Here is a 97,082-nt window from a genome sequence, read left to right on the forward strand (position 1 = left end):
GGTTGCTGAGGGCATAACGCCGAAAATCGGCAACACACACGACGGCCGTTCGCGCCGAAGGGCCGGACAACAGGCTCACCAATCCAGCCGAAGGAAAACCGTTCCAGTTCCCAGACTATTTCAGCGGCCTGTTAATGCTGCCATCCGCCACAGCGCGGAACATATCAACCGCCTTTAGCCCCGGCTTTTGTGCCATTGCAGGGCTGTGCCAGAAGGTTTGCACAGCGTCGCGGTGGCTTTGGTGCTCAATATCCAGATGGCAGGCGAGCATATTGGCGAGGCCCCCGACCTCGCGCCCGCCCATCGCATTGGGCTGACCTGTGACCGAAAACGGCCCCATGCCGGGGCGACCGATGCGCCCGGTGGCAAGATGGCAATTGATGATCGCGTTGACCTTATCGCTGCCCGACGAGGACTGGTTTATGCCTTGGCTATAGACGGTGACGACCTTTTCTGTGCTGGTCCACAGCCGCAAGAATGCGGCCAAATCGGCTGCGGGCAGGTTCGTCTCTGTGGGATCACTGGCACAGGCGGCGGCCAGGGCCTCGGGGTAGCCTGGACGTTGGCGAGATAGTTAAGGTCAACCGCCCCCGTGTCTGCAATCGCTACCAGCAGCGCGTTGAACAAGGCCGCATCCGATCCCGGCGCTATCGCCAAATGCTGGTCAGCAATGTCGCAGGTGGCGGTGCGCCTAGGGTCGATCACTACGATTTTCATCGCAGGGCGGGCAGCTTTGGCGGCCGCAATGCGCTGATAGAGCACCGGATGACACCACGCGAGGTTCGATCCGGTCAGCACCACCAGATCGGCCAACTCCAAGTCTTCATAAAGCCCCGGCACGGTATCAGAGCCAAACGCGCGCTTGTGTCCCGCGACCGAGGACGCCATGCAAAGTCTTGAATTGGTGTCAATATTGGCGGATCCGACGAAACCCTTCATCAGTTTGTTGGCGACATAGTAATCTTCGGTCAAAAGCTGCCCCGAGACATAAAACGCCACTGCATCCGGGCCATGATCGGCGATCACCTTGGAAAACCGCTTGGCAACCACGCCCAAAGCATCGTCCCAAGCCACATCTTGCCCGAACACGCGGGGGGCCAGCAAGCGCCCCTCCAGCCCCACGGTTTCGCCCAAAGCGCTGCCCTTGGAACACAGTCGCCCCTTGTTCGCCGGATGATCGGGGTCGCCCTTCACACTTAACCCGCCCTTGCCATCTGCCGCAGCCAAGATGCCACAGCCGACGCCGCAATAGGGGCAGGTGGTGCGAATCTGGCCGGGTTCCAGCGAGAGAGGCTGCAGAGTCATACGGCTGTCCTGCGGCCCAAACGGCTGGCATCCAGCAAAATCCGCCCCGCTTCGATCCGCGCCGGATAGCTGCTTACAAACCCTTCATCCCCCCCTGCGCCATGCCGGTTTCCAAGCTGAAAACCCAAGCGTGCAACGGGCAGGTGACGGAAGTGCCATGCACGATGCCTTCCGACAGCGGCCCGCCCTTGTGCGGACAACTATCGTCAATCGCGAACTCCCTATCTTTGGCGGTGCGGAACACCGCCACGCAGCCCTGAGCCGTCTTCACCACCCGCGCGCCTTGCTGCGGGATGTCGGCCAATGCGCCAATGTCGATCCAGTTCATTCGGCGGCCTCCAGCGAAAGATCGGCCATCGGGGCCCATTGCGCCAGCCGATCGGGTTTGGTCAGCTCCGCCCATGGGTCAACCTGATAGACCGATTGCGACAGCATAAAGCGGTCATACAAAGCGTGGCGCACCGTCAGATCGGCTATCTGCTCTTGGCACCAGCCAAGCCCCACCTTGGCCACCCATTTGTAAATCCGGTGCAGATAGCGGCTGTTTTCACGGTAAAGCTGCACGAAGGCGGCGATGATTTCCATGGTTTCCGCCTCGGTAATGGCGTTGCAAAGAAATTCGGTTTCGCGCACATCCATGCCTGCGGCACCTGCCACCGAAATCTCATAACCACTATCGACGCAGACCACGCCCACATCCTTGCAGGTCGCTTCCGCACAGTTGCGCGGGCAGCCGGACACGCCGAGTTTCACCTTCGCAGGCGTCCAGGACCCCCACAAAAGCTTCTCCAGCTTGATGCCCAGACCGGTAGAATCCTGCGTGCCAAAGCGGCAGAAATCAGTGCCGACACAGGTTTTCACCGTCCGCAGGCCCTTGGCATAGGCGTGGCCCGACACCATCCCCGCCGCGTTCAAATCCTGCCACATCGCGGGCAGATCTTGCTTTTTCACCCCTAACAAATCAATCCGCTGCCCGCCCGTCACCTTCACCAGCGGCACATTGTATTTATCCGCCGCATCCGCAATCGCGCGCAATTCATCTGGCGTCGTCACCCCACCCCACATCCGTGGCACCACCGAATAGGTGCCATCCTTCTGAATATTGCCGTGGTTGCGCTCGTTCACAAAACGGCTTTGGCGGTCATCGACATATTCGGTCGGCCAATCGGCGATCAGGTAGTAATTCAGTGCCGGACGACACGAAGCACAGCCGCCGACCGAGCGCCAACCAAGCTCCTGCATCACCGCCGGGATCGACTTCAACCCTATCGACTTGATCAAACGCCGCACATCCTCATGTGTGTGATCGGTGCATTTGCACATCGTCGGGTTGGCGTTGGCGGTAAAGCTGTCGCCCAGCGTCACCGCCATCACTTGTTCCACCAGCCCGGTGCAAGTGCCGCAACTGGAGCTGGCTTTCGTCGTCGCCCGCACCAGGTCCAAAGTAGTGGCCCCACCGAGGATCGCATCAACGATTTTACCCTTACAAACGCCGTTACAGCCACAAATCTCCGCGCTAAGAGGCAAGGCTGCAACGGCTGCCATAGGGTCCGCTTGGGCACCCCCTTGATAGGCCGGGCCGAAGATTAAAGTTTCCCGCATCGGGGTTACATCAGTGCCATCTTTGATCAGCCCGAAGAACCAGTTGCCGTCGGCGGTATCGCCATACATCACCGCACCCAGCAGCTTGTCGCCCTCAATCACCAGCCGCTTGTAAACGCCGCGCGCCGGGTCGCGGAACACGATATCCTCGCGCCCCGGACCGTCGGCGAAATCGCCAGCCGAGAACAGATCGCAGCCCGTCACCTTCAGCTTGGTCGCGGTCTGCACTGGACGGAACGCGCTGTCCTGCCCCAGCAAAGCCTGCGCCAGAACCTTCGCTTGGTCATACAAAGGCGCCACAAGCCCGAACAACTGCTTGTTATGCTCCACACATTCGCCCACCGCCCAGATCGACGGATCGCTGGTCTGCATCGCATCATTGACGGTGATGCCGCGCCCTACATCCAGATGCGCGTCATTCGCCAGCCGCACTTCTGGCCGGATGCCAACCGCCATGCACACGATATCGGCGTCATAAACTGTGCCATCCTCAAGCAGAACGGCCTCTACCCGCTCATGCCCAAGGATAGCCTTGGTCGCCCCCTTGCAGTGGATTTTCATCCCCCGCGCCTCCAGCGACTTTTGCAGCAAATAGCCCGCAGCGGGGTCGAGTTGCCGCTCCATCAGATGGCCCATGATGTGAATGACCACCACCTCCATGCCGCGCAATTGCATCCCGGCAGCGGCCTCAAGCCCCAGCAAACCGCCGCCGATCACCACTGCCTTTGCCCCCGGTTTGGCCGCCGCGATCATCGCATTGGTATCTTCCAGGTCGCGGTAGGTGACCACGCCGGGCAGTTTGTGCCCCTGCACTGGAATGATGAACGGCGCGGATCCGGTGGCGATGATCAACTGATCATAGTGGGTCTCCACCCCGGCGCTGGTCACGGTTTTGGCGTCGCGGTCGATCTTGGTGACGGCATGACCCAGCACGGTTTTCACCCCGCGCGTGGCATACCATGCCTCATCATGGGTGACGATTTCCGCGTAGGTTTTCTCACCTGAAAGCACCGGCGACAGCATGATGCGGTTGTAATTTCCGCGCGGCTCGGCGTTGAACAAAGTGATATCAAATGCATCCGGTGCCAGTTCCGTCAGGCTTTCCAGCACCCGGCCCGAGGCCATGCCCGCACCGATGACGACAAGTTTCTGTTTCATCAGGCTACGTCCTTCTTCTTGTGGCCGTGTTCGTATTCTTCAAGGAATGAAAGCACTTCACTGCGGTAGTGATAGTAATCTGGATGTTCCAGTAAGCTGCGGCGACTGCGCGGGCGCGGCAGTTTAACTTCCGTGATCTTGCCGATTGTGGCGTTCGGTCCGTTGGTCATCATCACCACGCGATCGGCCAACATAATCGCCTCATCGACATCATGCGTCACACACACCGCAGTGACTTTGGTGCGGCTCCACACCTCCATCAGCACTTCTTGAAGCTCCCACCGGGTCAGGCTGTCGAGCATTCCAAAAGGTTCATCCAGCAGCAGCAGTTTGGGTGACAGCGCAAAAGCCCGCGCAATACCAACCCGTTGCCGCATCCCGTTCGACATGTCGGTGGCTTGGCGATTCATCGAGTCGGCTAAACCGACACGCTCCAGATAGTATTCGACTACCTCTTGCCGCTCGACTTGCGTCGATTTCGGGTAAACCTTATCCACCCCAATCGCGACGTTTTCCTTCGCGGTCAGCCAGGGAAACAGGTTCGGCGATTGGAACACAACGGCGCGTTCGGGGTCGGTGCCTTCAACGTGGGTGCCGTCCAGCGTGATCGCCCCCTTCGAGATTGCGTTCAGCCCCGCAGTCATCGTCAACACGGTGGATTTGCCGCAACCGGAATGGCCGATCAGGCTGACGAACTCGGCCTTCTTCAGCACCAGATTGAAATCCTCAACCACCGTCAAAGGCCCCTTTGGCGTCGCATAGACCTTGTGCAACTGCGAATAGCGCAGATAGCGCGCGTCCATCGCCGAATTGGCGGCCTTTGCATAGGCGCTGGGCAAAGCGTGGCGCGGGGTCAAAGCTGGCAGCAGGCGGGTTTCCGGCAGCTTTGATTTGATGCCGACATCCATGAGGTAAGCGGTGACATCAGCGCGCAGGGCTTTGAAATCATTGCTCTCGTTCATCGCATTGCGGTCGCGGGGTCGCGGCAGATTGACCGGGAAAGCCGCACCCAAAGTGCCATCAGGGTTCAGGCACAGGATGCGGTCGGCCAGCACCAAAGCCTCATCCACATCATTGGTGATCAGCACGACCGTGCGCTTATCCGCCGCCCAGATCGCCTCAATTTCCGTGGCTACATTGCCCCGTGTCAACGCGTCTAGCGCCGACAAAGGTTCGTCCATCAGCAGCACTTCGGGCTGCATCGCTAAGGCGCGGGCCACTGCAACGCGCTACCGCATCCCACCGGAAAGTTCCGCTGGGCGCCGATCTGCGGCGTGCCCCAAACCGACCATCTGGATCTATTTCTGCACCAGCGCGGCGCGTTCAACCTTGCTGCCTTTCGACACCGCATCCACCGCCAGCCCGATATTGCCCGCGACTGTCAGCCACGGCATCAGCGCATAGGATTGAAACACCAAACCGCGCTCTGGCCCCGGCCCCGTCACCGGCGCACCCTTGAAATTGACCTCACCGCGATCCGGTAAAGTCAGGCCCGCCATCAGGTTGATCAGCGTGGTTTTACCCGAGCCAGAGAACCCAAGGATCGCCAGAAACTCTCGATCTTGCACCTGAAAGCTTAGGTTGCGCAGCACGGGCTTATCGCCGTAGCCCTTGGAAACGTTGTTGAATTCTAGGATGCCCATCTCGCTCACCGATTGTTCGAGAAGGTGAGCAGCGATTGCAGCGCAAACATCACCCGGTCCAGCAGGAAGCCGATCACGCCAATCGTCAGCACCGCGACCATGATCTTGGCCAGTGATTGTTCTGACCCGTTCTGAAACTCATCCCAGACGAACTTGCCCAACCCCGGATTCTGCGCCAGCATTTCCGCCGCAATCAGCACCATCCAGCCCACCCCCAAAGACAGCCGCAGCCCGGTGAAAATCAGCGGGAAGGCCGAGGGCAACACCAACCGCGTGATCTTTTTCCACAGTGACAGTTTCAGCACCCGGCTGACGTTCACCAAATCCTTGTCAATCGAGGCGACGCCCAAAGAGGTGTTGATCAGCGTCGGCCACAGCGAACACAACGTCACCGTAAACGCCGAAACGATGAAGCTTTTTGGCAGATCGCCATCAGTATACACCGCCGAAACCACCATCGTCACAATCGGCAACCAAGCCAACGGCGATACCGGTTTGAACAGTTGTACCAGCGGGTTGATCGCGGCGTTTGCGGTCGCTGACAGCCCCGCCAAAATCCCCAATGGCACGGCGATGATCGTTCCAATCAAGAACCCCGCGAACACGGTTTTGATCGAGGTAAAAATCTGCGCGTAATAAGTTGGCTTGCCGGTATAGGCCGGGGTTTTCACTTGATCCGGCTTGCCTGCCGCCACCAAAGCCGCGTTTTTCGCGGCCTGTTTGGCGTAGAATTCCTGCCCTTTCACGCCCTCAGCCGCAGCACTCGCGTCCAAAGCAACGGCTTGCTCCCAGACCTGCATAGGCCCCGGAATAGCGCCAAGCGACGTCTGCACCATCGGCGCTAGGCTGGCCCACAGCGCTAAAAATGCGGCAATCGCCAGCACCGGCACCACCGCCAACCGCCAGATTTCCGGCACTTGGCCCCGCGGGTTATCCCCGGCCAAAACCCGCCAGATCGGTGTCATCCAGGCCAGCCCCAGCAGCTTGAACCACTTGTCGCATGTGCTGATCAAACGATACAGCTTGTCCAGCCGCAGCGCACGGTCGGCATTTGGTTCTTCTGGCAAAGCGGCGGGGTCAAGCAGGGTCATTTCAGTCTCCATCAGCGGCGGCGTTGTCAGGCGCATCCGCCAGACAATTCAGAGGGGGTATTGGTTCAGTTGATGATTTCGCCGCCTGCGACGGTCTGGCCGTCTTTCAGCCCAATCGTCAGGCTCTCAATATATGCATTGGGCTTGGTGCCATCATAGGACACACCGTCAATGAAATCGGCAGAAGGCGCGCGGTAGCCATCTGCGTCAAAATCGAACTGATCGGCGGTGGCATGTCCGTCAGCGATCAAAGCCTCGGCCGCGGCTTTGTAGATCTCCGGCTTGTAGACCGATTTGGCGGTTTCAGCGAACCATGCATCGGGTTTCGCTTCACCAATCTGACCCCAGCGGCGCATCTGCGTCAGATACCAGACCGCATCGGAATAGTAGGGGAAGGTCGCGTTGTAGCGGAAGAACACGTTGAAATCGGGGGCAGGGCGCTTGTCACCCTTTTCATATTCAAACGTCCCAGTCATCGAGTTTCCGATCACCGCCGCATCCGCCCCAACATAATCCGGGCTGGACAAGATCGTCACCGCTTCGGCCCGGTTGGCGATGTCATTCTCGTCCAGCCAGATCGCCGCGCGGATCATCGCCTTGGTCAGCGCCAACGTGGTCTGCGGGTTTTTCTCAACGAAGTCAGCGGTCAGGCCGAACACCTTTTCCGGGTTGTTCTTCCAGATGTCATTGTCGGTGATCACCGGCACGCCGATGCCCTTAGCAACCGCCGCTTGGTTCCACGGCTCGCCCACTGCATAGCCGTCGATGGTTCCAGCCTCCAAAGTCGCGGGCATCTGCGGCGGGGGGGTGACGGAAATCAGCACATCGCCACCGATCTGGCCCGACACATCATCCGCCGAATACAGGCCGGGATTGATGCCGCCTGCCGCCAACCAATAGCGGAGTTCATAATTATGGGTGGAAACCGGGAATACCATGCCAAGGTTGAACGGCTTACCCTCGGCGGCATAAGTCTCGATCACCGGCTTTAACGCGGCGGCCGAGATCGGATGCGCAGGCTTGTCGCCCTCCAGCTTCAGCCCCGGCTTCATCGCCTCCCAAGCCGCATTGGAGACCGTGATCGCGTTGCCGTTCAGGTCCATCGAAAACGGCGTCACCAGTTTCGCCTTGGTGCCGTAGCCAATCGAGGCCGCAATCGGCTGACCCGCCAACATATGCGCGCCGTCCAATTCGCCGGAAACCACGCCATCCAGCAGCACCTTCCAGTTCGACTGCGCCACCAAAGTCACCGACAGGCCTTCGTCCTCGAAAAACCCCTTTTCCTTGGCAATCGCCAACGGCGCCATATCGGTCAGCTTGATAAAGCCCAAAGTCAGCTCGGGTTTCTCAATGCCAGACGTCTCGGCAAAAGCCGGGAAGGCAAGCAAGGCGGTGGTGGCAAGCAGGCTGGCGATGCGAGTCATATCTGGTTCCCGAAAAGCCCCGCAACGGGGGCGTTGAAATGCAAAAAGCCGCCAGATCCCATGCCAACAGAGGCAGTGGATCGAGCGGCGGTGCTCGGCTTTTCCCAACTTTGGGGGCAGGCGGTGAAGGCGTCATTGCCTTCGTGCTTGGATTAAATTTGCCGATGCCGCGCTGCGGCGTCAACAAAACGATGTCGGATTTTGTGCGAATTGTGACGATTTCGCAGTTGCAGCATTGCGCTGCCACTTTTTTCAGCGCGCAGGCACGGTCAGGTCGAAGATCCGGGCATCAAAAAAGCGGTCAGCGGGCAGAATCAGTTGGCCACGCTCGGCGGGAACGGCTGTGGGCTGCGCCAAAGCCCCCTCTAGTTTCTCGAACGCTCCGGGCAGAATGGCCCCTGCTGGGCGCAGATGCAAGCGATACAAATCGCTCCGGAACACGTCAGCGGCGGCATCTGCGGCCTCTGCCACATCCAGCCCATGCCGCCCCGCCAAAGACGCCCCAATCCACGCCGCCTGACTGTGCCACGGAAAGCCCGCAGCACCCTCAAAGAAGGTGATCAGCTTCGGCGTCAGGTGCTCGGTGCCATCCGGTGCGGTCACAATCCGACCGGACAACGCCCGCTCCACCAGCTCCGCCGACACCGCAATGCGCCCCTGCGCCGTCAGCATCTCGGCCGCGATGATGTGGTTTTCCGCCCGCCCCAGCCAACGCCCCGCCCGCTACAGCGCCCGCAGTAACGGCCCCGCCAGCGCGGGTTCAGCTTTCGCCCAGCCGGCCCGAGTCGCGAGAACCTTCTCCGGTGCCCGCGCCCACATGGCCGAGGTCGGCAACAGCAGCGTGCCGGAACCGTTTTCCACAGCGACAGAACCCCAAGGCTCGCCGACGCAGAACAGGTCAATTTCACCAGCCTGCAGCGCCTCGGCCATGCGCGGCGGCGGCACGGTGCGGATGTCCAGTTGCGCCGCACTCGCGCCCGAGGCGGCCAGCCAATACTGCAGCAACTCGCGGTGCATTGAAAACGTGTAGGGGACGCCGATGCGCAGGTTTGGCGCAGCCGCCAGCAAAGCCCGCCCCGCCGCAGCCGCATCCACGAAATCAAAGCCATACCCTGCGCTTGCCATCATGACGGCCAGCGCATTGGAGATCCCAATTACATGGCCATTCAGGTTCAGCACACAAAGTGCCTCAAACCGCACCGGGCCACGCCCCAAGCCCAACGCCATCGCCACGGGCACCGGAGCCAACATCTGCGCCGCATCGACCTGACCCACCGCCAGCATATCGCGCAACGCCGCCCAACTGGGGGCGGTGTGCAGATCCAACGTCAGGACCTCCTCCTCGGCAAAACCCAAGGCCTCAGCGATGATCACGGGCGCAGCATCCAACAGCGGCACATATCCAAGGCGCAGGGTCACGCTCATTTGAGCAAATCCGCCGCCAGCACCAGCGCACTTGCCACATCGGCCAGCTTGCGGCCTTGATCCATCGCGGTTTTGCGCAGCAGGGCGTAGGCTTCTTCCTCGGACAACCCGCGCGCGCGCATCAAAATCCCCTTTGCACGGTCGATCGCCTTGCGGTCTTCCAGTGCTTTGCGGGTTTCCGACAGTTCAATCCGCATCTTTTGCAGCATATGAAACCGCGCGATGGCGGCATCGAGGATCGGCTTGATCCGATCCGCCCGCAATCCATCGACGACATAGGCCGACATTCCCGCCTCAATCGCCGCCTTGGTCAGGCTGCCGTCGCTTTGATCAACAAGCATCGCGACCGGGCGCTCGGTCGGCCCGGTCGCCAAAGCCAGTTCTTCAAGCACATCGCGTGACGGATTGCCGGCATCAATCAGCACCAGATCCGGGTTGCGCTGGGCGATCCGACGCGCAAGCCCGGTCTCCTCTGCAATCACCATCACATCAAAATCGCGCGCATCGCGCAGGCCATCGACGATCAGCATTGCGCGGGCGCGATCTTTTTCGACCACAATAATGGAAAGCCGTTGTGCCATGTTATTGGAAGACGGCGGTGTGGCGCGCGAGGAAAGCGCAACTGCAGTCAACAGGGCCAGCATCAGCTCATAGCGCAGGTATGTGATTAAATAATTAGCAAATTCCGGAAGTACGCGATGAAAATATGCAAAACGACAAGGCAGGTCGAAGCCCCTCGCCCTTCGCTGCAATCAGCGAAATAACGGGCGGCAGATAAGCGCGTGGCTGTTTGTTTCATAACAAAAGTTGAAAATCCGCCAGTAATGTTATAAACATAACACGGCATGACTGCCAGGGGGCTACAAAATGACTGCAAAAGATCGCCGCATCATGGCGCTATCGCTGGCTTTGGCAGAGCGAAGGGTGATCCATCTCAAGGAAGCTGCAGCTTTGATGCTGGTGTCAGAAATGACGGTGCGGCGCGATGTAGCCGAAAACCCTGACTTGTTCGGCACGCTCGGCGCACATATCATCCCGGCAGGCAGGCCCGATCTGGAAGCCCCCTATGCCATCGACCGCGCTGCAGAAAGCCATTCCGTCGCCAAGCGGCAAGCCTCGATTTACGCTTTGCGCTATTTGCAACCGGATGAAACCGTGTTCATAGATTGCGGCAGCACGCTGACCCATCTTGTTGATTTGATCCCGGCCGACACCCGTCTTACAGTGGTCTGCTATGCTTTCAACACCGCAGATCGTCTGATTGCAAAGCCAAATATCACACTCATTCTGCTGGGCGGCGTCTATCACCCCACCTCTGCTTCCTTCGCCGGGGCCTCTGGGGCGGACACGCTGAGCGCCTTGGGTATCAATGCTGCCTTCCTCTCCGCCTCTGGTGTAGACCAGCAGCGCGGCGTGTCGTGTGAGCAGTTCCATGAGGTGCCGATTAAGCGCAAAGCGATGCAGATGGCCCAGCGCCGCTATCTGGTCTGCGACCAAAGCAAGATCGGTCGTGTGCGGCCGGCGCATTTTGCGGATATCGACGATTTTGATGCCATTATCACCGAAACCGGGGAGATGCCGCTGAACACCAAAGCTTGACTCAATCCCTCACTCTAAAACCATTGTTGTAAAAATAACAAAAATAATGATACAAAAATAACGAAAGAGCGCAAAGCCGCGAATCGTGTCGAAAGACCCGGGCCGGATTGCCTCGGGAATTTCGCGCAGCGGAGGGCGTTCGGTGACGATAGTGCAACCGGAAACACAGGCCAAGATCGCCTTGGTGCAGCAGGCGGTGGGCCATTCTGCGCGCAACGCGGGCATGCCGCTTGATCTGGAATGGATCGCCCAAACACGGGTCAACCAATCTGCCACAGACAGGCGCGTCATCAGTCTGCCCGGTCGCCGTAGCGTGAAAAAGGATGCGCAGGCGGCATGGCTGCTGAAGGCCCTCACCTGCATCGACCTCACCACGCTCAGCGGTGATGACACAGCAGGCCGCGTCCGCAGGCTTTGCGCCAAAGCCGCACAACCACTGACCCCCGCCCTACAAGAAGCCCTCGGCATGACAGACCGTCGCATCACCACGGGCGCGGTTTGCGTCTATCACCGCTTCGTCGCCACGGCGGTGCAAGCCCTTGCGGGCACCGGGATTCCCGTCGCCGCCGTCTCCACCGGCTTTCCCGCAGGCCTTGCCCCGCATGATGTGAAGCTGCGTGAGATCGCGGCCTCGGTTGCCGACGGTGCCGCTGAAATCGACATCGTGATCACCCGCGAACATGTGCTGACCGGCAACTGGCAGGCATTATACGACGAGATGCGCGATTTCCGCGCCGCTTGTGGTGACGCCCATGTCAAAGCCATCCTCGCCACCGGAGAGTTGAAAACCCTACGCAACGTCGCGCAAGCCAGCCTTGTTTGTATGATGGCGGGCGCGGATTTTATCAAAACCTCGACCGGGAAAGAGGCCGTCAACGCCACGCCCGCCGTGACCCTGACGATGATCCGCACCATTCGCGATTACCATGACCGCACCGGATATCGTGTTGGCTACAAACCCGCAGGCGGCATTGCCACCACCAAAGACGTGCTGATGCAGCAGTTCTTGATGAAGGAAGAATTGGGCCGCCCGTGGCTGGAACCCGACCTTTTCCGCATTGGTGCCTCCAGCCTTCTGGCCGACATCGAACGCCAACTCGAAACCCATGTCACCGGCGGCTATTCTGCCTTCAACCGTCACCCGATCGGATAACCGATGAACATCGCAAAGTATTTCGACGATATGTCCTATGGTCTTTCGCCAGAATCCGACACCGAGGCCCGCGCTTGGCTGGCCCGCCACGATCACAGCTTTGGCCATTTCATCGCGGGCAATTTCACCGCGCCCGAGCACAGCTTTGAAACCTTTGAACCGGCCACGGGCAAGCCATTGGCAAAACTGGCACGCGGCACTGCCACCGATGTCGATGCCGCCGTCACAGCCGCCCGCAAAGCCCAAAGCCCTTGGGCGAAACTCACAGGCCATGCTCGCGCGCGCCACCTTTATGCGCTCGCCCGGATGATCCAGCGCCATGCTCGTATGATCGCGGTGGTCGAGGCCATCGACAACGGCAAACCCATCCGCGAAACCCGCGACATCGACGTCCCCCTCGCCGCCCGTCATTTCACCCACCACGCCGGCTGGGCGCAACTGCAAGCCACCGCCTTCCCCAATCATGCGCCCGTGGGCGTGGTCGGCCAGATCATCCCGTGGAACTTTCCGTTCCTGATGCTGGCATGGAAACTCGCCCCCGCGCTGGCTTTGGGCAACACCGTGGTGCTGAAACCCGCCGAATACACCTCGCTGACCGCCCTGCTGTTTGCCGAATTGGCCCAAGCGGCTGGCCTGCCCGCAGGCGTGCTGAACATCGTCACAGGCGAAGGCGACACCGGGGCGCTGATCGTCGATCACCCCAGCATCGACAAAGTCGCCTTCACCGGATCAACCGAGGTCGGTCGCCTGATCCGCCAACGCACCGCAGGTACGGGCAAGTCGCTGACACTGGAACTCGGCGGCAAATCTCCGTTCATCGTGTTCAACGATGCCGATCTTGATGGCGCTGTCGAAGGCGTCGTCGATGCGATCTGGTTCAACCAAGGCCAAGTTTGCTGCGCCGGATCGCGCCTGTTGCTGCAAGAGGGCATCGCAGACGATTTCATCCGCCGCCTGAAACGCCGGATGGATACCTTGCGGCTGGGCTCCCCGCTGGACAAATCCATCGACATGGGCGCCATCGTCGCCCCGGTGCAAGCCGACCGCATCCGCGCAATGGTCGCGCAAGGTGTTGCCGAAGGGGCAACGCTTTATCAGGCTGCGATTGAGCTGCCCGAAAACGGCTGCTTCTATCCGCCCACCCTGCTGACCAACGTGCAGCCCGCCCACACCGTCGCGCAGGAGGAAATTTTCGGCCCCGTTGCCGTCACCATGACCTTTCGCACTCCAGATGAGGCCATTCAACTCGCCAATCACTCGCGCTACGGCCTGTCGGCAAGCATTTGGAGCGAATCCATCAGCCTTGCGCTGCAAGTCGCGGCCAAGGTCGAGGCTGGCGTGGTCTGGGTCAATGCCACCAACCTGTTCGATGCAGCCGTCGGCTTCGGTGGCCGCAAGGAATCCGGCTTTGGCCGTGAGGGCGGTCGCGAAGGCGCTTATGAGTACCTCAAACCCAAAGCTATGGCAGGCCGCAAACTGCGCCCAGAGCCGCCGCTGATCGCTGCCCGCGCGGTATCCAAAACCGAATTCACTGCCCCAACCATCGACCGCACCGCCAAGCTGTTCATCGCAGGCAAACAGGCCCGCCCCGATGGCAACTATTCCCGCCCGGTGCTGACCCGGAAAGGCGCCGTGATCGCCGAAGTCGGTGAAGGCAACCGCAAAGACATCCGCAACGCCGTCGCCGCCGCGCGCAAGGCCGATGGATGGGCCAGCTCCACCGCCCACAACCGCGCGCAAGTGCTGTATTACATCGCCGAAAACCTCTCGGCCCGCGCCACCGAATTCGCCGCCCGCATCAGCGCCATGACAGGCCAAAGCACAGCCAAAGCTGATGCCGAAGTCGCAGCCTCGATTGACCGCCTCTTCAGCTATGCCGCTTGGGCCGATAAATACGAAGGCACCGTCCATGCCCCACCCCTGCGCGGCGTTGCACTGGCGATGGTTGAGCCGATCGGCGTTGTCGGCGTGATCTGCCCGCCCGAAGCCCCCTTGCTGGGCCTGATCAGCCTGACCGCCCCGCTGATCGCCATGGGCAACCGTGTCATTGCCGTGCCATCCGCGCCGCATCCACTGTCGGCGACCGATTTCTACGCGGTGCTGGAAACCTCCGATCTGCCGGACGGCGTCTTGAACATCGTTACCGGCGATCCGCAGCCCTTGGCGGAAGTCCTCGCCACCCATGCCGATGTTGACGCGCTCTGGGCTTTTGGCTCCGAATCCCTATCCGAAACCGTCGAACGCCTCTCCGCCAGCAACCTCAAACGCAGCTTTGTCGATCACGGACGACTCACTGACTGGCGCCACCCCAGCGCCGAAGGTGCCGATTGGTTGCGCCACGCCACCGAGGTGAAGAACATCTGGATTCCCTACGGCGTGTAGTGAATCCAGCCGCTCAGGCCAAACAACGCGCCACAACCCCGCCCTGTTGGCTCCATGCTGCATACCAAGTCGTGAACAGCTTGAACTGCGCCTCGGCATAGCCGCGCTGGCTGGCGCTCAAGACGTCGGTTTCGTTAAAATGCAGCGCATATTCGACCTCGCCCTGCAACTCCAACATGTACTTAAAATACAAAGCCAAATCCGGGCCCTCATCGAACGATGACAGCACAGCAAACGCCGCTTCCAAATCCAAAGCCTTCTGCCGTGCCTCTACATCCCCTGCAGCAGCCGCCCGCGACAGGTTGCACAGGGTCAGCACCGGGCGCGGCAACACGCAACCAATCCCGGTAATCGCCCCCGATGCCCCACAGTTGACAAACCCGTTCACCACCCCGGTATCCACCCCAACCATCAGCGTCGCCCCATCCCCCGCCGAGGTGATGAACTCCCCCGCATGGCGCATCTCAGCAGGGCCACCGAATTCCTTGAAACCCACCAGATTGGTATGCTCGGCCCGCAGCACATTGAACAGATCGGCGCGGGTGACAAAGCCGTAATACGGGCTGTTATAGATCACCGCAGGCAGATCTGGCGCCGCAGACAAAATCGCCTTGAAATGTGCTTTCTGCGCGCTGGGCGAAGGCCCACGTGACAGCACGCGGGGAATAACCATCAGCCCATGCGCCCCCACGTCCGCCGCATGATGCGCAATCGCCACGGCAGAGGCGGTGTTGATCGCCCCGGTGCCGACCACAACCTTGATGCCTGCCGCCACCAGCCGCGCCACGCCTTCCATCCGCTGCGCATCGGTCAGCAGCGGCCAATCCCCCATCGAGCCGCAATAGACCACAGCCGACATTCCCGCCGCGACCAACTCCCGCGCCTTGCGCACCAAAGCGTCAAAATCCGGCGCGCGGTCGGGCGTGCAAGGCGTCATCAAGGCGGGGATCACCCCTGAAAAGATCTCGGCCTGCATCTGGTTATTCCCTGTCAAAGCTGTCGCTGGACGCAATGCAGCACCTGCCGCAGGAATCACTCTGCGCATAAATATACGTATTGTATTTTATTTGTCCACAGTGAGCCGCAAAGGGCCACAATGGGCGTAGTAAGTCTACAAGGCAATATCCTGCCGCTGATCCCGCGCCATCAGCCGCTGAATTTGTCCCACAATCTGATCCGCATGCGCCTTCGCCAGCACATCCGCGCGCGCCACATCCCGCGCCGCAATCGCCGCGATGATGTCCTCGTGCTCGGTGATCACCGAAGCCGGAGGGCAGTTGTCAAACGATTGATAATACAGCCGAAAAATCCGCCGTCCCTCATCCAGCAACCGCAAAAACAGCGCCAAATAATAGGGGTTCCGCCCTGCCTCAGCGATCGCCGCATGAAAGTCGCGGTTGGTGCCGATCATCGCCAAAGCATCATGCGCCTCAAACGCCGCACGATAATCCACCTGATACCCCCGGATCACCTCCAGATCGCCCGCCCGCCAATTCTGCGCCGCCAGCCGCGTCGTCACCCGGTACATCAGCGTGATCGCATCGAAAAACGTGTGCAGGTTCACAAAGTCGATCTGCGACACCATGGTAGAGCGGTTCGGCAAGGTGTCGATCAGCCCTTCCGCCGCCAACCGCGCCAAAGCCTCGCGGATGGGCGTGCGCGAGATCGCAAACCGTTCAGCCAGTTGCACCTCATCAATCGAACTGCCCGGCGGCATCACCAGATCAAGGATATCATCGCGCAGCAGATCATAGACCATCTTAACGCCCGACCCGCGCTTACGTTCAGCCGGTGGAGCAGGGGGCGTGTTGTGCATGGCGCGTTCCTTCTGTGACCCACACAGTTACGCTGACACGCCCCCGCCGATCAACCGCATCACGCACCGAAATCAGCCCGAATATTTTCCAGACGGCGCTTCTGGTTGCCGCTTTCATCGAAGTTATCCGGCGCAAGCCACGCCTCATAGGCAGGCTTCAGCGCCACCCAATCCTTGTCGATCATCGCAAACCAAGCGGTATCCCGGTTCAGCCCTTTGATCACGAAATGCTGGCGAAACAGCCCCTCATACTGAAAGCCAAACCGCAGTGCCGCCTGCTTTGACGGCAGATTGTCGTTGTTGCACTTCCACTCAAACCGCCGATACGCCAGCGTATCGAATGCATAGCGCGCGAACAGGAACAACGCCTCGGTCGCCGCCGCCTTGCGCGCGATCAGTGGCCCCCAATAGATGTTGCCGATCTCGACCACCCCATTGGCCGGATCAATCCGCATCAAGGTCTGCCGCCCCGCGACTTTCCCCGTCGCCTTGTCGATGATGGCAAAAAACAGCGGGTCTGAGCTGCCTGATACCTTCTCGACCCAAGCCGCGAAGCCATCCCGGTCTTGCGGTGGCATTTCGGGCAGCCAGGTGAATCTGGCATCGGCATCCGTCACGGTCGAAGCGTCGTAAAGCTGATCCGCGTGCCGCGGTTCCAGCTTTTCCAGCCGCACATAGCGCCCCTCCAGCGGCACCGCTTCCGGGCGCGGGCGCGGCGTCCAATGCTGCATATTTTCGGCCATCGTCACACTTCCTCTACAAGGCAAGCACAAACGCTAAAGCGTTCCCCGCCAGATAGACAGGGCCAGTGGCAACATCCCGGTCAGGCCAGAATGGCAAGGTTCAGCATTCCTTACGGCTACGGGATTGCCGTTTTCCGTCCACCGCTCTAGGGTCCACCCCTCGCGATGGAGCCCCTGATGAAACCGCTGGTTTTTGCAACAATGCTGCTGTGCTGGACGCAAACCGCCCAAGCCCATCCGCATGTCTTCATCGACACCGGGCTAGAACTGATCTTCGACACCCAGCACCGCGCCACGGGCCTGCGCATCACCTGGAGCTATGATGATCTGACCTCGTTGCAGATCATCACCGACAAGGGCCTTGATCCCGATTTCGACGGTAACCTGACGCCCGAGGAAACCACGCAACTGAACGGCTTTGATATGCACTGGGACGCAGGCTATCCCGGCGACACTTATGCGTCGATGGCAGGCCAACCCTTGCCGCTCTCGGCCCCCTCGGATTGGACCATCGCCTATAAAGATGCCAGAATCCTCTCCACCCACTACCGCAGTTTTGCCACCCCCATTGAGATCAGCCAACCGCTGCGTATCCAAGTCTATGATCCAACCCTGTACGTCGCCTACGACCTGAAACTTGGCACCGTCCTGACCAACGCCGCAGATTGCACCGCCCGCATCCTGCTGCCCGATCTTGACGCCGCCCGCGCCAAACTCGACGCCGCCATCGCCGCCCTGCCACAAGATGCCGAAGCCGCCTATCCAGAACTCGGGGCGATTTCGCCGAGGCTATGGAGGTTACATGCCACCCACCGTCCTGAGCCGCCCAATCATCAGCCCCAAACTGAAACGCAGCCTTCTCAGCCTCGGCGCGCTCCTCGCGCTGATCCTGCTGGCGCTCTGGCTCTCCGGTGGCCTGTTGACTCTGGACCGCTGGGTGATCGAGGCCCAACGCGCCATCCAAAATGAACTTGCCGCCGGGGTGCGCGCCATCAAGCAGGGTAGGCCGGGCGCACTTTCCGCTCTGCTGGCGGTTTGTTTCAGTTACGGCGTGCTGCACGCCGCAGGGCCCAACCATGGCAAGGTGCTGATCGGCGGCTACGGCATGGGCCGCCGCGTCGCATTCTGGTCGCTGGCCAGCATTTCGCTCGCCGCCAGTCTTCCGCAAAGCTTGGTCGCGGTGGCCTTGGTCTACGCCGGGGTTGCGGTTCTGGGCTGGACCCGAGACGCCGCCCAAAATGTCGCGCAAGACGTGATGGCCCCGATCGGCACATTGGCAATCGTGGCGGTGGGTCTGTGGCTGGCAGCACGCGGGTTGCGCAAAATCTGGCGGCAAGCGGTCAGGCATCCGCCACGGGCGCACGACCATGATCACGCCCATCAAGACCATCCCCATCATGACGCCGACTGCGGCCATTCCCACGGCCCCAGCCTCGCCGAAGTCGAACGCGCCACCAGTTGGAAAGACCGCGCCGCCTTGATCATCGGCGTGGCCCTGCGCCCCTGCTCGGGTGCCTTATTCCTGCTGATCCTGACATGGCAACTCGGCATCGCGCTGGCGGGCATCGCAGGCGCTTTTGCGATGGGGCTTGGCACTTCGGTGATCACTGTCGCAGTCGCAGGCATGGCCGTCTGGGCGCGCGAGGGTGCCTTGGCCAACCTTTCATTCCACCGCGTGGCGCAGATATTGCCATGGGTCGAGGTATTGGCAGGCTGCCTGATCACCCTCATCGCCCTCACCCTGCTGACGCAGGTACTGTAACGCCGCCCACCCCTGTCTTTCACCATTTTCTCACCCGAATCCGGGCCAGCCCAGCCGCCAGATCTCCCCATAAAGTCGTCCTCTGTGCAGTTGCAGCACGACTTGCTCCTATATGCGGCAGTTTCTCGCGCATCTCACCACCCTGTGATGGCCGCGAACACATCAGGAATTGACCTTTTGCGCATCCTCCCCCATCTGAGATCATCAATGGGTCTAGGCATCGCGTCAGGCATCCTTTGCGTTTGCAGCATGGCAGGATTGCTCTGGCTGCATAGCATGCGATCTGGCGCGACCTCCGATAACCTGCGAATTACGTTATGTTTTCCCCGAATCGGGGATCAGGAGTGAATATGCCGGGTCAGCCGGGTTTGTCCGCGATCGTCCACCGCCGTTCTGTCCTGGCTTTGCTGGGGACGGCGGCACTGCTGCAATGCAGCACAAGCCTGTCCAACGCCGCTTGGGCCGACACCGCAGCCCCCGCTGCGGCGACCCCGGAAGTCGTCAACTCAGAGCCGTTCAGCTTTGACATTCTCACTGCTGCAATGCAGCAACGGGCGACCACGCCGCATCAATCCCCCGACAAAGTTGAAGGCTTCTTCACCAGCTTCACTTACGACGATTACCAAGCCGTGCAGTTCAACCCGGAGCGTGGACGCTGGGCTGGCCCGAAGGCGGGCTTCAACGTGCAGGCTTTTCATTTGGGTTGGCTGTTCGCCGAACCCGTGCTGATGTTTGAGACCAAAGACGGCATGGCCCGCCCGATGACCTTCTCGACCGACGATTTCCGCTATTACGACCGCGTCGCCGCCCGTGTGCCGAAACACGAACCGCTGCCGGGTGTCGCTGGCTTCCGTCTGAATGCGCCGCTGAACCGCGCCGATCTGTTCGACGAAGTCGTGGCCTTCCTTGGTGCCAGCTATTTCCGCGCTTTGGGCCGCGATAACGCTTACGGTCTGTCGGCGCGTGGTCTTGCGATCAACACCGGCCTTGGCAAGCCCGAGGAATTCCCGCGCTTCTCGAAATTCTGGCTGGAAACCCCGGCACCTTTTGCCCGCGAAGTGGCGGTCTATGCAGCTCTCGAAAGCGAAAGCTGCACCGGGGCTTACCGTTTTGTGATCCGTCCGGGGGCCGAGACCGAAATCGACGTCACCGCCCGGCTGTTCTTCCGCAACGCGGTCGATCAGATCGGCATCGCGCCCTTGACCTCGATGTTCCTGTTCTCGGAAAAAAACCGCGCAGCCTTCGACGATTACCGCCCGAACGTGCACGACAGTGACGGCCTTGCGATTTATCGCGGCGATGGCGACCACATTTGGCGTCCGCTGAACAATCCGCCTCGGCTGTCGGAATCGTATTTCGCCGAAACCAGCCCGCGCGCCTTCGGTCTGATGCAGCGCGACCGCAACTTTGAAAGCTACCAAGACGCCGGCGCGCATTACGAACGCCGCCCGTCGCTGTTGGTCGAGCCTTTGGGCGATTGGGGTAAAGGCGCTGTGCGTCTGGTCGAAATCCCCAGCGCCCTAGAGGTCAATGACAACATCGTCACCTTCTGGGTGCCCGAGGCCAAACCCGTCCCCGGCACGATGATGGAATTCAGCTACCGCCTGCGTTGGGGCGCTTTGGCGCCTGATGTCACTTCGGACATCGCCTTCGTCAAAGAAACCCGCGCGGGGGTTGGCGGCGTCTCTGGCGTCGATAACGCCGATGGCACCCGCAAATTCGTGGTGGATTTTGAAGGCGGCCTGCTCGCCTCGCTGCCGCCCGAAGCCGAAGTCAAAGCCATCGTCACCATCTCCGGCGGCGAAATCGCGCATCAGGCGCTGTCTGAGATCCCCGGCACGGATTTTTGGCGTCTGGTGCTGGACGTCTCCACCACCGAGGGTGCCACGGTGGAACTGGGCGCCCATATCACCGGATATGGCCGCAAACTGTCCGAAAACTGGCTTTATCAATGGGTAAGTGCATGAACGTAACCATTCAAACCGGGGCAAAGCCCGCAGCCAAGCAAATCACGCTGGCCGATCTGATGGCTCCACCGTGCGCCGCCCTTGCCATGCCAAAGCAAGTGCTGACAGCGTCGCCGGGCAGCCTCATGCGGTCCCTGCGCCGCTTGCTTTGGGCCGTAGCCCCGGGCCTGCGCCGCCTCGGCTGATCCGATGGCCCAAAATGCCCCCACCCGCGACCGCACCGTCAGCGCCCGCGCTTTGGCTATTGCCGCAAGCGTTCTGGCCGCCGCAGCCGCGGGCATGGTGTTTCAGATATACGGCGCAGCGGATGGCGTGGGCTTTCTGGACGTGCTGCGCAGCACCTTGATCTTTTTCTCCACTTGGTGGCTGGCTTGGGGTGCAGCCACCGCACTGCTGGGTCTGACCTCACGCCAACGCAACCCGGTTGCCCGCACCAGCGGCGCAATCTTGGGCCGCACCGTGGTGATAGTCCCCGTCTATAACGAAGACCCCCGCATCACCTTCGCCCGCATCGCCGCGATGGATGCCTCGATCCAAGCCACCCACACCAGCGCACAAGTCGATTTCGCCGTACTGTCCGACACCCGCGACGACAAAATCGCGTTGCAAGAACAGCATTGGTTCGCCCGCCTGCTGGCCCGCCAACATGGCGAAGGCCGGATGTTCTACCGCAGGCGTGAGAAAAACACCGGCCGCAAGGCCGGCAACATCGAAGAATTCATCACCTCCTCTGGGGCGGCATGGGATTACGCCGTGATCCTCGATGCCGACAGCCTGATGGAAGGCGACACCATCATCGAGATGATCCGCCGGATTGAGGCAGCCCCCAAGCTTGCCCTGTTGCAAACCCTGCCGCGCGTCGTCGGCGCCACCACCCGCTTTGGCCGCGCCATGCAATTCGCCGCAGGCTTCCACTCGCCAATCTTCGCGCGCGGCCTTGCTGCCACCCAAGGCCGCACGGGCCCATTCTGGGGCCACAATGCCATCGTCCGCATCCGGGCTTGGGCCGAAAGCTGCGGTCTGCCCGAACTGCCCGGCCCCGCGCCCTTCGGCGGCCATATCATGAGCCACGATTATGTCGAGGCCGCCTTGCTCGCCCGTGCGGGCTGGCTGGTGCGGCTGGATGATGACCTTGAAGGCTCGTATGAGGAAGGCCCCGAAAATATCATCGACCACGCCAAGCGTGATCGCCGCTGGTGCCAAGGCAATCTGCAACATGCCAAACTGGTACTCGCCCCCAGCCTGAAACCATGGAGCCGCTTTGTCTTCGTCCAAGGCATCTTCGCCTATGTAGCCCCGCTGATTTGGCTGGCTTTCATCGCGGCCTCGATTGCCGCCGTCTATTGGGTCGAAACCCCCGATTACTTCCCCGAGGCCAACTGGCCGTTCCCAACCTTCCCCAACGACCAAACCCCCAAAGCCATCGGCCTTGCCGTCGGCGTGTTCGGCCTGCTGGTGATGCCTAAACTGTTGGTGGCGCTGGACGCCATCTTCACCCGACGCGCACGCGGTTTTGGCGGCATCGGCGGATCCTTGCGCGCGGTTTTAACCGAACTGGCGCTTTCGTCGCTCATCGCGCCGATTCTGATGGCATTTCAAAGCCGTTCGGTTTTACAGGTGCTTCTGGGACGAGACGGTGGCTGGCCACCAAACAACCGGGGGGACGGCGGGTTGGATATTTCAGAGGCTTGGGCAGCCGGAAGCTGGATCTCTTGGCTTGGTCTTTCGGGTTTGATTGCCACGCATTTGATGGCCCCGGTCCTGACGCTGTGGTTATTGCCGGTCGGGCTGCCGATGGTGGCGGCACCGCTGCTGATCTGGTGGACCTCGCGCATCGCAGGCCCGCAGGCGTTTCCGGTGCCCGAAGATACCACGATCCCGCCAATCCTAACCCGCCACAATGCCGTGCTGACCGCATGGTCGATCGCGGCCTCCGCCCCCAATGCCACGCCGCTGGCGGAGGCCAAGCTTGGCTGAACCCGCGCGCGTCCGGGATTACCGGATAGATCTGCTGCGCGGTATCGCGCTGGTGATGATCTATATCAACCATATCCCCGGCACGATCTACGAGAGTTTCACCTCGCGCAACTTCGGTTTTTCCGATGGCGCCGAAGGCTTCGTGCTGATGTCGGGCATGGCCACCGGGCTGGCCTATGGCGCGGTGTTCCTGCGCGGCGCAAGCTGGCCCGAGGCACTACGGCCATGGCGGCGGGCTTTCACCCTATGGTGGGTGCATGTGCTGGTGGTGGCCTGCATCTTGGCGCTGTTCGCCTTCACCCAGCACGATTCCGAAGTTGCCAAAATGGCGATCAAGCGCAACATCGCCCCGGCACTAGAAAACATGGACGGCTTCGCGCTGCCACTCTCTACCCTTGGCCATCAATTCGCCTATGCCGACATCCTGCCGCTCTATGTCGTGCTGATGCTCTGGGCCCCGGGCCTGTTGGCCTTGGCCGTGCGCTGGCCGAAAGCCTTGATGGCAGGTTCTTTGCTGGTGTGGTTTCTGGCAGGTCTGGCCCGCTTCACCATGCCAACATGGCCTTTGTCGAACGGCTGGTTCTTCAATCCATTCTCGTGGCAGGTGCTGTTTGTGGCCGGGATGCTCACCGGCATCGCCATCCGCCAAAACCGCCGCTGGTTGGCCGTACGCAAATGGCCGCTGTGCTTGGCTTGGGCGTTTCTGATCCTCGCCGCCCTCTGGGTGCAAATCGGCTGGGTGGCAAATTGGGGCGGCCACACCCTTTGGCTGCTGCACGAATACGCCTATTTCCCGGCCGTGTTCACCTCGTTCGAGAAAAGCTTCATCTTCCTGCCGCGCCTGTTGCATATTCTGGCCCTCGCTTATGCCCTCAGCGCCTTGCCCGTGCTGAAAACTGTAGCCAACAGTCCGAAGGCGTCTGGCCTGATCTTGCTCGGTCAACACTCGCTGCCAGTGTTCGCCACCAGCACGGTACTGGCCTATGTAGCCCAAGTCACCAAGGCGATGAACCCACCCTCGTTCCTGCTCGACACCGCCCTGATCGGTGGCGGCTTGGTGATCCTGTACGGCGTGGCATGGCTGCGCGACGGTCAAAAGCGCCAGCAGCAAATCCGGGCCGCAGACACGCTCTAAAAGCATTTGCTCTTTTTAAAATACTCCCGCCGGAGGCACCTGCGGCCACCCAAAAAGCCTCCGGCGGGGATATTTGAGCACAGAGGATGATCCAAACCGTGCGTGCCCGCTATCTTGTGCCTGCGCCATAGCCGGGCCAAACCCACGACGCCTCTGGGAGCATTTCTTGACTAGGCAGGAATGGGCGCGTGTAACCCATTGATTTATAAATGCCGAAAAAGCGCCACGCGTGGACACGCCCACACCGCGCCGCCACACTTGAATTATTCCTCCCAAGCGACATACTCCTACCAGTCCAACCTCCTCGACCGGAGTGTCCCCCCGATGATCCCACGCGGCACCGAAAATCACCTCACCACCATCGAGACCGCCCTCGCCCGCGGTGAGGCTGCCCGGTCCCCCGTGGTCGCCTCATGGAGCCGGTCTGCCCGCCTGCACGGCCTTGACCCCACCAAGCCCAGCCAACCTGATCGGATGACCGCGCAAGAACTTAGCCGGGCCCGCGACCGCACCGCCCCCCTGATCCGCGCCGCCTCCCCGAACCTTGATCGGCTGTTCCAAGCCGTCGGGGCCGTCGGCTGCTGCGTCCTGCTTGCAGATCTTGACGGTGTGCCCTTGGAACGTCGCGGCGCTGCCGTCGATGATACCGTGTTTTCCGACTGGGGTCTCTGGCCCGGCACCCGCTGGTCCGAAGCCCAGCAAGGCACCAACGGCATCGGCACCTGTCTGGTCGAAGAACGTGTCGTCACCATCCACCGCGACCAACATTTCTTCACCCGCAACACCATCCTGTCCTGCATGAGCGCGCCGATCTACGGCCCGCAAGGCAAACTCGCCGGGGTGCTGGATGTCTCGTCGGCCCGCAACGACCTGACCGAAGGTTTCATGGTGTTGATCAGCCAATCCGTCACCGAAACCGCCCAAAAGATCGAAGCCCAAGCCTTCCGCGACGCCTTCCCCACCGCTCGTATGGTGCTGGTCCCCGGCGATCGCGCTTCGGGTGGCCTGCTTGCCGTCGACCCCGATGATCTGGTGATCGGCGCCACCCGCGCCGCCCGCCACCACCTTGGCCTGACTGGCGACCTTGCCCGCCAACCCCGCCCGGCCGCCGATGTGCTGGGCCATTTCCAGCATGAAACGCTGGAAGACGGTGAGCGTGCCGTTCTGATGCGCGCCCTTGCCCGTGCAGGCGGCAATGTCTCGGCTGCCGCGCGCGACCTTGGCATCAGCCGCGCCACCTTCCACCGCAAGCTGGGGCCGCGTCTGATCTAGGCCCGCCCAATCTGGGCCACTTCGATGTAAGTTCCCCCCCTGACCTGTCGCATCCTTGCGACAACTTCCCCCAGCATCGCTTTCCCCCCGGCTGACACAAGCCGCCCTAAAGCGCAGCCTAAGTCCAGTGCCGCGAGGAGGCGGCCGCACAGTCTGGGAGGACTTAGCAATGAATATGGTGGAACATTTCCGCACCTCTAAATCGCCATTCAAGGCGACCTACGGCAACTTTATCGGCGGCAAATGGGTGCCTGCCCAATCCGGCCGCACCTTCGACAACACCTCGCCGATCACCGGCGAAATAATCTGCAAAATCCCGCGCTCTGAGGCGGCGGATGTTGAGGCAGCCCTCGACGCCGCACACGCTGCCAAGACCGCTTGGGGCAATTCCTCGGTCGCCACCCGCGCGGTGATCCTGAACAAGATCGCCGACGTGATGGAGCAAAACCTTGGCCTGCTGGCTTTGGCCGAGACATGGGACAACGGCAAGCCGATCCGCGAAACCACCTATGCCGATCTGCCCTTGGCCATCGACCACTTCCGCTATTTCGCAGGCGCCATCCGCGCGCAGGAAGGCAGCCTGTCGGAAATCGACCACGACACCGTCGCCTACCACTTCCACGAACCCCTTGGCGTCGTTGGCCAGATCATCCCGTGGAATTTCCCGCTGCTGATGGCGGTCTGGAAACTGGCCCCGGCGCTGGCCGCAGGCAACTGCGTGGTGCTGAAACCTGCCGAGCAAACCCCGGCCTCGATCCTGATCTTCGCCGAACTGATCGCCGATCTGCTGCCGCCCGGCGTGTTGAACATCGTCAATGGCTTCGGGCTTGAAGCAGGCAAACCGCTGGCCTCCTCCAACCGCATAGCCAAGATCGCCTTCACCGGCGAGACCACCACTGGCCGCCTGATCATGCAATACGCCAGCCAAAACCTGATCCCGGTCACGCTGGAACTGGGCGGCAAATCCCCCAATATCTTCTTCAAAGACGTCTGCGCCGAGGATGACGATTACTTCGACAAAGCCATCGAAGGCTTCGTCATGTTCGCGCTGAACCAGGGCGAGGTCTGCACCTGCCCCAGCCGCGCCCTGATCCACGAGTCGATCTACGATCAATTCATGGAAAAAGCCCTGAAACGTGTGGCCGCGATCACAGCAGGCGACCCGCTTGATCCCACCACGATGATCGGCGCGCAGGCTTCCAGCGAACAGCTTGAGAAAATCCTGTCCTACATGGACATCGGCAAACAGGAAGGCGCACAAATTCTGGCAGGCGGTGCCCGGCGTGAGATGGAGGGTGGCCTTGCGGGCGGTTTCTACATGCAGCCCACCGTCTTCAAGGGCAACAACAAGATGCGGGTGTTTCAGGAAGAAATCTTTGGCCCGGTGGTTTCGGTCACCACCTTCAAGGATGACGACGAGGCGCTTTCGATTGCCAATGACACGCTCTACGGTCTGGGCGCTGGGGTGTGGAGCCGTTCGGCCAACACCTGCTACCGCTTTGGCCGTGCGGTTCAAGCAGGCCGGGTTTGGACCAACTGCTACCACGCCTATCCCGCCCATGCGGCCTTCGGCGGCTATAAGCAGTCGGGCATCGGGCGCGAAAACCACAAGATGATGCTGGACCACTACCAGCAGACGAAGAATATGTTGGTCAGCTACTCTCCCAAGAAGCTAGGCTTCTTCTGATCAACAGGGCGCGAGGTTCGCCTTGCGCCCACATTTTACCGGGAGGCTTCTATGACCGAAATTCTCGACAAAGTCACTGCCACGCCCGCGGCCTTGCAGCTGCTGGCCGAGATCGTCGCCGACCACGGCCCGGTGATGTTTCACCAATCGGGCGGCTGCTGTGATGGCTCGTCGCCGATGTGCTACCCGGTGGGGGATTTCCTGTTGGGCGACCGCGATGTCAAACTGGGCGAAATTGGTGGGATGCCGTTCTATATCTCGGGCAGCCAGTATGAACTGTGGAAGCACACTGATCTGATCATTGATGTCGTCAAGGGCCGCGGCGGGATGTTCAGTTTAGACAATGGCCGTGAGCAAAGGTTTTTGACACGGTCCGAGGTCTGCGCGATTTGATTGCACCAAGGTCCCAACTCGGGACCTTTTTTATAGTTGATAAATCAGATGGTTAGGGTGGACGTTTTAAGTCTTTGTTAAGACTTTCTTGCAGTCTACCATCGTTTTGATCCGGCGGCTTCGCATCGCCACGTCGGCATATAGACAAGTAAAACTTGCCCATCGCTTACACTTCTTGATTTCCCTTTGCCCCGCGCCAGCGCAGGATGCCCGCAAGTGATGAAGGGGCGGGCGATGCAAAACGGCGGGCAGATACTGGTTTCCTCTTTGGTGGCCTTGGGCGCATCCAAGGCCTTTGGCGTGCCCGGCGAAAGCTATCTCGCGGTTCTGGACGCCCTGCACGACACCCCAGGCCAGCTTGATTTCATCCTGTGCCGCAACGAAGGCGGTGCGGCGTTCATGGCCTCGGCCTACGGCAAGCTGACTGGAATCCCCGGCATTTGCATGGTCACACGTGGGCCGGGGGCGACCAATGCGTCGATCGGCGTGCACACCGCGATGCAGGATTCATCGCCGATGATCCTGTTTGTCGGCCAAGTCGGCACCGATATGAAGGGGCGCGAGGCGTTTCAGGAACTCGACTACCGCGCGGTATTCGGCACGATGGCGAAATGGGCGGTCGAGATTGATCGGGTTGAGCGTATCCCGGAAATTCTGGCGCGGGCTTGGGTGACGGCCACCACAGGCCGCCCCGGCCCGGTGGTGATCGCGCTGCCAGAGGATATGTTGACAAGCCTGACCGATACCCCGGCGCTGACCGCTCCCGCGCGTGTTGCAGAACCCGCACCCGCGCCCGAAACCGTTGCCGAAACGCTGGCCCTTCTGGCCGCAGCCTCGCGCCCGTTGATCCTGATGGGCGGCACCAACTGGACGGATACAGGCCGCACCGCCTTGCAGCATTTCGCCGAATCCTCCGACATTCCCGTGCTGGCGGCGTTTCGCTTCCAAGACCAGTTCGACAACTTCTCGCCCGTCTTTACAGGCGAGGCTGGCGTCGGGATGCTGCCCCATGCCAAAGCCCTGATCCGCAACGCCGATGTGATCCTTGCGATCAACGTCCGGTTTGGTGAAATGACAACCGACGGCTATACGCTGCTTTCCGTCCCGAACCCCGTGCAGCATTTGATCCATGTGCATGGCTCGGATCGCGAGATTGGCAAGATTTATCAACCGATCTTGGGCATCCACTCCGGCCCCAACGCCTTCGCCCGCGCCCTGACTTCGGTGCAAGGCGCATGGGCGGATTGGCGCAGCAAAGCCCGCACCGCCTATGACGCCAGCTTCACCACCCCCGCCCAGCCTTCCCCGGTGGATATGGCCGCAGTCACCGCCCATCTGCGCGACATTTTGCCGGAAGATGTGATCCTGACCAACGGGGCGGGCAATTTTACCGTCTGGCCGAATAAATTTTTCAAATTCGGAAAAAATGCCCGTCTGCTCGCGCCACAATCGGGTGCGATGGGTTACGGTGTGCCCGCCGCGATTGCCGCCAGGGTGGCATACCCTGCCCGCCGCGTGGTCTGCTTTGCCGGAGATGGCGATTTCCAGATGAACTGTCAGGAACTCGCCACCGCGATGCAAGCAGGCGCTCAGCCGATCATTCTGATCATAAACAACGGCATTTACGGCACCATTCGCGCGCATCAGGAACGCCATTATCCGGCGCGGGTGTCGGGGACGACGATGCTGAACCCCGACTTTTCCGCCCTCGCGCGCGCCTATGGTTTTCACGCCGAACGGGTGGAGCGCACCGAAGATTTTGCCGCCGCCTTCGCCCGGGCTTTGGCCTCGGGCACCGGTGCCGTGCTGGATCTGAACGTTTCGCCCGAAGCCATCACGCCGCACCAAACCCTGTCGCAACTGCGCGCCGCAGCGCAGGCGGCGCAGGCATGAACGCGCCCATTCGCTTGGGCGCCGATATCGGCGGCACTTTCACCGATATCGCGCTGGACTGTGGCGGGCGGATGTTCTCGACCAAGCTGCTGACCACCTACGCCGCCCCCGAGCAGGCGATTTTAGACGGCATCGACGTGGTGCTGGCCGAGGCTGAAATCACCCTTGCCGATCTGGATATCGTCATCCACGGCACCACTTTGGCGACCAATGCGTTGATCGAACGCCGGGGCGCAAAGACGGCGTTTGTGACCACCGAAGGCTTTCGGGATGTCATTGAAATGCGCACGGAAAACCGCTTTGCGCAGTATGATCTGAACATGGTCCTGCCCAAGCCCTTGATCCCGCGCGAGGATCGGTTTGCCATCAAGGGCCGCATCGGCGCGCAGGGTCAGGAACTTGCCGCGTTGGATGAGGCGGCGCTTGAGACGCTCGCCGATCAGATCACAGCGCAGGGCTTTGGCGCTGTGGCGATTGGCTTCATCCATTCCTACATGAACCCTGTGCACGAACAGCGCGCGCGCGAAATCATCGCTGCGAAAACCAGTGTTCCGATCAGCATTTCCAGCGAAGTTTCGCCACAGATGCGCGAGTTTGAACGGTTCAACACCGTCTGCGCCAATGCTTATGTCCGCCCGCAAATGGCGGATTATCTGACCCGCCTGCAAGCCCGCCTAAAAACCTTGGGTGCGACCTGCCCGGTGTTCATGATCCACTCGGGCGGTGGTTTGATTTCTGTGGAAACCGCTGCAGAATTCCCGGTGCGTTTGGTGGAAAGCGGGCCTGCGGGCGGTGCGATTTTCGCCGCCGACGTGGCGCAAAAGTTTGGCCTGCAAAAGGTCGTCAGCTATGACATGGGCGGCACCACGGCAAAGATTTGTCTGATCGAAGACTACGCCCCCAAAACCGCCCGCAGCTTTGAAGTCGCGCGCACCACCCGTTTCGCCAAAGGCTCGGGTATGCCGATTTCCATTCCGGTGATCGAGATGATTGAAATCGGCGCGGGCGGCGGATCTCTGGCTTGGGTCGATGCGACGGGGCGCATTCAGACCGGCCCGGAATCGGCGGGGTCAGAGCCGGGGCCTGCCTGCTACCAGCGCGGCGGCAGCCGTCCGGCGATCACCGATGCCGATCTGGTGCTGGGCAAGCTGGATGCCGAAAACTTCGCAGGCGGCGCGATCAGGCTTTCCACCGAAGCCGCACAGACAGCGATTTTGCGCAATGTGGGCGACAAGCTGGGTCTTGCGGCGGAAGCCGCCGCCTTCGGGATCTGCGAAGTGGTCGATGAGAATATGGCCAATGCTGCCCGTGTTCACGCCGTGGAAAACGGCAAGAACATCTCCGACAACGTGATGATCGCTTTTGGCGGGGCAGCCCCCCTGCACGCGGCCCGTCTGTGCGAAAAATTGGGCATTGAACGCTGTCTGATCCCGGTTGGCGCGGGTGTCGGCTCGGCCATCGGTTTCCTGAAAGCGCCGTTTGGCTACGAGGCTTTGGCCTCGAACATCCTCGCCCTGTCGGCGTTCAACGCGGCGGCAGTGAACGCCCTGATCGCAGGCTTGAAAGCCACCGCGACAGGCTTTGTGCGCGCAGGCACCAGCGCCCCGATCCACAGCGAAGTCACCGCCTTCATGCGCTATGTCGGGCAGGGCTGGGAAATTCCCGTCACCCTGCCGGACCGTAATTTCACCGATGCCGACGCCGAAATGCTGCGCAGCAATTTCTGCGAAAACTACGCCCGGTTTTTTGGCCGCGCGATCGCAGGCCTCGACGGGCTGGAAATTGAAATCGTCACATGGTCGGTCAAGTCGCAAGATCAGCGCGCCAAACCCGTCCAAATCGCGCTTTCCTTGGGCGGGGCGCAGGCCCAGCACAAGCTCTCACGCCCGGTGTTCGACCCGTCTCGGGGTGTGTTCGTAGCTACCGCGATCATAACCCGCAGCGACCTAACCCCCGGCGCGCGCGTCCAGGGCCCCGCGATAATCGTCGAACGCGAAACCTCCACCGTCGTCACCACCCCGTTCGATGTGGTGATGCAATCCGACGGCAGCCTGCTGCTGATCCGCAAGGGGGCCACAGCATGACTGATCCAACCCGCGATATTCGCATGCAAGTGATGTGGAACCGCCTGATTTCGGTGGTGGAAGAACAGGCGCTGACCCTGCTGCGCACCGCGTTTTCCACCTCTGTCCGCGAGGCCGGCGATCTGTCCGCCGGAGTCTTCGACCCACAGGGCCGGATGCTGGCGCAGGCGGTGACGGGAACCCCCGGCCATGTCAACACCATGGCCGAGGCGGTGCTGCATTTCATCGCCGAAATTGGTCGCGAAAACATGTTCGCGGGCGATACCTATGTGACCAATGACCCGTGGAAGGGCACCGGGCATCTGCATGATATCACGATGGTTTCGCCCTCGTTCCTGGGCGATGATCTGGTCGGCTTCTTCGCCTGTACCGCCCATGTCGTCGATGTTGGTGGCCGTGGATTTGGTGCCGATGCCAAATCGGTCTATGAGGAAGGCATCCAGATCCCGATCATGAAATTCGCCGATCGCGGCGTGGTCAATGCCGACCTGATCCGCCTGATCCGCGCCAATGTGCGCGAGGCCAATCAGGTGGTCGGTGATTTCTACTCGCTCGCCGGCTGCAACGATGTCGGCCACCGCCGCCTGATCGCGATGATGCAGGAAATCGGCCTGACCGCGCTCGATGCTTTAGCCGAGTTTATCTTCACCCGCACTTATGCCGCGACGTTGCAGCGCATCCGCGCGCTGCCGCAGGGCGCTTGGACGAACACGCTGCTGACCGATGGCTACGACACCCCCGTCAAATTGGCAGCCCAAGTGGCAATCAACGGCGATCAGGTCAACGTCGATTTCGCAGGCTCTGACCCCGCCAGCCGCTATGGCATCAACGTGCCGATCATCTACACCAAAGCCTATGCCTGCTACGCGCTGAAATGTGTGATTGCGCCGGATATCCCGAACAACTGGGCCTCGCTGGCCCTGTTCACCATCTCGTCGCCGGAAAACATCCTGAACGCCCCGCGCCCTGCGCCTGTCGCGGTGCGGCATGTCATCGGCCATCTGGTGCCCGATCTGGTGCTGGGCGCTTTGGCCAAAGCCCTGCCGGGGCAGGTGCTGGCCGAAGGCGCTGCGGCCCTGTGGAACATTCACATGTCGGTGCGCCCTGTCACTGGCACCACAGGCAAGCGCGCCGAAATCCTGATGTTCAACTCGGGCGGCATGGGCGCACGTCCCACGCGCGACGGGTTGTCGGCCACCGCTTTCCCCTCCGGCGTGATGACGATGCCGATTGAGGCGACCGAGCATACCGGCCCCATCGTGGTCTGGCGCAAGGAACTGCGGCCCGACTCGGGCGGCGATGGCCAGTATCGCGGCGGCCTCGGCCAGATCATCGAAATCGAACCCGCGCCGGGGTACGAATTCGACTTCTCGGCGATGTTTGATCGCGTCCACCACCCGGCAGCGGGCCGCGATGGCGGTGGGGCAGGGGCGGCGGGGATTGTGGCGCTGGACGATGGCACGCGGTTGAAGCCGAAAGGCTGGCAGCATGTGCCGCAGGGGCGACGGTTGATCCTTCATCTTCCCGGCGGCGGCGGTTACGGTGCGCCAGAAATGCGTTCAGCGGATGCGCAGGCAGAGGATATTCTGCGCGGCTATGTGACAGGGAATAAACCATGACTTACGTTGCAGATCGCTTGGCAGCGGTTAAACCCTCGGCCTCTATGGCGGTATCCATGGCCGCCAAGGCGTTGCGGGCGCAGGGCGTCGATGTGATCGACCTTGGCTTGGGCGAGCCGGATTTCCCAACCCCCCCCCACATCGTTGAGGCCGCCTTCAAGGCCGCCGCAGCGGGTGAAACCCTATATACCGCCTCCGCAGGCACCCCCACCCTGCGCGCTGCGATTGCCGAGAAATTCAAACGTGAGAACGGCCTAGACTACTTACAGGATGAAATCACCGTCGCCAACGGTGCCAAGCAGATCATCTTCAACGCTCTGCTCGCCACCCTCAACCCCGGCGACGAAGCCATCTTGCCGACCCCCTATTTCGTGTCCTACCCCGAGATGGTCAAACTCCTTGGCGGCGTGCCAGTCACCCCCGCTTGCCCCGCTGACACAGGTTTCCGCCTGACGCCCGAAGTGCTGCAAGCCGCGATCACCCCCCGCACCAAATGGCTGTTTCTGAACATGCCCGGCAACCCTTCTGGTGCGGTATACGCGGCCACAGAATTGCAAGCCTTGGGCGCAGTCCTCGCCCAACACCCACACATCCTGATCCTGTCCGATGAAATCTACGAACACATCCTGTTCGATGGCCGCACCTTCGTAAGCTTCGGCGCAGCCTGCCCCGATCTTCGCGACCGCAGCCTGATCGTCAACGGCGTGGCGAAAGCCTACGCGATGACCGGCTGGCGTATAGGCTATGCCGCAGGCCCCGCACCGCTCATCAAAGCCATGAACACCGTGCAAAGCCAATCCGTCACCTCGGTCGCGGCCCCGATGCAAGCCGCCGCCCTCGCCGCCCTGAACGGCCCGCAAGACTGCATCGCCCAGTTCCGCGCAGCATTTGAGCGTCGCCGCGATCTCGTCGTCGCAGGCATCGCCACCATTCCCGGCCTCACCCTTGCCCCGCCCGAAGGCGCATTCTACGCCTATATCGGTTGCGCCGCGCTGATCGGAAAACGCACGGCCAAAGGCGAAACCCTCACCGACGATACCGCCGTCACCCAATACCTGCTGACCAGTGGCGTCGCCGCCGTCCCCGGCACCGCCTATGGCCTCTCACCCTTCTTCCGCATCTCCACCGCCACCTCTGACGCGGTGTTGACCGAGGCCATCGCCCGCATCAAAGCAGCCGTCGCGGCGCTGGAGCCGAAATGACCCCGCGCTTTGACTCCATCCTGATCACGGGTGCTGCGGGCCGCTTGGGCACCGAATTGCGCCGGGGTCTGGCCCCTTTGGCGCGCCGCCTGCGCCTCTCCGACATCACCGAAATCCAAAACCTGCAACCCAACGAAGACGCCATAATCTGCGATCTGGCGGACGAATCCGCAATCCTATCCCTCACCCAAGGTGTTGATGCGATTGTGCATTTCGGCGGCATCCCGATGGAGCGCACCTGGGATAGCATCCTGAACGCCAACATTCGCGGCAGCTACCACATCTACGAAGGCGCGCGCAAAGCCGGCGTCAAGCGCGTGATCTACGCCTCCTCTGTCCACGCCATCGGCTATCATGATCTCGAATCCCAGATCGACGCCAACGCACCGCACCGCCCGGATGGCCTTTACGGCCTGTCGAAGTGCTTTGTCGAAGATCTGGGCCGCCTTTACTGGGACAAATTCGGCATTGAAACCGCCGCCCTGCGCATCTTTTCCTCCTTCCCCGAACCACAAGACCGCCGCATGCTGTGGTCCTACCTGTCCTTCGACGATTGCATCCGCCTTGTCACCGCTGCCCTGACCGCCCCGCGCATAGGTTTCACCGTCAGTTTTGGGATGTCGGATAACACCGTCAAACCCGTCGACAACCGCCTTGCAGCCCACCTTGGCTATCAGGCAAAAGACACTTCCGAGCCCTTCCGCGCAGGCGTAGAAGCGCGCAGCGATCCGCCCGACCCAAAAGCGCCTGCGGTGCGGCATTTGGGCGGCTGGTTTGTAGATCTGGGACACCCCGACGAGGATACGAAATGAAGACGCAGTATGATGTGGTGATTGTGGGCGGCGCAGTAATCGGCTCTGCCGTCGCGTATTTCCTGATGGCGAACCCCGATTTCGATGGATCGGTGTTGGTGGTGGAGCGTGACCCGACCTATGCCAAAGCCTCGACCTCGCTGTCGGCAGCCTCGATCCGCACCCAGTTTTCCAACGCGATCAACGTCAAGATCAGCCAGTTCGGCTATCAATTCATCAAAGATTTCCCCGAAACCATGCAGGTCGGCGATGACAAGCCCGACCTGAATTTCCACTCGGGCGGCTACCTGTATCTTGCAGGCACCTCTGAGCAGGAACAAATCCTGCGCGAAAGCCACGAGGTGCAGCGCGCCTGCGGGGCTGATACCGTGCTGTGGGATCAAAACCAACTGGCGACAGCCTTTCCGCATCTGAATGTCGAAGACATCCGCCTCGCGTCCTACGGCCAATCCGGTGAAGGCTGGTTCAACAACACTGGCATTATGTCCGGGTTTCGCAACAAAGCCCGCGCCTTGGGGGCCGAAGTCATCTCCGATGAGGTCACAGCCATTGGCCGCACGGGCGATACGATAACCTCTGTCACCCTCAAATCCGGTGCCACTCTTCAGGCGGGCACGGTGGTAAACGCCTCTGGCCCCCGCGCCGCCCTCACAGCCCGCATGGCTGGCCTCGACGTGCCCGTAGAACCCCGCAAACGCACCCTGTTCGTGTTCGATTGCGCCAAAACCCCCGAAGGCAGCGCCACCGTCAACCAAGGCCGCCTGCCGCTGATGATCGACCCCTCCGGCGTATTCTGCCGCCCCGAAGGCCGCTTCTTTTTGACCGGAGCCGTCCCCATCGAAGATCCCGCCGTCGATTGGGACGATTTCGAACCGCGTTATGAGGAATTCGAAGACATCATCTGGCCCGCGCTGGCCAACCGCGCGCAGGGGTTTGAGGCGATTAAAGTCGTCAATCAATGGGCGGGTCACTACGATTTCAACACCCTCGATCATAACCTGATCGTCGGTCGCCACCCAGACGTGCGCAACTTTGTCTTCGCCAACGGCTTCTCGGGCCACGGGTTGCAACAAGGCCCTGCCGCAGGCCGTGCTGTGTCCGAACTGATCATCTACGGCGGCTACCGCACGCTGGATATGTCCGAAGTCGGCTTTGAGCGCATTGTTGAGAACCGCCCCTTCCTCGAAAAAGCGATCATTTAAACAAATGAACCGCCCGCCGCGCCTTCCCCCCCTGAACGCGCTGCGGGTGTTTCAAACCGTGATGCGCCACCGCAGCTTTCGCGGTGCGGCGGATGAGCTGACCGTCACCCCGCAAGCCGTCAGCCAGCAAATCAAACTGTTGGAGGACACGCTCGCGCTGGAATTGTTCACCCGCCAAGGCCGCGCCATCGAGCCAACCGAGCAAGCCATCCTGCTCGCCCATTACATCCAAGCAGGTTTCGATGAATTTGCCGAAGGCATCCGTCGCGTCACCAAATTGGGCCAGCGCAACCGCATCAATCTGAACGCCAGCCCGTATTTTGCCACCCGCTTTCTGCTGGATCGCCTGTCAAACTTTCGCGCCATCATGCCGGGGGCCGACCTGCGCTTGACCACCATGGTCGAACTGCCCGATTTCATCGCCGATGATGTCGACGTGGCGATCCAATGGGGCTTCGGCGCTTGGAGCAATCACGAGCAGACACTTCTACTACGAGACATCAAGGTGATCTGCTGCACCCCCGCCCTTGCCGCCAAACTCCATACCCCCAATGATCTGCGCAACCTTCCCCTGCTGCACTCTGTCCTCGCCGACCTCTGGACCCCGGTTCTCGCCCATCTGAACGTCTCAGGTGCCCCGCAAGACAGCGCCTTGCGCTTCCAAGACGCCGCCACCATGCGCCGCGCGACTTTGGCGGGGCTGGGCGTCGGCCTGCTGTCCACCATCGACGCCGAAGAAGACCTCGCCTCGGGTAAACTGGTCGCCCCCTTTGGCCTCAACATCATGGCCGAGATGCCCCAAGCCCAGATCCCCGGCTTCTATCTGGTGCTGCCGAAAGCCCACCGCCGCGTCAAATCCATTGCCGCGTTTTGTGATTGGGTGGCGCACGAAAATTGGGCCATGCCCGTTGTTTAAGGAGCCGACATGGCACAAGCCCTCGTCACAGGCGCGACCAGCGGCATAGGCCGCGCAATCGCCATAGCCTTGCACACCGCAGGCCATGAAGTCGTGGCTTTGGGCCGCAACGCGCAGGCCTTGGCCGAACTGTCCGCACTGGGCCTGCAAACCCGGCAGCTTGATCTGACCGACCCGGCGGGCCTTGCCACCCTGGCCGACCTTACCCCCGATATTCTGGTCAATAACGCAGGCCTAATGCCGCCCTTGGGCAATTTCTGCGACGCCGACCCCGCCGACATGGATCAAGCGATCAACACCAACTTGCGCGCGCCTCTCGCCCTGACCCGCGCCATAGCCCCCGGAATGCGCGCGCGCGGCCACGGCCATATCTTCTTCACCGGATCGACCGCAGGCCACGCCCCCTTCGCCAATCTGGCGGTCTATTGCGCCACCAAAGCGGCCATCGGCGGCTTCGCCCAAGCCCTGCGGCTCGACATGGCCCCGCACAACGTCCGCGTCACCGAAATCGTCGCGGGGCGGGTGGAAACCAGCCTTTACAACGCCCTGCTTCCGGCCGAGGCCCGTGCGGCGATGTACGCAGGCAACGCCGCCGTACAGCCCGAAGACGTGGCCGCGATGCTGCTGGCGGTGCTCGCCCTGCCGCAATCCGTCGATGTCGCGCGGTTTGATATTCTTCCCACCTATCAAGGGGTCGCCACAGGCACCCCAAAGAAAGAGGCTTAAGATGAAGGGTTTATCGGTTGTAATCATCGGCGGCGGCGCAGGCTTGGGCGCGCTGCTGGCCGAAATGGCGGTGGCCGAGGGGGCTTCCGCCTTGGGCATCATCGACCTGAACGCCAGCGCCGCCGAAGCCGCCTTGGCCCCCGCCCGCGCCGCTGGCATCCCCCACGCCTTCGCTGCCTGCGACATCCGCACCTCCGATGCCGCCCACGCTGCCTTCGCCCAAGTCGCCGCCAGTTTGGGCCGTGTCGATACCCTGATCAACTCTGCCGCGATCTATCCGCGCAAACCGATCCTGGAAATCAGCGATGCCGATTGGGATGCCTCAAACGCCATCAACGTCAAAGGCACCTATCACATGATGGTCGCCGCCATCCGCCAGATGAAGCGCCAAGACCAGATCGGCCATATCCGCGGCCGCATCGTCAACATCACCTCGGTCGATGCCTTCAAAGCCCACCCGCAAAACGCCCATTATGCGGCGACCAAAGCGGCGGTGGTGTCCTTGACCAAAAGCATGGCGCAAGAGGTTGCCCCCGATGGCATCCTCGTCAACTCCGTCGCTCCCGCAGGTATGGCCACCGAAAAAGCCCGCGAGTCGGGTTTCTTAGCCGAGCTTGCCAAAGCCAGTCCGCTGGGGCGTGGCGGAGAGCCACGCGAAATGGCTGAATGGGTGCTGATGGCAGGCGGTCCGCGCAACACCTATATGACCGGCGAGAACATCATCGTCTCGGGCGGCTATATCTACGCTTGAAGGATTTACGCCCAACCCTGCACGCGGTTGAAGGCTGCCGTCAAAGCGGCCTCCATCGCCGCCCCGCCGCCACCTTGCACGAAGCGTTGAAAAATCATTTCGTTTAACCCGCCCTTGGTTGAATGATCTTCCCGCAACTGCGCCAACGCGGCGGGCTTTTCGCGCAACACATCGCCCAAACTGCCAAACAATCCGCGCAAATACCGCGCCGCATCCGCCTCGGAAAGCCCCTGCGCCACCATCCAGGCGCAGGCCTTCTCCAGCAAACCAAAATAGCTGCCCATCAAGGCACTTCCCGCCGCATAGGCATCATAGGCCGCTAGGTCATGTACCGGCAAAGCCGTGCCCAAAGCCGCGAAAATCTGCATCGCGGCGGGCTGTGGCGGGAACACCGGGGTCACCCCCTGATGCCGTTCCACAAACGGCAAAGGGATCGCGCGGCAGATATCCTGCGCCCCGGTCCAATCGGCCAAGGTCGCGATATGCAGCCCCGCGATCAGGCTGACCACCGGGCGCGTGGGCGGGATAGCCAAAGGCCGGATCACCGCCTCGGCCACCTGCGGACGCACGGCAAGGATCAGCAAATCGCACGCATCGACCACCGCCTGATTGCTTGCGGCCACCGTCACCCGCGGCAACAAAGCCAGTTCCGCCGCCACCGCCTCATTGCGCGAAGACAGCACAATCGGCCACTCCGCCAGCGCCGAGGCCTTCAGCCCCCGCACCATATGCGCAGTGATCGTGCCGGTGCCAATAAACCCTAACCGCATCATTCCCCCGTAAGCCCTAAGCGACCGCCTGCGCCCCGGTGATTTCCACCAAAGACCCGCACATGAACGCCGCCTCATCCGAGGCCAGAAACGCCACCAAGGCCGCGACTTCCTCTGGCCGTCCAATCCGGCCATAAGGCACCATCCGGTCCAGATCGGCAATCGTGCGACCCGCGCGTTTCACCCCCGCCTCCAGCATCGGCGTGTGAATTTCACCGGGGCAGACCGCATTGACGCGTACTTTCTGCGCTGCATAGTCCCGCGCAAGGTTCTGGGTGAAACTTGCCACCGCCGCTTTGGTGACGTTATAGGCGATGTGGTTTGGCGCGGGGTGCAAACCCCATTGTGAAGCGGTGTTCACAATCGCCCCACCCCCTGCCGCGATCATATGCGGCAAGGCGGCTTGGCACAGATGAAACATCGCGTCGATGTTGATGGCAAAGGAAATATTCCAATCCTCCGCCGTCAGCGACAGCAGGTTGCCGCGTCGATTTACCCCGGCATTGTTGCACAACACATCAATCCGCGCCTCAACCGCCATCACATCGGCAATCACTGCGCGACACCCCTCAACCGTGCCAATATCCGCCGCAAAGCTGCGCGCGCGACCGCCAGCGCCCCGGATGTCAGCAGCGGTTTTCTCGGCCCCTTCGGCATTCACATCCGTCACCACCACCAACGCCCGTTCAGACGCAAACCGCTGGCAAATCGCCGAGCCAATGCCGCCGGCCGCCCCCGTCACCACCACCACTTTGTCTTGAAACCGCATCCCGTCCCCCTAGCGCAAATAACTGCCGCCGTTCACATCCAGCACCGCCCCGTTCAATGACGCCTGCGACGGCCGCAGCACAAAAGCCACCAACGCGCCAATCTCCGCCGCCTCTGCCATCGCGCCAATCGGGATGCCGCTTAAAGCCGCCGCCTCGCCATGCTGGGCGATAAACGCTTCCGCCATATCCGTTCGCACCCAGCCCGGCGCAATCGCCACCGCCGTGATCGCCTCGGCCCCATAACTTTGCGCCACCGATTTCGTCAGGTTGATCAGCGCGGCTTTGCTCGCCCCATAAGCCATCGCGTTAGCGGCATAGCCGCGCTGCCCGGCCCGGCTGGCCATATTCACAATGCGCCCGCTGCCCTGCGCCCGAAAGTGCGGGATCGCCGCTTTTGTCAGATCAACGGCAGCAAAGAAATTCACCCGAAACTCGCGCTCCCACACCGCCTGCCAGTGATCCAACGGCGCATCGACCGCCACTTCAGACCGGATGCCAGCATTGTTCACCAAGCCATGCAACCGCCCCGCCAAAGCCTGCGCCTGATCCCAAAGCGCGGTTGCCGCTTCCGGCTCCGCCAAATCTGCCCCCACGCACCAACCCGCGCCGCCGATCTGCGCCAGCAGTGCCTTGGCGGCGGCATGATTGCGCCCGTAGTGGATCACCACCCGCGCCCCCTCCGCGACCAAGGCCGCGCAAATCGCCTGCCCAATCGCCCCGGTCGCGCCCGTCACCAGCACATTGCGCCCCGCCAGACTCTGCCCCGCCAACGTCATAGCGCCCCCACTTGCGAGCCCCAAGTATCCGACAGCGCGAAACCGCGCGCAAAAGGATCATCCGCACTCATCCGCAACTGCTCGCGTCCATAAACCCAGCCCTGCCCGGTGATGCGCGGCAGCACGGCGCGACGGTTGCCCACCACCGCCTCACCAATCGCTTCCGCCGTAAACGTCCCGCCGATGATCGAGCGGGAGACCCGCACATCGCCCACTACCACCTCACTGCGCGCGAACATCACCGCCAAATTCGCCGAAGACCCGGTGCCACAAGGCGAGCGATCCACCCGCCCCGGTTTCAAAGTGGTGCAGGTGCGGATCGTCCCATCAGCTTCCTTCGAACGAAACATCACATAGGCCACATCATCCAAGCCCGGAATATCCGGGTGGCTGACCGCAATCTGGCCCTGCAAATCCGCCTTGATCGCAATCCCCGCCTCGGCCAGCGCGCGGGCATTGTCCGGCACAATCGCAAGCCCAACCTGATCGGCGTCAACCAACGCATAAAACACCCCGCCAAAGGCGATATCGGCGCGGATCACGCCGAAATCGGTGGTCTTCACCTCGGCATCCAAGGCCAGCACAAAGGCCGGAACATTGTCCAAACTCACCGACACACAGCGCCCATTCTCACACCGCGCTCGCGCCACGATCAGCCCCGCCGCCGTATCCAGCCGCACCACCGTCTCGGGCTCCACCATCGCCACCCGCCCGCTTTCCAGCAAAGCCGTCACCACGCAAATGCAGTTGCTGCCTGACATCGGATGCGCCCGGTCCGGTTGCAGCACGATGAACGCCGCATCGGCATCCGGGCGCGTTGGCGGCAGCAGCAGATTGGTGCTCATCGCGACGCCCGCGCGCGGCTCGAACGTCACAAAGCGACGCAAACTATCATCTACCGTGTTGATATAGTTCATCTTATCTAAGATCGTCGCCCCCGGAATCTCAGGCGCGCCGCCGACGATCACCTTGCCGATTTCACCCTGCGCATGGACCAGCAGCAGATCAAGCGTGTGTTCAAACTGCATGTTCAGCCTTTCAAAAGCGGTTAATGCGATAGGGGTGCAGGTCAATCTCTGGCCGCCCCCCAGTGATCAGATCGCCCATCAGCCGCGCCGTGGTCGCGGCATAAGTCAGCCCCAGATGGCCATGCCCCACCGCGTAAAACACACCGCGCACCTTGGCCGAGACGGATATAATCGGCACCGTATCGGGCAGGGCAGGGCGATGCCCCATCCACTCGGTAAACTCCGCGCAGGCCAGTCCCGGCAGCGCCGTTTGCGCCCGTCGCACCGTCACTTTCGCGCGTCTGTAATCCGGCGGCGCATCCAAGCCCGCCATTTCCACCGTGCCGCCCACCCGAATACCGCCCGCCGTCGGCGTCACCATGAACGCCCGCGCAGGCCAGATGATCGAGTGCTGCATCGTGATGCCCGGCGCCATGATCTGCGTGTGATAGCCGCGCTCGGTTTCCAGCGGGATAGGCTCGTCCAGCAACTTCGATAGCCTGCTCGAGAACGCCCCCGCACAGATCACCACCTCATCCGCCGCAATCTCGCGCCCATCCGCCAGCTTGACCGCTGTAATCTGGTCACTGCGCGCAAACCCCACCACGTCGCCCCGCTCATTGTGCCCGCCCAAAGCGACAAATCGCTCCGCCAAGGCCAGCACCAGCTTATACGGATCTTTCATCGAGCGGTTGTCGGGAAACCGCACCGCCATGCCGATCTTGTCCGACAAAGCAGGCTCCAACGCCCGCGCGGCAGCACCGTCGATCACCTCGTGCGCAAAGCCAAATCGTTCAAGAATTTCGATATGTTCGCGGTCGGCTTTGAACTCTGCCGCATCGGTGTACAGCGACAAACACCCCTGTTCGCTGATCTGATCCTCAAGCTCGGTCTCGCGCAGCAAATCCAGCGTATCCGCCAGCGCCCGCCCACACAAAGCTGCCCCCTGCGCCTCTAACGCCCGCAACTTGGCAGGCCGAGACGCCGCAATGAACCGCAAGAACCACGGCACCAAGCGGGGCATATAGCTGGGCCGCACCCGCACCGGGCCTTCCGGGTCCAGCATCCACCCCGGTATTTGCCGCCAGACCGAGGGGCGCGAGGCGGGCATAAACTCGGTCACCGCAATCGAGGCCATATTGCCAAAAGACGCGCCCTTGCCCGGCGCGTCGCGGTCCAGCAAAACCACCGACCGACCGCGCTTTTGCAGATCATACGCAATCGCGGTGCCGATGATGCCTGCGCCAATGACAACCGTGACCATGGCCTATTTCCAGTTGATAATCGGCTGCATCGCGGCCGCGAAATCCGCCTTTTCTTCGGGCGTCAGCGGGCCAAGCGGCATCCGACATTCCCCAACCGGAACCCCCTGCAATGCGCAGCCGTATTTCAGCTTCTGCACAAACTTACCCGACTCAAGAATGTTCATCGCGGTATACAGCGTCGCCATCTGGGCCTTGGCCTTGATCAAATCGCCCGAGCGATAAGTGCGGTCCAGATCACACACCGCCTGCGCCATGCAATTCGCAGGCCCGCAAATCCATGAATCCGCGCCCCAGAACATGAAATCCAACGCAATATCGTCCGACCCTGACACCAGCTGAATCCGCCCCTCATACCGCGTCGCAATGCCAATCGCGCGCTGCAACGAGCCCGAGCTTTCCTTGATCCCGATCACCCGCGGATGGTCGGCCAAAGCGTCCAAAACCTCCCAGCCCAACTCCACCCCATCCTTGTCGGGATAAGAATACAGCACGATATTCACATCCACCGCATCCAAAACGGCATTGAAATGCTTGATCAACTCGGCCTGCGTCGGCTTGGTGTAAAACGGCGTCGCCAGCAAAACTGTGTCATAGCCCAATGCTTTGGCGCGCTTGGTGTTGGCGATCACCCCCGCAGTATGCGGTGCATTGGTGCCTGCAATCAACGTCTCTTCTGGCCGCGCAAACGCCTTCACAAACGCCAGCACCTCCTCACGTTCCGCATCCGACATCAGGTTATATTCGCCCGACGACCCGCACGGCACCCAACCCGTCACCCCCGCCGCGCGCAACCCCTCAAGATGGGTTTTGAACGCGACAAAGTCGATCTGCCCCACCGCATCAAACGGCGTGACCAAGGCGGGCATGACGCCAGAAAGTTTCAGCATAAGACATCCTTTGCAAACGAATCGAGACCGCAATCGATGCGCGGCGCTGGCCCAATTCATGGCGACAGCGTGCCGACACGTCAAATCAAAAATAATCTGTGTCGACACCAAGCCCCTGAAACGCTATCGCTCAACAAACCACCGAAGGCTGCCCCAATGGATGAAATCGAGATCAAACGCGCCAAGGGCACCGGCGCGAAATTCGCCTATGAGACGATCCGCGATGAAATCCTGTCGCTGGCGCTGCGGCCCGGTGCGCTGCTGGATGAAACCTCGCTGGCCGAACGCTTTGCCATGTCACGCTCGCCGGTGCGCGAAGCCCTGATCCGGCTGGCGGGCGAAGATCTGGTGGTGATGCTGGCCAACCGCTCCACCATCGTCGCGCCGATTGATGTGACCAGCTTTCCGAAATACATCGAAGCGCTGGACATTGCGCAACGGATGAACACGCGTTTGGCGGCTGAATTGCGCACCGACGCCGATCTGCAAGCCATCGCCCAGCGGCAAAAGGAATTTGTCGCAGCGGTGAAGACGGGCGATCATCTGGCCATGTCCGAGGGCAATAAACTGTTCCACATGGCCGTGGCCGAGGCAGGCAAAAACCCCTATCTGACCGCCTTTTACGAACGCCTGCTCGACCAAGGTCGCCGCATGTTACATCTGCATTTTCAATACATTGAGCGCACTCATGACGGCTATCTGTTGACCGACGAGCATGTCGAAATGCTGGAAGCCATCCGCGCCCGTGACATCAACCGCGCCGATGCCTTGGCCGCAGCCCACACCCGGCAATACCGCGACAACTTCCTGACCTTCATGCGGGAAAACTACTCGGCCGCAATGCCGCTGGGCGCGCCCAACGCGGCTTGACGCCAGCGCCGTCCTGGTGTCGCATCCCCGCAAGGCCGGATTGGCCATAGCAAAGGACCGCAGATGACGTTCAAAGCACTGGTTATCGAAAAAGACGCCGCAGGCGCGACCCATGCCGCCGTGAAAGACCTGACTTTGGCCGACCTGCCGCGCAGCGAGGTTCTGGTGGCTGTCGAGTATTCCACGGTGAACTACAAAGACGGCCTGTGCATGGATGCAGGCGGTGGCATGGTGCGCAGTTACCCACATGTACCGGGGATTGATTTTGCAGGCACGGTCGAGGTGTCGGAAGATCCCCGCTACAAACCCGGCGATAAAGTGGTGCTGACCGGCTGGCGGGTGGGCGAATCCCATTGGGGCGGCTACGCCCAAAAAGCCCGCGTCAAAGCCGATTGGCTGGTGCCCTTGCCGCAGGGCCTGACCACGCGGGCGGCAATGGCTGTCGGCACGGCGGGCCTGACCGCGATGCTGGCGGTGATGGCTTTGGAAACCCACGGGCTTAAACCGGGGCAGGGGCCCGTGCTGGTGACGGGCGCGGCGGGCGGTGTCGGCTCGGTCGCCGTCACCATCCTTGCGCATCTGGGATATGAGGTGGCCGCCGTGACCGGGCGGCCCGAAACGGAAGCCTATCTGCGGGCCTTGGGTGCTGCCCAAATCATCCCACGCGATCAAATCAATGAGGTCGTCAAGCGCCCGTTGGAAACTGAAATCTGGTCCGGTTGCATTGATGCCGTCGGCGGTGCGATGCTTGCCCGTGTGCTGGGCCAGTTGAAATACGGCGCGTCGATTGCGGCGGTGGGTTTGGCGGGCGGATCGCAACTGCCTGCCAGCGTGATCCCGTTCCTTTTGCGCGGCGTCAATCTACTGGGCATTGATTCCGTGCTGCAACCCTACGCCAACCGCCAAACTGCTTGGGCACGCATCGCCACCGATCTGCCGCTGGATAAGCTTGATGCGATGGTGACGATGGCGACCCTCGCCGATCTGCCGCGCCTTGGCGTCGAAATTCTGGCAGGCCAGATCAAGGGCCGCTGCGTGATTGATGTGAATGCCTAAAGCCGATTTCGCCGGATTTTCTACCATATATAGTAGAAAATCGGCGAAAACCTTGCGCTACATACAAGTCTTTCCCAGCTGGGAATACATTGCACCAATGCCGCCTTAATACCGCGTCGTCATCCGGTAGCCGCGCCGATGCGCCAGCGTCACCAGCGTCACGGCGGCGTTTTGCCACCATGTTGCACGCTCGACACAAAACACCGGATCGCCCAAGGCGTGATCCAGATGCGCCACCATCCCCGCATCCGCCGCCTGCGCCAGAAAGCTGATCTCTACTTCCGAAAACGGCACGGTGGCGACCAGCCATTCGTTTGGCCCCGACTCCGTGAAATCCTGCTGCAAAGCCTGCGGCAAAGCCCCGGCGTTGATCCAGCGATCCTCCAGCTGAAACGCCACCCCATCGGCAAAGTGCAAACACAGCAGATGGACCACGTGGGCGCGCGCCTTCAGCCCCATCCGAAGCCGCAGCCACTCCGGGGCCACAACCACCGCGCTGCTGACCAGTTGATAGCCATAAACCGCTCCGGTTTTCTCAATCTCAGCCCGTACCACCGGCATCTCAAACCGCGCCTGCCTAATCGGTGCCATCCGCACCCGCGTTCCCGCCTTACGCTTGCGATCCAGAAACCCCAGCTCTGACACTTCGCGCAACGCCCGGTTCATCGTGGTGCGTGAACAGCCGAATGCTTCGGCCAGTTCGACCTCACCGGGCAGCAAAGTGCCCGGCCCCCAAGGCCCTTCGGTGATGCGCTGCACGATCTCGGCCATCACCTCGCGGAAGGTTGTGGTCTCGGTCTTGGCAGTCCCGGTCCTTGTAATATCTGGCATGCTGGCCTCCTCAGCGCCCTATAGCGCGTCCACCAGCCCCTGCACAGCTTTGCGCCAGCCCGCAACAATCTGATCGCGCTGCACATGCCGCCCGCCGCGCACCTGATGCCGCCCCGCCGACCACAGGTCAGTCACCACCGCATCCGAGGCTGCAAACGCCAACCCATCCAAAATCTGATCATTGCGCAACGCACACAGCGCCGGATGGCTCAGATCAATCGCCACCACATCGGCCAGCATCCCCACCGCAATCGCCCCGGATTTGCGCCCCAAAGCCTGCGCCCCGCCCTTGGCAGCGCCCAGATAAACCGCCGCCCCAACGGATCCTTCGCCCAAAACCATCACATTGCGCGCAATGTCCCGCAGCCGCTGGCTATACTCCAAAGTCCGCAGTTCTTCCGTCAAGGAAATCCGCACATTGCTGTCCGAGCCAATCCCAAACGCCCCCCCAGCCGCCAGCCACCCCGGCCCATTAAACGGCCCATCGCCCAAATTCGCCTCTGTGATCGGGCAAAGCCCCGCCACAGCGCCGGATCGCGCCAAACCAATCGTCTCCTCCGCCGTCATATGCGTCGCATGGATAGCACACCAATCCGCGCCAATCGGCGTATGCGCCAGCAACCACTCCACCGGACGCGCCCCCAACCAAGCCGAAATATCCGTGACCTCTTTCGGTTGCTCCGCCACATGAATATGCACCGGCCCCCCCGCCGCAATCGGCAAAGCCCGCAGCAAATCCCCCGGATTGGTCGCCCGCAACGAATGCGGTGCAATCCCCACCCGCGTGTCACTGGGCAAAGCCCGCGCCGAAACCCGCGCCGCCTCAACCAACCGCGCAAACCGATCCACATCATTGCCAAACCGCAACTGCCCCGCCGTCAGCGCCTGCTCGCCCGCCCCGCCATAGGTATACAGCACCGGCAGATGCGTCAGCCCGATCCCGGTCAAATCCGCCGCCGCAAAAATCCGCCCCGACAGCTCGGCAATATCCGCATAAACCGCCCCACCGGGCTGATGATGCACATAGTGGAACTCTCCGACCGAGGCATAGCCCGCCTCCTGCATCTCCATAAACACCAGCGCCGCAATCGCCTGCATCTGTTCGGGCGTCAAACGGTCCAAAAACCGATACATCAGATCACGCCAGGTCCAGAAACTGTCGCGCCCGGCGATGCGATGCTCGGTCATCCCCGCCATCGCGCGCTGAAACGCGTGGCTGTGCAGGTTCGCCAGCGCAGGCAGCAGCGCCGACACCAGCACATCGCCCGCCTGCGCCTTGGCGCCAACGGTGATGGCGCTGATATGGCCATCCGCCACAGTGATCCTGACATTCTCAGCCCAACCTTGGGGCAGCAAAGCGCGGGTTGCAAAAATCACGAGGGCGACTCCTTATGTGTAGACATAATAAACATACTCGCATAAACATCCTTCAGGCAATAGCTATTGACGAGGCATCCCGTGCATCCTTCCCCGATCACCTTAGTTGGTCTGCAAGCCGCCACGATGCTGGGAAAATCAGACCCCTACGGCCTGATCCCAGACGCGGCTTTGGTGCTGTCCAAAGGCCGAATCGCATGGATCGGCCTCCGCACCGACCTGCCCGCCGCACACGCCGCCCTGCCGCAAGCAGACATGGGCGGACGCCTGATCACCCCGGCCCTGATCGACTGTCACACCCATGTCGTCCACGGCGGCAACCGCGCCACCGAGTTCGAGATGCGCCTGCAAGGCGCGACTTACCAAGAAGTCGCGCGCGCCGGCGGCGGCATCATTTCCACCGTCAAAGCCACCCGCACCGCCAGCCAAGCCGATCTGGTGGCCCAAGCCCTCCCATTCGTCGACGCAATGATCGCCGAGGGCGTCGCGGTGATCGAGATCAAATCTGGCTACGGCCTGAACCAAGACACCGAACTGCGCATGCTCCGCGCCGCCCGCGAAATCGCCACCCTGCGCCAGATCACGGTGAAAACCAGCTACCTCGCCGCCCACGCCATCCCGCCCGAATACAAAGACCGCGCCGATGCCTATATCGACGAGGTCGCCATCCCTGCCCTGCACGCCGCCCATGCCGAAGGCTTGGTCGATGCCGTAGACGGCTTCTGTGAAGGCATCGCGTTTTCCCCCGCCCAGATCGAACGCCTGTTCACAATCGCTGCCCAACTGAACATCCCGGTCAAACTCCACGCCGAGCAACTCTCCAACCTCGGCGGCGCAGCCCTCGCTGCCCGCTTCAACGCCCTCTCCGCCGACCATCTGGAATACCTCGACGAAGCCGGAGTCATCGCCATGGCCCAATCCGGCACCGTCGCCGTGATCCTGCCCGGCGCATTCTATACCCTGCGCGAAACCCAAATGCCCCCCATTGCGCTGCTCAGAAAACACAACGTCCCGATGGCCGTCGCCACCGACATGAACCCCGGTTCCTCCCCCATGTCATCCCTGCTCTTGGCGATGAACATGGCCTGCACCCTATTCCGCATGACCCCCGCCGAAGCCCTCGCGGGGGCCACCATAAACGCCGCCCTCGCCCTGAACTTGCCCACCCACGGCACCCTAGCCCCCGGCCAAACCGCCGACCTCGCCATCTGGAACGCCCAACACCCCGCCGAACTCGCCTATCGCATCGGCTTCAACCCCCTTCATCAACGCATCATCGGAGGCGCGCTTTGACCGCACTGACCCTCATCCCCGGCCAAACCACCCTCGAACAACTGGTCCGCATCTATCGCGAGGAACTGCCCGTCACCTTGAGCCGCGCCGCGAAACCCGGCATCGAATGCGCCGCCGCAGCGATCAAAGCCGCCGCTGCCGGTGACGTTCCGGTTTACGGCGTCAACACCGGTTTCGGCAAACTCGCCAGCATGCGCATCGCCCCCGAAGATACCGCCACCCTGCAACGCAACCTGATCCTGTCGCATTGCTGCGGCGTGGGCGAGGCCATCCCCCGCCGCCACGCCCGCCTGCTGATGGTCTTGAAACTGCTCAGCTTTGGTCGCGGAGCCTCCGGCATCCGTTGGGAATTCATTGAACTCCTCGAATCCATGCTGGCCCGTGGCGTCACCCCGCAAATTCCCGCCCAAGGCTCTGTCGGTGCCTCCGGCGATCTTGCCCCGCTCGCCCATATGACCGCCGTGATCATCGGCGAGGGCGAAGCCGAATACCAAGGCCAGATTCTCCCCGGAGCCAAAGCTCTCGCCGCCGCTGGCCTGAAACCCCTGCAACTCGGCCCGAAAGAAGGCCTCGCCTTCATCAACGGCACGCAATTCTCCACCGCCTTTGCGCTGGCAGGCCTGTTCGACGGCTGGAACGCCGCGCAATCTGCGCTGGTCACGTCGGCGCTGTCCACCGACGCCATCATGGGCTCCACCGCGCCGCTGCAACCCGAAATCCACTCGCTTCGCGGCCACGCAGGCCAGATCGAAGCCGCCGCCTTCATGCGCGCTTTGCTCTCCGGTTCCGAAATCCGCGAAAGCCACATCGAGGGCGACGCCCGCGTGCAAGACCCCTACTGCATCCGCTGCCAGCCCCAAGTCACCGGGGCCGCGATGGATGTGCTGCGCCAAGCCGCCACCACGCTGGAGATCGAAGCCAACGCCGCCACCGACAACCCCCTCGTGTTGACCGAAGCTGGCCTGATCGTCTCCGGCGGCAATTTCCACGCCGAACCGGTGGGCTTCGCCGCCGATATGATCGCCCTCGCGCTGGCTGAAATCGGTGCCATCGCCCAACGCCGCGTCGCGCTGATGGTAGACCCGGTGCTGTCGTTCAACCTGCCGCCGTTCCTGACCCCACGCCCCGGCCTGAACTCTGGCCTGATGATCGCCGAAGTCACCACCGCAGCCCTCATGTCCGAAAACAAACACATCGCCATGCCTTGCGTGACCGACAGCACCCCCACCTCGGCCAACCAGGAAGACCATGTCAGCATGGCCGCCCACGGCGCCGTCCGCCTTGGTAAAATGGTGCAAAACCTCAACGTCATCCTCGGCGTGGAAGCCATCTGCGCCGCCCAAGGCGTCGATTTCCGCGCCCCCCTGCAAACCTCGCCCCCCCTGCAAGCTGTCGTCGCGCGCCTGCGCCAAGACGTCGCCACCTTGGGCGATGACCGCTACCTCGCCCCCGATCTGATCGCCGCCGCCAACCTGATCGCCAGCGGAGCCCTCACCGCCGCCTCCGCCCTCCCCCTTCCCACCTTGTAACCCGAGGCTGATATGACCAAACCGCTCGACAACTCCCGCCACAATATGCGCGACATTTACCCCGCCACCGGCACCGAGATCACCGCGAAATCCTGGCAGACCGAAGCCGCCATGCGGATGCTGATGAACAACCTGCATCCCGATGTGGCTGAGAACCCGCACGAACTGGTGGTCTACGGCGGCATCGGTCGCGCCACCCGCACTTGGGGCGATTTTGACCGCATCGTCGCCACCCTGAAAGACCTTGAAGACGATGAGACTTTGGTGGTGCAATCCGGTCGCCCCGTCGCCGTCGTGCGCACCCACAAAGACGCCCCCCGCGTGCTGATCGCCAACTCCAACCTCGTGCCGCATTGGGCGACTTGGGACCATTTCAACGCGCTCGATAAAAAGGGCCTGATGATGTACGGGCAGATGACCGCTGGCTCGTGGATCTACATCGGCACCCAAGGCATCGTGCAGGGCACCTATGAAACCTTCGCCGAGGCAGGCCGTCAGCACTACAACGGCAGCCTCAAGGGTAAATGGATCCTCACCGGCGGTTTGGGCGGCATGGGCGGCGCCCAACCCCTTGCCGCCGTGATGGCAGGCGCCTGCTGTCTGGCGGTCGAATGTGACGAAACCCGCATCGATTTCCGCCTGCGCACCCGCTACGTCGATGCCAAGGCGCATACCCTTGATGAAGCCTTGGCGATGATCGCCGAGTGGACCGCTGCCGGAGAAGCCAAATCGGTCGGCCTGCTGGGCAACGCCGCCGACATCTTCCCCGAACTGGTCCGCCGCATGAAGGCAGGCACCGCGCGCCCCGATATCGTCACCGACCAAACCTCGGCCCACGACCCGCTGCACGGCTACCTGCCGCAAGGCTGGAACGTCGCCGAATGGCGCGCAAAACAGGAAACCGACCCGGCGGCGGTGCAAAAAGCCGCCCGCGCCTCGATGCGCACCCATGTCGCGGCGATGGTCGATTTCTGGAACGCAGGCGTGCCAACCTTGGATTACGGCAACAACATCCGCCAAGTCGCCCTCGAAGAAGGCCTGGAAAACGCCTTCGCCTTCCCCGGTTTCGTCCCCGCCTACATCCGCCCCTTGTTCTGCAAAGGCATCGGCCCGTTCCGCTGGGTGGCCCTTAGCGGAGACCCGGAAGACATCTACAAAACCGACGCCGCTATGAAGAAACTGTTCCCGGATAACGACCACCTGCACCGCTGGCTGGACATGGCCGCCGACCGTATCGCCTTCCAAGGCCTGCCCGCCCGCATCTGCTGGATTGGCCTAGGGGATCGTCACCGCGCGGGCCTGATGTTCAACGAGATGGTCAAATCTGGCGAGCTGAAAGCCCCCATCGTCATTGGCCGCGATCACCTTGATTCCGGCTCCGTCGCCTCGCCGAACCGCGAAACCGAAAGCATGATGGACGGCTCGGATGCCGTGTCGGATTGGCCGTTGCTGAACGCCCTCGTCAACACCGCCTCGGGCGCGACTTGGGTTTCGATCCACCACGGCGGTGGCGTTGGCATGGGCTTTTCGCAACACTCCGGTGTGGTGATCGTCGCCGATGGCACCGACGACGCCGCAAAACGGTTGGAGCGTGTGCTGTGGAACGACCCCGCTTCTGGTGTCTGGCGTCATGCCGATGCAGGCTATGAGACCGCCATCGACTGCGCCAAAGAGCAGGGGCTTCGCCTGCCGACGATTTTGGGTAACTGAAGCACAAGCACACAGGACCAGAGGAGCAATCCTCTGGTCCCCAATACTATCTAAAACTTACCTAAAATTGTTTCATCTTGGCCTAAATACTCCACCGGGGTCCGGGGGTGTGAAACCCCCGGCGCTCACCCAGAAAACTGACGCGTCAAGCCCCGCGCAACTGATCCCGCAGCGCATTCACCTGATCGCGCAACGCCGTCAGGCCTGCCAAACTCATCCCCGACCGCTCCAGAATACACCCCGGAATCCCCGCCGCGCGCGCTTGCATCTCGCGTCCCGCTGTACTCAACGACACCCGCACCTGCCGCTCATCCTTGGCATCGCGCGCCCGCGCTACCAATCCCTGCGCCTCCATACGCTTCAACAGCGGCGTCAACGTATTGCTCTCCAACTGCAACGCTTGCCCCAACTGCCCCACCGTCTGGCCATCCGAGCCCCATAAAGCCACCAGCACCAGATATTGCGGATAGGTCAGCCCCAACGCTTCCAGAAGCGGCTTATAGGCGTGCTGCATCGCATGAGTCGCAGAATACAGTGCGAAACAGATCATGTCCGAAGTCGGTAGGCTGGGCTTAGGATCCATCGGTGGCACTCCTTTCCCGCAAACTATATCGCGCGCGATTAGATCGCAAGCTGCGCGGGAACCAATTCGACACAAAAGCATTGTCCAAAGCAGGCAAACTGCCGGGGTTGACGCCTGCAGCGACTCGCGTTAAATGCATCGCACACGATTTAATCGCAAAGGATACATCATGCCGACGAAAGTAGTATACTCCACCGAAGCCACCGCAACCGGCGGCGGCCGTGATGGCAAATCGGCCACCAAAGACGGCGCTTTGGCCGTCACCCTGGCGGTGCCGAAAGAAATGGGCGGCACCGGGGCGGGCAACAACCCTGAACAGCTGTTCGCCGTCGGCTATGCCGCCTGCTACCTCGGCGCGATGCGCTTTGCCGCCAGCAGCGAAAAACTGGGCACGGTCCCGGATACCGCCACCGTCACCTCAACCGTCGGCATTGGCCCGCGCGCGGAAGGCGGCTTCGGCATCCAAGTGGCGCTGGCCGTCTCGATGCCCGGTGTCGATCACGAAACCGCGCAGAAAATCGTCGACCGTGGACATTTCATCTGCCCCTACTCGAACGCCATCAAAGGCAATGTCGACGTGACCACCACGCTTCTCTAATCGCTTGAACCTACCCCTTGCCCTGCTAGGCTGCGGCCAACAGGGCAGGGGGCTTCTATGAATCGGCTAAAAGGCAAAACCGCAATCATCTCAGGCGGGGCAACGGGCATCGGAGCCGCCGCCGCCCGCCTGTTCGCCGCTGAAGGTGCTGCGGTGGGCATCATCGACCGTAACGTAGATGCAGGCCAAGCCCTCGCCTTTGACCTCGTGCAACAAGGCCACCGCGCCTGTTTTGCCACCGCCGATGTCAGCCAAAAATCCCAAGTTGACGCCGCAGTCGCCACCGTGAAGGCGCAACTCGGCCCGGTCAACGTGCTGTTCAATCACGCGGGCACCATCGTCATCAAGCCCTTCCTTGAGACCGAGGAATCCGATTGGGACATGCTGTTCGATGTGAACGTCAAAAGCATGTATCTGATGACCCGCGCCGTCCTTCCTATGATGCTTGAACAAGGCAAGGGCAGCATCGTCTGCACCTCCAGCATTTCCGCCGTCTACGCCACCCCAATGGAGGTGCTGTATGACGCCACCAAAGGTGCGTGCCACATGTTCGCCCGCGCCATCGCGGTGGAATTCCGCGACAAAGGCATCCGCTGCAACGCCGTCTGCCCCGGCTTCATCGAAACCCCGCACGGCCTGCGCGAAGTGGCCGAACTTACCGCGCTGGGCGTCGATGCCTCTGATACCGCAATCAAAGCCGCGCAAGGCCGCTTCGGCCAACCCGAAGACATCGCCCGCGCCGCGCTCTACCTCGCCTCCGACGACGCCGAATTCGTCACCGGCACGCAACTGTTCGTCGATGGCGGCTTTTCGGCGGTCTGACCCCTCGCAAAGGCCCAAACCTGTCAAACCCGCATTGGATCTACACCCAAACCGTCAAACATTGCGCCGCCGGGGCCGAACGGCATTTTCGGGACCCCGCCGCATTGATGGCGTCTTGGGGCGCGGTCCGGGGCCTTGATAACGACGTCGGCCGCATCCGCTCGATCCTGATGCACCGCCCCGGCCCGGAAATGAACGTGGTCGATCCCGCCCACCGCCTGCCCGAGATCGGCTCTTACGGCGATCCCGTGACGGGGTGGTCTTTCCAACCCGACAGCCTCCCCGACCTGCCCCAGATGCAACAACAGAACGACGCCTTCGTGACCAAACTGCAAGCCGAGGGCGTGGACATCCACCACCTCGACGGCGACATGGGCATCCGCCTGAAGCAAGTCTACACCCGCGATCCGCTTGAACGCCACTGGCCAGATTTCGGCCCCAGATCGCCGAATTCCTGCCACGATCCGGCGCTACTCCAGCGCCATGATCACAAACCTCCTCACCCCCGGCACCACAGCTTTCGCAGCGCTTTGCCTCGCAGGCTATATCCTGCTGGCCAACGCCCTCGCCTACACAGCCTTTGCGGTGGACAAATCCCGCGCCATAAACGCGCAAAGCCGCATCCCCGAGCGCAGCTTGCTGATCCTCGCCACCTTGGGCGGCTGGATCGGGGCGAAAATAGCCCAACACCGCCTGCGCCACAAAACCCGCAAACAGCCGTTCGGTATTCTGCTGAACCTGTCGGGGCTGATCATCCCCGGAGCCATCGCCACAATGCTCGTGCTGCAATCAGACATCAACTGGGCAAGCCTGCCCACCCACGTCAGCACAAAAGCCCAATCGCTGCTTGGCTCCAGCACAACCGCCGACGCCCCAGCCCTGCCGCACCGCTTCGGCCCCGGCAGCGACACCGCCGAAGCCCCGTAAGCGACCTAACGCACGATCACCGCATAGGGGTCATAGCCCGTGCCCTGCAAATCCATCAGCGGATAAGCGGTCAGCTCGATACTCCCCACCCCCTGCGGCAGCGAATTGTTCACCCGCAGCATCTGCCGATAGGGCTCGCCCGCCGAAAACAAACCGCTACCGACCACCGCATGCTTGCCGCCGTTCACCCAATCACCGACCAAAATGATTGGCCCGCGATACAGATGCGGCATCAAAGCATCCAGATTGCGCGGCACATTGCCCAACAGCCGCATCCCCAAAGACTGCGCGTAAAGCTCCAGATTGGCCCGGCTTGGCCCCAGACCGCCGCCATTCGGAATGTCGCCCGGATCAAACTGCGCCTGCCCCGGAATAGCGCTGGTCATCCGCCCCGAGGCCAGCCCCCCCGCCACCACCCAACAGGTCATCCCGGTATTCTGCCCGATCCGCGGCAAAGGATGCGAGATTTCGGTGCTTAGCCCCAGCGCGCGCCAGCTCATCGGCCCCGGCACGCCATCCTGCACCAACCGCCCGACAGGTCCGGTATAGCGCGCCTGAAACCGCCGCAACGCCGCATCGGTTTTCTGCCCGAACACCGAATCCTCGTCCAATGCAGCCAAACCGCGATCGGTGTTCAGGAAATGGTTCAGCAGGCGCTGCAGGAAACGAACATGCGGATCATGACTGCCCATGCGCAAAGTAATCATCGGAATACTCCAAAATCGAAGGTCCAAAATAGGTCGTAAAAATCTGCCGTAAAACTGCGCAAAGGCTAACACAGCTTTCACCGCCGCCAAGCAGATTTTTCCCAAGCCAAGTGGCAGCCAAACCGCCGCCGTCACCCCGGTTCAAACCCCACAGAGATCATCCGGGCTGCCCCCGGCTTTCATCTTGGCAAAAATACTCCCGCCGGAGGCATCCTCCGCGCGCCATAAGACAGGGCGGATCAAGCATCGGCAAGCGTAGGGTGGGGTTCCACCCCACCACGCCATAGGCCAATCCCCGCCCCCATCCGCGCCAGCGCTAGGGCCTGCCGCCCATCCGTGCTAATCTCAGCAAACCCAAGTCATAGCGCAACAAGAGGCCCTGATGACCAAACATCTTGTCGATCACCGCACCGCATCCGAAGGCGGCCGTTTGCAAAACTTCCTGCGTCTGGAGCGCAGCCAATCCGCGACAGCCCCCCGCACCCTGCACCAACGCCCGCAAACCCGCAGCAACGCCAACTCCCGCCTGCAACACTACCTGCGCATCGAGCGCGGCGAGCAGGTCTGATCAGCAGCGGTAGGGGGCGTGGTTCCTGCTGAAAGCAAGGTTCACGCACCGCCCGCACTCGCATTAAATCGCGCGATCCGAATGCCTGTGCCGATGGTGCAAATCCGGATAGTGCGGATGTTTGTGCCGCATCGGTTCATGTCGGTGCCAATGCGAATGTGGCTCGGTTACCGCGCCGTCATGCGCGTGTTGATGATGCGCGTCGTGACTGTGCAAATGATCATGTTCCAGCGCTTCGTGATCATGCGTGTGGTCATGCCGCTCTGACAGATGCAGCCACAACCCCAAAGCCATCAGCAAACCCGCGGCCAGCAGCGACACCGTCAGCGCCTCGTTGAACAGCAGCAGTGCAAGCACCGCCCCGATGAACGGCGCCAGCGAAAAATAGGCCCCTGTCCGCGCGGTTCCCAAATGCCGCAATCCCAGCATGAACATCACAAGGCTGATCCCAACGCCCAGAAAGCCCACAACCGCGCCCGCCACCAAAAACTTTGCATCCGGCAGCACGGCCCCCAGCCACAGCGCCAGCGCAAAATTCACGCAGCCCGCCACCAGCCCTTTGATCATCGCAATCTGCACCGGGTCCGCCGCCGACAGCTTGCGTGTCAGATTATTATCAATGCCCCAGCACAGACAGGCCCCGGCGATCAACATCCCGCCGCGATCCATCTGAAAGCCCTGCCCGTTCCAAGACAGCAAAACCGCCCCGCACAGGATAGCCGCAGCACCCAGCAGCAAGCGCCGATCCACATTCTCGCGAAACACCAGCCAAGCGATCGCCATCGTCGCCAGCCCCTCAAGGTTCAACAGCAGCGCCCCCGAAGCCGCCGAGCTGCGCGACAACCCCAGCATCAACAACAACGGCCCCAACATGCCACCAAACAGCACCACGGCCGCCAACCACGGCAGATCAGCCCGCTGCAACTTAGCCTCGGCGCTGGGCAAGCCAATCCGCGCCCGCCCCCATGTCACCAAAGCCAACCCCACACCCGCGCCCAGATACAAAATCCCCGCCAAAAGCCACGGGTCCACCGATCCCATCAGCAGTTTCGACAAGGGCGCAGAGGCCCCGAACAAAATAGCCGCCCCAAGCGCCAAAGGCACGCCGGGCCACAGATGGGAGTGAGGTTTGGTCATGTGCAAAGCTTAGCACGCACCTGCAAGCTTGCAAGCTCAGCCCGTAGGGCGGGTGGGTCCTGCGCAAGCAGGGTGGACCCACCTTTGCTTTGCACGATGTAGGGTATGCTTCAGCGCACCTCACCTACCTTAATCCTTAACAAACCCTTAAAGCCACACCCCTAACTCCTTGACTCCAAACACATAAAAAAGGTCCCGAGTTGGGACCTTCCTCATTTCGCCAAAATCAAAAGCCTAAGCCCTCAGGCCCGCACCAGCTTTTCATACTGATCCGAGACCCCCAAAGTCAGCGCCCCGACCTCAAAGGTATAGTCCCCGATTTGCCCCACCGGAGTCACCTCCGCCGCCGTCCCGGTCAGCCAGCATTGCTGGAAGCCCTCCAACTCGGCGGGCAGGATGTGCCGCTCATGCACGGTCACGCCCTGCTCCCGCAGCATCCCGATCACCGTCTGCCGGGTGATGCCATTCAGGAACGCATCCGCCAGCGGCGTGTGAACCTCGCCATCCTTCACAAAGAAGATATTCGCCCCGGTCGCCTCGGCCACATAGCCGCGATAGTCGAACATCATCGCATCCGAACAGCCCTTCGCTTCGGCGGCATGTTTTGACATCGTGCAGATCATGTAAAGCCCCGCCGCCTTCGCTTCATGCGGGATCGTCTCAGGCGAGGGCCGTTTCCACTTGGCGATGTCCAGCTTCGCCCCCTTGGTCTTGGCGTCGCCATAATAATTTCCCCAAGACCACACCGCTACCGCCATCCGGATCGGGTTTTTCTTCGACGCAACGCCCATATCCTCGCCAGCCCCACGCCAAGCCAAGGCCCGCACATAGGCATCGGTCAGCCCATTCGCCTTCAGAGTGGCTTCCTTCGCCGCCTCAATCTCGGCCACCGAATAGGGCAGCTCCATATCTAAGAGCGCCCCCGACTTCCGCAGCCGTTCCGAATGCTGCACCGATTTGAAGATTTTGCCGTTATAGCACCGCTCGCCCTCAAACACCGAACTTGCATAGTGCAACGCATGGGTCAGGATATGCACGTTGGCCGAACGCCATTCCACCAGCTTGCCATCCATCCAGATGAACCCGTCCCGATCGTCATACCCAGCCATCGCAGCCTCCATATTTGCGAATGTTGCGCTGCATAGGTCCAAATAGGACGTAATATTGCGCTAAATCACGAATTCGCTAAACCTTATGTCTTGGAATGTCAATAACCCTGACGTATCTTGCACCGCGAGGAGACTTCCATGGCCGAACAAAGCACCAGCGGCGAAAGCCTGTTGTTCCTGACCGATGAGAACCTGCGTAAGGGCATCGAGGCGATGTTCTTCGCCTATCGCGGCTTCACGGCCGACCCCGACCGCATCCTTGAGGATATGGACTATGGCCGCGCTCATCACCGCGCCGTGCATTTTATCAACCGCAGCCCCGGCACCACTGTCGGTAACCTGCTGACCATCCTCGGCGTCACCAAACAATCGCTGAACCGCGTGTTGCGCACCTTGTTCGAAGATGGGCTTGTCGAGGCCCGCGTCGGCAAACAGGACAAGCGCGAGCGTCACCTTTACCTGACCGACAAAGGCCACGCTCTGGAACGCGCCCTGTCCGACGCCCAACGCGCCCGGATGCGCGCCGCTTACCGTGCCGCTGGTCCCAGCGCCGTCCAGGGGTTTCGCACCGTACTAGAGGCAATGATGGACGCCGAGCAACGCCGCCAGTATCAAGGCCTAAAAGAGGGCAGCACATGATCGAATTACCCGCTCACCTGCTGGTCGTGGACGACGACGAACGCATCCGTGGCCTGTTGCAGAAATTTCTGATCCGCAACGGGTTTCTGGTGTCCACCGCCCGCGATGCAGCCCAAGCCCGCCGCCTGCTGGCCGGGCTGGAATTTGACATGCTGGTGCTGGATGTGATGATGCCGGGCGAAGACGGCATCAGCCTCACCCGCGCCCTGCGCGCCACGCTGACCGTGCCGATCCTGCTGCTGACCGCCAAGGGCGAGACCAACAACCGCATCGAAGGCTTTGAAGCCGGCGCCGACGATTACCTGATCAAACCGTTCGAGCCGAAAGAGCTGCTGCTGCGTATCAACGCCATTCTGCGCCGTGTGCCTGCCGCCAAAGCCTCCAGTCCCGCGCCAAAAGTCCTGCACATGGGCCCGGTGCGCTACGACATGGATCGCGGCGAGCTGTGGCGCGGCCAAGAGCTGATTCGCCTGACCTCCACCGAGGCCGCCTTGATGCGGATCTTCTCGGCGCAACCCGGCACAGCGATGTCACGCGATAAGCTCGTCGGCGATATGCCGCGCGAAGACAGCGCGGGCCAAGAACGCGCCGTTGATGTGCAAATCACCCGTCTGCGTCGCAAGATCGAAGACGATCCGAAATCCCCGCGCTACCTGCAAACCGTGCGCGGTGAGGGCTACATGTTGCAAACCGACTGACGTAGCCAGCCACAGTTCCGTAACAATTTCCTGCCAGTTTGGCCAAACAACAACCTTTGGGAGAGACTATGACCCTGCTGAAAATCGCCACCGCCTGCGGCCTTGCCTTGCTGTCCACCGCCGCCGCAGCGCAAGACCTCGTGCCGTATTCCGAGGCCGGTGGCTGGAGTGTGGAGGTTGACCCGACTTTGGGCAACGGTTGCCTGCTGTCTTCGGATTTTGAAGACGGCTCTCACGTCCGCATCGGTTTTGACCGCACCGCAGGCAATGGCTATGTAATCGCCGCCAACACCGCTTGGGGTGAGATCACCGATGGCACCGATTATCCGATCAGCTTCATGCTCGATGATCAGAAATACGACGGCAGCGCCAAAGGCCTGCATCTAGATGATCTGCCCGGCGTCATGGTCACCTTTGACAGCATGGATTTCCTGACCGACTTGGCCGCGAAAACCACCATGACGCTGCAAAGCGAAGGCGCTGATGTGATGTCGATTGACCTTTCGGGCACCGATGAAGCGATCAACGAAACCATCGCCTGCCAAGAAGAACAAGAAAAGGGCTGATCCCGAAATCAGCTTTGGCGCGGGGGGCATCGGCTTTCCGCGCCGCTAAACGGAGCGCACCATGACCCTCGACCACCCCCTGCTGGGCGTCCAGCCCCCCTTTGCCGATCATCTTGGTTTGCGCATCCTGTCCGCCCAATCTGATCGGATAGAGGCTGAAATGCTGGCCTCGCCGCAGCTGATCAACCGCAACGGCACGCTGCATGGTGGGGCGGTGATGGGCCTGGCCGATCATCTTGGCGGGCTTGGGGCGTTTCTGAACATAGGCCCCACCGAAAGCACCGCCACGGTGGAAAGCAAAACCAACTTCTTCCGCGCCATCCCAGCGGGCGATCTGCTGCACGGCGTCGCCGTTCTGTTACACGGTGGGCGGCAAACCATGGTCTGGCAGACCACACTGACCCGCAGCGATGGCAAGATGGCCGCGATGGTGACGCAAACGCAGATCGTGCTGCGCGATCCGAAGTTCTGACGCGATTTGCGCCGAAAAGCCTTCCCCAGCGCGCCCACTATTCTCGTTTCGCCCGCGCGCGCCCGCTTCGCGCGCCAACCGCAAAGCACCCTTTTCGTTTAAGGCACAGCCAACAGTGATGTCATCGGCCTGCGGGGGCAGGGATGGAGTGGCCCGCGTATCATCGAGAGATCCTTGGCGCCCGAAGCCCCTCAGCATAGCTAAACCCATAAAATTTAACTAAAATTTTCTTTCACATTGGCGCAAATACTCTCTGGGGGTCCGGGGGGCGAAGCGCCCCCGGCGGCTGGCCTCGAAAACTGCCCATTTCCGTTCTGCGGTGCCTGCACTATCTTGCCTATACCGCAGCCAAAGGCCCCGCATGACCACCCTTCTCATCAACTCCCCCCAATCTGAAAATCACCTCACACCCCCCGGTCACCCCGAGCAGGTCGCGCGTTACGCCGCCGTGCAGGCTGGCCTCAAGGGCCTCGATCTGCTCCACCGCGATGCCCCTTTGGCCGAGGATGCAGACATCCTGCGCGCGCATCCCGCCCGCTATCTCGCCAAGGTCCGCGCTGCATCGCCGGTCGCTGGATGGGCGCAACTTGATGGCGACACCTATCTCTCGCCCGGATCGGTTGCGGCTGCCCTGCACGCGGTTGGCGGAGCCTGCGCTGCCGTTGATGCCGTGCTGTCAGGCGAAGTTAGCAACGCCTTCCTTGCCGCCCGTCCCCCCGGCCACCATGCCGAATCTGAAACCGCGATGGGGTTTTGTATCTTCGGAACTGTCTCTATTGCCGCACTCAGAGCCCTAAATCACCACACCCTTTCCCGCATCGCCGTGGTCGATTTCGACGTGCATCATGGCAATGGCACGCAAGATCTGCTCTGGAACCAACCCCGCGCGCTGTTTTGTTCCAGCCACCAGATGCCACTGTATCCCGGCACGGGCAGCGCCTCGGAAATCGGCGCGCATGGCCAAATCCTCAACGTCCCGCTCAGCGAACACACAGGCTCCGGCCCGATGCGCGAGGCCTACGAGAGCCTGATCTTCCCGCGCATCGCCGCGTGGAAACCCGATCTGATCCTGATTTCCGCAGGCTTTGACGCGCATCAAGCCGACCCCCTCGCGGGCCTGGACTGGCAGACCGAAGACTACGCCTGGCTCACCCACCGCCTCTGCGATTTGGCTGACAGCCATTGCGCGGGCCGGGTGGTATCCTGCCTTGAGGGCGGCTATGATCTGCCCGCGTTGACCGCTTCGGTAAACGCACATGTGGGTGTTTTGCAGGAGCGCGGCCGATGACCGATAAACCCGTAGCGGATATGTCCTTCGAGGAAGCCATGGCCGCCCTCGAATCCGTCGTGACCCAGTTGGAACGCGGCGAAGTCGCGTTGGAACAAAGCATCGCTCTGTACGAACGCGGCGCACTGTTGAAAGCCCATTGCGCCGCCAAACTGAAATCCGCCGAGGAAAAAGTCGAACTGATCCGCGCCGCTGAAGGCCGCGCGGTTGGCACCACCCCGGTGGAGGGGATGTGAGCTTCCCGACCCTTCTTGCCGCCGACGCAGGCCTGATCCAAGCCCGCCTGAACGCCGCTTTCGCCCAACTCTCCGACCAACCCGTGATCCACGCCATGGCCTATGCCTGCACTGGCGGCAAACGCCTGCGCGGGTTCCTCACCTTGGAATCCGCTCGGATGCTGGGCGTTTCTCCCACCACTTCGATCTCCGCCGCAGCCGCAGTGGAGGCCCTGCACGCCTATTCCCTCATCCACGACGATCTGCCCGCGATGGACAACGACACCCTGCGCCGTGGCCAACCCACTGTTCATATCAAATGGGATGAAGCCACCGCCATCCTCGCCGGAGACGCTCTGCAAACCCTCGCGTTTGAGCTGCTCACCGACCCCGCTTTAGGCCCCGCCGACATCCGCCTCAAACTGATCGCGGGCCTCACAAAGGCCTCCGGCGCCGAAGGCATGGTTCTTGGCCAAGCCTTGGACATCGCCGCCGAATCTGTCCCTGATCCGCTGACGCTCGACCAAATCACTCAGCTGCAAGCCGGAAAAACCGGCGCTTTGATCCGCTTTGCCGCCGAATCCGGGGCCATTCTTGCCGAGCAAAACCCAAGACCCCTACGCGCCTATGCCACCGCCCTCGGCCTCGCCTTCCAGATCGCCGATGATATTCTCGACGTGACCGGAGACGCCGCAAAAGCTGGAAAACGCCTGCAAAAAGACGCAGCCGCAGGCAAAGCCACGTTCGTCTCCTTGCTGGGGCTTGATGCCGCACGCGCACGCGCCAAATCTTTGGTATCAGAGGCTTGTGATCACATCGCCCCCTACGGCGCATCCGCGCAAAACCTGATCGACTGCGCCTGCTTCATCATCGCGCGGGAAAGCTGAGGCACCTATGGCTGACACACCGAAAACCCCGCTGCTCGACCGCGTGCATCTGCCCGCCGATATGAAGTCCCTCTCGGACCGCGAGTTGAAACAACTTGCTGATGAGTTGCGCGCCGAAACCATCTCGGCGGTGTCCGTGACGGGTGGCCACCTAGGCGCGGGTCTGGGTGTGGTAGAGCTGACCGTCGCGCTGCACGCCATCTTCCACGCGCCCCGCGACAAGATCATCTGGGATGTCGGCCACCAATGTTACCCGCATAAAATCCTGACCGGACGCCGCGACCGCATCCGCACCCTGCGCACTGAAGGCGGCCTGTCGGGTTTCACCAAACGCAGCGAATCCCCTTACGATCCGTTCGGCGCGGCGCACAGCTCTACCTCGATCTCCGCCGCCCTCGGTTTTGCGATGGCTGCCGAACTTGGCGGCGATCCCGGCGATGCCATCGCGGTGATCGGTGATGGCGCGATGTCCGCAGGCATGGCGTTTGAGGCGATGAACAATGCAGGCCACCTGAAAAAACGCCTGTTTGTCATCCTGAACGACAACGAAATGTCGATCGCCCCCCCGGTCGGTGCGCTGTCGGCCTATCTCAGCCGGATCTATGCAGGCGAGCCGTTTCAAGATCTAAGATCCGCCGCCAAAGGCATGGTGTCGCTGCTGCCTGAACCGTTGCAGGAAGGTGCGCGCCGGGCCAAGGAAATGCTGAAAGGCATGGCGGTCGGCGGCACTTTGTTCGAAGAACTCGGGTTCTCCTACATTGGCCCCATCGACGGCCACGACCTTGACCAACTGCTGCCCGTGCTTAGAACCGCGGCAGCCCGCGCCACTGGCCCGATGCTGATCCATGTGCTGACCAAAAAGGGCAAAGGCTATGCCCCGGCAGAGGCCGCCCGCGACAAAGGCCACGCGACGGGTAAATTCGACGTCCTCACCGGCGTGCAGCAAAAAGCCGCCTCCAACGCCCCCAGCTATACCAAAGTTTTCGCTCAAAGCCTGATCCGCGAAGCCGAAACCGACGACAAAATCGTCGCCATCACCGCCGCAATGCCCGACGGCACCGGCCTTGATCTGTTCGCCGCCCGCTTCCCGAAGCGCACGTTTGATGTGGGCATCGCCGAACAACACGCCGTCACCTTCTCGGCTGGCCTCGCGGCTGGCGGGATGAAGCCGTTCTGCACGATCTACTCCACCTTCCTGCAGCGCGGCTACGATCAAGTCGTCCACGATGTCGCCATTCAACGCCTGCCCGTCCGTTTCGCCATCGACCGCGCGGGCCTCGTCGGCGCAGACGGTGCCACCCATGCAGGCAGCTTCGACGTCGCCTTCCTCTCTAACCTTCCCGGTTTCGTGGTGATGGCTGCAGCCGATGAAGCTGAACTCGTCCACATGGTCGCCACCGCCGCCGCGCATAATTCCGGCCCCATCGCTTTCCGCTACCCGCGCGGCGAAGGCACCGGGGTGGAAATGCCCGCCCGTGGCATCCCCTTGGAAATCGGCAAAGGCCGCCTGATCCAACAGGGCAGCCGCGTCGCCCTGCTATCCTTCGGCACCCGGCTGTCCGAAGTGCAAAAGGCCGCCGAGTCGCTTGCAGCCAAAGGCCTGACCCCCACCATAGCCGACGCCCGCTTCGCCAAACCTTTGGACCGCGACCTGATCCTAAATCTGGCAAGAACCCACGAAGCCCTGATCACCATCGAAGAAGGCGCCATCGGCGGCTTTGGCAGCCACGTCGCCCAACTTTTGGCCGATGAGGGCATCTTCGACCACGGCCTGAAATTCCGCTCGATGGTTCTGCCCGACACCTTCATCGACCACGCCAGCCCCGAAGCGATGTATCGCAGCGCGGGGATGGACGCGTCGCATATTGAGGCGAAGGTGTTGGAGGTTTTGGGCGTGGCGGTGGTGGGGAAGCGGGCGTAAACGCGCTCTGGCCTTGTTTGTCTTGCCCCGGCAGGCGCGATACTGCGCCAGCTCAGGCCGCCGCGCCCCGATTTCCCAAGCCGACGCCTGCTGCACGACACCCCTTGCTCAAACGGCACTTGCCTTGGAAGCAGCGCACCGGCAAACTCTGCCCCGCAGATTTTGCTTTTGGTTTGGGCCCCGCTGAAACCCTTTGGGCAGCAGAGACTCTGTGGAAAAACCTTAACGCCAAGTTAACGATACACCCATAACCCCTTGAAATCACATACCCTAAACCCCAGTCCACGCAGGGACACCCCAAAATAAAAACGCGCGCAGGCCGGAACCCACGCGCGCCTTCAATTCTCAAACCAACATCAAACCAGATCAAACCGATCCGCGTTCATCACCTTGACCCAAGCCGCCACAAAGTCGCGCACCAAGGCGGCCTGACCGTCACTCTGGCCGTAAACCTCGGCCAAAGCCCGCAGTTGCGAGTTTGATCCGAACACCAGATCATTCCGCGTCGCGGTCCATTTCAGCACCCCGGTGGCACGATCCCGGCCCTCAAACTCTGTCTCCGCTGCCGAAGTGGCTTTCCAGACGGTCCCCATATCCAGCAGGTTGACAAAGAAGTCGTTGCTCAACACGCCCGGATGCGCCGTGAACACCCCATGCTGGGAATGCCCGGTATTGGCGTCCAAAACCCGCAGCCCGCCAACCAGAACGGTCATCTCGGGTGCCGTCAGGGTCAGCAACTGTGCCCGATCCAGCAGCAACTCTTCTGCCGTGACCGAATACTGCACCTTCAGATAGTTGCGGAACCCGTCCGCCACCGGCTCCAGCACCGCAAAGCTTTCCACATCGGTCTGCTCTTGCGACGCATCCGTCCGCCCCGGTGCAAACGGCACCGCAACCGGATGCCCCGCCGCCGCCGCCGCTTTTTCCACCGCAGTCGAGCCGCCCAGCACGATCAGATCAGCCAGTGACACGGTCTTGCCCGAAGTCGCGTTGAACGAGGTTTGCACGCCTTCCAACACCGCCAGAACCTTCGCCAAAACCTCCGGCTGGTTCACCGCCCAATCCTTCTGCGGGGCAAGCCGAATGCGCGCGCCATTCGCACCGCCGCGTTTATCCGAGCCGCGGAAGGTCGAGGCCGAACCCCAAGCCACGCCAACCAGTTCCGATACTGTCAGGCCCGAGCGCAAAATCTGCGCCTTCAACGCCGCCACATCCGCCGCATCAATCGGCGTGCCGGTGGCATCTGGAACCGGGTCTTGCCAGATCAGTTCTTCTGCCGGAACCTCTGGCCCCAGATAAAGCACCTTCGGCCCCATGTCGCGGTGGGTCAGTTTGAACCAAGCCCGCGCAAACGCATCGGCAAACGCCGCTTGATCATTGTGGAAGCGGCGCGAGATCGGCCCGTAGATCGGGTCGAACCGCATCGCAAGATCAGCCGTCGTCATCATCGGGCGATGGGTGATCGAGGCATCATGCGCGTCGGGGATCATATCCTGCGGCTCGACATCGCGGGCGAGGAAAATCTGCGCGCCTGCGGGGCTTTTGGTCAGTTCCCATTCATATTTGAACAGCATGTTGAAATAGCCGTTGTCCCAAGTGGTCGGGTTTGGCTTCCACGCGCCCTCAATGCCGGAACTGGTGGTGTGGATGCCGATGCCTGACTTAAACCCATTCTGCCAGCCCAAACCCTGCTGCGCCATCGGGGCGGATTCTGGGTCAACGCCAACCAAAGCCGCATCCCCCGCGCCGTGGGATTTGCCGAAGGTATGGCCGCCCGCGACCAAGGCCACGGTTTCTTCATCATCCATCGCCATCCGGGCGAATGTCTCACGAATATCGCGGCCAGACGCCACCGGATCAGCCACGCCATCCGGGCCTTCGGGGTTGACGTAGATCAGGCCCATTTGCACCGCTGCAAGCGGGTTTTCCAGATCGCGGTCACCCGAATAGCGGCTGTTTTTGTTCGCCGGATCGTTTGAGGCCGCAAGCCAAGTGTCCTCGGAGCCCCAGTAGATATCCTCTGGCGGCTCCCATACATCCACACGTCCGCCGCCGAACCCAAAGGTCTTAAAGCCCATCGATTCCAGCGCGACGTTGCCGGTCAGCACGATCAGATCGGCCCAGGAAATCGCATTGCCGTATTTCTGCTTGATCGGCCACAGCAAGCGACGGGCTTTGTCCAAGCTGACGTTATCCGGCCAAGAATTCAGCGGCGCAAAGCGCTGGGTGCCCGACCCAGCACCACCACGACCATCGCCTGTGCGGTAGGTGCCAGCGCTATGCCACGCCATGCGGATGAAGAACGGGCCGTAATGACCCCAATCGGCAGGCCACCACGGCTGGCTGTCGCGCATCAGCGCGGTCAGGTCTTGCTTGACGGCACCCAAATCCAGAGCCTTGAACGCCTCGGCATAGTCAAAACCTTTTGGCATCGGGTTCGACGCAGGTGCATTCTGATGCAAAATCCGTATGTTAAGCTGATTCGGCCACCAATCACGGTTTGAGCGGGCCTTGTGGGTGGTGTGCTGGCCGCCGCCGTGCATCACCGGGCATTTGCCGCCGCTTGTGGGTTCGTTTCCGTCCATCGCTCTCTCCGATTCTGCTGAAAGCCGTTCCTGCGAACCGCCTTTTGCTATCTGCTGGTGCTACTATAACAACTCCGTAGCATTAGTTTAAGTTGAATATACTGATTGTTCCGATAAGCTGTCCTTATGATAAATTTTACCCTGAAACAATTCCGCTATTTTGAAGCTTTGGCCCGCCACGGCCATTTCGGGCGTGCAGCAGAAACCTGCTCCATCTCGCAGCCCGCGCTATCGATGCAAATCAAAGAGTTGGAAGCCGCCCTTGGCACCGATCTGTTTGAACGCGGCGCGCGGCACGTGCGGCTGACCAGCTTTGGCGAGGCCTTTGCGCTGCGGGTGCGCGACATTCTGCGCTCGGTCGACGAGTTGGCCGACATCGCCCGCGCCGCACAGACGCAACTGGTGGGACGCCTGCGGATCGGGGTGATTCCCACCATCGCCCCTTATCTGCTGCCCACCATCATCGGCAATCTGATGCGGCTGAACGCGGATCTAGACCTGCAACTGCGCGAAACCGTCACGCCGAAACTGCTGGCCGAACTGGCAGAGGGCCGTCTGGATACCGCCATCGTGGCGCTTCCGGTCTCGGAATCGTCGCTGACCGAGGTGCCGCTGTTTTCCGAAGATTTCGTGCTGATCCGACCCGCCGAAGATGAGGGCAAACCTGTGCCCAGCCGCGAACGCCTGCGCGAAATGCGCCTGCTTTTGCTGGAGGAAGGCCATTGCTTTCGCGATCAAGCTTTATCGTTTTGCAACATGTCCGCCGCCCCGCCGCGCGAACTTCTGGACGGAAGCTCGCTGTCGACCCTCGTGCAGATGGTCAGCGCGGGCATCGGCGTGACGCTGATCCCCGAGATGGCGATAGCGGTCGAAACCCGCTCAGCCTCCGTGTCGGTGGCGCGCTTTGGCGAACCGAAGCCGCAGCGCATGGTCGGCATGGTCTGGCGCAAAACCTCGCCCTTGGCCAAACAACTGCTGCAAGTGGCCGAGCTGGTGCGGTTCTCCGCCGAGTCTTTGCGCGCGCAGCATGGTGCAATCTGATCAACTGCTTATTTTTTAGGCGGCTTTCGCGGAAACCTTCATCACTTGCGCCGAAACCGCCCGTCGTTGCACAAAGTATTAGAGGATCACCGCTGGCTGTGAAAAAACTTCTTTATTCCTGAAAGAAAATATCATGTCCATCCTCGCCAGCGTCTACCATCTGACCCATTACAAATATGATCGCCCGGTCACGCTGGGCCCGCAGATCATCCGCCTGCGCCCCGCGCCGCACAGCCGCACGCGGGTGGTCTCGCACGCGCTGAAAGTGACGCCCGCGAACCATTTTGTGAACTATCAGCAGGATTTGTATGGCAACTGGCTGGCGCGCTATGTGTTTCCCGATCCGGTGACGGAACTCAAAATCGAGGTCGATCTGACGGCCGATATGACCGTCTACAACCCGTTCGATTTCTTTGTCGAAGCCAGCGCCGAAACTTGGCCGTTCGAGTATCCGCCCGAGATCGCCGAAGATCTGGTGATCTACCGCAGCTGCGAGGCTCCGGGGCCTCTGTTGCAGGCGTTTCTTAACCGCGTGCCCCGTGATCCCCTACGCACCATCGACTTTATCGTGCGCTTGAACGCCCAGCTTGCGCAGGAAATCGGCTATGTGATCCGGATGGAACCGGGGGTTCAGACGCCGGAAGAAACCTTGGGTCTGGCGTTGGGGTCTTGCCGTGACACCTCGTGGCTGCTGGTGCAATCTTTGCGGCATCTGGGCTTTGCCGCACGGTTCGTCTCGGGTTATCTGATCCAGTTGAAGCCCGATCTGACGGCCGTCGATGGCCCGCAAGGCACCGACAAAGATTTTACCGACCTGCATGCGTGGTGCGAGGTCTACCTGCCCGGCGCGGGCTGGATTGGCCTTGACCCCACGAGCGGCCTGCTGACGGGCGAAAGCCATATTCCGCTGTCGGCCACCCCGCATTACTCCAACGCAGCCCCAATTTCTGGCATGGCCAGCTACGCCGAGGTCGCATTCGACTTCGATATGACCGTCACCCGCACCGCCGAACATCCGCGCATCACCATGCCGTTCTCGGATGCCGCATGGGATGACCTGAACGCTTTGGGCCATAAGGTTGATGCCGCCTTGGCCGCAGGCGACGTGCGCCTGACCATGGGCGGCGAGCCGACCTTCGTGTCGATTGACGACTTTGAGGCGGGCGAGTGGAACACCGATGCCGTCGGCCCGACCAAACGCGTATTCGCCGATGCGCTGATCCGCCGCCTGCAAGCCAAATTCGCTCCGGGCGGTTTCCTGCATTACGGTCAAGGCAAATGGTATCCCGGCGAAACCCTGCCGCGCTGGACGTTCAGCCTGTATTGGCGTCGCGATGGCAAGCCGATCTGGGCTAACCCCGACCTGATCGCGCCGGAAATCAGCCACGCCAAAGCAACCGCAGAACAGGCAAGCACGCTGCTGCAAAACATCGCTGAAACCCTTGGCCTGCCTGCCGAAAACGTCACCCCCGCCTTTGAAGATCCCGCCGAATGGATCGTCAAAGAAGGCAACCTACCGGAAAATGTCACCCCGGAAAACTCGCAGCTGAAAGATCCCGAAGAACGCAACCGCATCGCGCGGGTGTTCTCGCGCGGGCTGACCGAACCCTCAGGTTTCGTCCTGCCCGTTCAACGCTGGCAATCCCGCGCGGCGCAAACATGGGTTTCGGAAAAATGGGCTTTGCGGCGCGGTCATCTGTTCCTTGTGCCGGGCGACAGCCCCGTTGGCTATCGCCTGCCGCTGGGCTCGTTGCCCTATGTCAAGCCCGCCGATTATCCCCATATTCATCCCTCTGATCCGTTTGATACCCGCGGCCCGCTGCCCGACTTCGCTCCCGAACCCGTGCAAGCCGTTGCCAGCTTTACCGCGTCCGAAGCCACCCAAGATCGCCGCGAGCAGGTGATTTCTGACCTTGCAGGGTCCGTCCGCACCGCGATTTCGGTCGAACCCCGTGACGGTCGCCTTTGCGTGTTCATGCCTCCGGTGGAAAAGGTTGAAGACTATCTCGAACTCGTCGCCGCCGCCGAAACTGCCGCCAAAAACCTCGGGCTTCCGGTGCATATCGAAGGCTATGGCCCGCCGAATGATCCGCGCCTGAACGTCATTCGCGTCGCCCCCGATCCGGGTGTGATCGAGGTGAACATTCACCCGTCACACAACTGGGCCGAAACCGTCCTCACCACCGAAATCGTCTATGAGGAAGCGCGTCAACTGCGCCTTGGGGCCGACAAGTTCATGATCGACGGCAAACATACCGGAACCGGCGGTGGCAATCATGTCGTGGTCGGTGGCGTCACCCCCGCCGACAGCCCGTTCCTGCGTCGCCCTGATTTGCTCGCCAGCCTGATCCTGCACTGGCAGCGCCATCCGTCGCTGTCCTATATGTTCTCGGGCCTGTTCATCGGCCCAACCAGCCAAGCCCCGCGCATTGACGAAGCGCGAATGGATGCCCTCTACGAACTCGAAATCGCCCTAGCCCAAATCCCCACGCCGGGGCAGGGGGCGGCACCTCCGCCGTGGCTGGTCGACCGACTGCTGCGCAACCTTCTGGTAGACGTGACAGGCAACACCCACCGCGCCGAGATTTGCATCGACAAACTTTACTCCCCCGATGGCCCGACAGGCCGCCTTGGTCTGGTGGAATTCCGGGGTTTCGAGATGCCACCAAACCCCCGCATGTCGCTTGCGCAACAACTGCTGATCCGCGCCCTGATCGCCCGGATGTGGGCCGCCCCGATCAAAGGCAATCTCACCCGCTGGGGCACCAATCTAGCCGACCGCTTCATGCTGCCGCATTTCGTCTGGGCTGATTTCCTTGATGTGCTGGCCGACCTGCGCCAGCATGGCTTTGATTTCAACCCCGACTGGTTCAAGGCCCAAGCCGAATTCCGCTTCCCGTTCTGCGGCGAGGCGACGTTTGAAGGCGTCACGCTGGAGATTCGTCAGGCGTTGGAGCCGTGGCATGTCATGGGCGAAACCGGGGCCATCGGCGGCACCGTGCGCTATACGGATAGCTCGGTCGAACGCCTGCAAGCCAAGCTGACAGGCGGCGATCCGGGGCGCTATACCGTCACCTGCAATCAGCGCCAAATGCCGATGCAAACCGTAGGCGCGGGCGTCGCGGTTGCCGCCGTCCGCTTCAAAGCATGGCAGCCGCCCTTGGCCCTACACCCGGTCCTGCCCGTCAACGCGCCGCTGACCTTCGATGTCTACGACACCTGGACAGGCCGCGCTTTGGGCGGCTGCACCTATCATGTCGCCCACCCCGGCGGGCGCAATTATGATACGTTCCCGGTGAACAGTAACGAAGCCGAAGCGCGCAGGCTTGCCCGGTTTGAACCGCACGGTCATACTGGCGGCCCGTATGAACCCGTCTCCGAAACCCCGCATCCCGAGTTCCCGATGACCCTCGACCTGCGCCGCACACCAAGGCACTGATGGCACGCAAGGCCAAAGCAAAGCCGGTCGACACCCAGCTTTTTGCCCGGTATCGCCCGCTTCCCGGCGTGCCGGATGAATTGGTGGATGCACAAGGCGCGATGCGTCCGGTTTGGGCTGGGCTGATCGCGCATATGTCAAGCCTGTCGGCGGCAGGGGTGCAGGATGCCTTTGCGCGCGGCGAACAGCACTTGGCCGATACCGGCGTGTTCTTCCGCAAATACGGCGATCAATCCGGCGCGGGCCGCGATTGGCCGTTCTCGGCGGTGCCGATCCTGCTGCCCGAAGCCGATTGGCGCGGCATTGAAGCTGGCCTGATCCAGCGCGCTGATCTGATGGAACTGCTCGCCGCCGACCTTTACGGCGAAAACAGACTGGTCGCTGAAGGTCATTTGCCCGCCAGCCTGATCGCCGAAAACCCGGAATGGCTGCGGCCAATGGTTGGGGTAAAACCGCGCTCGGGTTATTTCTTGCACTTCATGGCGTTTGAGATTGGCCGTGGCCCCGATGGCCGCTGGTGGGTGCTGTCTGACCGCACCGATGCGCCCTCTGGTGCGGGCTTTGCGCTGGAGAACCGTGTCGCCGCCTCTCGCGTATTTCCTGACCTGTATCGCACCACCAATGTCCACCGCCTTGCAGGCTTCTTCCGCGCCTTCCGCGATGCCTTGGAAAACCTGCGCAGCGATCCGACTTCGCGCGTTGGCATCCTCACCCCCGGCCCGCTGACCGACACCTACTATGAACAGGCCTACATCGCCCGCTATCTCGGGATGGCTTTACTGGAGGGCGAAGACCTGACCGTTGAAAACGGCCAGCTTTATGTGCGCACCGTCGAAGGCCTCGCCCCGGTCGATGTGCTGTGGCGGCGGATGGATGGCATCTGGGCCGATCCGCTGGAACTGCGCGGCGACAGCCAGCTTGGCACCCCAGGCCTGATGTCGGCGGTGCGGCAAGGTCATGTCACCATGGTCAATGCTTTGGGCGTCGGCGTGCTGGAAACCCAAGCGCTGATGGCTTTCTTGCCGAAAATCTGCAAGGTTTTGACCGGGCAGCCGCTGCAAATATCCAACGTCGCCACATGGTGGTGCGGTCAGGCCAAAGAGCTCGCCCATGTCCGCGCCCATGCCGACCGGATGCTGATCGGCCCGGCGATGGCCACCCGCATCGCGTTTGAATCCACCGCCCCCCATGCGATCGGCGGTCAAATGCGCGGCACCGAGGATGACGCCGATTTGCACGACTGGCTGACCGATAATGCAGGCGGCTTGGTTGGCAAAGAACTGGTGACGCTCTCCACCACCCCCTTTTACGAAAACGGCGCTTTGGTGCCGCGCCCAATGTCACTGCGCGTTTTCCTCGCCCGCACCGAGCAAGGCTGGCAAGTCATGCCCGGTGGTTTCGCCCGCATTGGCGCAGGCACCGACATCACCGCGATTTCGATGCGCAACGGCGGCTCGGTCGCCGATGTCTGGGTGGTCAGCGACACGCCCGTCGAGCCCGTCACTCTGCGCGCGCCACAATCCACCCCCTTCATCCGTGCCCAGCCCGGCCCGCTGCCCAGCCGCGCCGCCGATAATCTGTTCTGGCTGGGCCGCTATGTCGAGCGCACCGAGGGCCTGCTCCGCCTTGTTCGTGCCTACAACGGTCGGGTGAATGAGGCGGGCAACACGGCCCTGCTTGCCACCATCCGCGCCCGGCTAAAATCCTACGGCGTCGATGCGACCGAAGCCTTCCCGGCAGGCGTGCTGAACACGCTCAGTTCGGCGGTCTACAGCGCCAGCCAAATCCGCGACCGCTTTAGCGTCGACGGCTGGTCTGCCTTGCAGGACATCGAGAAATCCATGACCCGCATCGCCAAAACCACCGAAACCGGCGGGGATGCGGCGCAGGTGATGGGCGTGATGCTGCGCAAAATCGCAGGCTTCTCGGGCCTCGTACATGAAAACATGTATCGCGCGACGGGCTGGCATTTTCTGTCCATCGGCAGATCGCTGGAACGCGCCGCGATGATGGCCGATCTGTTGGCTGCGGTGACTGGCCCGGTATCGCTGCCCGGCGGCCTTGATATGGCGATCGAGGTCGGCGACAGCATCATGGTCCACCGCCAGCGCTACGCCGTGTTCACCAGTCGCGAAAGTGTCGTTGATCTGCTGGGCCTTGACGAGTCCAACCCGCGCTCTGTGCGCTTCCAACTGGATGTGATCGCCAAATGCATGGATGAGTTGTCGCACACCGGGCCGCATGGGCAGATGACCTCGTTTGAACGCAACGTGCGGATGCTGCAAACTGCGGTGATCGTACATAGCGTGCAAACGCTGGACACGCAGGCGCTGCTGACGGCACGCGGGCAGATTTATGATCTGTCCACTGCGCTCAGCGCAGCCTTCATGCATTAGGGGGCTGCGATGATCTACGACATCAAGCTGCAGATCGCCTATCAATACGCCAATCCGGCAGTGGGCGGGCGGCATGTGGTCTGCGTGATGCCCTTGGACATGCCCGGTCAGCGCGTGCAGGCCAGCCTTCTCGACATCGCCCCGCGCCCAGAGGAACGGCTGGACCGCTTGGATTTCTTCGGCAACCGCATCACCGAGTTCAGCTTTCGCGGCCCGCACGATTCGGTGGCCTTCACCATGAAAGCCCGGATCGAGCGGTTGATCACCCACAGCCCACCGACCGATGCCATCGCTTTTTCCGCCATGCCCGCCGCCTTGGCTGCGCAGCGCGATCTTGGCCCAAACTCACCGCTGCATTTCCTGTCGCCCTCGGTCCGCGTCCCGCGTGACCGCGCGATGACCGCCTTTGCCCATGGCGCGCTGCACCCCGGTATGAACGCCGCCGAAGCGATCATTGCCGTCGGCAGCGCCCTCTATCGCCACATGCGCTTTGACGCCAAAGCCACCACCGTCGACACCCCCGCGACCGAGGCTTTTGCCAAGCGTCACGGCGTCTGTCAGGATTTCAGCCACATCATGATCGCCTGCTTGCGCGGCATTGGTATTCCAGCAGGCTATGTCAGCGGCTTTCTGCGTACCCTGCCACCGCCCGGAAAACCCCGGCTTGAAGGTGCCGATGCCATGCACGCTTGGGTGCGCGCGTGGTGCGGCCCCAAGGCTGGCTGGATCGAATTCGATCCCACCAACGACAAACGCGCGGGCGAGGATCACATCGTCGTCGCCTATGGCCGCGATTACAGCGACGTCTCGCCGATCAAAGGCACGATGCGAATCTCGGGCGGGCAGAAAAGCAAGCAGGCCGTTGATGTGATCCCGCTGGCAGGGTAAATCGCAGCTATGCGGTTTGCACCTGCGGTGCCGCGGCCATCTGCGATTCAATAAAGCCTGCGGTGCGCCGATAATGTTCGGCCAGCAGATCGCAGGCCAAATCGGCATCCCGCGCCAGCGTCGCTTGCCAAAGCGCGCCATGTTCGGCCTGAATATCACGGTGATGTTCAACATTGCACTGTTGCAGCATCCGATAGCGCTAGCGCTCGGCCTCGACATACAGCCGCTGGAAAAACTCTAGCAGCCAGTTAAAGCCACAACCCGCGATTAGCGCCAGATCAAAGCTGTAATGGCGATCTTCCAGCAGCTTTTGCTCATCGGCGTTTGCCGCAACCGCGCGCGCCGATTGCAGCATCAACCCAGGCAGGGCGCTGACGATCCCATCGGTCGCATGCTGGCCGCGCATATCGACGACCGCTTCATCCTGAACCCCGAGCGCGCCCATAACCATACCCCTGCCATGAACCTCGTCGCCCGCAGTTATGGCGCCACCTACGTCCGCAGCAGCGACACCTTCGATCTGGACCGCCCGAAATGGGCGAATGGGTCGCGCAAAAACCAGAAATAATCGGCGCTTTGCAGGATTTTCGAAATCCTGTTGACATAAAGATGAGTCTGATAATTACTAAACTGATCAGTAAAATATTTTCGACTTGGAACCACGGGTCAAGGGAGAAGCCGCGATGATGCAAGAACGGATCGAGGGCAAATGGCTGGCCGCCTTCCGCCGTGTATTGGCGCTGAACGGCATTGGAAAAGGCACCCCCATCGCCATCCTTTGCGAAACCCAGTCTCGCCCGGTGCTGATCCACCTCTGCGAACTCGCCGCCTACGATTTGGGCGCGGAATTTTGCATCATCACCATGCCCACCCCACCGCTCAACGCCCCGGTGCCCGTCAAATCCACCGGCACAAGCTGGGCGATCCAACAAAACCGTGCCGTAATCGAAGCCCTGAAGCGCGTCGAAGTCATCGTCGATTGCACGGTTGAAGGCATCATCCACGCCCCGGAATGGCCCGAGATCGAGTCCGCAGGCCGCACCCGCCTGCTGGTGATCACCAACGAACACCCCGAAATCCTTGAACGCACCGAACCCCGCGCCGAACATGGTCCCAAGGTCGCACTTGGCACCCAGATGCTACGCGAAGCGTCAGAGATGCGCGTGACTTCCGCCGCGGGCACTGATCTGACCATTGATCTGCGCGACGCGCCCTGTGGTGGCACGGCGGGCTTTGGCACCAAACCCGGCGATGTCGCGCATTGGCCCGGCGGCCTCTGCCTCGCCTTCCCCGGCAAGAACGCGGTGAACGGGCGCATCGTGATGGATGTCGGCGATATGAACTTGACGTTCAAAACCTACCTCACCAGCCGCATCGACTGCATCGTCGAGCATGATTTCGTCACCGAAATCAAAGGCGACGGCATCGATGCTTTGCATTTCCGCGAATACATGGCCGCTTGGGATGATCCGAACGCCTACGGCCTCAGCCACGTCGGTTGGGGCATGAACCCGCACGCTCATTGGATTTCTGCTGCCATGTACGACAAGCGCGACATGCAAGCCGTCGAATTCCGCGCCCTTGCTGGCAGCTTCCTGTGGTCCACCGGCGCCAACCAATACGCAGGCCGCTACACCCTTGGCCATTTCGATCTGCCAATGCGCAACTGCACCATCGCCCTTGACGGACGCATCGTCGTCAAAGCGGGCGTCCTTCAAGGCGAACTGGCGCTATAGCGCCGCAGGAGAACACCATGAGCACGATTGCCGATTACTACGACCTGTCCCGTATCCGCCCCGAAGTCCAAGCGGTGCTGAACCGGCTGAACGACCTTGGCCCCAGCTTCGCCGCCCGCGCCAAAGGCATCGACGTCGAAGCCACATTCCCAGTGGAAAACTACAAAGACCTCGCCGCCGAAGGCTTTCTGACGCTCACCGTTCCCACCGAATTCGGCGGCCACGGCTTCAGCCTTGGCGAATACGCGATGTGCGGGGCCGAGATCGGCAAATACTGCGGCGCGACCGCGCTGACCTTCAACATGCACAACTCGTCGATGATGTGGTCGCGCTTCATGTATGAGCTGCCGAACCTGACCGACGCCGACCGCGCCGCCTTCGCCCCCCTGCGCGAACGCCAATTCCGTCGCGCCGTCGCCGAACAAGGCATCTACTCGCAGCCGATCTCTGAAGCCGGGCAGAACTGGACCTCCAAACCCGCCCAAACCAACTGCCGCCGCGTTGCAGGCGGCTGGCTGATCAACGGCTTCAAGAAATTCGCCAGCCTCGCGGGCTACTGCGACTACTACTCGATCGTCTGCACCGAACATTTCGACGGGGTTGAGCCGCGCCACGAAGACACCATGATCTTCGTTGTCCCGAAACAGGCCAAAGGCCTGACCGTGCAAGGTACATGGGACCCTCTGGGCATGCGCGGCACCAACTCGCGCGATCTGGTGCTGAAAGATGTGTTCGTCAGCGAAGACGATCTGATGATGCCGCGCGGCCTTTTCATCAAAACCCTGCCGCATTGGCCGCATATGATGGCCACCCTGTCGCCCACCTATATGGGCCTCGCGCAAGGGGCCTATGACTTCACCGTTGCCTATCTGCGTGGCGAAGTTGAAGGCCAACCCGCCGCTGATCGCCGCATGTTCGGCACCAAACGCATCGCCGTGGGCCGGATGTATGCCCGTCTGGCGTCGATGCGCGCCCTGTGGTGGCAGGCATTTATGGAAGCGCAGGGGATGCCATCGAAAGCCCAAGTTTTGCGGATGTATGCCGCCCAATACAACGTGATGGAGGGCGTGCAGGAAATCGCGGCGCTTGCGATCCGCACCTGTGGCGGCCAGTCGATGCTAAAGTCGATGCCGTTGGAGCGGATGTACCGCGACAGCCGCTGCGGGGCGCTGATGCTGCCCTATACTTCTGAAATCATGGAAGATTATCTGTCTGTCCTCACCCTCTACGATACGAATGAGCTGGATAATGCCCCCGGCGACGAAGGCGGCGCGCGCTCCTCGCTTTGGCGCGGTGACAGCGGCACCCTGAAAGGCCTGCGCTGACATGGCCCGCGAAACCGTCCACGTCATGGGCCGCACCAGCGCCGAACCCGATGCCGTCTGGGCCATAGCGCGCGACTTCTGCGGCGCTTGGCACCCCGGCTTGGCCACCATCACGGCAGAGCGCAGCCCCACAGGTGCCGAAATTCGCCGTTTCACCGCCCATGGTGAAGACACCGTCTACCGCGAGCAACTGATCTACCGATCCGACAGCGACCGCTGCCTTGCCTACACCCACCTTGAAGGCATCTGCGGCGCTGACCGCTACACCGCCCGCTTGACGATTTCCCCGGCCGCCTCAGGCTCTGTGATCAACTGGAGCGCGGAAATCGTGGCGCCTCCGACGCGCGCCACCGAAATCGCCAACGGCACCAAACCGATCTTCGAGGCTGGCATCGACGCGCTGTCCACCGCAACCACATCCCCCGGCACCCCAGAACCAACTCTGCCCAACGCGCCCCTGCAACCCCGCATCCTGCCCGGCACCCCGCAGCTTGCCCTCACCCACACGCCCGCCAAACCCGGCCCGCTCATCCTATTCCTGCACGGTATCGGCGGCGCGCGCAGCAACTGGGCCGCCCAACTGCAAGCCGCAGGCAACTTTGCCCAAGCCGCCGCCCTCGATCTGCGCGGCTATGGCGGCAGCACCCTCGGCTTCCGCCAATCCACCATCGACGACTATTGCGAAGACATCCTGCGCGTCATGGCCGCCTTCAACGCCGATAAAATCATCCTCTGCGGCCTGTCCTACGGCTCTTGGATCGCCACAAGCTTCGCCATGCGCCACCCCGACAAACTGGCAGGCCTCGTGCTGTCCGGCGGCTGCACCGGCATGTCCGAGGCGGGCCCCGAAGAACGCGAAGCCTTCCGCGTCAGCCGCGAAGTCCCGCTTGACGCAGGCCAGACCCCCGCCGATTTCGCCCCCGCTGTGGTCAACATCATCGCAGGCCCCAACGCCAACGACCAAATCCGCGCCGACCTCCTCGCCTCGATGTCCGCCATTCCCGCCGCGACCTACCGCGACGCCCTGCGCTGCTTCACCAACCCGCTGGAGCGTTTCGATTTCGCCAAACTCACCATGCCCGTGCTGTTGATGACAGGCGAACACGACCGCCTTGCCCCCCCTGCCGAGATCCGCGCCGTCGCAGGCCGCATCACCGACGCCGCCCTGCGCCCGGACGTGCGGTTCGAAGTGATCGCCGACGCAGGCCATGTCTGCAACGTCGCGCAACCCACCGCCTACAACCGACCCCTGCTGCAATTCATCCGCAAGGTGATCGCATGACAGCCATCCCGCAACGCGAACTCAACCGCCTCGCCAAACAGCGCCGCATCCTTGACGCCGCTTTAGCGGTGTTTGCGGCCGAAGGCTATTCTGGCACCTCGATGGATGCCATTGCCGCCAAAGCTGCCGTCTCAAAACCCACGCTTTATCAATACTTTGGCACCAAAGAACAACTGTTCACCGAGATCATGCTCGCCGAGCGCAACACCATGCTCTTGGCCTTCGACCGCCCAGGCACCGATATGGTCGCGGAACTGCACAGCTTTGCATGGCACTACGCCGACACCGTGATGCGCCCCGAATTCCTCTCCCTCGCCCGCCTGATCATTGGCGAGGCGCAGCGCTTCCCCGAGATCGGACGCGCCTACCAAGCCGCTGGCCCCGACCGCGTTCTTGCCGGGATGATCACCTACCTGACCCGCCAGCGCGAGGCCGGAAAACTAACCTTCGACGATGCCGAACTCGCCGCCGAAGACCTTTGGGGCCTGATCCTGTCCGCCCCCAGAAACCAAGCCCTGCACCTTCCCGACCGCATCCCGACGCGAGAACAACTCGCCCGCTACATCAACAACGGGCTGCGGGTGTTCCTGAAAGCCTATGCCACCGATCCGGCCCGCGATCTGGCCCAACTTCAAACCATCACGGGGACACCATGAGCCTGCAAGCCTTCCTTGACAATGAGTCCAGTCGCTTCGCCACCGTCGCTTTGGTTGATACCAACGGTCTTTTGCGCGGCCAAATGGTCTCTACCCGCAGCCTGAAAGGCATCCTGAAATCCGGCATGGGCATGGCCCCTGCACAACTGGCGCTCGACCCCACCGACCAGATGTTAGAGATGCCCGGCGTCACCGATGGCACAGGCGATTTCCACGACGACCCGCTGATTGTCGATCCCACCTCGGCCCGCCGCATCCCTTGGGCCCGCGCCGGCCATGACCTGCTGTTGCTGACCCAATACTCCGGCGACACCGCCGCCCTCTGCCCGCGCTCGATCCTGAAATCGGTGCTAGACCGCGCCACCGCCGCTGGTTTCACCCCGAAATACGGCATGGAACTGGAATACACCCTGTTCGACGAGTCCCCTGAATCCGCACGCGACAAAGGCTATCGCAACCTGAAAACCGCCACGATGCATGCCAGCCACGATCTGATCTTGTATCAAACCGTGCAACAGGAATGGTACGAGGCGGTGTCCGACATGTGCGGCCCGCTGCGCATCGACCTTGCCAAAATGCACGAAGAAATCGGTGGCGGCTTCATGGAGGCCTGCATTGGCGCGGGTGAAGGGTTAGAGCCTGCCGACCAACTGATGCTGCTGAAAAACTTCATCCGCGCGCTGGCCATGCGGCAAGGCCGCTGCGTCACCTTCATGCCGCGCTGGACAGAAGACGCCGACAGCCAGTCGATCCATGTCCATATCTCGCTGAAAGACAGTAGCGGCAGCCCACTATTCTACCAAGACGGCGAAAAGAACGGCATCTCCCAAACCTTCCGCCATTTCATTGGCGGCTTGCAGCGCTACATCGGCGACATGACCCTGATCTGCCAACCCACCGTCAACTCCTATCGCCGCTTCGCCCCCGGCACCTTCGCGCCCCCCGGTCTGACCTGGGGCTATGAAAACCGCACCACCTGCTTCCGCGTGGTGGGCCATGATGCAAACTCCCTCCGCGTCGAAAACCGTCTGCCCGGTGCCGACACCAACCCCTACCTCACCGCCGCTGCCACCATTGCCGCAGGCGTCGCGGGTATCCTCGAGAAAATCGAACCCGAACCCGAAGTCATCGGCAACGGCCATAACCTGACCGGTGATCACCCCGATTTCGCCCGCTCGATGCCCGAAGCCATCACCCGCCTGCGCAACTCGGCTTTCGCGCAAGACTGGCTTGGCCCGCGCTTTGTCGAGGCGTTCTCGGCCACCCGCCAAAGCCAATATGACCAATTCCGCCGCAAAGTCCCCGATGTCGAACTGCAACGCTTCTTTGATCTGGGGTAAACCATGACCGACCTGCGCCACCACTTCATCGAAGGCATGAGCCGCGCGTCCACCTTCGTGGCGGTGATCACCACGGATGGCGCGGCGGGGCGCTTCGGCGTCACCGTCTCGTCGATGACCTCGCTTTCTGCCGATGGCGCTGGCCCGTCGCTGCTAGTTTGCATTCACCACCTCTCGCCCGCCGCCACCGCGATCCTGCACAACCGCACCTTCTGCGCCAACCTGCTGAGCGCTGCGCAACACGGCACGTCCGATCTGTTCTCGGGCCGCCAGAAGCCACAAGGCGATCGCTTCGATGCGGTGAAATGGCACGCAGGGCAGGCGGGTCAACCGATCTTGACCGAGGCTTCTGCCAGCTTTGAATGTAGCCTGAAAACGGCTCTACTCTGGGAAACCCACTATATTATGGTGGGCGAAGTCAGCGCCGTAGCGCTGACCGATAATCATGATGCGCTGCTTTATGGACAGCGCGGCTATAAGCGCGCTGTCCATATTCCTTAAGAGTGCTCTGCACCCTTGGCTTGCCCGCGCGTCTTATACAGGCTGAAGCCCACGCCAGCGGCCAGGATCGCAAAGGTCACGCCCAGCGACCAGCTTGGCGGAAACTTCTCCAGATCCATCCAGTCGGCCACAAACACTTTCGAGCCGATGAACACCAACAACAACGACAGCGCATATTTCAGATAAGCAAAGCGGTGCAGGATCGCAGACAGTGCGAAATACAAAGCGCGCAGACCCAAGATCGCGAAGATGTTCGACGTATAAACGATGAACGGGTTGGTGGTGATCGCGAACACCGCAGGCACCGAATCCACCGCGAACACCAGATCGGCAATCTCAATCAACACCAGCGCCAGAAACAGCGGCGTCGCATAGCGCAGACCGTCGCGTTTCACAAAGAACGCATTGCCCACCAGATCTTCCGTCACCCGCATCCGCCGCTTCAGAAACCGCAACACCGGGCCGTCGACCGAGTGTTTGGTCTCGTCGATGAACAACATCCGCACGCCAGTAAAGATCAAGAAGGCCGCGAACACATAAAGCAGCCACGCATATTCGGCGACCAAAGTAGCGCCCAGCCCGATCATGATGCCGCGCAGCACGATCACGCCTAGAATACCCCAGAACAGCACCCGATGCTGATACATGCGGGGGATGGCAAAACTGCTGAAAATCAACGCGATGACAAACACGTTGTCCATCGCCAGCGTCTTTTCGACCACAAACGCCGTCAGATATTGCGCGGTCGCTTCCGAGCCCATCTGCCAATAGACAAAGCCCGAAAATGCCAGGCCCAAGGTGATATACACCGCAGACAAGCGCAGGCTTTTCGCCACGCCAATCTCTTGATCGCCGTTGTTCACCAGCCCCAGATCGGCGGCCAGCAGCACCAAGACGATGGTGATGAAGGTCAGCCACATCCACAGCGGTGTGCCCAAAAATAGTGAAGTGAAAATATCCATACTGTCCTCTGTTTTTGCATATCGCGCCAAAGGTCAGCCAAGGTCGACGGGCATGACATCGAGCGCACTCGATGCGATCCGACATCACGATGCAACATCGTCAGAGGGGCCCGTCTCGCTTCTCACAAATGGAGCGCGATTGCAGCACTTCAACCCCTTTGGCCGAAAATTCTCACGCCAGCGTGAAGGCTTGTGGGAAAAATGCCGCAGCAACGGCCAGCAAAGTCTCCAGCGCCTCCTCAACGCTGTAAGGCTCGGCTTGCGTCACCAGATCCATCCAAAGCCCTTCGCTGGCCACCCGGATCGCCCGCGCCACCCGCTCGGCATTGCCCGATGGCCCCAGCAGCGCCGCACACAGACCTTCCAGTTTGGTGACGTATTCCGCGTTGTTAGAGCCGCATTTCTCTTGATACAGCGGTCGGCTTTGCGCTTCACCCCAAAACGCGCACCACGCGGCCAAGCGTTGCGGCGTGCACAGTTCGGCGCGGAAATCGGCGCGGATCAGCGCATCTAACTGCGCGCTGGGCTCGGGCGGGGCCGCCGCCAGCGCGCTTTGCCAATTCTGCACATATTCATCGGCCAGATAGGTCAGGGTTTCGGCCAGCAGCAGCTCTTTTGACTGAAAGTGAAAGTTCACCAGCCCATGCGACAGCCCAGCCTGATTGGCGACATCGCTCATCGTGACACGCGCATAGCCCTTGATCGCCAGCACTGTGATGGTGGCCTCGATCAACTGTTCCCGCCGCGCCTCACGCGACAGTTTCCGCGGTGGCTTCGTCTTGGTCATTCAATAGGCTTCCGTCGAAATCGGCGGTGTCAGAGCCATTTCTTCAAACACAACCTCTAGCCCCGCCCGCGAAGGCGAACAGCACATCACCCCGGCATCGACCGCCAATTCAGGCGGGAAATAAGCCAGTCGCAGCATCTTCCAAACCTCCCCGGCCTGATACTGTACCCAAACCGCATCACCCACCCGCGTCAGCCGCAACCGCAACTGGCCGTCATACGCGGGCAGCGGCATCTGCGACCAATCCGACATGCCATTCGTTACCACCACAGCCAAATGTGCGGTGTCGCCCACATATTCGATCCCGCATTTCACCCAATGCGTCGCATCAGCGCGGATCATCAGGCCTGCTTGGTCATATTGCTGCGAGAAAGCGGCTCTAAACGCCGTTTCGAGGCTGAAATCACCCGATGCAGCCTGATGCAGAAAATGCCCATTGTGGTGCTGAAAACCGTAATAGGTGCCATGCCAGAAATCGGTTTGATCCCCCGTGGTCACATGCAGCCCCGCCGCATCATGGCAGGCCTTTGCAGGCGGGTTCAGCCAATGCATCGCGCTCCAGTCCACGGCTGTTTCCTCCGAGTTGTGCCGGTTTGGCGGCTGAAAAGTGTAAATTTTCCCTTAACGGAAATCAGATAATATTTCTAAATCAAGTGTTTAACGGCTGGTCCCAACGCGGGACCATCACTTCAAAAGCCCCCTAAGCCCATCCTGATAAGTCGGATAGGCCAGCTTAACCGCCAAATCCCGCTTGATCCGATCATTCCGAACCCGCTTCGATTCCGAATAGAAACTGACTTGCATCGGCGTCATCTCGGCCTCTTCAAACCGCACTGTCGGGGGCTCTGGATAGCCCAACAAAGCCGCCGCATAGGACAGCACATCTTCGGGCGGGGCAGGATTATCATCGCAGACATTATAGATCATGCCGGGGTCAGGATGCCGGATCGACCCCAGCAAGGTCGCGGCAATATCGGCGACATGGATGCGGCTGAACACCTGATTGGCCTTGATCACCCGTCGTGCCGTACCGTCCCGCACCTTCTCAAACGGCCCGCGCCCCGGCCCGTAGATCCCGGCTAGGCGAAACACCTGCACCGGCAACCCCGTCGCCAACCACTGCCGTTCCGCCAGCACCCGTGCCACAGCGCGGCCTGACTGCGGGTTGACCGGGGTGTCCTCATCCACCCAGCCACCCTGATGGTCGCCATAGACGGCAGTGGTGGAAAGATAGCCGACCCATTCGGGGGCTGCGGCCACAATCTGATCACGGGCTGCGTGCAGAAACGGATCGCCCGACCCATCCGGCGCTGCCGAGGCCAAGATATGCGTCGCCTGCTTCAGCGCAGAGCCGATCTCGCAGGGCCACAGCAACGGCTCTACCCCCTGATCGCGCAGCGCGGCGATCCGGTCGGGCTCTCGCGTGGTGCCGATCACCCGCCAGCCCAGCGGGATCAGCAGGGCGGCCAAGGCGGCAGCGGAATAGCCATGTCCAAGGGAAAGCAAGGTTTTCATCGCATCTTTATTCCCGTCCTACTCCTGCTTCGCAAGACCCCAGATGCGGACAAGCCTGCGTCATCAAGACTTCACTTGCGAAACCGCCTGCTTCGGCCTTAGATGCCCGATCAAAAACAAGAAGATGATGTCATGAACGACGAACCCGCTCTGATCCTGATCCCTGATTTCACTGGCCCAGTCTTCTACACCGACGCAGCTGAAGCAGTGGATCGGCTGGAGGTGCTGTATTTCGATGCAACGACTTTCCTATCCCAGCATTTCAGCGCCTCGGTCACAGGCTCTAAACCCGTCACCCGTATTCGTGCGTTCTACCCCGAAATCCGTCTGACCGTCAGCAGCCATATCAAAACCGACAGCCGCTTGGCCTTTGGCCATGTTGCCAGCCCCGGCACCTATGCCACTTCTGTCACCCGCCCCGATTTGTTCCGCAATTACCTGATCCAGCAGATCAGCCTGCTGATGCAGAACCACAATGTTGCGGTGCAGATCGGCTATTCAGACACGCCGATCCCGGTGCATTTCGCGGTGGCGGGCAACCCGGCGGTGTCGGTGCCGCAAGAGGGTGTGCTGGAATTTTCGCTGCGCGATGTGTTCGATGTGCCGGATTTGGCGACCACCAACGATGACATCGTCAACGGCACCCGCACCCATAACGCCGATGGCTCGCAGCCGCTGGCGCCGTTCACAGCGCAGCGCGTAGATTATAGCCTTGCGCGCCTGTCACACTACACCGCAACCGATCCTATGCATTTTCAAAACCATGTGCTGTTCACCAACTATCAGTTCTACATTGATGAGTTTGAGGCCTACGCCCGCACCGCCCTCGCCGATGAAGACACAGGTTACACCAGCTTTGTCGCCACCGGAAATCAGGAAATCACCACGCCAGACGGGGTGATCCTGCCGTCAACCAAGACGCCGCAAATGCCGACCTATCATCTGAAGCGCGCCGATGGGAACGGCATCACGCTGGTGAATATCGGGGTTGGTCCGTCGAACGCCAAGACCGCCACCGACCACATCGCCGTGCTGCGCCCGCATGCCTGGCTGATGGTCGGCCATTGCGCGGGGCTGCGCAACAGCCAGTCTTTGGGCGATTTCTGCCTTGCCCACGCCTATCTGCGCGAGGATCATGTCTTGGACGACGACCTGCCGGTCTGGGTGCCGATCCCGGCGCTGGCCGAAATTCAGATCGCCTTGCAAGAGGCGGTGGCCGAGGTCACCCAGTTGGAGGGCTATGAGCTGAAACGCATCATGCGCACCGGCACCGTCGCCACCATCGACAACCGGAATTGGGAGCTGCGCGACAAATCCGGTCCGGTGCAGCGGCTGAGCCAATCCCGCGCGATTGCTTTGGATATGGAAAGCGCCACAATCGCCGCCAATGGTTTCCGTTTCCGTGTCCCCTACGGCACCTTGCTGTGCGTGTCTGACAAACCCTTGCATGGCGAGCTGAAGCTGCCCGGCATGGCAAGCGAGTTCTACAAGACCCAGGTCTCGCGCCATCTGCAAATCGGCATCCGCGCGATGGAACGCCTGCGCGACATGCCGATCGAGCGGATCCACAGCCGCAAGTTGCGCAGCTTCGAAGAGACTGCCTTCCTCTGACCACAGCGGTTCAGATTTACAAGGCATCAGAAATCGCTGCCTCGCACGTATTGCGAACGCGTTTTCCGATGCCCAAGCTGACGTGAAAACCTGACCCGCCGCACGGAAATGCCTTATTTTAAGCCGAAAGGGCTTGCCATAGGGCGCAAAACCATGAGAAGCCGCTATATCCGCCATATCAGGGCCCCTGAAGCATGAGGGCCGGAAACAAGGACAAGACGATGAACAAAGCCATGACCAAAACGCAACTGCTTGCCGCGATCTCGGACGCAATGGGTGCGGACAAGAAAACCGCAGCAGCAGCACTGGACGCCGTCGCGGCTGTTGTTGCGCGCGAAGTTGCGGCTGGTGGTTCGGTGATGCTGCCGGGTCTGGGCAAGATGGCGTGCCGTGAGCGCCCCGAGCGTCAGGTTCGCAACCCGGCCACCGGCGAGACCGTGACCAAAGCGGCCGACAAGCAAGTGAAATTCGCCATCGCCAAGGCGTTGAAAGACAGCGTTAACGCTTGAATTCAGGCCTCGGCTTAAGTCAGGCTGCGATTTGATTTGAAAAGGGTCGCCAATAGGGCGGCCCTTTTGCTTTTGGCCCTTTCGTCTGGTTCAGGCCACTTTCGCCATCGCAGCTTCATCCGCTGCCAACACCCGCAACCGCGCTGGGCGGGCCATGCAGCGCGCCACCCAATCGCGGATCAAGGGATCATCGGGGGTGACATCCTTGAACCAAGCGTAGGGCGAATGCACCAGCAGGTCAGCGGCGGAAAAAGTCTCACCCAACAGCCACGGACCCTTCTGCAACGCGGCGTTGATGCGGGCTGCGGCTTCGGGATGGCCACGGAAGGTGCGCGCGATGCCCGGATGGTCAAGGCCAAGCGCGCCCATCACCAAAACAGGCTCTAACACGCCCTGATACCACGAAAGCCACGTCAGATACTCGCCCCACAGCGGCGCACCGACAGGGGGTGCCAGCCCGGCGTCGGGGAACAGCGTGGTCAGGTGCAGCATGATCGCGCCGCGTTCGGTGATCAGATGGCCGTCGTGCAACAGCGCAGGGGCCTTGCCCTCGGGGTGCGGGTTGGACGGATCGACACCACCAGAACCATCCATGCGCAGGATGGCGACAGGACGGATCTCGACCTTGTCGGTGATGCCCATCTCATCAAGCAGGGTTACGATGGCGGAAGAGCGCGACTGCGGGGCGTGGAACAGGGTCAGCATTTTTTGTCTCCGTTGTGTTTTGCGATAGCGCCTTTATGCTGCAAGCCTGCTGCCAGAAACCGTCAGGATGCTATGGCCAAGTCTGATCGCCTGTTCCGCCTTTTGACCGCGCTGCGTATGCTGCCGCAACCGGTGACGGCAGCGCGATTGGCCGAGGAAATGGGGGTGTCGGTGCGCACGCTGTACCGCGATATCGACAGTTTGCGGGCGGGCGGTGCACTGATCGACGGTGCGGCGGGGGTGGGCTATACGCTGACCGAAGACCCCGCGCTGCCACCGCAGATGTTCACAAGGCTAGAGGTCGAGGCGCTGGTGCTGGGTCTGGCCGAGGTGCGCCAGATGGGTGATCCGGCGATGGCCAAGGCGGCAGAAGTGGCGATGGCGAAGATCGTCGCCACCCTGCCGGAACGGGTACAGCGGCATGCAGTTCATGCGGTGTCGCGTTCGATCAAGTTTCAAACCCGCACCGCGCCGCCCGCGCATGTGGATTTGTTGCGCGAAGCGTCTTGGGCCGAGCAAGAGGTCAGCTTGACCTATCTTGATGTGAACGGCACCCAGACCGAGCGTCAAATTTGGCCGCTGTCGATTGTGTATTTTGATCAAGCGTTGATGTGTCTGGCATGGTGCTGCCTGCGGCAAGATTTCCGCCGATTTCACCTGGGGCGGATGCAGGATGTGACACTTTCCGGCGCAAGCTTTCGCCCGCGCCGGGTGCCGATGTTGCGGGATTATATCGCCCACGTGCGCGCCGTTGCGCCGCGTCTGGCAGACGCTGTGCGCTGAAATTGCGCGCTGAAACGGGCGCTGGTTCAGAAAAATCTACCGCATGTAGTAGAATTATCCCTAAAAATCTTCATTTTACACAAGTCATTCCCAGCGGGGAAGAATTCGCATCTCGCTACAGCGCAGCAAACCCCGCATCCAAACTCGACAAAATCACCCGCACATCCGCCGAGGTCAGCACCAGCGGCGGCGACATGATAATGTTGTTGCCAGACACCCGCACCATCGCACCTGCCTTATAGGCCGCCGCCTGCACCTTGCCCGGAATGGCCTTGTCGGCGGGCTTTTTCGTGGCCCGATCCGCCACCAGTTCAATCGCGCACATCAGCCCATGCCCGCCGCGCACATCGCCAATCGCCTCATGCTTGGCCTGCAAATCCAGCAGCCCCTGATACAACTCAGCCCCGCGTGCTGCGGCATTTTCTGTCACGTTCAGCTTCTGGGTTTCCGCCAAACAAGCCAGCGCCGCCGCCGCCCCAACCGGATGGCCGGAATAGGTATAGCCATGGCCAATGGCGGCTTTGCCGGTCTCATCAGATTCGAACACCTCCGCCACACGCTCGGAAATCATCGTGGCCCCGAAGGGAAAATAGCCGTTGGTGATCGCCTTGGCGGTGCAGGCGAAATCCGGCTTCACCCCCCACAACCGACTGCCGGTCCAAGCCCCGGTGCGACCAAACGCAGTGATCACCTCATCGGCGATCAAGAGGATGCCATTCTTGCGGCAGATTGCTTCGACGCCCGGCATGAAACTTTCATGCGGCAGGATCACACCGCCCGCGCCAAGAATCGGTTCCATGATGAAGGCAGCAATCGTACTGGCCCCTTGGAACGCAATCTCATCCTCCAACGCTTGCAGACACAGCTGCGCCAGCTTGGCCGGATCGGTTTCATTGAACGGATTGCGATAGGTGTAGGGGGCAGGGATATGGTGACAACCGGGCAAAAGCGGCTCGTACATGGTGCGGAAATTGGCGTTGCCGTTCACCGAAGCCCCGCCCATATGCGTGCCGTGATAACCCTTCTTCAACGACAGGAATTTCACTCGTCCCTGATCGCCCCGGATCTTGTGATACTGTCGCGACAGCCGCAGCGCGGTCTCAACCGAGTCTGACCCGCCAGAGGTAAAGAACGATCTCACAAGCCCATCAGGCTCGAAAAACTTGCGCAATTCTTCGGCCAGTTCGATGACACAATCGTTCGAGGTGCCCCGGAAGGTCGAGTAGTACGGCAGCCGCTCCATCTGCAGCGTGATCGCATCTTTCACCGGCTGGCAAGAGTAGCCCAGATTGACGTTCCACAACCCGCCAACACCATCGACCGTCTCATGCCCATCGATATCGGTGATCCGCACGCCTTTGCCGCCAACAATGATTGCAGGCGGGTTTTTTAGGCTGTCAGAGGGCGCAGTCATCGGATGCCACAGGCTGCGGGCATTGTTGGCCTTCAGGTAGTTTTCGTCTTTCATCGTCTTTCCTTCCGTCAGGCGGCCAAGCGCCACAGTGTCGCGATATCGGCGGGCAAAGTGCCGCCCCACAGTGTGGTGATCTCGGTGCCAGCTTGCAGCAGTGCGTAGCGGATCATGCGGCGCTGCGCCTCGCCCATCCGGGTGCCAAGCGCCGCCACCGCCAGCGCGCCGCTACAGCGCCCCAAGGCGTCAAACAGCGGTACCGCCATCGAATGCACATCCGATTCGTAGCCGCCCCGGCTTTCGGCATAGCCCAAACCGCGCACCTCAGCGATGCGGGCGCGCAGGGCAGCGGGGTTGGTCAGTGTTGTGCTGGTCAGCTGCGCCAGCGGCTTTGCCAGCACCGCGTTGCGGAAGGCTTCGGGCTGAAACGCCAGCACCGCAAGGCCAGACGAGGTGGCATGAAACGGCAGCGTCTCGGTATCTTCCAGCATCACCTTGGTGGCATGCGCCGCACTGTAGGCATGCGCCAGCGGACGCAGAATATCCGCAATCAGAAGCGACAGATGCGCGGTCTCGCCGGTTTGCTGCGCCAATGATTGCAGCACCGGCATCGCCGCATCGCGCGTCGGCACTTGAGCCTCGCGCAGTGCGGCCAGACGCAGAACGCTGGGGCCAAGCCGATATTCGCGACTGGTGCCGACCTGCTCGACGAAGCCATTTTCGCTAAGCTCGGTCAGCAGGCGAAAACAGGTGGCTTTGTTCAGATCAGCCAGACGCGCAATATCCGACAACCCAATCAGCGGGCGCGCCTTTGTGAAGTAATCCAGCAATTCCAGTGCTTTAGAAACAGTGCCCATTTTGCGCCCAACATTCTGATCCGACCCGTAGGCCAGCGCTTTCATTTCAGTTGACAGAATGTCGCGGGTGCTGTCAAATAAAATCGAACCAACGGTTCAAATAACAAACCGAAAGCCGCCGATGAACGGAGGCAGTCAACCGACAGGAAGGGACCGCGTATGAAAAATTCCGCACATCCGGGGGTGCAACATGGCTGAGGCTGGCATTCCTTCAAACCAACTGAAGAAAAATTCGCTGGGCGTGGCGGCTGTGACGTTCATGGTGGTGTCAGCGGCGGCACCCTTGACTGGGGCGGCGGGTGGCATTCCGCTATCAATGCTGCTGGGCAATGGCATCGGCATCCCCGGCACCTTCCTGATCGTAACGGCGATTCTGCTGATGTTTTCGGCCGGATATGTCGCAATGTCGCGACATGTAAAGAACGCAGGCGCATTTTATGCCTTCGCGGCGCAGGGTCTGGGCGGCCATGTCGGCGGCGCTGCGGCCCTGATCGCGATGCTGTCCTACAACGCCATGCAGATCGGGTTGATGGGCCTGTTCGGTTATGCCGCTGCGGGCACTTTCGCGCAGTTTGGGCTGGATCTGCCGTGGTATTATTGGTCTTACGCTGCCATCGCTATCATCGCTGTGCTGGGCTATCGCCAAGTTGATCTATCGGCCAAAGTTTTGATGGTGCTGGTTTTTTTTGAATTTGCCATCGTCTTGCTGCTGGATATCGTCATCTTGGCCAAAGGCGGCGCGAGCGGTTTGAACTTTGCGCCCTTCATGCCCGAAAACATTTTCTCGGGCACGTGGTCGATCGGTATTCTGTACTCTTTCGCCGGGTTCATCGGGTTTGAGGCGACCACGATCTACTCGGAAGAAGCCCGCGACCCGCATATCACCGTACCGCGCGCCACCTTCCTTTCGGTGCTGGCGATCGGGATTTTCTATTCGATCACCTCTTGGCTGATGGTGATGGGGATCGGCAATGAGCAGCTGATGCCAACACTGGGCGGCATGGACCCGACGATGTTTCTGTTCCAACTGGGCAGCACCTATCTGGGCGACACATTGTCGATGGTCATGGGCGTCTTGTTCGTGACCTCGGTGTTCGCGGCCCTGTTGGCCTTTCACAACGCCATCGCCCGCTACATCTTTGTCACCGGGCGCGAAGGTATTCTGCCAGCTGCGGTCGGCTTTACCCACGCGCAGCACCTGTCGCCGCATATCGGCTCGGTGATCCAGACCGTTTTGGCGCTGATCTTCGTGACCGTATTCGTGGTCTACCAGTTGGATCCGGTGCTCAACCTGTTCTCGTGGTTGTCGCAGTTGGGCACACTTGGCGTGTTGGGCCTGATGTCGCTGACCTCGTTTGCGGTGATCGCGTTTTTCGCCAAGAATGCGATGGGCGAGACGGCACTTTCCACTAAGATCCTGCCGATCATCTCGGGCGTGATCATGGCGGTGCTGTTCGTCAAGATATTCATGGACTTCGGCGCGCTGACTGGGGCGCAAGGCCATCTGTCGTGGATGTTGCCATCACTCGTGATCGTTGCGGCGATCATCGGCATCTTGCTGGCGGCCAAACTGAAAGCCGCAGACCCGGCAAAATATGCCGATCTGGGCAAAACCAAAGTCTAATGCAAAACACACAACGGGCGGCTGGCAACGGCCGCCCTTTTCATACTACAGGAGTGCTTGATGGCCGCGCCAACCCAAAGTGACATCGACCGTCTCGCCGCCGTTGCCGTGCCTGCGGGCAAGCTGCTGATCGGCGGCAAATGGCTGGAGGGTGAGGCGGGGGAGACTGTGGTGCTCTCGCCGATCAATGGGCAAAAACTGACCACAACCGCCGCCGCCTCTGCCGGGGATGTGGCGCGCGCGGTGGCTGCGGCGCGGGCGAGCTTTGAGGCGGGCATCTGGTCGCGCATGCCGCCCGCTGGCCGCAAAGCCGTGTTGCATCGCTTGGCCGATCTTATTGAGAAAAACAGTCTCGAACTGGCGGTTTTGGGGGTACGCGACAATGGTACCGATATTGGCATGGCGTTGAAAGCCGAGCCGGGCAGTGCTGCCGGAACCTTCCGTTATTATGCCGAGGCGATTGACAAGGTGTATGGCCAGATCGCGCCGACGGCCGACAACATTCTGGCGCTCATTCACCGCGAACCTGTTGGCGTTGTGGCCGCGATTGTGCCGTGGAATTTCCCGATGATGATCGGCGCGTGGAAAATCGCTCCAGCCTTGGCTGCGGGCAACTCGATCGTGCTGAAGCCTGCTGAAACTGCGTCTCTAACCTTGCTGAAACTGGCCGAATTGGCGTTGGAGGCTGGTGTGCCGCCGGGGGTGTTCAATGTGGTGACCGGGCCGGGGCGGGTGACGGGTGAGGCCTTGGCCCTGTCGATGGATGTCGATGTGATGGTGTTCACCGGATCGGGGTCAACCGGGCGGCGCTTATTGGAATATTCAGCACGCTCGAACCTGAAGCGCTGCTATCTCGAATTGGGCGGCAAAAGCCCGAACGTGGTTTTCGCCGATACAGTTGATCTGGCTGCCGCCGCAAAAGCCGCCGCAACGGCGATTTTCCGCAATGCCGGGCAGGTCTGCGTGGCGGGCTCGCGGCTGTTGGTTGAGGCGTCGGTGCATGATGAATTTGTCTCTATGCTGGCTGTTAGTTCCGCAAAAATGCTTGTCGGCAATCCGCTGAACCTTGCCACTCAGATCGGTGCAGTGAACTCCGACGTGCAGTTGCAGGCCAATCTTGGTTTCGTCAGCGATGCCGTGAAGGAAGGCGGTGAGATTGTTCTGGGCGGTAAGCGCACGCTGATGGAAACCGGCGGCTATTACATGGAACCGACGGTGGTGACTGGCGTGCGACCAGAACACCGACTGTTTCGCGAGGAGGTCTTCGGTCCGATCCTCGCCGTTACTCCGTTTAGGGACGAATCCGAAGCCTTGCGGCTGGCAAACTTTAGTGATTTCGGGCTGGCCTCGGGCGTTTGGACCTCAAACCTAAGCCGCGCGCATCGGATGGTACGAGGAATACGCGCGGGGGTGGTGCATGTGAACACCTATGGCGGGTCTGATAACTCGGTGCCGCTGGGTGGGGTGAAGCAGTCTGGCAATGGGCATGACAAGAGCTTGCACGCGCTGGACAAGTATACCGATCTGAAAACTGCATGGATTCAGCTGTAGTAAAGACTGTTTTGGGGAAATTATGGGCAATCGCATCCTGATCGTCGGCACCTATGACACCAAAGACGACGAGCTGACATATCTGGCCGAGGTGATCCGCAAGCAGGGCGGTGAAGCCCTGACGATGGATGTCTCGGTGCTGGGCAACCCCAAAGCGTCGACGGATTGGTCAAAGCACGAGGTGGTGGCCGAGGCGGCAACCACGATTGCGGCGATCATTGCGGTAGAGAATGAAAACGTCGCGATGCAAGCGATGGCGCGGGGGGCCTCGGCCTTGGCGGCGCGGCTGCATCGCGAGGGGCGGTTTGATGGGGTGCTGGTGTTGGGCGGGTCGATGGGCACCGATCTGGCGTTGGATCTGTGTGCGGCGCTCCCGTTAGGGGTGCCGAAATATGTCGTCTCAACCGTCAGCTTCAGCCCGATGATTCCGCCTGCCCGACTTGCTGCGGATATTCAGATGATCCTGTGGGCGGGGGGGCTGTATGGGCTGAACTCGGTCTGCAAGGCCTCGTTGTCTCAGGCCGCAGGAGCGGTGTTGGGGGCGGCGCGGGCCGTGGAGCAGCCTACAGGGAGAAAGCCGCTCGTCGGGATGACCGGATTCGGCAAAACGGTGCTGCGCTATATGGTGGCCTTAAAGCCGGCATTGGAAGCGCGGGGGTTTGAGGTGGCAGTGTTTCATGCGACCGGGATGGGCGGGCGGGCGTTTGAAAGCCTCGCGGCCGATGGGGCGTTCGCAGCGGTGATGGATTTTGCGCCGCAGGAGGTTGGGAACCACCTGTTCGGCTCGGCGATCTCGGCAGGGGCGGATCGGATGACCCATGCGGGGCGGGTGGGGATTCCGCAGATGGTGTCAATTGGCTGCTATGATTTGATTGACTTCGTGGCGTGGCAGCCCGTGCCGGACCCCTTCAAGGACACTCCGGCGCATGCCCACAATCGGCTGCTGACCTCGGTGGTTCAGACCCCTGATCAGCGCCGTCTGGTGGCGCGGGAAATCTGTGGCAAGCTGGCCGAGGCTGCGGGGCCGGTGGTGTTTTTCTTGCCCATCCGGGGTGGCCATGAATGGGATCGGCCGGGGGCACCGCTTGAGGATGCGGTAGGGTTGGCGGCATTTTGTGACGAGATGCGGGGGGCCTGCCCGGCGAATGTGGAACTGCTGGAATTGGACGCCCATATTAATGATCCGGCGTTCTCAGACGCGGTTTTAGCGCGATTTGATGACTGGGTGGCGGCGGGGATTGTGAAGGTTTGAAGCGCTGTGTCCGTGCGTGGGCAGGGTTTATGATTTATATAAACCAATATCTTAGAAATGCGTCTTTCATTGTTTTTTAAGTATTGTGCGCAGGTAACCCCAACTTGAAATGGCGTATTTTACAACTTTGCCAGCAGGGCCAAAAGCTGCGTCACCTCGCGGGTGCTCATACCAACGGCCCTAGATATTGACCGTTGCCCAGTCTCTGGACATGATCGAGGTTATCGCTGCCGGTTCGTTCGCGAAGAAGTTCCAGGCTGCGGCGCATTGGTCGAGGATTTTATCGTAGCTGTCGAAGACGGTGTTGGC

Annotated in this window: 86 protein-coding genes and 3 pseudogenes; 54 read left to right on the top strand and 35 right to left on the bottom strand. The window is 61.4% G+C overall.

Going from position 1 to position 97,082, the window contains the following annotated elements:
• Nucleotides 1–133: 133 nt before the first annotated feature.
• From Q7V03_RS10130 to Q7V03_RS10165, 9 genes and pseudogenes are all read right to left on the bottom strand, one after another.
• Nucleotides 134–1,305: pseudogene (locus tag Q7V03_RS10130) on the bottom strand (molybdopterin-dependent oxidoreductase); the annotation flags it as partial.
• Nucleotides 1,302–1,633 (bottom strand): annotated as a pseudogene (nirD, locus tag Q7V03_RS10135) (nitrite reductase small subunit NirD). The pseudogenes Q7V03_RS10130 and nirD, both read right to left, overlap by 4 nt.
• Nucleotides 1,630–4,065, bottom strand: a complete 2,436-nt coding sequence (gene nirB, locus Q7V03_RS10140) for a nitrite reductase large subunit NirB (RefSeq protein WP_304925482.1) — start codon at nucleotides 4,063–4,065, stop codon at nucleotides 1,630–1,632. Before nirB ends, nirD begins: the two are co-directional and overlap by 4 nt.
• Nucleotides 4,065–5,708, bottom strand: a pseudogene (locus Q7V03_RS10145) (ABC transporter ATP-binding protein). The gene nirB and the pseudogene Q7V03_RS10145 overlap by 1 nt, the downstream one beginning before the upstream one ends.
• Before the next feature lie 5 nt (nucleotides 5,709–5,713).
• Nucleotides 5,714–6,799 (bottom strand): ABC transporter permease, encoded by a 1,086-nt coding sequence (locus Q7V03_RS10150; RefSeq protein WP_304925483.1) that lies wholly within the window; start codon nucleotides 6,797–6,799, stop codon nucleotides 5,714–5,716.
• 65 nt (nucleotides 6,800–6,864) lie between these two features.
• Nucleotides 6,865–8,223 carry an ABC transporter substrate-binding protein gene (locus tag Q7V03_RS10155; RefSeq protein ID WP_304925484.1) on the bottom strand — a complete coding sequence of 453 codons (1,359 nt, stop codon included), beginning with the start codon at nucleotides 8,221–8,223 and terminating at the stop codon, nucleotides 6,865–6,867.
• A gap of 252 nt (nucleotides 8,224–8,475) precedes the next feature.
• Nucleotides 8,476–8,895: a hypothetical protein gene (locus Q7V03_RS23865; protein WP_370651102.1), complete on the bottom strand. Its 420-nt coding sequence runs from the start codon at nucleotides 8,893–8,895 to the stop codon at nucleotides 8,476–8,478.
• A gap of 51 nt (nucleotides 8,896–8,946) precedes the next feature.
• Nucleotides 8,947–9,648 (bottom strand): ABC transporter substrate-binding protein, encoded by a 702-nt coding sequence (locus tag Q7V03_RS23870; protein ID WP_370651103.1) that lies wholly within the window; start codon nucleotides 9,646–9,648, stop codon nucleotides 8,947–8,949.
• Nucleotides 9,645–10,229 carry an ANTAR domain-containing response regulator gene (locus Q7V03_RS10165; protein ID WP_304925560.1) on the bottom strand — a complete coding sequence of 195 codons (585 nt, stop codon included), beginning with the start codon at nucleotides 10,227–10,229 and terminating at the stop codon, nucleotides 9,645–9,647. Before Q7V03_RS10165 ends, Q7V03_RS23870 begins: the two co-directional genes overlap by 4 nt.
• Nucleotides 10,230–10,515: 286 nt before the next feature.
• Between Q7V03_RS10165 and Q7V03_RS10170 the strand changes: the two genes are divergently transcribed.
• The 3 genes from Q7V03_RS10170 to Q7V03_RS10180 all read left to right on the top strand — a co-directional run bounded on the left by Q7V03_RS10170 (nucleotide 10,516) and on the right by Q7V03_RS10180 (nucleotide 14,782).
• Nucleotides 10,516–11,247 carry a DeoR/GlpR family DNA-binding transcription regulator gene (locus Q7V03_RS10170; protein WP_304925485.1) on the top strand — a complete coding sequence of 244 codons (732 nt, stop codon included), beginning with the start codon at nucleotides 10,516–10,518 and terminating at the stop codon, nucleotides 11,245–11,247.
• Nucleotides 11,248–11,398: 151 nt separating this feature from the next.
• Nucleotides 11,399–12,400: a deoxyribose-phosphate aldolase gene (gene deoC / locus Q7V03_RS10175; protein WP_370651104.1), complete on the top strand. Its 1,002-nt coding sequence runs from the start codon at nucleotides 11,399–11,401 to the stop codon at nucleotides 12,398–12,400.
• Nucleotides 12,401–12,403: 3 nt separating this feature from the next.
• Nucleotides 12,404–14,782, top strand: a complete 2,379-nt coding sequence (locus Q7V03_RS10180; RefSeq protein ID WP_304925486.1) for an aldehyde dehydrogenase family protein — start codon at nucleotides 12,404–12,406, stop codon at nucleotides 14,780–14,782.
• Between the two features lie 13 nt (nucleotides 14,783–14,795).
• Here Q7V03_RS10180 and Q7V03_RS10185 read toward each other — a convergent pair whose 3' ends face one another.
• The 3 genes from Q7V03_RS10185 to Q7V03_RS10195 all read right to left on the bottom strand — a co-directional run bounded on the left by Q7V03_RS10185 (nucleotide 14,796) and on the right by Q7V03_RS10195 (nucleotide 17,341).
• Complete coding sequence (locus Q7V03_RS10185) at nucleotides 14,796–15,758, bottom strand: dihydrodipicolinate synthase family protein (protein ID WP_304925487.1); 963 nt, start codon at nucleotides 15,756–15,758, stop codon at nucleotides 14,796–14,798.
• 135 nt (nucleotides 15,759–15,893) lie between these two features.
• Nucleotides 15,894–16,598 carry a GntR family transcriptional regulator gene (locus Q7V03_RS10190; protein ID WP_304925488.1) on the bottom strand — a complete coding sequence of 235 codons (705 nt, stop codon included), beginning with the start codon at nucleotides 16,596–16,598 and terminating at the stop codon, nucleotides 15,894–15,896.
• 59 nt (nucleotides 16,599–16,657) lie between these two features.
• Nucleotides 16,658–17,341, bottom strand: a complete 684-nt coding sequence (locus Q7V03_RS10195; protein ID WP_304925489.1) for a GNAT family N-acetyltransferase — start codon at nucleotides 17,339–17,341, stop codon at nucleotides 16,658–16,660.
• Nucleotides 17,342–17,518: 177 nt separating this feature from the next.
• Here Q7V03_RS10195 and Q7V03_RS10200 point away from each other — a divergent pair, with 177 nt between their 5' ends.
• From Q7V03_RS10200 to Q7V03_RS10285, 18 genes are all read left to right on the top strand, one after another.
• Nucleotides 17,519–18,310: a DUF1007 family protein gene (locus Q7V03_RS10200; protein WP_304925490.1), complete on the top strand. Its 792-nt coding sequence runs from the start codon at nucleotides 17,519–17,521 to the stop codon at nucleotides 18,308–18,310.
• Nucleotides 18,234–19,103, top strand: a complete 870-nt coding sequence (locus Q7V03_RS10205) for a nickel/cobalt transporter (RefSeq protein WP_304925562.1) — start codon at nucleotides 18,234–18,236, stop codon at nucleotides 19,101–19,103. The genes Q7V03_RS10200 and Q7V03_RS10205 overlap by 77 nt, the downstream gene beginning before the upstream one ends.
• A gap of 350 nt (nucleotides 19,104–19,453) precedes the next feature.
• The gene (locus Q7V03_RS10210; RefSeq protein ID WP_304925491.1) at nucleotides 19,454–21,070 is read left to right on the top strand and encodes a glucan biosynthesis protein; all 1,617 of its coding nucleotides are present in this window, start codon (nucleotides 19,454–19,456) and stop codon (nucleotides 21,068–21,070) included.
• Complete coding sequence (locus Q7V03_RS10215) at nucleotides 21,067–21,255, top strand: hypothetical protein (RefSeq protein WP_304925492.1); 189 nt, start codon at nucleotides 21,067–21,069, stop codon at nucleotides 21,253–21,255. Before Q7V03_RS10210 ends, Q7V03_RS10215 begins: the two co-directional genes overlap by 4 nt.
• 4 nt (nucleotides 21,256–21,259) lie before the next feature.
• Entirely contained in the window at nucleotides 21,260–23,047 is a 1,788-nt protein-coding gene (mdoH, locus tag Q7V03_RS10220) for a glucans biosynthesis glucosyltransferase MdoH (RefSeq protein WP_304925493.1), read from the top strand.
• Nucleotides 23,040–24,182 carry an OpgC family protein gene (locus Q7V03_RS10225; RefSeq protein ID WP_304925494.1) on the top strand — a complete coding sequence of 381 codons (1,143 nt, stop codon included), beginning with the start codon at nucleotides 23,040–23,042 and terminating at the stop codon, nucleotides 24,180–24,182. The genes mdoH and Q7V03_RS10225 overlap by 8 nt, the downstream gene beginning before the upstream one ends.
• 324 nt (nucleotides 24,183–24,506) lie before the next feature.
• Nucleotides 24,507–25,454, top strand: a complete 948-nt coding sequence (locus tag Q7V03_RS10230) for a GAF domain-containing protein (protein WP_304925495.1) — start codon at nucleotides 24,507–24,509, stop codon at nucleotides 25,452–25,454.
• Between the two features lie 169 nt (nucleotides 25,455–25,623).
• Entirely contained in the window at nucleotides 25,624–27,141 is a 1,518-nt protein-coding gene (gene adh / locus Q7V03_RS10235) for an aldehyde dehydrogenase (protein ID WP_304925496.1), read from the top strand.
• Nucleotides 27,142–27,192: 51 nt separating this feature from the next.
• Nucleotides 27,193–27,534 (top strand): DUF779 domain-containing protein, encoded by a 342-nt coding sequence (locus tag Q7V03_RS10240; protein WP_304925497.1) that lies wholly within the window; start codon nucleotides 27,193–27,195, stop codon nucleotides 27,532–27,534.
• Nucleotides 27,535–27,753: 219 nt separating this feature from the next.
• The gene (locus Q7V03_RS10245) at nucleotides 27,754–29,427 is read left to right on the top strand and encodes a thiamine pyrophosphate-dependent enzyme (RefSeq protein ID WP_304925563.1); all 1,674 of its coding nucleotides are present in this window, start codon (nucleotides 27,754–27,756) and stop codon (nucleotides 29,425–29,427) included.
• Nucleotides 29,424–31,511: a hydantoinase/oxoprolinase family protein gene (locus Q7V03_RS10250; RefSeq protein ID WP_304925498.1), complete on the top strand. Its 2,088-nt coding sequence runs from the start codon at nucleotides 29,424–29,426 to the stop codon at nucleotides 31,509–31,511. The genes Q7V03_RS10245 and Q7V03_RS10250 overlap by 4 nt, the downstream gene beginning before the upstream one ends.
• Nucleotides 31,508–33,130, top strand: a complete 1,623-nt coding sequence (locus Q7V03_RS10255; protein ID WP_304925499.1) for a hydantoinase B/oxoprolinase family protein — start codon at nucleotides 31,508–31,510, stop codon at nucleotides 33,128–33,130. The genes Q7V03_RS10250 and Q7V03_RS10255 overlap by 4 nt, the downstream gene beginning before the upstream one ends.
• Nucleotides 33,127–34,332 (top strand): pyridoxal phosphate-dependent aminotransferase, encoded by a 1,206-nt coding sequence (locus Q7V03_RS10260; protein ID WP_304925500.1) that lies wholly within the window; start codon nucleotides 33,127–33,129, stop codon nucleotides 34,330–34,332. Before Q7V03_RS10255 ends, Q7V03_RS10260 begins: the two co-directional genes overlap by 4 nt.
• Nucleotides 34,329–35,144, top strand: a complete 816-nt coding sequence (locus Q7V03_RS10265) for an NAD(P)-dependent oxidoreductase (RefSeq protein WP_304925501.1) — start codon at nucleotides 34,329–34,331, stop codon at nucleotides 35,142–35,144. Before Q7V03_RS10260 ends, Q7V03_RS10265 begins: the two co-directional genes overlap by 4 nt.
• On the top strand, nucleotides 35,141–36,346 hold the full coding sequence (locus tag Q7V03_RS10270) for an FAD-binding oxidoreductase (RefSeq protein ID WP_304925502.1): 1,206 nt from the start codon (nucleotides 35,141–35,143) through the stop codon (nucleotides 36,344–36,346). Before Q7V03_RS10265 ends, Q7V03_RS10270 begins: the two co-directional genes overlap by 4 nt.
• 4 nt (nucleotides 36,347–36,350) lie before the next feature.
• Nucleotides 36,351–37,262 carry a LysR substrate-binding domain-containing protein gene (locus tag Q7V03_RS10275; protein ID WP_304925503.1) on the top strand — a complete coding sequence of 304 codons (912 nt, stop codon included), beginning with the start codon at nucleotides 36,351–36,353 and terminating at the stop codon, nucleotides 37,260–37,262.
• Between the two features lie 9 nt (nucleotides 37,263–37,271).
• Nucleotides 37,272–37,988: an SDR family oxidoreductase gene (locus tag Q7V03_RS10280; protein ID WP_304925504.1), complete on the top strand. Its 717-nt coding sequence runs from the start codon at nucleotides 37,272–37,274 to the stop codon at nucleotides 37,986–37,988.
• A gap of 1 nt (nucleotide 37,989) precedes the next feature.
• On the top strand, nucleotides 37,990–38,739 hold the full coding sequence (locus Q7V03_RS10285) for an SDR family NAD(P)-dependent oxidoreductase (RefSeq protein ID WP_304925505.1): 750 nt from the start codon (nucleotides 37,990–37,992) through the stop codon (nucleotides 38,737–38,739).
• Nucleotides 38,740–38,744: 5 nt separating this feature from the next.
• On the opposite strand, the gene Q7V03_RS10290 is transcribed toward Q7V03_RS10285, so the two are convergent.
• From Q7V03_RS10290 to Q7V03_RS10315, 6 genes are read right to left on the bottom strand one after another with little or no spacing between them, the layout of a single operon-like run.
• Entirely contained in the window at nucleotides 38,745–39,509 is a 765-nt protein-coding gene (locus Q7V03_RS10290) for a pyrroline-5-carboxylate reductase (RefSeq protein ID WP_304925506.1), read from the bottom strand.
• Between the two features lie 16 nt (nucleotides 39,510–39,525).
• A complete protein-coding gene (locus Q7V03_RS10295) occupies nucleotides 39,526–40,278 on the bottom strand; it encodes an SDR family NAD(P)-dependent oxidoreductase (RefSeq protein WP_304925507.1) in 753 nt (250 codons plus the stop codon).
• A 9-nt stretch (nucleotides 40,279–40,287) separates the two neighbouring features.
• Nucleotides 40,288–41,055, bottom strand: coding sequence for an SDR family NAD(P)-dependent oxidoreductase (locus Q7V03_RS10300; protein ID WP_304925508.1), 768 nt, complete (start codon nucleotides 41,053–41,055; stop codon nucleotides 40,288–40,290).
• Nucleotides 41,052–42,083, bottom strand: coding sequence for a proline racemase family protein (locus Q7V03_RS10305; protein WP_304925509.1), 1,032 nt, complete (start codon nucleotides 42,081–42,083; stop codon nucleotides 41,052–41,054). The genes Q7V03_RS10300 and Q7V03_RS10305 overlap by 4 nt, the downstream gene beginning before the upstream one ends.
• Nucleotides 42,084–42,093: 10 nt before the next feature.
• The gene (locus tag Q7V03_RS10310) at nucleotides 42,094–43,326 is read right to left on the bottom strand and encodes an FAD-binding oxidoreductase (protein ID WP_304925510.1); all 1,233 of its coding nucleotides are present in this window, start codon (nucleotides 43,324–43,326) and stop codon (nucleotides 42,094–42,096) included.
• 3 nt (nucleotides 43,327–43,329) lie between these two features.
• A complete protein-coding gene (locus Q7V03_RS10315) occupies nucleotides 43,330–44,214 on the bottom strand; it encodes a dihydrodipicolinate synthase family protein (RefSeq protein WP_304925511.1) in 885 nt (294 codons plus the stop codon).
• A 156-nt stretch (nucleotides 44,215–44,370) separates the two neighbouring features.
• On the opposite strand from Q7V03_RS10315, the gene Q7V03_RS10320 reads away from it, so the two are divergent.
• A complete protein-coding gene (locus Q7V03_RS10320; RefSeq protein WP_304925512.1) occupies nucleotides 44,371–45,084 on the top strand; it encodes a GntR family transcriptional regulator in 714 nt (237 codons plus the stop codon).
• 63 nt (nucleotides 45,085–45,147) lie between these two features.
• Nucleotides 45,148–46,140 (top strand): MDR family oxidoreductase, encoded by a 993-nt coding sequence (locus Q7V03_RS10325; protein WP_304925513.1) that lies wholly within the window; start codon nucleotides 45,148–45,150, stop codon nucleotides 46,138–46,140.
• Between the two features lie 105 nt (nucleotides 46,141–46,245).
• Here Q7V03_RS10325 and Q7V03_RS10330 read toward each other — a convergent pair whose 3' ends face one another.
• Complete coding sequence (locus Q7V03_RS10330; protein ID WP_304925514.1) at nucleotides 46,246–46,971, bottom strand: UTRA domain-containing protein; 726 nt, start codon at nucleotides 46,969–46,971, stop codon at nucleotides 46,246–46,248.
• Between the two features lie 18 nt (nucleotides 46,972–46,989).
• Nucleotides 46,990–48,348, bottom strand: a complete 1,359-nt coding sequence (locus tag Q7V03_RS10335) for a formimidoylglutamate deiminase (protein WP_304925515.1) — start codon at nucleotides 48,346–48,348, stop codon at nucleotides 46,990–46,992.
• 126 nt (nucleotides 48,349–48,474) lie between these two features.
• On the opposite strand from Q7V03_RS10335, the gene hutI reads away from it, so the two are divergent.
• The 3 genes from hutI to hutU are packed head-to-tail and all read left to right on the top strand — an operon-like array spanning nucleotide 48,475 to nucleotide 52,880.
• On the top strand, nucleotides 48,475–49,641 hold the full coding sequence (gene hutI, locus Q7V03_RS10340) for an imidazolonepropionase (RefSeq protein WP_304925564.1): 1,167 nt from the start codon (nucleotides 48,475–48,477) through the stop codon (nucleotides 49,639–49,641).
• Complete coding sequence (gene hutH / locus Q7V03_RS10345; protein ID WP_304925516.1) at nucleotides 49,638–51,170, top strand: histidine ammonia-lyase; 1,533 nt, start codon at nucleotides 49,638–49,640, stop codon at nucleotides 51,168–51,170. Before hutI ends, hutH begins: the two co-directional genes overlap by 4 nt.
• A 12-nt stretch (nucleotides 51,171–51,182) precedes the next feature.
• Entirely contained in the window at nucleotides 51,183–52,880 is a 1,698-nt protein-coding gene (hutU, locus tag Q7V03_RS10350; RefSeq protein ID WP_304925517.1) for a urocanate hydratase, read from the top strand.
• 145 nt (nucleotides 52,881–53,025) lie between these two features.
• Here hutU and Q7V03_RS10355 read toward each other — a convergent pair whose 3' ends face one another.
• Entirely contained in the window at nucleotides 53,026–53,463 is a 438-nt protein-coding gene (locus tag Q7V03_RS10355; RefSeq protein ID WP_304925518.1) for a MarR family winged helix-turn-helix transcriptional regulator, read from the bottom strand.
• A 169-nt stretch (nucleotides 53,464–53,632) separates the two neighbouring features.
• Here Q7V03_RS10355 and Q7V03_RS10360 point away from each other — a divergent pair, with 169 nt between their 5' ends.
• A complete protein-coding gene (locus tag Q7V03_RS10360; RefSeq protein ID WP_304925519.1) occupies nucleotides 53,633–54,061 on the top strand; it encodes an organic hydroperoxide resistance protein in 429 nt (142 codons plus the stop codon).
• A gap of 57 nt (nucleotides 54,062–54,118) precedes the next feature.
• A complete protein-coding gene (locus tag Q7V03_RS10365) occupies nucleotides 54,119–54,883 on the top strand; it encodes an SDR family NAD(P)-dependent oxidoreductase (protein WP_304925520.1) in 765 nt (254 codons plus the stop codon).
• 23 nt (nucleotides 54,884–54,906) lie between these two features.
• Here the strand turns inward: Q7V03_RS10365 and Q7V03_RS10370 are convergent, their stop codons facing one another.
• Complete coding sequence (locus tag Q7V03_RS10370; protein WP_304925521.1) at nucleotides 54,907–55,344, bottom strand: hypothetical protein; 438 nt, start codon at nucleotides 55,342–55,344, stop codon at nucleotides 54,907–54,909.
• Between the two features lie 22 nt (nucleotides 55,345–55,366).
• Here Q7V03_RS10370 and Q7V03_RS10375 point away from each other — a divergent pair, with 22 nt between their 5' ends.
• A complete protein-coding gene (locus tag Q7V03_RS10375; protein ID WP_304925522.1) occupies nucleotides 55,367–55,810 on the top strand; it encodes a DUF1294 domain-containing protein in 444 nt (147 codons plus the stop codon).
• A 5-nt stretch (nucleotides 55,811–55,815) separates the two neighbouring features.
• Here Q7V03_RS10375 and Q7V03_RS10380 read toward each other — a convergent pair whose 3' ends face one another.
• The gene (locus tag Q7V03_RS10380; protein ID WP_304925523.1) at nucleotides 55,816–56,517 is read right to left on the bottom strand and encodes a peptidoglycan-binding protein; all 702 of its coding nucleotides are present in this window, start codon (nucleotides 56,515–56,517) and stop codon (nucleotides 55,816–55,818) included.
• Between the two features lie 382 nt (nucleotides 56,518–56,899).
• On the opposite strand from Q7V03_RS10380, the gene Q7V03_RS10385 reads away from it, so the two are divergent.
• Nucleotides 56,900–57,085 carry a hypothetical protein gene (locus Q7V03_RS10385; protein ID WP_304925524.1) on the top strand — a complete coding sequence of 62 codons (186 nt, stop codon included), beginning with the start codon at nucleotides 56,900–56,902 and terminating at the stop codon, nucleotides 57,083–57,085.
• Nucleotides 57,086–57,148: 63 nt separating this feature from the next.
• Here Q7V03_RS10385 and Q7V03_RS10390 read toward each other — a convergent pair whose 3' ends face one another.
• Nucleotides 57,149–58,222 carry a DMT family transporter gene (locus Q7V03_RS10390; RefSeq protein ID WP_304925525.1) on the bottom strand — a complete coding sequence of 358 codons (1,074 nt, stop codon included), beginning with the start codon at nucleotides 58,220–58,222 and terminating at the stop codon, nucleotides 57,149–57,151.
• A gap of 242 nt (nucleotides 58,223–58,464) precedes the next feature.
• Nucleotides 58,465–59,331, bottom strand: coding sequence for a branched-chain amino acid aminotransferase (locus tag Q7V03_RS10395; RefSeq protein WP_304925526.1), 867 nt, complete (start codon nucleotides 59,329–59,331; stop codon nucleotides 58,465–58,467).
• A 138-nt stretch (nucleotides 59,332–59,469) separates the two neighbouring features.
• Here Q7V03_RS10395 and Q7V03_RS10400 point away from each other — a divergent pair, with 138 nt between their 5' ends.
• The 8 genes from Q7V03_RS10400 (at nucleotide 59,470) to dxs (ending at nucleotide 66,017) form a co-directional block, all read left to right on the top strand.
• The gene (locus Q7V03_RS10400) at nucleotides 59,470–59,970 is read left to right on the top strand and encodes a MarR family winged helix-turn-helix transcriptional regulator (RefSeq protein ID WP_304925527.1); all 501 of its coding nucleotides are present in this window, start codon (nucleotides 59,470–59,472) and stop codon (nucleotides 59,968–59,970) included.
• Nucleotides 59,967–60,668, top strand: a complete 702-nt coding sequence (locus Q7V03_RS10405) for a response regulator (protein ID WP_304925528.1) — start codon at nucleotides 59,967–59,969, stop codon at nucleotides 60,666–60,668. Before Q7V03_RS10400 ends, Q7V03_RS10405 begins: the two co-directional genes overlap by 4 nt.
• 68 nt (nucleotides 60,669–60,736) lie before the next feature.
• Entirely contained in the window at nucleotides 60,737–61,234 is a 498-nt protein-coding gene (locus tag Q7V03_RS10410; RefSeq protein ID WP_304925529.1) for a hypothetical protein, read from the top strand.
• Nucleotides 61,235–61,295: 61 nt separating this feature from the next.
• A complete protein-coding gene (locus Q7V03_RS10415; RefSeq protein WP_304925530.1) occupies nucleotides 61,296–61,706 on the top strand; it encodes a PaaI family thioesterase in 411 nt (136 codons plus the stop codon).
• A gap of 361 nt (nucleotides 61,707–62,067) precedes the next feature.
• Nucleotides 62,068–62,994 (top strand): histone deacetylase family protein, encoded by a 927-nt coding sequence (locus tag Q7V03_RS10420; RefSeq protein ID WP_304925531.1) that lies wholly within the window; start codon nucleotides 62,068–62,070, stop codon nucleotides 62,992–62,994.
• A complete protein-coding gene (locus Q7V03_RS10425; protein ID WP_304925532.1) occupies nucleotides 62,991–63,230 on the top strand; it encodes an exodeoxyribonuclease VII small subunit in 240 nt (79 codons plus the stop codon). Before Q7V03_RS10420 ends, Q7V03_RS10425 begins: the two co-directional genes overlap by 4 nt.
• Nucleotides 63,227–64,096 carry a polyprenyl synthetase family protein gene (locus Q7V03_RS10430; protein ID WP_304925533.1) on the top strand — a complete coding sequence of 290 codons (870 nt, stop codon included), beginning with the start codon at nucleotides 63,227–63,229 and terminating at the stop codon, nucleotides 64,094–64,096. Before Q7V03_RS10425 ends, Q7V03_RS10430 begins: the two co-directional genes overlap by 4 nt.
• 7 nt (nucleotides 64,097–64,103) lie before the next feature.
• Nucleotides 64,104–66,017, top strand: a complete 1,914-nt coding sequence (gene dxs, locus Q7V03_RS10435; RefSeq protein WP_304925534.1) for a 1-deoxy-D-xylulose-5-phosphate synthase — start codon at nucleotides 64,104–64,106, stop codon at nucleotides 66,015–66,017.
• 356 nt (nucleotides 66,018–66,373) lie between these two features.
• Here dxs and katG read toward each other — a convergent pair whose 3' ends face one another.
• A complete protein-coding gene (gene katG, locus Q7V03_RS10440; protein ID WP_304925535.1) occupies nucleotides 66,374–68,602 on the bottom strand; it encodes a catalase/peroxidase HPI in 2,229 nt (742 codons plus the stop codon).
• Between the two features lie 126 nt (nucleotides 68,603–68,728).
• Here katG and Q7V03_RS10445 point away from each other — a divergent pair, with 126 nt between their 5' ends.
• The 4 genes from Q7V03_RS10445 to Q7V03_RS10460 all read left to right on the top strand — a co-directional run bounded on the left by Q7V03_RS10445 (nucleotide 68,729) and on the right by Q7V03_RS10460 (nucleotide 76,366).
• On the top strand, nucleotides 68,729–69,643 hold the full coding sequence (locus tag Q7V03_RS10445; protein ID WP_304925536.1) for a hydrogen peroxide-inducible genes activator: 915 nt from the start codon (nucleotides 68,729–68,731) through the stop codon (nucleotides 69,641–69,643).
• Nucleotides 69,644–69,776: 133 nt separating this feature from the next.
• On the top strand, nucleotides 69,777–73,082 hold the full coding sequence (locus tag Q7V03_RS10450) for a DUF2126 domain-containing protein (RefSeq protein WP_304925537.1): 3,306 nt from the start codon (nucleotides 69,777–69,779) through the stop codon (nucleotides 73,080–73,082).
• Complete coding sequence (locus Q7V03_RS10455) at nucleotides 73,082–75,478, top strand: circularly permuted type 2 ATP-grasp protein (protein ID WP_304925538.1); 2,397 nt, start codon at nucleotides 73,082–73,084, stop codon at nucleotides 75,476–75,478. The genes Q7V03_RS10450 and Q7V03_RS10455 overlap by 1 nt, the downstream gene beginning before the upstream one ends.
• 9 nt (nucleotides 75,479–75,487) lie before the next feature.
• The gene (locus Q7V03_RS10460) at nucleotides 75,488–76,366 is read left to right on the top strand and encodes a transglutaminase family protein (RefSeq protein WP_304925539.1); all 879 of its coding nucleotides are present in this window, start codon (nucleotides 75,488–75,490) and stop codon (nucleotides 76,364–76,366) included.
• Between the two features lie 7 nt (nucleotides 76,367–76,373).
• On the opposite strand, the gene Q7V03_RS10465 is transcribed toward Q7V03_RS10460, so the two are convergent.
• Nucleotides 76,374–76,556, bottom strand: a complete 183-nt coding sequence (locus Q7V03_RS10465; protein WP_304925540.1) for a hypothetical protein — start codon at nucleotides 76,554–76,556, stop codon at nucleotides 76,374–76,376.
• 9 nt (nucleotides 76,557–76,565) lie between these two features.
• Nucleotides 76,566–76,811: a hypothetical protein gene (locus Q7V03_RS10470; RefSeq protein WP_304925541.1), complete on the bottom strand. Its 246-nt coding sequence runs from the start codon at nucleotides 76,809–76,811 to the stop codon at nucleotides 76,566–76,568.
• 238 nt (nucleotides 76,812–77,049) lie between these two features.
• Here Q7V03_RS10470 and Q7V03_RS10475 point away from each other — a divergent pair, with 238 nt between their 5' ends.
• Genes Q7V03_RS10475 through Q7V03_RS10500 form a run of 6 tightly spaced genes read left to right on the top strand, consistent with a single transcriptional unit; the run spans nucleotide 77,050 to nucleotide 83,206 of the window.
• Nucleotides 77,050–78,102 carry a peptidase M29 gene (locus tag Q7V03_RS10475; RefSeq protein ID WP_304925542.1) on the top strand — a complete coding sequence of 351 codons (1,053 nt, stop codon included), beginning with the start codon at nucleotides 77,050–77,052 and terminating at the stop codon, nucleotides 78,100–78,102.
• A gap of 17 nt (nucleotides 78,103–78,119) precedes the next feature.
• Nucleotides 78,120–79,427, top strand: a complete 1,308-nt coding sequence (locus tag Q7V03_RS10480) for an acyl-CoA dehydrogenase family protein (RefSeq protein ID WP_304925543.1) — start codon at nucleotides 78,120–78,122, stop codon at nucleotides 79,425–79,427.
• A gap of 1 nt (nucleotide 79,428) precedes the next feature.
• Nucleotides 79,429–80,709, top strand: a complete 1,281-nt coding sequence (locus Q7V03_RS10485; protein ID WP_304925544.1) for an alpha/beta fold hydrolase — start codon at nucleotides 79,429–79,431, stop codon at nucleotides 80,707–80,709.
• The gene (locus Q7V03_RS10490; RefSeq protein WP_304925545.1) at nucleotides 80,706–81,365 is read left to right on the top strand and encodes a TetR/AcrR family transcriptional regulator; all 660 of its coding nucleotides are present in this window, start codon (nucleotides 80,706–80,708) and stop codon (nucleotides 81,363–81,365) included. The genes Q7V03_RS10485 and Q7V03_RS10490 overlap by 4 nt, the downstream gene beginning before the upstream one ends.
• A complete protein-coding gene (locus Q7V03_RS10495; protein ID WP_304925546.1) occupies nucleotides 81,362–82,705 on the top strand; it encodes a glutamine synthetase family protein in 1,344 nt (447 codons plus the stop codon). Before Q7V03_RS10490 ends, Q7V03_RS10495 begins: the two co-directional genes overlap by 4 nt.
• A gap of 3 nt (nucleotides 82,706–82,708) precedes the next feature.
• Nucleotides 82,709–83,206: a flavin reductase family protein gene (locus Q7V03_RS10500; RefSeq protein ID WP_304925547.1), complete on the top strand. Its 498-nt coding sequence runs from the start codon at nucleotides 82,709–82,711 to the stop codon at nucleotides 83,204–83,206.
• On the opposite strand, the gene Q7V03_RS10505 is transcribed toward Q7V03_RS10500, so the two are convergent.
• From Q7V03_RS10505 to Q7V03_RS10520, 4 genes are all read right to left on the bottom strand, one after another.
• Nucleotides 83,203–84,168: a TerC family protein gene (locus Q7V03_RS10505; RefSeq protein ID WP_304925548.1), complete on the bottom strand. Its 966-nt coding sequence runs from the start codon at nucleotides 84,166–84,168 to the stop codon at nucleotides 83,203–83,205. The genes Q7V03_RS10500 and Q7V03_RS10505 overlap by 4 nt on opposite strands.
• A 172-nt stretch (nucleotides 84,169–84,340) precedes the next feature.
• Entirely contained in the window at nucleotides 84,341–84,955 is a 615-nt protein-coding gene (locus Q7V03_RS10510; protein WP_304925549.1) for a TetR family transcriptional regulator C-terminal domain-containing protein, read from the bottom strand.
• On the bottom strand, nucleotides 84,956–85,522 hold the full coding sequence (locus Q7V03_RS10515) for a DUF1349 domain-containing protein (RefSeq protein ID WP_304925550.1): 567 nt from the start codon (nucleotides 85,520–85,522) through the stop codon (nucleotides 84,956–84,958).
• A 117-nt stretch (nucleotides 85,523–85,639) separates the two neighbouring features.
• Nucleotides 85,640–86,470, bottom strand: a complete 831-nt coding sequence (locus tag Q7V03_RS10520) for an SDR family oxidoreductase (protein ID WP_304925551.1) — start codon at nucleotides 86,468–86,470, stop codon at nucleotides 85,640–85,642.
• A gap of 132 nt (nucleotides 86,471–86,602) precedes the next feature.
• Between Q7V03_RS10520 and Q7V03_RS10525 the strand changes: the two genes are divergently transcribed.
• The gene (locus Q7V03_RS10525; protein WP_304925552.1) at nucleotides 86,603–88,081 is read left to right on the top strand and encodes an AMP nucleosidase; all 1,479 of its coding nucleotides are present in this window, start codon (nucleotides 86,603–86,605) and stop codon (nucleotides 88,079–88,081) included.
• Nucleotides 88,082–88,302: 221 nt separating this feature from the next.
• Entirely contained in the window at nucleotides 88,303–88,590 is a 288-nt protein-coding gene (locus tag Q7V03_RS10530) for an HU family DNA-binding protein (protein WP_054005549.1), read from the top strand.
• Between the two features lie 90 nt (nucleotides 88,591–88,680).
• Here the strand turns inward: Q7V03_RS10530 and Q7V03_RS10535 are convergent, their stop codons facing one another.
• On the bottom strand, nucleotides 88,681–89,295 hold the full coding sequence (locus Q7V03_RS10535; RefSeq protein ID WP_304925553.1) for a glutathione S-transferase family protein: 615 nt from the start codon (nucleotides 89,293–89,295) through the stop codon (nucleotides 88,681–88,683).
• A gap of 72 nt (nucleotides 89,296–89,367) precedes the next feature.
• Here Q7V03_RS10535 and Q7V03_RS10540 point away from each other — a divergent pair, with 72 nt between their 5' ends.
• Nucleotides 89,368–90,078, top strand: coding sequence for a YafY family protein (locus Q7V03_RS10540; RefSeq protein ID WP_304925554.1), 711 nt, complete (start codon nucleotides 89,368–89,370; stop codon nucleotides 90,076–90,078).
• A gap of 115 nt (nucleotides 90,079–90,193) precedes the next feature.
• On the opposite strand, the gene Q7V03_RS10545 is transcribed toward Q7V03_RS10540, so the two are convergent.
• The gene (locus Q7V03_RS10545) at nucleotides 90,194–91,546 is read right to left on the bottom strand and encodes an aminotransferase class III-fold pyridoxal phosphate-dependent enzyme (protein WP_304925555.1); all 1,353 of its coding nucleotides are present in this window, start codon (nucleotides 91,544–91,546) and stop codon (nucleotides 90,194–90,196) included.
• Nucleotides 91,547–91,560: 14 nt separating this feature from the next.
• Complete coding sequence (locus Q7V03_RS10550) at nucleotides 91,561–92,346, bottom strand: IclR family transcriptional regulator (RefSeq protein ID WP_304925556.1); 786 nt, start codon at nucleotides 92,344–92,346, stop codon at nucleotides 91,561–91,563.
• Nucleotides 92,347–92,536: 190 nt separating this feature from the next.
• Here Q7V03_RS10550 and Q7V03_RS10555 point away from each other — a divergent pair, with 190 nt between their 5' ends.
• Genes Q7V03_RS10555 through Q7V03_RS10565 form a run of 3 tightly spaced genes read left to right on the top strand, consistent with a single transcriptional unit; the run spans nucleotide 92,537 to nucleotide 96,773 of the window.
• On the top strand, nucleotides 92,537–93,970 hold the full coding sequence (locus Q7V03_RS10555; RefSeq protein WP_304925557.1) for an APC family permease: 1,434 nt from the start codon (nucleotides 92,537–92,539) through the stop codon (nucleotides 93,968–93,970).
• A gap of 60 nt (nucleotides 93,971–94,030) precedes the next feature.
• Nucleotides 94,031–95,521 carry an aldehyde dehydrogenase family protein gene (locus tag Q7V03_RS10560; RefSeq protein ID WP_304925558.1) on the top strand — a complete coding sequence of 497 codons (1,491 nt, stop codon included), beginning with the start codon at nucleotides 94,031–94,033 and terminating at the stop codon, nucleotides 95,519–95,521.
• 22 nt (nucleotides 95,522–95,543) lie between these two features.
• Nucleotides 95,544–96,773: a Tm-1-like ATP-binding domain-containing protein gene (locus Q7V03_RS10565; protein ID WP_304925559.1), complete on the top strand. Its 1,230-nt coding sequence runs from the start codon at nucleotides 95,544–95,546 to the stop codon at nucleotides 96,771–96,773.
• Nucleotides 96,774–97,082 lie beyond the last annotated feature (309 nt).

The sequence above is a fragment of the Cypionkella sp. genome (genome assembly GCF_030652235.1).
Lineage (GTDB): Bacteria > Pseudomonadota > Alphaproteobacteria > Rhodobacterales > Rhodobacteraceae > Cypionkella.

What these genes read in the sequence shown, in the direction of transcription:
- nirB (WP_304925482.1), bottom strand. Translation starts at nt 4,065, where the DNA reads ATGAAACAGAAACTTGTCGTCATCGGTGCGGGCATGGCCTCGGGCCGG.
- Q7V03_RS10150 (WP_304925483.1), bottom strand. Translation starts at nt 6,799, where the DNA reads ATGACCCTGCTTGACCCCGCCGCTTTGCCAGAAGAACCAAATGCCGAC.
- Q7V03_RS10155 (WP_304925484.1), bottom strand. Translation starts at nt 8,223, where the DNA reads ATGACTCGCATCGCCAGCCTGCTTGCCACCACCGCCTTGCTTGCCTTC.
- Q7V03_RS23865 (WP_370651102.1), bottom strand. Translation starts at nt 8,895, where the DNA reads ATGCTGACGGCGCAGGGGCGCATTGCGGTGTCGGCGGAGCTGGTGGAG.
- Q7V03_RS23870 (WP_370651103.1), bottom strand. Translation starts at nt 9,648, where the DNA reads ATGAGCGTGACCCTGCGCCTTGGATATGTGCCGCTGTTGGATGCTGCG.
- Q7V03_RS10165 (WP_304925560.1), bottom strand. Translation starts at nt 10,229, where the DNA reads ATGGCACAACGGCTTTCCATTATTGTGGTCGAAAAAGATCGCGCCCGC.
- Q7V03_RS10170 (WP_304925485.1), top strand. Translation starts at nt 10,516, where the DNA reads ATGACTGCAAAAGATCGCCGCATCATGGCGCTATCGCTGGCTTTGGCA.
- Q7V03_RS10180 (WP_304925486.1), top strand. Translation starts at nt 12,404, where the DNA reads ATGAACATCGCAAAGTATTTCGACGATATGTCCTATGGTCTTTCGCCA.
- Q7V03_RS10185 (WP_304925487.1), bottom strand. Translation starts at nt 15,758, where the DNA reads ATGCAGGCCGAGATCTTTTCAGGGGTGATCCCCGCCTTGATGACGCCT.
- Q7V03_RS10190 (WP_304925488.1), bottom strand. Translation starts at nt 16,598, where the DNA reads ATGCACAACACGCCCCCTGCTCCACCGGCTGAACGTAAGCGCGGGTCG.
- Q7V03_RS10195 (WP_304925489.1), bottom strand. Translation starts at nt 17,341, where the DNA reads ATGGCCGAAAATATGCAGCATTGGACGCCGCGCCCGCGCCCGGAAGCG.
- Q7V03_RS10200 (WP_304925490.1), top strand. Translation starts at nt 17,519, where the DNA reads ATGAAACCGCTGGTTTTTGCAACAATGCTGCTGTGCTGGACGCAAACC.
- Q7V03_RS10210 (WP_304925491.1), top strand. Translation starts at nt 19,454, where the DNA reads ATGCCGGGTCAGCCGGGTTTGTCCGCGATCGTCCACCGCCGTTCTGTC.
- Q7V03_RS10215 (WP_304925492.1), top strand. Translation starts at nt 21,067, where the DNA reads ATGAACGTAACCATTCAAACCGGGGCAAAGCCCGCAGCCAAGCAAATC.
- mdoH (WP_304925493.1), top strand. Translation starts at nt 21,260, where the DNA reads ATGGCCCAAAATGCCCCCACCCGCGACCGCACCGTCAGCGCCCGCGCT.
- Q7V03_RS10230 (WP_304925495.1), top strand. Translation starts at nt 24,507, where the DNA reads ATGATCCCACGCGGCACCGAAAATCACCTCACCACCATCGAGACCGCC.
- adh (WP_304925496.1), top strand. Translation starts at nt 25,624, where the DNA reads ATGAATATGGTGGAACATTTCCGCACCTCTAAATCGCCATTCAAGGCG.
- Q7V03_RS10240 (WP_304925497.1), top strand. Translation starts at nt 27,193, where the DNA reads ATGACCGAAATTCTCGACAAAGTCACTGCCACGCCCGCGGCCTTGCAG.
- Q7V03_RS10245 (WP_304925563.1), top strand. Translation starts at nt 27,754, where the DNA reads ATGAAGGGGCGGGCGATGCAAAACGGCGGGCAGATACTGGTTTCCTCT.
- Q7V03_RS10250 (WP_304925498.1), top strand. Translation starts at nt 29,424, where the DNA reads ATGAACGCGCCCATTCGCTTGGGCGCCGATATCGGCGGCACTTTCACC.
- Q7V03_RS10255 (WP_304925499.1), top strand. Translation starts at nt 31,508, where the DNA reads ATGACTGATCCAACCCGCGATATTCGCATGCAAGTGATGTGGAACCGC.
- Q7V03_RS10260 (WP_304925500.1), top strand. Translation starts at nt 33,127, where the DNA reads ATGACTTACGTTGCAGATCGCTTGGCAGCGGTTAAACCCTCGGCCTCT.
- Q7V03_RS10265 (WP_304925501.1), top strand. Translation starts at nt 34,329, where the DNA reads ATGACCCCGCGCTTTGACTCCATCCTGATCACGGGTGCTGCGGGCCGC.
- Q7V03_RS10270 (WP_304925502.1), top strand. Translation starts at nt 35,141, where the DNA reads ATGAAGACGCAGTATGATGTGGTGATTGTGGGCGGCGCAGTAATCGGC.
- Q7V03_RS10275 (WP_304925503.1), top strand. Translation starts at nt 36,351, where the DNA reads ATGAACCGCCCGCCGCGCCTTCCCCCCCTGAACGCGCTGCGGGTGTTT.
- Q7V03_RS10280 (WP_304925504.1), top strand. Translation starts at nt 37,272, where the DNA reads ATGGCACAAGCCCTCGTCACAGGCGCGACCAGCGGCATAGGCCGCGCA.
- Q7V03_RS10285 (WP_304925505.1), top strand. Translation starts at nt 37,990, where the DNA reads ATGAAGGGTTTATCGGTTGTAATCATCGGCGGCGGCGCAGGCTTGGGC.
- Q7V03_RS10290 (WP_304925506.1), bottom strand. Translation starts at nt 39,509, where the DNA reads ATGCGGTTAGGGTTTATTGGCACCGGCACGATCACTGCGCATATGGTG.
- Q7V03_RS10295 (WP_304925507.1), bottom strand. Translation starts at nt 40,278, where the DNA reads ATGCGGTTTCAAGACAAAGTGGTGGTGGTGACGGGGGCGGCCGGCGGC.
- Q7V03_RS10300 (WP_304925508.1), bottom strand. Translation starts at nt 41,055, where the DNA reads ATGACGTTGGCGGGGCAGAGTCTGGCGGGGCGCAATGTGCTGGTGACG.
- Q7V03_RS10305 (WP_304925509.1), bottom strand. Translation starts at nt 42,083, where the DNA reads ATGCAGTTTGAACACACGCTTGATCTGCTGCTGGTCCATGCGCAGGGT.
- Q7V03_RS10310 (WP_304925510.1), bottom strand. Translation starts at nt 43,326, where the DNA reads ATGGTCACGGTTGTCATTGGCGCAGGCATCATCGGCACCGCGATTGCG.
- Q7V03_RS10315 (WP_304925511.1), bottom strand. Translation starts at nt 44,214, where the DNA reads ATGCTGAAACTTTCTGGCGTCATGCCCGCCTTGGTCACGCCGTTTGAT.
- Q7V03_RS10320 (WP_304925512.1), top strand. Translation starts at nt 44,371, where the DNA reads ATGGATGAAATCGAGATCAAACGCGCCAAGGGCACCGGCGCGAAATTC.
- Q7V03_RS10325 (WP_304925513.1), top strand. Translation starts at nt 45,148, where the DNA reads ATGACGTTCAAAGCACTGGTTATCGAAAAAGACGCCGCAGGCGCGACC.
- Q7V03_RS10330 (WP_304925514.1), bottom strand. Translation starts at nt 46,971, where the DNA reads ATGCCAGATATTACAAGGACCGGGACTGCCAAGACCGAGACCACAACC.
- hutI (WP_304925564.1), top strand. Translation starts at nt 48,475, where the DNA reads ATGCTGGGAAAATCAGACCCCTACGGCCTGATCCCAGACGCGGCTTTG.
- hutU (WP_304925517.1), top strand. Translation starts at nt 51,183, where the DNA reads ATGACCAAACCGCTCGACAACTCCCGCCACAATATGCGCGACATTTAC.
- Q7V03_RS10355 (WP_304925518.1), bottom strand. Translation starts at nt 53,463, where the DNA reads ATGGATCCTAAGCCCAGCCTACCGACTTCGGACATGATCTGTTTCGCA.
- Q7V03_RS10360 (WP_304925519.1), top strand. Translation starts at nt 53,633, where the DNA reads ATGCCGACGAAAGTAGTATACTCCACCGAAGCCACCGCAACCGGCGGC.
- Q7V03_RS10365 (WP_304925520.1), top strand. Translation starts at nt 54,119, where the DNA reads ATGAATCGGCTAAAAGGCAAAACCGCAATCATCTCAGGCGGGGCAACG.
- Q7V03_RS10375 (WP_304925522.1), top strand. Translation starts at nt 55,367, where the DNA reads ATGATCACAAACCTCCTCACCCCCGGCACCACAGCTTTCGCAGCGCTT.
- Q7V03_RS10380 (WP_304925523.1), bottom strand. Translation starts at nt 56,517, where the DNA reads ATGATTACTTTGCGCATGGGCAGTCATGATCCGCATGTTCGTTTCCTG.
- Q7V03_RS10385 (WP_304925524.1), top strand. Translation starts at nt 56,900, where the DNA reads ATGACCAAACATCTTGTCGATCACCGCACCGCATCCGAAGGCGGCCGT.
- Q7V03_RS10390 (WP_304925525.1), bottom strand. Translation starts at nt 58,222, where the DNA reads ATGACCAAACCTCACTCCCATCTGTGGCCCGGCGTGCCTTTGGCGCTT.
- Q7V03_RS10395 (WP_304925526.1), bottom strand. Translation starts at nt 59,331, where the DNA reads ATGGCTGGGTATGACGATCGGGACGGGTTCATCTGGATGGATGGCAAG.
- Q7V03_RS10400 (WP_304925527.1), top strand. Translation starts at nt 59,470, where the DNA reads ATGGCCGAACAAAGCACCAGCGGCGAAAGCCTGTTGTTCCTGACCGAT.
- Q7V03_RS10405 (WP_304925528.1), top strand. Translation starts at nt 59,967, where the DNA reads ATGATCGAATTACCCGCTCACCTGCTGGTCGTGGACGACGACGAACGC.
- Q7V03_RS10410 (WP_304925529.1), top strand. Translation starts at nt 60,737, where the DNA reads ATGACCCTGCTGAAAATCGCCACCGCCTGCGGCCTTGCCTTGCTGTCC.
- Q7V03_RS10415 (WP_304925530.1), top strand. Translation starts at nt 61,296, where the DNA reads ATGACCCTCGACCACCCCCTGCTGGGCGTCCAGCCCCCCTTTGCCGAT.
- Q7V03_RS10420 (WP_304925531.1), top strand. Translation starts at nt 62,068, where the DNA reads ATGACCACCCTTCTCATCAACTCCCCCCAATCTGAAAATCACCTCACA.
- Q7V03_RS10425 (WP_304925532.1), top strand. Translation starts at nt 62,991, where the DNA reads ATGACCGATAAACCCGTAGCGGATATGTCCTTCGAGGAAGCCATGGCC.
- dxs (WP_304925534.1), top strand. Translation starts at nt 64,104, where the DNA reads ATGGCTGACACACCGAAAACCCCGCTGCTCGACCGCGTGCATCTGCCC.
- katG (WP_304925535.1), bottom strand. Translation starts at nt 68,602, where the DNA reads ATGGACGGAAACGAACCCACAAGCGGCGGCAAATGCCCGGTGATGCAC.
- Q7V03_RS10445 (WP_304925536.1), top strand. Translation starts at nt 68,729, where the DNA reads ATGATAAATTTTACCCTGAAACAATTCCGCTATTTTGAAGCTTTGGCC.
- Q7V03_RS10450 (WP_304925537.1), top strand. Translation starts at nt 69,777, where the DNA reads ATGTCCATCCTCGCCAGCGTCTACCATCTGACCCATTACAAATATGAT.
- Q7V03_RS10455 (WP_304925538.1), top strand. Translation starts at nt 73,082, where the DNA reads ATGGCACGCAAGGCCAAAGCAAAGCCGGTCGACACCCAGCTTTTTGCC.
- Q7V03_RS10460 (WP_304925539.1), top strand. Translation starts at nt 75,488, where the DNA reads ATGATCTACGACATCAAGCTGCAGATCGCCTATCAATACGCCAATCCG.
- Q7V03_RS10465 (WP_304925540.1), bottom strand. Translation starts at nt 76,556, where the DNA reads ATGCTGCAACAGTGCAATGTTGAACATCACCGTGATATTCAGGCCGAA.
- Q7V03_RS10470 (WP_304925541.1), bottom strand. Translation starts at nt 76,811, where the DNA reads ATGGGCGCGCTCGGGGTTCAGGATGAAGCGGTCGTCGATATGCGCGGC.
- Q7V03_RS10475 (WP_304925542.1), top strand. Translation starts at nt 77,050, where the DNA reads ATGATGCAAGAACGGATCGAGGGCAAATGGCTGGCCGCCTTCCGCCGT.
- Q7V03_RS10480 (WP_304925543.1), top strand. Translation starts at nt 78,120, where the DNA reads ATGAGCACGATTGCCGATTACTACGACCTGTCCCGTATCCGCCCCGAA.
- Q7V03_RS10485 (WP_304925544.1), top strand. Translation starts at nt 79,429, where the DNA reads ATGGCCCGCGAAACCGTCCACGTCATGGGCCGCACCAGCGCCGAACCC.
- Q7V03_RS10490 (WP_304925545.1), top strand. Translation starts at nt 80,706, where the DNA reads ATGACAGCCATCCCGCAACGCGAACTCAACCGCCTCGCCAAACAGCGC.
- Q7V03_RS10495 (WP_304925546.1), top strand. Translation starts at nt 81,362, where the DNA reads ATGAGCCTGCAAGCCTTCCTTGACAATGAGTCCAGTCGCTTCGCCACC.
- Q7V03_RS10500 (WP_304925547.1), top strand. Translation starts at nt 82,709, where the DNA reads ATGACCGACCTGCGCCACCACTTCATCGAAGGCATGAGCCGCGCGTCC.
- Q7V03_RS10505 (WP_304925548.1), bottom strand. Translation starts at nt 84,168, where the DNA reads ATGGATATTTTCACTTCACTATTTTTGGGCACACCGCTGTGGATGTGG.
- Q7V03_RS10510 (WP_304925549.1), bottom strand. Translation starts at nt 84,955, where the DNA reads ATGACCAAGACGAAGCCACCGCGGAAACTGTCGCGTGAGGCGCGGCGG.
- Q7V03_RS10520 (WP_304925551.1), bottom strand. Translation starts at nt 86,470, where the DNA reads ATGAAAACCTTGCTTTCCCTTGGACATGGCTATTCCGCTGCCGCCTTG.
- Q7V03_RS10525 (WP_304925552.1), top strand. Translation starts at nt 86,603, where the DNA reads ATGAACGACGAACCCGCTCTGATCCTGATCCCTGATTTCACTGGCCCA.
- Q7V03_RS10530 (WP_054005549.1), top strand. Translation starts at nt 88,303, where the DNA reads ATGAACAAAGCCATGACCAAAACGCAACTGCTTGCCGCGATCTCGGAC.
- Q7V03_RS10535 (WP_304925553.1), bottom strand. Translation starts at nt 89,295, where the DNA reads ATGCTGACCCTGTTCCACGCCCCGCAGTCGCGCTCTTCCGCCATCGTA.
- Q7V03_RS10540 (WP_304925554.1), top strand. Translation starts at nt 89,368, where the DNA reads ATGGCCAAGTCTGATCGCCTGTTCCGCCTTTTGACCGCGCTGCGTATG.
- Q7V03_RS10545 (WP_304925555.1), bottom strand. Translation starts at nt 91,546, where the DNA reads ATGAAAGACGAAAACTACCTGAAGGCCAACAATGCCCGCAGCCTGTGG.
- Q7V03_RS10550 (WP_304925556.1), bottom strand. Translation starts at nt 92,346, where the DNA reads ATGGGCACTGTTTCTAAAGCACTGGAATTGCTGGATTACTTCACAAAG.
- Q7V03_RS10555 (WP_304925557.1), top strand. Translation starts at nt 92,537, where the DNA reads ATGGCTGAGGCTGGCATTCCTTCAAACCAACTGAAGAAAAATTCGCTG.
- Q7V03_RS10560 (WP_304925558.1), top strand. Translation starts at nt 94,031, where the DNA reads ATGGCCGCGCCAACCCAAAGTGACATCGACCGTCTCGCCGCCGTTGCC.
- Q7V03_RS10565 (WP_304925559.1), top strand. Translation starts at nt 95,544, where the DNA reads ATGGGCAATCGCATCCTGATCGTCGGCACCTATGACACCAAAGACGAC.